Below are 115,343 nucleotides of genomic sequence, written 5' to 3' on the forward strand. Positions count from 1 at the left end.
TGATGGCATAGCTGTCGCTTTGCAAGGTGTCCACAAGGAACATGGCTATGGTCTCGCCGTTGCTGGTTAGTTCGGCTATTTTCTGTTGTAGGGCTGTTTGGATGCACATATTAGTCTCAGGTGTCAGGGTTCGGGCGTTAGGGTTTGAGTGTTTGAAATCATATGTTCTGATTTTAAGGGCAAGTGTTTGGCTTGTCAAGGGGAGGACAATCCACAAACGAGGGCTAATCCCCGGCCGGTTCGCCACTCGGCGTGGCTTCATCAGACAGTCCGGAAGGCGGCGCTTCGTCCGGAGCGTCAACCGGCTGCGTTTCGGCTACTCGGTCTTCGGCTTCGGTGCGCCAGACACTTAGGAAGTACAGCAGCACGCTTCGGGCGGCGGCGGCGAGCGGCGGGCCTAGGATGATACCCCATAGCCCGGCGAGTTCGCTGCCCACTAGCAGCGCGGCGATTATCATCACGGGATGCAGGTTAAGTGAATCGCTCTGAATGCGCGGCACAAGCAGGGAGTTTTCCAGAAGCTGTACCAGGATATAGAGCAGAATTACCGGAATTATCATATGGGGAGCTAAGGCAAGTGTAACGATAATACCGGGGATTGCGCCGAGCCAGGGACCGATGACCGGAATAAGTTCAGTTACGCCGGCGACTATTCCCAACACCGGCGTATAGGGTGTCATATTGGGGGCGAACAACAGACTCATCAGGAACAACCCGACGAACACCACTAAGCCTACGACCAGCCCAAGAAGGAGTTGCCCCCGTATGTATGAGCCGAATACGTCGTCGAGGATACTGAGAACGTTCTCCGTGTGCCTTCTCGGACCAGGTGTGAGCGTGTTCAGCGCGCCTTCGATTATCTTGCCTTTGTCTTTGAGAACATAGAAGAGAATCAGCGGCACCATCGCGAGCCCGAGCAAGAGCGAAACGGTCTGAGACAAAACGCCCAGGGTGCTTGATGCAACTCTTTTGCCGGCTTCGACTACCAAATTGCCTATGTTCTGAGTGGCGCTCTGCACGAGGCTGTTCAGCTCCGGCGGAATGTCTATCACGAATTCGGTACTGACACTCTCGAATGTAACGCGAGCGGCCTCTATGAGGTTGGGGAGGTCTCCAATGAACGCCTGCACTTGATTAACTGTGGCAATGATGCCGGCTATGAGCGCGATGATGGCGAGGATAGCGGCGACAATGAAGATGATCGCAATGAAGACGACGCGCTTAAGCTCAGGGCGATCTGACATCCAAGGGATACGGCGTTCCAGCCAAGTCACAAATGGGTCGAGGATGTACACCAGCGCGCCGCCGATAATGAAGGGCAGCAGCGCGCTTTTGAGCTGGTACATGAGAAGGAGGATGACGATCGCGCCGAGCAGCAACCACACTAAGCGATTGATTCTAAAGTTAGAAATCATCATGCGCCTCCAAGCAGCTAGCAACTCCGGCAGCCAAAAGTTCGCTAATACGGGAGACGCCGTGGAGCGCATTCTTGATAGCAATTATGTGCCATCAAGCCGTACAAGCGACGCCCGCGCAATGTACAACATTGCCGCCGTATTAGCAACATACGGAAGCGTACTGATAGCGAATTGCCGGCGGTCGCCCCTACGGTCATTGCAAGCCGTGCTGCTTACGCCGTGCTACTTCGGATGTATTACCACCTTGCGGCGGTCGCCGTGCCCGTCGCTTTCGGTTACTACATCGGCGTGGTCTGCCAGCGCCATGTGCACTTGGCGGCGCTCGTTGGGGGGCATTGGCTCTAGGGGGATGGAGCGACCCCGCTGGGCTACTCGCTGGGCTACTCGGCGCGCTAGGTTTGCCACGGAGTCGTAGCGGCGCTGCTGGTAGCCTTCGACATCGACCATCAGGTTGGTGCGCTCGCCCATCCTGCGGCTCACCAGGAAGCTGACGATGAATTGCAGCGCGCGTAATGTCTCGCCGCGCGTGCCGATGAGCAAGCCGGAATCTTCGCCCTCTATCTCGAAGACGGGGCCTTCTTCGTCGCCGTCGTATGGCTCGCGGAGATACACGTCCGCCGCGACGCCCATCTTGCCTAGCAGTGTGCTCAGCACATCGTAGCCGACGCTAACTACCTCGGATGTCTCTTCGTCTTCATCGTAGTCGTCTTCATCATCGTAGTCGTCGTCGAAATCGTCTGCCAGCGCCGAGAAATCTGCCAGCGCGTCCGGCTGGGGCTCGTTGTCCGGTTCGTCGTCTGCGGCTGGCTCGTCTGCCGGTTCCGCAAGCGTAACACGCACGACCGCAGGTTCGCTGCCGATGCCGAGCAAGCCTCCCCTGCCCTCGTTAACGACGTCTATTTCCACCTCGTCGCGACCTGCGCCTAGCTGGTCTAGCGCGGTTTCGATTGCCTCTTCGGGTGTTCTTCCCGTTGTTTCTATCGTCCGCATTAGTTGGTGTCTCCTCTGATTCGGGAGATGCCGGCGCGACGGCGGAGGCGGACGCCCCCGCTGGTACAGGCGTCGGCGCCGATTCTCCACGATTGAACTTAAGCATATCTGTTAGGGGGCCCCAGCCGGTTACGAAGCCCTGTATTATCATTCCCACTAGGTTCGATACGACCCAGTAGAGCGCGAGACCGCTCGGGAATGTCGTGGTGAAGAAGCCGAACATTATCGGCATCATCCACAGCATCATGCGGTTCGTGGATGCCTGGCGCGGGTCCGCGGACGGCAGGGTGGTCGTCTTTTGCATCAGCCACATGGACACGCCGACAAGCACCGGCATTACGGGCAGCGAGTCCGGCTGCGCCAAGTCCAGCCACAGGAACGCGTTGTTTATGGGAATAACATCGTGCACGCCGGGCAGCCACGGGTACAAGTGCCCGGACAGCCCAACAAGGCGCTCCGGCGTGGATGGCAGCGTCTGGATGACCGCCTGAAACAGGCCGATCCAGATGGGGAATTGGATGAACAGCGGACCAAGGCAGCCTATCGGATTTACGCCGTTCGCCTTATAGACTTCCATCGTGCGGCGTGAAAGCGTCTGCCTGTCGTCCTTGTGTTTTTCCTGCAGCTCCTTGAGCTGCGGCTGCAGCGCGGTCATCTTCATCATCTGGCGGCTCTGGCGAACCGTCAGGGGGATGAGTATCAGCCGCACGATGAGCGTGAAGGCGATGATCGCCAGACCGAAGTTCAGGAAGAAGACGCTGTACAGCAAAACGAGGCTGTTTATCATCGGCTGGATGATAGCCACGTTCCATATGTCTATGAAAATCTGGAGAAACTGCATGAATCTTTTCAGTTCGTCAGTGTTTTAGTCGGTCCCTTCCCTTGACGGGGGAAGAGCCTGCTTTGCGAAGATAAAGGGGTGAAGCGAATCACCACCCACCTGCTAGAGTTCCGCCTACCCCAAGATAGTCTGCACGAGTATCGCGGCAAGTATCGCGCCACCCACACTGAATATCGCCCACAGAAGCCGCGTTTCCAAAGCCTTCAAATCGGCTTTCGTGGCAAAGTGCGTCTGTATCTCTTCGATTTGCGCTTCGTTGCGCGCTGTCCGTTCTTGAATTGTGGCCATTTCTCCCCTTTTTCAGCAGGCTGAAAGGCATTTCTATACGCTTGATAAGGTGTCAGCGACAAGTATTTATTGCATCCTGTCCATTGATGTTAGTCTGTTCAGCAGTCTTCGACCCTGCCTCGCAACACGGGTTCTTCCTCTTCGGGATTGTGCACCCACTCTTCGTCCGGGTTGCCGTTCGTCTTGACGCGCAGCGCGCGAATGGTCTTGTCCTTGGCGCTCAGGAAAACGATGTCGTCGCTCACCGCGAGCGAGGAGCGAATTTCGGTGCGCATATTGCACGAATCGACCGGATTGCCGTCGCTGATTCGCGCGATGTGCAGCCTGCCATCGTCAGAGCCTATGGCTATCATATCAAAAATGACGGCTGGCGACCCGACAATGGGGCCCTCAGTTTCGAGCGTCCAGCGCAGTTCGCCGGTGCGCTTGTCCAGCGCGTACAAATTGCCATCCAACGATGGCGCGTAAACGGTGTCGCGGTGAACAAGCGGCGAGCCCCAGTACCAGCTTCCCGCGCCTTCAAACTTCCAGCGCAGCGAGCCGTCCGCGGCGTCCACCGCGTAGAAGACGCTGTCGAACGAGCCGAAGTACACTGTGCCTGCATCGTAAGCCGGTGTCGATGCAATCGCGCCGTCAGATGTGAACTGCCAGAGCTTCGTGCCGTCTTCGAGGCTAATGGCGTACAGGTTCTTGTCCAACGATGTGGCGTAAACCACGCCGTCAACGCCGATAGGAGACGACCATATCTTGTTGCCGGTCTGGTATGTCCACAGCGAGGAGACGCTGTAGCGCCGCTGGTCGTCCGCTTCCTGCTGGAATGCGTACACACGGCCGTTGTCCGCGCCGACCAACACGATGTCGTCCACGAGTGTGGGACCGCCGACGATGGGCGAGCCTATCGGTTCGTCCCACTTCTTTTCAAGGTTCGGCACGAAGCGGGCGTAAAGCACGCCGTCGTAGCCGCCGAAGTACAGCGAGTCGTCGCGCAATACGGGCGTGCCATATACGCCGCGCTGCGCTTCTTCCCCGACAAGGTTGAAGCCGGCAATGATTTCGTCGCCGCTTTCGATGTCCAGCGCGCGCATGTCGCCGGCGCGCGTGCCGATGTACAGCGTATCGTCGCCGACCACGCCGCCCGACCAGCCTTCCGGTGTGGCGATGCGGCCGGCGCAGCCCACCAGCGCGATGAGCAGCAAGGGCAGCGCGAGTGTTATCAGGTTTCTTTTCATATTCTCGTTTCGTTCATTCCCACTCAGGTGCCTACTCAATGGGGCACCCTAAATAGGGAAAGGTTAGGACAGGAGTAAGAACTACGCCCAGCCCTATTGCTTTGTTCAGCCAAGCGTAAGAATCAGAAAAATCATGGCACTGGGTCGTAGCCGCTGGTGCCGCCGGGTCTGCATCTGGATAGGCGTTTGATGCCGAGCCAGGTCCCCTTGAACACGCCGTACTTGACGATGGCTTCGTGTGTGTAGCGCGAGCAAGTGGGTTCGTGGCGGCACAGCCCGTTGGAGATGTAGGGAGACAGCGCGTTCTGGTAGAACCGAATCGCTCCCAGCGCAACCGCTTGCATCATAAAGTTATCCGTTCCCCTGTGGGTGCGCCCGTTCGTATGGGTGATGATTTCGAGCGTGCGCCATTATTTTGGGCTACTACTGGCCGGGCTGCTACTGGCAGGGCTGACATTGACAGAACTGCCGGCGCCGCTATTGGCAGTCTGCCTATTTGCGCGATCGTCGATAATCTTCGCCCGCCTGAACAGCCGCCGCAGCGAGCGGTTGAGGCGATGGTAGTCTGCGTTGGCGGCGTCCTTGCGCGCTATCACCACTAAGTCCCAGCTTTCGCTCAGGCGTGGCAAGTATTCCGTGCGGGCGGCTTCCTTGAGCCTGCGCTTGATGCGGTTACGCACTACGGCGTTGCCCACGCGCTTGCTGACGGAAAAGCCGAATCGGCTGCATTCGTTATCGGTGCGCCGCGCAACCAGCACGAGCATCCTATCCGCCCAGCTCTTGCCTTCGCGTCGCGCCGCCGCAAAATCCTTCGACTTTCTCAGGCGATGTCGCTTCTGCATATCCGCTCACGGAGCGCCCTGTAACTCGCAGCGTATCGTATCATCGCACCCGACTTTGGCGCACACCGATTCGGGCGCATCTGTTTACATTGTAGCGGCATATCGCCGGGCGCAGTGCCTGCTAGTCCCCGAAATCCCTTTCCCATCCGGGGGAATGTCAGGAAGGCGCGATTTCCGCGACATCCGGCTCAGGCGGCTCATCGAGACGCGCGGCTACACTGTGAGCTTATGGCGTCCCCTGAACATGCGGCGCTTGAGCACATTGCGGCCGTTCTTCGTGCTCATCCGCGATCGAAAGCCGTGCACGCGCATCCTTCGGCGCCTCTTGGGTTGATATGTTCTCTTTGGCATTATTTCGCTTTCCGATATTGCCGCTAGTTGGCGCTTATGGGGCTCGTATTTCGATGCACACCTCACGGCGCGCGCACCTAACGACCTTGAAACAAATTTACGAAAGTCCAATTACCGATTATACTTATGGCTGAAAAGAAGGTCAATTGAAAATCGCAGACACCGATAGTCCCTTCCCTCTTGGAGACATTTGCAAAAGGTGGTGGTGGACAGATATTTCACCCCCATCCTAACCTTCCCCCATCGAGGGGGAAGGGGCTTTTGAAATTGTCTTTCCCCATCGAAGGGGAAGGGACTTCTGAAATTGTCTTCCCCCTTGATTGGGGTATTGATTGAGGTAGGTTCGGGTAGGTTCGGATGGGGACGAAGACGCCCATCCCCGCACAAGAATGGCACCCCGCACAATCATCCGATCATCCGCATAGCAATTACGACAGCCGGCTGATAGCGACAGGAATGAGGACGCATTGTATAAAGTTTGGGTATTGCTCCTGTTGTCGGTAGCGCTGTACGGGTGCGCGCCGGAAGCGCCGGTTGACACGCCAACTCCCCTGCCCGCCACGCCCGCTATCGCTGCGCCGACTGCCGCGCCAACTGTAGTGAAACAGCCGTCGCCGAGCCTTCCGCCCGCTGCTGTCGCGCCGCCATCGCAGGCGCTGCCCACGCCTGCGCCGATGCGCACGATGGCTCCTTTGCCCGCCGGATTGCCCGACATAGAGTGTCAGACGACGGTTGACTCCGGCGAAGTGCCGGAGGAAATTCGCGAAGTCCGCGAGCGTCTTGGATACGCGGTGCAGCCGTCTGAACTGCCTGCGGGCTTTTCGTTCGGCGGAGTGTCGTACATCGGCAACGAAGAAGCGCTGCAGATTTACCAGGACGGCATTAACAACATCATCATCGCGTATCCGATGGAGTTCTCGCCGGACAGCGCGCCCGGTTCGCTCCAATGGGAGCGCCCGGCAGAGGCGGTCAGCGCCGTGAGCATGGGGGATCAGACGGCATATCTGATGATAGGCGGCTGGTCGGACGCGAGCATCATCGCGGGACCGGCGCTCAGCCCGGACAAGGCGGAATGGGACTTCGAGAAGTCGCTCGCGCTGTTCTTCCGCTGCACCCAAAGCGGTGGACGAGCCATTGATGTGGCGATTCAGGCATTACCCGGCCCGATAGACTGGATCGACGCGCAGGCGCTGGTGGATATAGCGTATTCGCTTGAGCGCGTAACCGGCAACTAACAGTATGAACAGTATGGGTAGGATAGGACGACGTAGTGGAGTCCGTCTTTCGCCCCAACAGATATGACGAATATCAATCAAGACGACGGGCAAGACGACATTGTGGATGAGCCGCCTAGCGATTTGTTAGATACGGACGCGCCGCGCCGAATAACGCCGGTGCGCTTGGCGGCGATTGCGCTTGCGGTGTTGGTCGTGCTGGCGCTCACGGGGCTGCTGGCGTTTGGGTTGGCGAATCGGTCGCCGGTAACAGGACGCAGCGGCATAACGCGCATCGACAAGCCCGCGCCGAGCATCGCAATGCCCTTGTACGGCGGCGGCGAGCTGACGGAGGCGGACTACGCGGGCAAGCCTATGGTGATAAACTTTTGGGCGTCGTGGTGCGGTCCGTGCCGTCAGGAAGCGCCGATATTCGAGCGGCTGTCGCAGGAGTACGGCGAGCGCGGCGTGCTGTTCGTCGGCGTGAACATACAGGACGCCCTGCCGGACGCCGAGGCGTACCTGAACGAGTTCACCATCACCTACCCCAACGGCATCGACGAGACCGGCAGCATCTCGGTCGATTACGGCGTCATCGGCATCCCGGTAACATTCTTCGTAACCGACGAAGGTATTGTCCAACGCCGCTGGGCAGGCGTAATGCGCGAGACCGAACTGCGCCGCTGGATAGACGAACTGATATCGGGCATAGCGCCCACCGGCGATATACAGGGCGGAAATCCGGAGGGATATGAGCCGCTGCGGTAAGGTAAGATTGCCGCAAGGAGTGCGTGAATGAATCAGCAGGAATGATATATGGCGATGATACCCGCGCGACTGAATGAATACGAAGCCCAAGCGCGCCAAGGGCATGCGCCGCATAGCGACGCGCGCATCGCCGTTCCGTATGGGCGGATAGCCGACTTTTGCCGCCGCTACAATCTCGCTTGGTGCGCGCTGTTCGGCTCGGTCATACGCGACGACTTTACGCCGGAGAGCGACATCGACGTGCTGGTGGACTTCCTGCCGGAACTGCCCATGCCGGGGCTCAAGTTCTTCTGGGACATGCCTAACGAATTATCCGAGATGTTCGGCGGTAGGAAAGTTGACCTGCACACACCCAGATCACTGAGTAAGTACTTCGTTCAAGAGGTGCTTGACGAAGCGGAGGTCATATATGTCGCGTAAAGACCCGTATGTAGCCATTGCCCACATGCTTGACAATGCGCGCTCCGCTAGAGACTTGTATGCAGAGCGTTCCCATAGAGGCGATTGGGACACAGACCCGATACTTCGCGAAGCCTTGAACGCGGCGTTGATAAGATACATGGAAATCATCGGCGAAGCGGCGCGGCGCGTGCCTCAGGGATTGCGCGCCTGTTACCCTGCCATCGACTGGCCCAGGATCGTCGGGCTACGCAACAGGCTGATACACGAGTACGACAGAGTGGACCTGCCCTTGCTGCGTCTAATTATTCAGAACGAACTGCCGCCGCTCATATCGCACTTAGAACGGATGCTCGTGGACAGGGATAGCGAAGGCTAACGCGGTGTGGCAGGTGTGGATTATCTACTCCACTCCGCCAGCCTCTCCCGCGAAAGTTCACGATAGTGCGCGGCGTCCGGGAAGTCACCTTCCTTGCCGACAAGCATATCGAAATCCGCTATAGCCCTGCGATGGCTGCCCTTGCGGTAGTGGGACATGCCGCGCCAGTAGTAGGCGTCGGGGTAGTCAGAAGGGGACAGGACAACATTGATTGCCTTGTCGAACAGGATGATTGCGTCATCGTACAAGCCGGTGTCGTAGTAGGCGATGGCGCTTTGGAAATAGACCTGGCGCATGTCGTCGGTGTACAGGTGTATGAGCTGCGGGTCTATGAGCTTGCGCGCCTTGTCCGTGTCGGCGACGGCGTTGTCGTAGTCGGCTTGGGCTAGGCGAGATAGGGCGCGGGTGTGGAGGGAGATGCCTTGCTCGTGCGCTTCCGGCGAGTGCGGTGGCGTGGATGTATCGTATTCAACCGCTTGGTGCATGCAGGCGGTGCAAAGAAGTATAGATGCTGCCATGGCGAGCAGGGACAGCAATATGAGAAGCGACAGATTCATTATTTTTCGCCACACTCAAAACCTCTGACAGAAAGAACCCGCGCTATGGCGGGTCCTTTCCCTGCTATCTATAATCTATCGCCTTTACCCAACAACCACCACATCCCCTTCATCCTGTCCATCGATGTAAGTTCTTTACTCCGGGCGGGATTTGCGGGGTTCCATGTTGCTGTGGATGTCTAGCAGCACGGTGCGACCCTCTGCGTTGTGGTTTTGCGCCTGCCGGATGGCGTCGCCGACTTGGTTCGGGTCGGTTACGGTGATGCCGACTGCGCCCATGCCTTCGGCGATTTTCGCGTAGTCGCCGGTCATCTCTGTCGTACCGAACAGTTCACGCGCGGAAGGATAGCCGCCGGGGTAGGTCGCCATGCCACCGTTGTTCAGCACGACGGTCGTTATCGGAGCGCCTGCGCGAGCGGCGGTTTCGATGTCCAAGCCGGACATGCCGAACGCGCCGTCGCCCATGAAGTTCAGGCAGAACTTGTCCGGCGATGCGAGCTTCGCGCCAATCATCAGCGGTATGCCGTAGCCCAAGTGCGTAGTCTTGCCCCAGCCGATGTAGCTGTGCGGCGTGGTGGCGGTGTAGAACGGCATGATGGAGTCGCGCGGCGCGCCCGCGTCGTGCGTTACCACGCTGTTGTCGTGGTCGAGCAGGCGCTCCAGCTCGCCGATTACGCGGTATGTGCTGATAGGCGTTTCGTTGGAATTGAGCAAGTCCGTCCAGCTCGCCATCCAGCTCTGGCGAATGGACGCGATTTCGGCTGCGACGCCGTTCTTGCCGGCGCGGCCGCTCTCGCCCAGCTGCGACTTCACTTCGTCGATGATCGCTTGCAGCGTGAGTTTGGCATCGCCCGGCACGCCGATGTCCACTGTGAAGTCTTTGTTCAGGTCTTCGATGCTTTCGGTGTTGTGAATCATCACCTTGCCGGCGGGGATGGACTGGCCGTAGCCAGTGATGGACAGGCTGCTGCCGACAGCGAACAGCACATCGGATTCGTTGAGCCAAGTGCGCGCCTGCTGTGTGGTTGCGCCGCTTCCGGAGCCAAGAGACAGCGGATGGCGCTCGTTGAAGCCGGACTTGCCGGGCATCGTGCAGTACACCGGGATCTCGGTCAGCTCGGCGAACTCGCGGAGTTCTTCGGTGGCGTTGCCCAGCAGCACGCCCATGCCGGACCATATCATCGGCTTGCGCGCGGCAAGCAGCGCCTTCACAGCGTCCTTGATGTCCGAGTTGGACGGCACCTGCGGGTGGCGCTTGGGGGGCTGGTAGTTCATCGCGGATTCGGAGACTTCCATCGTGCTGACATCGCCGGGCAGTTCGATGGTAACGGGGCCGCCGCGACCGTTTCGCAGGTTGTGGAATGCGCGGCGCATCGTGCTGGCGACCATATCCGGCTGTAATATGACTTCGCTGTACTTGGAGACGGTCTGGTAAGTGCGCGCGGGCGAGAAGTTGGGGCGCACCTGCATCTGCGCGACGGGCGAGCCGCCGGGCAGGTAGAGCATCGGCACATTGTCGGCGAACGCCTGCGCCAAGCCGCCCATGCTGTTCTCGGAGCCGGGCCCGCCCTGTGTAATGACTACTCCAAACTTGTTGCGGTCGTTCATGCGGCTGAAGCCGTCCGCCGCCATCAGCGCACCGCGTTCCTGCCGGAACATAATCGTGCGAATGCCCACCTTCGCGACCTCTTCGATGAGGTTGTTCGAGGGGAAGCAGGCGACCCATTCGACGCCTTCCTCCTTGAGTATTCGCGCAATGGCTTCCATCGTATTCATAGGTAATCCTCCGCTTATATTAATTATGGCTCGTCAATCTACTCGTCAGTCTGACTATCAAGCAGAAAGGATACCTTATCACACGCAAGTGGGCAAATTGCGGGTCAATTGGTAACCGTCCCGGAACATCGTTGGCAGAGTGGGTAAGATGGAGGCAGCAGTATGCTACACTTGGCGCAAATTCAAGACACTGTATCTATAAGACGATTTCACAAATGCAAAATTAGCCCCGTCTGCGAATGAAAGATTCCGGATTCCTGCTTTCGCAGGAATGACGATCCGAAAATTTCTGTAGCAATTTTGGCTTGCTTTACTTTCAGGGATTTGTGAAATCGTCTTGGTATCTTCTTGGTATCCATAGACGAATTGGCAGTGGATTTGGGTAGGCAATTTTAGCAGCGACGATTCGACACACGCTCGGGAGGTTGATATGAACGGGAACGCAACGCTATCACAAGGGACTGAGGCATATGGGCCGCTGGCGGGGGTGAAGGTGCTGGACTGGACTATGTGGCAGTTCGGACCTGTGGCGGCGTCGATGCTAGGCGACATGGGCGCGGATGTCATCAAGCTGGAAGCGCTGGACGGAGATGTCGGTCGCGCCGTGTCGTCGATGGAATCTGCGAACGCGGGTATGCCGAACGGTCGCAATGCGTACTTCGAGACTTGCAATCGCAGCAAGCGCGGCATCGCGGTGAATCTGAAGACAGAAGAGGGCATCGAGATTGTGCACAAACTTGTCGAGGAGGCGGATGTTGTCATCGAAAACTTCCGCAACGGCGTGGCAGAACGCCTGAGCATGGACTACGACACGCTGAAGCAAATCAACCCTAAGCTGATTTACGCGTCGGCGTCCGGCTTTGGCACGAAGGGTCCGGACGCGCTGATGCCATCGCTGGACGCCTGCGGTCAGGCGCGCGCAGGGCTGATGATGTCTGCGACTCCGCCCTGGGCGCAGCATCCCATATCGGTTCGCGGCGCACCGTCCGACCAGATAGGCGGCATCGTCCTGTGCCTTGGCATATTGTCGGCGCTGTGGGCACGCGCGAGCCAGGGCGTCGGGCAGAAGGTGGAAGTGTCGCACATGAGCAGCACGATGTGGCTGCAAGGGCTTGCCATCGGCATGGACTTGCTCATAGGCAGCCATATGCCGACGCTTAATCGCGAGGATGTGCGCAACTATATGTACAACATCTACAAGTGCAAGGACGGCAGCTGGCTGCGAATATCCAATCCGCAGCCGAAACGCTACTGGCGCCCGTTCGTGGAGGCGCTGGGTATCCCGCAAGTGCTGGATGAGCCGAAGTTCCAGGGCGTAGAGGACGGCGCAGCGGTTCAGCCGGAATTGCTTGCGCTGATCGAAGAGACCTTCGCCACGAAGACCTATGAAGAATGGGACGCCATTTTCCGCACATACGGATTCATCTACGCGAAAATACAGAGCGTCTCCGATCTGAAAAACGATCCTCAGGTGATAGCAAACGACTATATCACCGACTTCGACCACCCGGATATGGGACCCATCCGCGTGTGCAATTTCCCGGTGGCATACAGCGAGACGCCCGCCGCCATCAAGCGAGGCGCGCCGGAGTTAGGGCAGGACACCGAAGCCGTCCTAATCGATGAACTTGGCTATGATTGGGACGATGTGGCGAGGTTCCAGAATGCGGGGGCGATACTTTAGTCTTTCAGTCGGTCAGTCTTTCAGTCGGTCAGTGAGCAGGTTTTGGCTCTGATGTGGCCGGACAGAATTGGGTGGACAATGCGGGTGCGGGAGTATGCGCGAAACGGAAAATCGGGGAGCGGACGATGATCGGGTGTCTATGTGGAGCGTGCCGAGAAGGTTCAGGCGGATGTATTTTCCGCTGTTCTATTTTCTTGGTATAATCGGCGTTGTCTGGAGCGTGTGGTACGAGGCTTCGCGTCTGGGAAACGGAACTTCGTATCACGACATAACCAACGCGGTCGTCCAGAAAGCGCCGGCGATACTCTTCACGACGGCGTTCATCAGTCTTGTGATAACGGAGGCGAGTATGGTCTTGGCAGAGATGGTAGGCGACTACTTGAAGAAGCGTAGGGAAGCTGCCGCGGCAGAGGCTGCGGCGGAAGGAAGAGCGGAAGGATTGGCGGAAGGAAGAGCGGAAGGACTGGCGATAGGCGCGGAGCGGATGGGTCGCAAGTGGGCGGAGTGGAATCGGAATCGGTTGGAGGCAGAGGAACGAGGCGAAGACTTCGACGAGCCGCCGCCCAGTTCGCAAGGATTGAACGGCGCGGATGACGACAAGCGGTCGGAGTGAGCAGACTTCCTCTCTTACGAAATGCAGCACATAAGAAACGTCCTATTCTCACATGTATGAGAATAGGACGTTTCCGTTTCGCTTGCGGATTAGGCTAGTTTCTAGGCCACCAGTTGGTGTCGGGGATGTCCACTATGCCGGGGTGGAGTTGGTCCGGGCTGGCGCAGCCGACATAGGCAAGCGCGCGGTCGAATTCGACCTTCAGGATGTTGAGCATGAGTTCTACGCCGTCCGCGCCGCCGTATGCCAAGCCCCAGTAGAGCGGGCGTCCGACCAGCACGGCGCGCGCGCCAAGGCTCAGCGCTTTCAGCACATCCAAGCCGCGCCGCACGCCGGAGTCCAGATATATCTCCAAACGCTCGCCGACTGCATTCGCGATGGGCGCGAGCGTTTCGATACTGGACGGGGTGCCGTCGAGCTGCCTGCCGCCGTGGTTGGACACGACAATGCCGTCAACGCCGTACTCTGCGCACTGAATTGCGTCCTCCACCGTGCGAATGCCTTTGACGATAAGAGGCAAGCCGGTCAGATCACGCAGCCAGTCGAGCCTGTCCCATGTCAAGCCCACATAGTCGGGCGGCGCCCAGTCCGCGAGGTCCGGCACGCCGACATTTCTGCGGTTGATGAGGTCTGGGCGGTCGCGCAAGCTGCCCCAGTGCAAGCCGGGTTGCGCCATATACAGGTTGCGAATGTCGCGCTCTTTGGGGCTGCCGACGGGGGTATCAACGGTGAGGCAGATTGCCTTGTAGCCCGCTTCCTTCGCGCGCTTGACCAGAATTTCGGTTACCTCGTCGTCCTGGTGGTAGAGCTGGAACCACAGCGGACCCGAAGCGACTTCGGCGACCTCTTCGATGCTGTAGCCGGAGCTTGTGGGCAGCGTGTACAGCGTGCCCGCGCGTCCGGCGCCGGTGGCAGTGGCGCGCTCGCCTTCCGGGTGCGCCTGCCGCTGTCCGCCTGTCGGCGCGACCATCACCGGGAAGTCAATCTTCTCGCCGAGCACGGTCGTACTTAAGTTGCGCTCGGACACATCACGCAGAAAGCGTGCGTTGACCATAATGCGGTCGAACGAATCGCGATTCCTGCGCTTGGTGATTTCGTCATTCGAGGCGGCGTCCACAAATGTCCACATATTGTGGGGCATCGTCTGCTTCGCGAGGGTTTCCATGTCGTATAGATTGACGGGGTCCATCCAAGTGCTCCTTCCACAAGTGCCTGTCAAGCATATCCGCTACGCGCTTATTAATGTTTTGTTAACAGCACGGCGAATTATACTCTTGCTAATCTCAATTTCAAATAGATTTGCCAGTCAAATGACGGGTTTTGCGAGATTTCGTTGCAGATTGCTTGGGAATTATCGCTATCCCCTCCGGGGCTGATAGGAAGGCGCAGAGTATCCGATTGCCAAATGGGCAATTGATTAAGCATCAATGTCAATGTATTGTATTTTCTTCAGGCAAAATCTGTCAGGGAGATCTTTGAAGCAGACCCAGCAGTTTAGAACGCAAAGGATAAAATGCAAAAGGACGCGCATGACATGAAGACAAGCATTACGGAGATTGCGGCGGGCGTGCACCAGATGGTCGTTGGCGAAGGCGCGCACGAGGGCGTTTACGCGCCGAATGTGTATCTGGCGCTAGGCAGCGAGCGCGCGGCAATCATCGACACGGCGTATGGCAAAGACGCCGAAGTGGACTACTATTTGGCGCAATGGCGGGCGATGGGATCGCCGGAGATTGCAGCTATCGTGCTGACTCACCGGCATGGCGACCACATCGGCGGCGCGAACCGGCTGCGCGAGGCTACGGGCGGAGCGGTGTTTTGCCACGGCATCGAACAAGAGGCGATAGAGTCCGAGCAATCTTCCGCGCGTGCGCCGGACGAACCATTCCAGCGCATGGCAGACGAAAACGATGACGAAGGCGATTACGGCACCGAAGGCGTGAGCGTGGACGCGACCGTGAAGGACGGCGATACGCTGGAGCTTGGCGATGCGACGCTGGAGTTCATACACACGCCGGGGCATACTTTAGGCAGCCTGAGCATTCTGCACCGGCAGACGGGCGTGCTGTTCAGCGGCGATATGATACTGGGCACCGGCACGACCGTCATCAGCCCGGATCACGGCGATATGGCAGCGTACATCGAGTCGATGCGCAAGATGAAGGGCTTCGATTCGCGGATGATTGCGCCGGGGCACGGTCCGATGATACACACGCCGCAGGACAAGCTGAACGAGATGATAACGCGCCGCTTCGCGCGTGAAGAGCAGATTGTCAAATTGGTTGAAGCGGGCAATCGCAGCCTAGACACGCTGCTGGACGCCATCTATGCCGGCAAAATCCATCCGCAGCTGATGGATACCGCCCGCAGCCAAATTCGCGCGCATCTGATAAAGCTGCAAGCGGAAGGACGGGTAAGTGACATCGATGGACAAGATGAGCAGGATTAGGATGGGAGACGAAGTATCTGATGCTGGACTTCAATAATTATGACGCGCTGACATTTGACTGCTACGGGACGCTGATTGATTGGGAATCGGGGATTGCGGGCGCGCTGCGGCCGGTCGTGGACGCGCACGGCGCGAGTGTGAGCGACGACGAGCTGATGGCGCTTTACGCGGAGGTCGAGGGCGCGGGCAAATCCGGCGAGTACCGGCGATACCGCGAAGTTCTGCGAAACACTGTCATCGGAATCTGCGAACGGCTGGACTTTGAGCCGTCCGCGTCTGAGGCGGAATGCCTCGCTGAATCTCTGGGCAACTGGCAGCCCTTCGACGACACGGTGGACGCGCTGCGCCGTCTGCAGAGCCGATACAAACTTTGCATCGTGTCGAATGTGGACGACGACTTGTTTGCCGGCACGCAGCAGACACTGGGCATCGATTTCGACTTCGTGGTAACGGCGGAGCAGGTTGGGTCGTACAAGCCTTCGCACAACAACTTCGCGATGGCTGTCGCGCGCATTGGCGTGCCTAAAGAGCGCGTTCTGCATGTGGCGGAAAGCGTCAAGCTGGACATCGTACCGGCAAAGAGCTTCGGCATGGATGCGGTGTGGGTGAACAGGCACGCCGGACTGGAGCGCGAGGGCAGCGCGTCGGGCAATCCAATCGGCGGCAACTCCGGCGCGGACTTGGAAGTGCCGGACTTGAAGACGCTCGCCGACATGATGGGGCTGTGAGCACGGCAACTGACATCGATGGGCAGGATGGGATGAGCGCGTATCCAAGTATCGCCGATGTGCAGAGTATCATCTTCGACTTCGACTACACTCTCGCGGATTCGTCCGACGGCGTAATCGAGTGCGCGAACTATGCGCTGCGGCGGCTGGGGCTGCCCACTGCCACGGATGACTCGATTCGGCGCACGATAGGCTTGTCGCTGCCGCGCACGCTGACGGCGCTGGCTGGCGATGAGCATTCCGCGCTTGGGGACGAGTTTATGCGGATTTTCTTGGAACGGGCGGAAAAGATGATGCCCGATGCCACGATGCTATTCGATTTCGTACCGTCGCTAGTGGATACGCTTTTAGGACATGGCATAGAGTTGGGAATCGTGTCGTCGGGGAGACGATGGCGCATATCACGCGTACTGCGACGGGAAGAATTAGATAGTCAATTCAAGGTTATCGTGGGCATCGAGGATGTGGATGAACCGAAACCCGATCCAACGGGGCTGCTGCGCGCGGTTGCCAAACTGGATACGCCGAAGAAGCGCTGCCTGTATGTGGGGGACAGCACAACAGACGCGGAGACGGCACGGCGCGCCGGCGTAAGATTCGCCGCCGTCTTGTCCGGCGTCACGCCGCGTGAGGCATTCGCGGAGTATGCGCCGGTGACGGTGTTGGAGAGCGCCGCGGAGCTGCCGGGGGCGCTGCGTGGCGCGCACTGACATCCCATCCTGCTCATCCTGTTCATCCGTGTAAAACTGCGCCCAAATTCGACCTTACATGCGGGCTGAATCTGTGCTAGCATCGGCGGACAGGGCATTATCGCTTACGACAATACCTATTATCACTGGATGGCTGGGAGACACTGGGGGACATAGGTGCCATGTCTGACTTCACCCTGCCGAAGTATGCGCGAGCGGTCGTCATTGGCGCGGGCATCGCGGGCTGCAGCGTCGCGTACCACCTGACCAAACTCGGCTGGCGAGATGTCGTCGTCGTTGAGCAAGGACCGCTGTTCGAGACGGGCGGCTCTACCTCGCACGCGCCGGGTCTGGTGTTTCAACTCAACGCGTCAAAGACGATGACCGAGTTCGCGCGTTATACTGTTGACCTTTGGAGCAACCTGACGCTTGACGGCGAGCCGTGCGCCAATCCTGTGGGCAGCCTAGAAGCCGCTTGGACGCCCGAGCGCCTGACCGATTTGAAGCGCAAGGCGGGCTATGGCAAAAGCTGGGGCGTCGAGGCGCATCTCATCAGCACGGACGAGGCGCGCGCTATGATTCCGATGCTGTCCGAGCGCGTGCTGGGCGCGCTGCATGTGCCGTCCGACATTCACACGAAGGCTACGCGACCGGCAGAGGCTATGGCGCGCGAGGCAGCCTGCAACGGCGCGGCGTTCTTCGGCGGCGTCAAGGTTACCGGCTTTGGTATTGACGCAGGGCGCATTACGGGCGTGCATACATCGCGGGGCGAAATCAAGACAGAGTTAGTCGTTTCCGCGGCGGGCATCTGGGCGCCTACGGTAGGCGGCATGGCAGGTGTGCCAATTCCGCTGTCGCCGATGCAGCACTTGTACGCCGTAACGACTCCGCTAGAAGGGCTTGCAGGCGCGAAAGCAGAGGTCGAACAGCCGCTGTTGCGCCATCAAGACGCGGCGATGTACTTTCGCCAAGAGCGCGAAGGCTACGGCATCGGGTCGTACAACCACGAGCCGCTCTTGATGGACGCGGACGATATACTCGACCACTCCGACGCGCCGATTATGCCGTCCGAAGTGGAGTTCACGCCACGCCACTTCGAGCGCGCTTGGACGGCGGCGCGCGAAATCCTGCCCGGCATCGAGGGCGCCGGGCTGACGCGCAAGTTCAACGGCATATTTTCGTTTACGATGGACGGATTTCCGGTACTGGGCGAATCGCCGCAGGTTCGCGGATTTTGGTCGGCGCAGGCGGTTTGGATTACGCACGCGGGCGGTGTGGGCAAGGCGGTCGCCGAGTGGATTGTCAACGGCGAACCCACGACAGATCTGCGCGAATGCGACATCCGCCGTTTTCATCCGCACGCGAACACGCGACCTTATGTGCGGGCGCGCGCCGCGCAGCAATACCGCGAAGTCTATGACATCATCCACCCGCGCCAGCAGATGGAACACCCGCGTAACCTGCGCCTGACGCCGTTTTTCCCTCGACAGCAGGCGTTGGGCGCCGTGTTCTTCGAGAACGCCGGGTGGGAGCGACCGCAGTGGTATGCCGCCAACGAAGGTTTGCTAGATTCGCTGACCGTCAAGGGCGCGGAACGCACGGGCTGGGTGGCGCGCGAATGGTCGCCGACGGTCGCGGCAGAGCATGTCGCCGCGCGAGAGCGTGTCGCCATGTTCGACATGACGCCATTCGCCAAGTTTGAGATTGCCGGATCGGGCGCGCTCGGCGCATTGCAGCGGCTCGCCACGAACCAGATGAACAAGCCGGTGGGCAGCATCACATACACATCAATGCTCACGCCGAGCGGCGGAATCAAGTGCGATCTGACCGTCACGCGGCTGGACGATGAGCGCTTCATGGTCGTTACCGGCGGCGCGATGGGACTGCACGACTTGGCGTGGATTGAGGCGGGCATGCCGCAAGACGGGTCTGCGCGGATTACCGATGTATCCACGGCGCTGTGCTGCATCGGGCTGTGGGGACCGCGCGCTCGCGACTTGCTGAGCCGCGTGTGCGATGACGACCTGAGCAACGACGGTTTTCCGTATATGTCCGCGAAACGCATCATGATAGGCGAAGTTCCCGCGCTGGCGCTGCGCATATCGTACATCGGCGAGCTTGGCTGGGAGGTGTACGCGCCGGCGGAAATGGGCGCGCGGCTGTGGGATTTGCTGTGGGAAGCCGGTCAGCCGCTTGGCGTCATCGCGGCGGGCGGCGGCGCGTTCGACTCGCTGCGCCTCGAAAAGGGCTACCGCTTGTGGGGCAACGACATTCACACCGAATACAACCCGTACGAGGCGGGTATCGGCTTCGCAGTGCGAATGCGAAAGGGCGATTTCATCGGCAGAGACGCGCTGCGAAAAGTACGGGCAGAAGGCGTGCGCCGCAAACTATGCTGTATAACGCTGGACGACACGGATGCCGTGGTGGTTGGCAAAGAGCCTATTCTTGGGACAAACAGGGACGGTGATGAAACGCTGGGCTATGTAACGAGCGCGAACTACGGACATTCCATCGGCAAGGGCATTGTGTACGGCTACCTGCCGCAGCAGTATGCCGGTGTGGGAACGAAGGTCGATGTGCTGTACTTCGGCGACCGCCTGCCGGCGACGGTAGCGCGCGAGCCACTGTACGACCCCGATGGGGGGAAGATGAAGGCGTAGGCGGACTCAGCAGCAGCGCCCGTGAGTATCGGAAAGCGATGCCGCGCGAAGATAGGCGCGGCGCAGTGAAAGGAGAAGTGCGTAGAGTTAAGCGAAAATAATCTTCCGCGTTGGCGTGTCATGTTGAGCTGGCCCTAAAGCCATATAACTATGGCCATATAACTATGGAGGTTATACGGTGGAGCAAACTCTGGTAATCGACGGTCTTAAGCGGCGAACTTTGCCGATCAACTTGCGTCAGAGCGGGAACAGCGACGCCCGTATGCTGATTTCCACTCGGATTAGGAAGTCCCCTTGGTGGCACTTGTCGAAGGCGGCAGGCTGCTGGGCATACACTACTTATAACCACATGTATCATCCGCGAGCGTACATTAAGCCGGAGCAGGGAGGGTTGCTTGAAGAGTACAAGTACCTGACACGGCATGTGAGCATGTGGGATGTGGCGGTAGAGCGGCAGATACAGGTGAAGGGACCTGACGCTGCCGCATTCGTGAATTACATAATCACGCGCGATGTGCATACGCTTCTGCCTCCGATGCAGGCGCGCTATGTCATTTTGTGCAACCAATACGGCGGTGTCATCAACGACCCTGTGCTGCTGCGCGTGGCGGAGGACGAGTTCTGGTTCAGCATTTCGGACTCGGACCTGCTGCTGTGGGCGCAGGGCGTGAACCACACCGGAAGGTTTAATGTGAGCATCAACGAGATAGATGTATCGCCGGTGCAGATTCAGGGTCCCAAGTCCGTGGACTTGATGGAGAAGATGTTCGGCGAGCAGGTACGCAGCATACCGTATTACGGCTTGCTGCGCGCGAAACTGAACGGGCACGATGTTACAATCTCGCGCACCGGCTTCTCCGCCGAGGTCGGATTCGAGATATACCTGCACGACGCCATGCTGTACGCCGACGATGTTTGGCCGCACATACTGGAGCAAGGGGAAGAGTTCAATCTGCGTGTCATCGCGCCAAGCCACATACGCCGCCTAGAGGCGGGCATCCTGTCTTACGGGCAGGATATGGACATCGAGAACAACCCGTACGAAGTGCGGCTAGGCTGGCAGGTTGACCTTAATAAGCACGATTTCGTTGGCAAGCAAGCGCTGACGCAGATAAAGAGCGAGGGCGTGAAGCAGCGGCTCGTGGGCTTGAAGATGGGCGGCGAGCCTATCACTTGGTACAACGAGAGTTTCTACCTCGTGAAAGATGCCGAATCGGGTGATGATGTCGGCTATGTTACCAGCGCGTTCTGGTCGCCCAACTTGGGGTCGAACATCGCAATCGCCGCAATGCCGCGCTCGCACTGGAAACGGGGCACAAATGTCAAAGTTGACCTGCCCGCCGACGGCATAGTGGACGCCCAAGTAGTGCGCGTCCCGTTCTTCGACCCAACGAAGGAAGTGCCGAAGACCGTGCTGCAATAATTCGCAACAGTTCATTTAACGGGATGGACAGGCAACGGGATGGACAGGACAGGATAAATGGGATGATGTCCCGCCACTCTCGCCTTACGCGGGAATGGCGGGATGTTTCTTGCTATTGCGTTAGTCTGCTAGTTCTAGGTCGCCGTCGGCGTTGATGACGGTCATGAAGACTTCATCCGAACCTTGGTTATCGTCGGGGCCGTATTCCAGTTCAAAGCCGTCTATGTCAATTGTGATCGAATCGCCGGTAACATCCAAGAAGCAGTCGCGGGTAACATCAGCGCCGCAGTCTTCCAGACGCTCGATGACTAGCCGTCCGGCGATATAGCCTTCGAGCGAGACGAAGCCCGGCTCTGCGCCGGAGTCGTATTCGTCGAGCGCGTCTAGGTAGCTCTCTACGACCGGCACGCTGTCGTCGTCCGGCAGCGGCACGACTTGCGTTACATACACGCCTTCTCCGTCGCTTCCAAGCTCGTCTGCGAGCGCGTTACTGCCCACAAACGACACTGCCATGAATATCGGGTCAGAGTCAAGATCGTCGCGCAGCGTCCGTATCGCCTCTGCCGCCTGCAAGTAGGAACTGATTATCACGACTGCTTCGGGGTTCGCCGCCGCGATGTCGAAGGCTGCCCTTTTCACCGCGGTAGAATTACGCTGGTATATTCCGGACGCCACTACGTCCATACCGTGATCATCCAACGCCTGCTGTACGCCTTGCAGACCGTCCCTACCGTACGAGTCGTTCTGGTACAGTACCGCGACCCGAGTTACGTCCATCTCAGTCAAGCGTTCGACCATCGCTTCCGTTTCCTGATGGTACGAAGCACGCACATTCAGCGTGTTGTTCAAATCTTCGTCGCGCAGGAAGTTCGCGCCGGTGAACGGCCCGATGAAAGGCACACCCAAGTCGTGCGCCAGCGGCGATACCGCACGCGATGTTGGCGTGCCAACCGCGCCGATGAGACCGTAAACGCGATAATTTTCAATCAGTCGCATCGTATTCGCAAACGCGAAATCGCTTTCGTAGCGGTCGTCCAATGTTGTGAGCGAGAGTTGGCGACCGTGCACGCCGCCGTTGCGGTTCGCTTCTTCGAACGCCGCCAGAAGGCCGAGCTGCATCCCTTCACCCAACGCCTGAGAAGGACCGGACAAGGCGGCAGACTGCCCGAACATTATCTCGTCGTCGGTTACGCCGGGCACGCCGAGAGCGGGAGGCTCGGGCGTAGGCAGCACGGGCATCCCCTGGATTTCCGATGTAAACGCGTCAATCTCGCTCGTTAACGCTAGGATTATCCGCGTATTGTCTTGCCTAAGCGCTCTCTCGGCGCTGACTAGCGTCAAGCGGCCTTGTGTGTCGCCGATCTCGTCGCGGGCATCTCCCAGAGTCTGCTCGATCATTCTAATCGCGCGAGTAGATATGGCATTGTTCTCTTTCAGATATTCAAGGCTTTCAGTCGCCCGCCCTTCTGCCGATTCGTAACCTTCCTGAACGCGCGCCAAATTCGTCGGATCTTGCAATAGGGCTAACAAGAGCAGCATCGTATGCGCCTGTATCAAGTTCCCATTGAGCGATGAGGTATGCGAGTGCACCAAAAAGTTTTGTATTGACACTTCTGTGTCATTGTCGCGGTGGTCAAGCAGAGCATCGAATTGCTGGTCGTCCACGCTTTCGGCCAATAGGGGCCACAGCAGGGTAGAGTTCCGCACCACCAGTTCGTTTCGGATCCTCGCGCTTGTCGCCAATTCACGCAGCAGGTCGGGGCGTCCGCCGTGGATTGTATCCACATTGTCGGACAGCTGGTCTATCAGGTCTTCAATCTCGTCAACGCGGTCGTCGTGTCCACGATTTCGGATGATTTGCAGATGGTCGTCTAGCGCGTTGGCGAGGTCGTTCGCGCGGGTTCGTTCGTCTCGGAGATAATCTCGCGTCATACTTATGTTTGTCGGACGCGACGCGGTGGCGGCGAGTTCGCTTGCGCTGCCGGCAATGCCTTGCACGGCGGATTGCAACTGCGCGACTTCTTGCGCGTCCAGCACATCCTTGTCGCCTGCCAGGCGCAGGAAGACCCATTCCGACCAGTGCGGGTCGGAATCGGAATCGCTGATGCTGCCAATTCGGAATGCGTACAGCGTCCCCGTCTTGAGCCGGTTAATAGTGAGTGAGTACGTCGATGCGTCGGTTGCTGACACATCTATCGAATTGAGCGTGTGCTCCCAAGTCTGGTCGAAGAAGTTAGCTGCAATGTCGGCGGCATCCCAGTTGAACCACTGCAATCGATATACTGTCGCGCCTTCGGTTGCGTCCCACGACGCGACGGCAGTGCCGGATTCAGTGCCGTCCACGACATCCAAGCCGCCTTCGTGGTCTAGCGTGATGCTGTCCGGCGATGGCAGGTCCGTCTGCGCGTGCGCGACATTGCCCGGCAAAAGCAAATTGCCCGCATCTGATAGCATGCCCGCGCCAATCACCGCGAGCAGCAACGCCGCTAATAGTCTGATTTTGATCATTGTCGTCTCCTACTCCTATAACTTAAGATTTACTAACTTAAGATTTACATCGATGCACAGGATAAACGACACTATACTATGCTGTCCACACTATAATAATATAGTGGGCGCTATTTAATCTGAACGGTAAGGTATTTCTGGAGTTTGCTGATGAGTTTTGACAATATAGACCTGTTTCCCGTTACGGCGGCGGTCAACGAACACGACCACCTGTCGCTAGGCGGCTGCGCCTGTCGCCGGGCGTCGACGGTGTCAGGCTATAATCATGTGATGAAGCAATACGAACTCTTGAAGGAGGACAAACACAAATGACAATTCAAGAGGAAATCGTTGAAAGGGTGCAATTCTTGCCCGAGGATAAACAACGCGAGGTGCTGACATTTATAGAGGCTCTTGCGTCGGAGAAAGAGGACATCCCCAAAGCCGGTCTGCGGCAGGACTGGGCGGGCGCGCTGAGTGAATACGAGGACGGATTAACTTCGGTCGAGCTTCAAAAGAAGGCATTGGAATGGCGGGTTGAACCGTTAGTAGAACGGCGTGATGAATAGCGCGGCGCTTCTAATTGACAGCAATATATGGCTTGAACGCCTGCTTGACCAGGATAGGGCGTCAGAAGTGGAAAGGTTTCTTGCAGAAACCCCATCCGAGTTGCTGTACATCACAGATTTTGCTCTGCACTCAATTTGCCTTATCTTGCAAAGAGTCAATCAGCCGGATACTTTGCGCGTCTTTGTCAACGACCTTTTTTCGCAGGGAGGGGTAAAGTTGGTTCGTCTTAATCCCTCTGACATCCACAATATCGTAGATGTTATCCAAGAGTTCGAATTGGACTTTGACGACGCTTATCAGTATGTCGCCGCCGAAAAGTTCGGACTTACAATAGTAAGTTTCGACGCCGACTTCAACAGAACGGCAAGAGGCCACAAACTGCCCGGCGATATATTGCAACAACGATATTCAGAATGTGAGGAGTAGGAAGGCAATGAGTTTTGACAATATAGACCTGTTCCCCGTTACGGCGGCGGTCAACGAACACGACCACCTGTCGCTAGGCGGCTGCGACGCTGTGGACCTAGCGGCGGAGTTTGGCACGCCGTTGTATGTGTTCGACGAGGATACGCTGCGTGGGATGTGCAGGCAGTTCGTTACGGAGTTCGGCGCGCGCTATCCGAACAGCCGCGTGGCGTACGCATCGAAGGCGTTCGTGAACCCGGCAATAGCGCGCATCGTCACTGAGGAAGGCTTGGGGTTGGATGTCGTGTCCGGCGGCGAGCTTGCCGTTGCGTGCGCTGCCGATGTGCCGCCTGAGGGCGTGTATTTTCACGGTAACAACAAGACGCCGGACGAGCTCGAATTCGCGCTGGACTATGGGATCGGGCAAATCGTCGTGGACAGCTTCCACGAACTCGAAGTGCTGGACGCGACAGCCGGACGGCGCGGCGTGCGGCAGGACATTATGCTGCGCCTGTCGCCGGGCGTCGATGCGCACACGCACGAGAAGACCACAACCGGCATACTCGACAGCAAGTTCGGCTTTTCCATCGAGACGGGCGACGCTGCGAAGGCGATACGGCAGGCGCTGAACGCGACTAACCTCGACCTTGTGGGTATTCACTTTCACTTGGGGTCGCCGATATTCGAACTTGAGCCTTACGAGTTCGGGATTGAAGTGGTGCTGAACTTCCTGACGCAGTTCAAGGAAGAAGGCTTGGAGTTGCAGGTGTTCAGTCCGGGCGGCGGGTTTGCAATCGGATATGTGCGCGACGAGCCGCCGCCGGAGATTGCGGAGTACGCCGATTCAATCACGAAGTACACTACGCGGCTGTGCGACGAACTGGGCTTTGGAACGCCGCTGCTGGTGGTAGAGCCGGGACGGTCTATCGTGGGACGCGCGGGTGTTGCGCTGTACACCGTTGGCGGCATCAAGAACATCCCGACCGTGCGCAAGTATGTGTCGCTGGACGGCGGCATGGGCGACAACATCCGCCCGGCGATATACGGCTCGGAGTATGAAGCGGTGCTGGCGAGCCGCATGTCCGCGCCGCCGCAGGAAGTGGTTACGCTTGCGGGCAAGTACTGCGAATCAGGCGATGTGCTGATAAATGACATCAAGATGCCGGCGGTAGAGCCGGGTGACATAATCGCCATTCCATCGTCAGGAGCATACGCGCCGTCTATGGCAAGCAATTACAACCTAAACGGCAGACCCGCGATAGTGATGGCGAAAGACGGCAACGCGACGCTAATCCGCCGCCGCGAAACCTACGCCGACATGATGATCGCGGATGTGTTTTAGGGAGTTTTCAGTTTTTAGTCTTCAGTTTTTAGTTTTCAGTTGTCAGTATCTGGGACTGGCGGCGATGGACGGGACATGGGGAGATTTACTGCCCATCCCAACCTTCCTCCTCTGAGGGGGAAGGGGGTTATGAAATTGTCCCAATGAAAGGAGTCCACTTTGAAATATCGGATATTTGGGATTATCGCGGTGATGGCGCTTGGGATTATGGCGCTTGCGGCGTGTTCGCAGGAAGCCGCGCCTGAGACCGCCGTTGACACCGCGGCGCTCGAAAGCAGGGCAATGGAGGCAGAGGCGCGCGTGTCCGAGCTTGAGGCGGAGATTCAGCGAATGGCGGCGAACGATGGCAGCCGTCTCGCGCTGATAAAGGAACGCGGCATGGTCGTCTGCGGCAGCAACAAGAGCCTCGCCGGTTTCGGCTACATAGACGCAGGCGGCAACACCGTAGGGTTCGACATCGACCTGTGCCGTGCGGTCGCGGCAGCGGTCTTTGGCGACCCCAACGCGATTGAGTTCCGCCCACTCTCCGCGGCGGAAAGAGGTCCTGCGATGCAATCGGGCGAACTGGACCTCATGTCCCGCAACACCACTTGGACAAGCAGCCGCAACGCGCAGTGGGGCAACTTCGCGCCCACGATGTTCTACGACGGGCAGGGCTTCATGGTGCCGGAGGCGCTGGGCGTTAACAACATGATGGAACTGCGCGGCGCTCGCATTTGCGTTCAGCAGGGTACGACGACCGAGCTGAACTTGCAGGACTTCGACAATCAGAACGACATGGACTTCGAGATACTAACCTTCGAGACCAATCCCATAACATCTGACGCTTACAGGAACGGCCAATGCGACGCGCTTACGACGGATCGCTCCGGGCTTGTCAGCACGCGGGCGAGTTTCAGCAACCCCGACGAGCATACGATATTGGCAGGCACTATCTCGGAAGAGCCTTTGGGGCCGGTAGTGCCGCACGGCGATGAGCAGTGGTTCGACATCGTATCCGCCGTTATGGCATACCTGATTTACGCCGAGGCATTCGGCATCACCGCCGATAGCGTGCCGAATTCCGTCACCGGCGACACCGCCATTGACCGCATGTTCGGTCTGGAAGGTTCGTATGGACAGGAGACTATGGGGATTAGCCTGACGGCGGCGCAGGATGTGATTCGCAGCGTGGGCAACTACGGCGAGATATACGAACGCCACCTGACGCCGCTGGGCTTAGAGCGTGAAGGCAGCCGCAACGCCCTATGGTCCGCCGCCCCCTGCACCGACTGCCCCAAAGGCGGCCAAATATACGCCGCGCCGCTGCGGTAGAGAATCACATAGCCAGTACGAGTAAATGGAGAAGAAAGAGCCGCCGAGCGCGAATGCGTATCGGCGGCTCTTGGTGTTTTGCGATATTTGTCAATTTGGGCGCTTCATCATCAGCGCCGCACAGAATATCAGCAGGGGTGACCGGTCGGTCGCCCCTACGCAGAGAGCATTTCGAAATGACGGTCTGAAATGTAGTAGAATCGCAAATCATGGTGGCTTGCACCTACTTTGCTTGCATTTACCTTGCTTGCCACATCGGATATACACCTTCCAATTTGAGACAAGAGCGCGCAAAAGGAGACACCCATGACAGACATCATCTACGCATCCGCTAAGACTATGGCGCAGGCGATTCAGAACAAGGAAATCTCGGCGGTGGAACTGGTGGACGCGCATTTGGCGCGCATTGAAGAGGTGAACCCGGCGCTGAACGCTGTGGTGCAGATTGCGGCCGACAGGGCGCGCGCTGAAGCGGCGGAGGCGGACGCCGCAATTGCGCGCGGCGAAAGCAAGGGCGCGCTGCACGGCGTTCCGTTCACGCTGAAGGATTCTATCGACACCGAAGGCATCATCACGACGGGCGGGACTCTGGGACGCAAGGAGTATGTGCCGGACGCTGACGCCACAGTCGCGGCGCGGCTGCGCGCGGCGGGCGGTATTTTGCTGGGTAAGACGAATACGCCGGAGCTAACGCTCGCCGGCGAGACGAACAATCTGGTGTACGGGCAGTCCAACAACCCGTTCGATGTAAGCCGCACGACGGGCGGCAGCAGCGGCGGCGCGGGCGCAATCGTCTCGACCGGTGGCGCGGCGTTCGACATCGGCAGCGACACAGGCGGCAGCGTGCGCTATCCGGCGCACTTCTGCGGCATCGCGGGGCTGAAGCCGAACTCCGGGCGTGTGCCGCGCACAGGGCATATCGTGCCGCACAGCATGGGTGCGGTCGATTCGCTGACACAGAACGGCCCGATGGCGCGGTACGTCGAAGACCTCGCGCTCCTATTGCCCATCATCTCCGGACCCGATTGGAACGACCCTGCCATCGTGCCTATGCCTCTCGGCGATCCGGCGGATGTGGACATAAGCGGGCTGCGCGTATGCTTCTACACGGACAACGGCATTCGCACGCCAACCGCCGAGACGGTCGCTGCCGTGCGCGCCGCCGTTGATGCGCTCGCAGACGCGGGCTGCGCCGTTACCGAAGATGTGCCGTCCGTCATCGCGGAGAACCCGGACATATCCAACATGCTGTCCGGCGGCGACGGCAGGGCTTGGACGCAGCGATTGCTGGACAAGTGGGGCACGACCGAGACGCATCCGTGGCTGACGCGGCGCATGGAACGCGCATCGGAGCATCAGGCGGAAGTCGGCGATTTCAGCGGCACGCTGGAAATGGTGGACGCGTTCCGCAGCGCGATGCTGGGCTTCGTGCAGCACTACGATGTGATAATCTGCCCGGTCTCCGCGTTCGCTGCGCTGCCACATGGACAATCGCTGGAGCGCGAGAACGAGCCGGGCATGAGCTACACCGGCACTTACAATATCACCGGCTGGCCATCGACTGTGGTGCGCGGCGGGACATCGCCGGACGGATTGCCCATCGGCGTGCAGGCGGTATCACAGCCGTGGCGCGAAGACGTTTCGCTGGCAGTGGCGCAGTACTTGGAGGGGGCGCTTGGCGGGTGGGTGAAGCCGCCGATGTAATAACTTGCAGGGAGCATAGTAGGACGGAGGGGATGAGATAGATGGATGAGATTATCTACACATCCGCCAAATCTATGGCGCGGGCGATTCAGAACAAAGAAATCTCGGCGGTGGAGCTGGTTGAGGCGCATTTGGCGCGTATCGAGGAGGTGAATCCGGCGATGAATGCGGTGGTTATGCTTGCGGCGGAGCGGGCGCGGGCTGAGGCGGCGGATGCTGATGCAGCGCTTGCGCGCGGCGAGAGCAAGGGCGCGCTGCACGGCGTACCGTTCACGCTGAAGGATTCTATTGACACTGAGGGCATCATCACAACGGGCGGTACTTTGGGGCGTAAGGATTTTGTGCCGGATGCTGATGCGACGGTGGCGGCGCGTCTGCGGGCTGCGGGTGGTATCCTGCTGGGCAAGACGAACACGCCCGAGCTGACTTATGCGGGCGAGACTGACAACCTGATTTACGGGCGGACGAATAACCCGTTCGACCTGAGCCGCATGCCCGGGGGCAGCAGCGGAGGCGCAGGCGCAATCGTATGCTGTGGCGGCGCTTCATTCGACATCGGCAGCGACACCGGCGGCAGCATTCGAGGTCCGGCACACTACTGCGGCATTACGGGTATCAAGCCGAATTCAGGACGGGTGCCGCGCACAGGGCACATTGTGCCGCACAGTTTCGGCGCGGTTGACTCGCTCACGCAGAACGGACCTATGGCGCGGTACGTCGAAGACCTTGCGCTCATCATGCCAATCATATCCGGTCCCGACTGGAGCGATCCCTTCATACCGCCTGTGCCACTTGGCGACCCCACGGATGTAGATATAAGCGGGCTGCGCGTCTGCTTCTACACTGACAACGGAGTGCGTACACCTACCGCGGAGATAATGTCGGCCGTGCGCGCTGCCGCTGCCGCGCTTGACGACGTGTGCGTGTCCGTTGAAGAAGACCTGCCGCGCGTCATTGCGGAGAATCCTGAAATAGCGGAAATGCTGCGTCAAGGGGATGGTCAGGCCGGAGCGCAACGACTGCTGGCGAAGTACGGCACGACCGAGACGCACGAATGGATGACTCGACAGTTGGAGAAGTCAAGCGAGAGGTCCGTTGCCGTTGGCGAATACACGGAGATACTGGAACAGGTGGATGCCTACCGCAGCGCTATGCTTGGCTTCATGCAGAACTACGATGTCATTATTTGTCCGGTGTCGTCGTTTGCAGCCCTCCCGCACGGCCTGTCTATGACGGACGAATACCGCTCCGGCATGAACTATACTGGTACTTACAACATCACGGGCTGGCCATCGACAGTCGTGCGCGGCGGCACATCGCCGGACGGCTTGCCCATCGGCGTGCAAGTGGTGGCGCGTCCGTGGCGCGAGGATGTGTCGCTCGCGGTCGCACAGTATTTGGAGGGGGCGCTTGGCGGCTGGCAGAAGCCGCCAATGTAGCAGGGCTTACGCGGCAGAATGCGTAGGATGGGATGATTGTGGTAAGATACGCGCGAATCTGGAATACGCTTTGGCTTAAGAGTACGCTTTGGCAAGGAGGCGCATACTTATGGCATCTCAAATTGGCGTAGCGATGGCGCTGCCCGCCTATACCGTTGACCCCGCGTTTGTGGCGCGGCGGGCGGAAGAACTCGGCTTCGAGTCCATCTGGTTCGCGGAACATCCCATTATGCCGGTCGAATCGACTAGCCCATTTCCCGGCGCGGAAGACGGCGTCATACCTTGGACATACTCGCACTTCACCGAGCCGTATATCGCGCTGGCGAGGGCGTCCGCCGTTACGACCGACCTTAAACTCGGCACGGGCATCACGCTCATCACGGAGCGCAATCCTCTGGTGTTGGCGAAAGTCATCGCGGCTCTGGACTTTTACAGCGGCGGGCGATTCCTGTTCGGCATCGGCACCGGCTGGCATCGCGAAGAGACTGAAATGATGGGCGGCGATTTCGACCATCGCTGGACGCAGGCACGCGAGGCGACGCTGGCGCTCAAGGCGTTGTGGACAGAGGAAGAGGCAGAGTTTCACGGCAAGTATTACGACTTCCCGAAAGTGCACTGCTTCCCTAAGCCGGCGCAGAAGCCGCATCCACCCGTGCTACTGGGCGGTATGGCGAAGAATGTACTGCGGCGCGTGGCACGCTGGGGCGACGGCTGGCTGCCCAACCGCGTAACCGCCGAGCAGGTGCGCGAAAGCCGCGTGATATTGGACACGCTCGCCGCCGAGTACGACCGCGATCCTAGCTCGCTGACCATCAACATTCACGGGCAGGAACCGGACCGCGACCATGTGCAGTCGTTCTTGGACGCCGGCGCTAACCGCGTCATTGTGCGGCTGGAACTTTGCCACAGCGAAGAAGAGATGGATGCGGAGTTGCAGCGGGTCGCGGAGGCGGTGTTGTAAATGCCATTTTATGTCCCAACAAACTTAATTGATGATATGCCCTACTGATGATATCGTCCTTTCGCACTCGTAAGCATAAGGCAGTGGAAGCCGCAAAAAAGGCTTTCACGGTGAATTATGATTTCCAGACTCTTCGCGGGGACGTGTTTGGAGGTATTACCGCCGCAGTTGTTGGGCTGCCAATAGCCCTCGCGTTCGGCGTGGCGTCCGGACTAGGACCAATGGCGGGAATGTATGGCGCGATCGCCGTCGGTTTCTTCGCCGCCGTCTTCGGGGGAACGCGCTCGCAGATCTCCGGTCCGACCGGTCCTATGGCAGTCGCGATGGCAGTCATCGTTACTACGCACGCATCCGGCCCGGTAGAAGCGTTTACGATTGCGATTATGGCGGGCGTCATACAGATGCTTCTAGGCATCACGCGCATCGGCCGCTTCGTGGCATATACGCCGTACTCAGTCATATCCGGGTTCATGTCCGGAATCGGCGTAATCATAATCCTTGTACAGTCCTTGCCGTTTTTAGGCGCTTCCCATGCCCAAGGCGGACCCTTAGCCGTTATGGGCGAACTTCCTGTCGCATTGACATCCGTGAACTTGAGCGCGGTCGCCATTGCGGGGGCGACCCTGCTCGTAGCCATCTTCTGGCCCAATCCGCTAAAGCGCTTTTTCCCTCCGACTCTGGCGGCGCTCGCGGTCGGCGCGGCTATTGGCGTCTTCTGGTTGACAGGCACGCCTGTGATTGGCGATGTGCCTACCGGGCTGCCGAGCCTTGTATTGCCTGAACTCTCCCCCGCATTTCTGCTGGGCGCTGTTCAGCCTGCCATCACCATAGCCTTGCTAGGCTCTATCGACAGCCTTTTGACATCCCTGATAGCCGATTCCCTTACGCGCGAGAGGCATAAGCCCAATCGGGAACTCTTCGGACAAGGAATCGGCAATGTCGCAGCCGCGTTCGTCGGCGGTATTCCCGGCGCCGGCAATACCTTGGGCACGGTAGTGAATATCCGCGCCGGAGGGATGACTCAACTATCGGGCGCGTTGTGCGCCGCCATACTGCTGGTACTCGTGCTTGGATTGGGGAAATATGTCGAGTCAATCCCGCATGCCGTTCTAGCCGGCATTCTTATGAAAGTCGGCTGGGACATAATCGACTGGCGATTCCTGACGCGCCTCCATCGCGTTCAGCCCGAACACCTTCTTATCATGTTCATCACGCTGACGCTTACGGTATTCCTCGACCTCATCACCGCGGTAGCTATCGGGCTGATAGCGGCAGGCATGGCGAGCGCGCGCCAATTCGAGCGCATGGAGCTTGACAGCGTGGTTTCTGTCCCGCTGCTCGACCGAACATTCCTGTTTAGGCGAGACGATGGGCAGAATAATGGGGACAGCGAGGACGATGACGCGGAAGGCATCGACCCATACTCGGCGCGAGTAGGAATGGTAGGGCTACGGGGAAGTTTTTCGGTCGCATCATCCGGCAAGCTCATAACCGCAATCAGCGCGGACATAAGCGAGCATGAGGTCGTAATACTCGACTTTTCGAGTACCGTTTACATCGATGACAGCGCCGCTCTGGTAGTTGAGCAGATGATAGACGCTGCCTATGACCAAGATACCGAGTGCATAGTGATGGGCTTGGCAGGGCTTCCCGCCGCGAGCTTATACGCCCTGGATGTCTTGCAGCGCGTTCCGGAGGATTGCCGCGTCGCTGATATTGATGAGGCTAGGGAAGTGGCATTGAGGCTTCTCTCAACTTAGAGACGAATTCAACGGTTTATTCGCTTCCCTTTCTACGGTACACGAATGCGAAGAAGCAGGACGGCGTTTCCATTCAAGTGGTTGAGCGAAGAAGCCCGCGCCGCCCTTCTATTTTCCGCCTGTGTCGGTTAGCGATGGTGCGGTGACGGCGTTGAAACGGCGCTCGGTGGCGGATGTGAATAGCGAAACGGACATTACGCGCGCTTCTGTGTTTAGGCGTATCGAGAGCAAGCCCATCACGGCGTTGTAGATGTCCAGCGACGCCTCTAACGATACCTGCCGCTGCCAGTGTTCCTGCCACGGACCGGGGTTCACCGCGCCGATGTGAGGCAGGTTGACCAGATGCTCCATCAGCGCTTCCGCAGTCTCACGGAGCGTGGCGAAGTCTTCGATTCTGTCATAGCCGGCTACGCCTTTGTTGCGGAATAGCACGAGCTGGTATAGCAGCATCCACCAGTAAATCGCCGCGAGCCGCGCACCGTTCAGGCGCTTGCGGTGGCGCTTTAAGCCCCAGTCGATCCCTTCGTCGTAGTTCTGCACGAAGAGTTGCGCCGTGATGTCCGCCGCGCCGTCGCAACTCGCCGCCCACAGCGCGCCCAGCCTGTTGTCGAGGCTGTCGTCGCCATATTGCGCGGATACGCGGCGCAGCTCGTCGATGTCAGAGCGCAGCCGCGTCTTCGCAGACCCACGCCATAGCGGTAATCTCATGGGCATCCTTTCTTTGGTAGCGTATCCTATCATCTATCCCATCATCCTGTCCCATTTTGTTGATTTCTCCGAGACGATTTCACAAATCCCTTTATGCTGTCATTCCGAACGCAGTGAGGAATCTGAAGCATGTCCCTGCGAAAGCAGGGATCGTTGCAAGTGAACCTGTTTCCAACTCTAGATTTCTCGCTCCGCTCGAAATGACAAGAATAGATTGCATTTGTGAAATCGTCTCAATTCCTCCGCGCCTGACTTGACCGAACTATGATAGCGAATTATTATTCACACGCGATTAGGCATACGCGATTAGGCATACTATTAACGGTGTTATCTGAATGCAGCTCAATTCTTATATACGAACGATTCAAGACTTTCCGGTGCCGGGCATTTCGTTCAAGGACATTACACCGCTGCTGGCGGACGCGGACGCGCTGCAATATGCGGTTGACCGCATGCTTGAGCAGTGCGAGCCGATGAGGCCGGATGTGATTGTCAGTATTGAGGCGCGCGGGTTTCTGCTCGCCGCGCCGATGGCGTATCGCTTGGGCAAGCCGCTCGTGCCGGTGCGCAAGCAGGGCAAGCTACCATACGAGAAGTTCAGCACGAGCTACGACCTGGAATACGGCACGGGCACATTGCAGATTCACACGGACGCGATTTCGGATGGACAGCGCGCGCTGATAGTGGACGATCTGCTCGCGACGGGCGGCACCGTATCCGCGACCGCCGAATTGGTGCGCGAGTGCGGCGGCAACATCGCCGGATACGCCTTCCTCATAGAACTTGCCTTCCTGGACGGAAGAAATAAGCTTGGCGGCGTTGATGCGGATATTGTATCGCTGATTACTTATGACTCTTAAATTGGGAAAGCCCAGAATCGAAGTGGCGCGCGTGTTCCGATATTTTGGATTCCTCACTGCGTTTCGGAATGACAAGCAGGCAAATTGGCGATGACGGAATTATGCCACTTGAGAAGATACGCCAATAATAGTCTGACACCCGCCTGAGGGTCTTACTGGCGGGCTAAAGCGAGAAGGGAAAACCGGTACGGCTGTCGCGCGAAATGCGGATGGCAGAGAAGAAAGGGAGAGTGCTCATGACGACGGATGTGAACATCGATAATCTGATTGCGGAAGTGGAAGAGGTGGTGGCGAAGGGCATCGCCTATGTGCAGGACAACGCCGAGTCCGAGGTGAAGATAGACATCTGGACGCCGCGCGAAGTTCTTTGCCACTGGATTTACTGGCACGCTGCAACCGCAGAGGGTATGGAGACCGCCGCGTCCGGCGAGGGACCGCATCGTATCTACGCTGACACTGACGAGATGAACGCGCGCTCGGTGGGACGCAAGTCCGGCGTCTCGGTGGCATGGCTGGTGGAAGAGATGGAAGAGCTTCAAGAGCGGCTGAGCGCGGCGGCGCGCGCAATGCCCGACCCGAACGAAGTGGTGGTCGTCAAGGGCGACGGCAGCTCGGCGACCGGCGTAGAGAGATTGGCAACAATCGTCAGCCACTGGAACGAGCATCTCGAAGAGATGGCAGAAGCGGCAGCGCAGGCATAGATTGCTGCGATTGGCGTGCTGCGATATTGTCCCACCTTCCTAACCTTCGCCCTAAGGTGAAAATGGACATATCCCGTGCCGTCCTGTTAGCTGCCCGTTAGTTAGCCCGCTGGAGCTTAATTGACAAGTGCGTGTCCGTTTGCAATCATGCGAACGAGGAGACACACGGTGTTGCTTCGTGGTTCAGTGCGCTGAACACGGTCGCAAGACCGGCTGATTTGCCGTCTCCAACTTCCGCTTGATTCTGGATACACGCGGCTACTTTATGGTTGCTGTGGGGCTTGTGCAGGGAGATAACATGGTCTATCGCACTAATGTCAGGTACATAACGCACTTCCTGCGCGAAGTCGATATGTTCAGCGGCTTGTCCGAGCGCAATTTGGACCGCATTGCGTCGCTGTGCGAAGAGCATACATTCGCTCCCGGTGAAACCCTAGGCACGCAGGACGAACGCGGCGCGCGCCTGTTCGTCATCCGCGAAGGCGAGATTGCGGCAAGCGTCGGCTCGCAGGACACGGGCGTTGTGGTGCGAACGGTGCGCAGCCACGAGACATTTCCCATTGCCATACTGATGGAGCCGCCGCTGCTCGTTACCACGACGGAGGCGGTAACAGAAGTCAGCGCGTTCGTGATACCGCGCGTCCGGCTGATGGAACTGTGCGAACTTGAACCCGAAATCGGCATGCACATTTACAGGGCTAGCTGCGGCATCATAATGAACCGCTACCGGTACACGCTCGCTATGCTGTCGGACAGCGCGGGGCATCAGGCGCGGCTTAAACCGGTTTGGCGCGGCGCGGAAGTGTAGCATATTCAACGAATGCGAAAGCAGGCAAAAGCAAGCCATGGCGGACGCCGTGATTTACACAGAAAATAGGCGCCTAATTATCCGGCAGAGGAACGAAGACAGGCCCACAACGGGCAGACAAACACTAACGACAAACTCGGAAATATCAGAAGAAGTCACGACAATGGACAAAGCCGCCGCAGAGCGCCGGCGACACAAAAGGGATCGACGATGACTGGGAGGAAAACAGGAGGTGCATCATGACGGTTGTAGCGTTAGGTGGACTAGCGGGTGCAGGCGCCAGAACGATGGGACCTATACTTGCAGAAAAAATGGGAGCCGACTATGTTGACCGGCTCATCTTGACCAATGTTGCTCGGCATGTGGGCGCGACCGTAGAGGCGTTGCACCAGCGCGAAGAACGACCTCCAACCCGCGGCGAACGATTCACCCGATTCTTGCAGCGCGTGCTGGAACGATCCGCAGTTACGGGCGCAGGCGGCGACCCATACTTCGGACCGGGCGTGGCGGCGTTCCTGACGGAAGAGTACGAAGACCTGCCTGAACCGACCGTTACGCGCGGGCACGAACTCGAAGACGAGAAGTACATCGAAGGCGTGCAGCACGCCATCAGCGACATGGCGACGGACGAGAACATCGTGATGGTCGGGCGCGGCTGCTATTACATCCTGAAAGACGCGCCGAATGTGCTGCGCGTTGGCATCGAGGCGGAGATCGAGGACCGCGCGGCAACTATCGCAGAGCGTGAACGGCTCAGCATCGACGAAGCGATTAGAACGGTTTCAGCCCGAGACGAAGCACGACAGTACTTCTTCAACCGCTTCTTCGACATCGAAAACCCGGACGCGCCGGAGTTCTTCCACTTCGTGATAAACACCAGCCACATACCTCAGGATTACGCCATCAAGATGATACTGGACGCGGTGGAAGCGCTGCGCGCGGGTGAGTTGAAGTAGCGCGGGCATTAGCTAATTCACCCCAATCCCATCAACAGGATAAGCAGAATGGGTGGGTTAGGATGGGACAGATGAGACGATCTCACAAATCCCTAATGTTGTCTTTCCGAACGCATTGAGGAATCTGAAGCATGTCCCTGCGAAGGCAGGGATCATTGCATGCAAACCTGTTTCCGACTTTAGTTCTCGCTTCGCTCGAAATGACAGGCATAAGTCGCAAATGACAGCTATAAATTGCAATTGTGAAATCATCTCGAAAATGGCGGCGGTTGCGCTTATGGCAACCTTTGGCTAGAATAGCGCACATCAGGGCGATAGACAGCGCGGCAGGGGCGGCGGCGCTCAAGCTCATTTGGGAGACGAGCCTATGGCACTACTAGAAATAAAGGACCTCGCTACCTACTTCTTCACGCAGGAAGGCGTAGTTAAAGCGGTTGACGGCGTGAGCTACGAAGTCGAAGAGGGCGAAGTGCTGGGCGTCGTGGGCGAAAGCGGCTGCGGCAAAAGCGTAACCGCGCTATCCATCATGCGCCTCGTGGCGAACCCGCCGGGCAGAACCGTCGGCGGGGAGGTCGTCTTTGACGGGGAAGATTTGCTGCTGATGGACGACTCCGAAATGCGGAACGTGCGCGGCAACAAAATCGCGATGGTCTTTCAAGAGCCGATGACATCGCTCAATCCGGTGCTGACCATCGGCAGGCAGCTCACTGAGACGCTGGAACTGCACTTGGGCATGTCGAAAGAACAGTCTAGGTCGCGCGCTGCGGAATTGCTGCAACTGGTGGGCATACCGGACGCGGAAAACCGGCTGAAGGACTATCCGCACCAGTTCAGCGGCGGTATGCGTCAGCGTGTGATGATAGCGATGGCGCTGAGTTGCAATCCGCGTCTCATCATCGCGGACGAGCCCACGACCGCGTTGGATGTTACCATCCAGGCGCAGATTCTTGAGCTTATGCAGGACCTTGCCGCGCAGTTCGGCACGGCTATGATAATCATCACGCACAACCTCGGCGTTGTCGCGCGCTATGCCGACCGCGTGAATGTGATGTACGCGGGCAAGATTATCGAGACCGGCAAGGCGAGCGAGATATACCACAACCCGCACCATCCCTACACGATGGGCTTGCTGGCGTCTGTGCCGCGTCTTGACGAAGCGGAGCGCGCCCGATTGGAAGCAATCGAAGGTCTGCCGCCCAACCTCGTGAACATGCCGCAGGGCTGCTCGTTCGCGCCTCGTTGCCGGTACGCCTACGAGAAGTGCTTGGAAGAAGCGCCCACACTCGCCGAAGTCGAATCGGGACATGAGGCGTCTTGCTGGCGCGCGCATGAGTTGAGCCAACTAGCGCACGCCTAATTTTGGGAGAGTCTGATGACGACATACACCGATAACGGCCACGACAATGATGTCCTGCTGGAAGTGCGAAATCTGAAGATGTACTTCCCGGTAACTTCGGGCATATTCTTCCAGCGAAAGATTGCCGATGTGAAAGCCGTGGACGATGTGAGCTTCTTCATCCGCAAAGGCGAGACGCTGGGGCTGGTCGGCGAAAGCGGTTGCGGCAAGACCACGACCGGACGCTGCATCCTGCAGCTGTACAAGCCGACCGAGGGCGACATCATCTTTGAGGGCGAAGACCTGAACGAGCTGGACGGCAGGGCGATGCGCGAGATGCGCCGCAAGGTGCAGGTCATTTTCCAGGACCCGTACGGATCGCTGAATCCGCGCATGACATGCGGCGACATCGTAGGCGAGCCGCTCATCGTGCACAAATTGACATCTTCCAAGCAGGAGTACCGCGACCGCGTTACCGAGCTGCTGCAAACGGTAGGGCTGAACCCGTACATGGCAGACCGCTACCCGCACGAGTTCAGCGGTGGACAGCGCCAGCGCATCGGCATCGCGCGCGCGCTTGCGGTCAACCCTAGCTTCATCGTCTGCGACGAGCCGGTGTCCGCGCTCGACGTGTCCATTCAGGCGCAGGTAATCAACCTGCTCGAAGACCTGCAAGACCAGTTCGGGTTGACATACTTGTTCATCGCGCACGACTTGTCCGTTGTGCGGCACATCAGCGACCGCATCGCGGTAATGTATCTCGGGCACATCGTGGAGATAGCCGATCGCAACGAGCTATACGAAAACCCGATGCACCCGTACACAAAGGCGCTGCTGTCAGCCGTGCCGATTCCTGACCCGGTCGTTGAGCAGCAGCGCGAGCGCATCATCCTGACGGGCGACGTGCCCAGCCCGATGAACCCGCCGTCCGGCTGCGTCTTTCACACACGCTGCCCGGACATGATTGGGGACTGCCAGCTAGAAGTCCCCGAACTGCGCGAAGTAGCTCCCGACCACTGGGTATCCTGCATCCGCGTGGAAGGGTACGACACGGCAGTGTAGAGCGCGCGGGCATATACGCGCCAGTCGCATTAAGAGAAGAGGGCGTTCAAGGATGAGCGCCCTTCTCTTTTTGTCCATTCGTGCCGTTCAATTTGCCTATCTTCCTAGGAAATTAGGCCCAATAGATTAGGTTCTGTGGACATTTGCGTCATTCCTGTGAAAACGGGAATCAAGAATCTCAAAACGCAGCCATTTTATCTCATTAACTCTGCTTGCAGACACTGGATTCCTGCTCCCTGCCTTCGCAGGGACATGCTTCGCAGGAATGACGGGATGTAATGGTGAAATGTCAACACAACCTAGAACGCGCACAAAGAGCGCTAGTCTTGAACTGATGCCACAATTCTGATTGTTGCCCATCCACTTCCCGCCTATGCCCCCTGCCCGTCCTGCCCCATCCCATCGCTTTATGATACATTATGCGCTATCACAGCAGTCACAGAACGGGAGGATGTGTATATGCTCGACTACAAGCCTAATATGGTTTTGTCTAACGAAGAGTTCAAGGTCGTGGGGACGCGGCCGGTGCGACACGATGGCGTGGACAAGGTTACGGGACGCGCTCGGTATGCGGCGGATACGGCTATGCCGGGACTGCTGTATGCGAAGGTCGTGCGCAGCCCGCATGCTCACGCGCGTATTCGAGACATCGATGCCAGCCGGGCGCTCGCGCTGCCGGGCGTGCATGCGGTCGTGACGGCTGCCGATTTTCCTGAGGCGTCCGCGGAGTTCATCGATCAGGAAGAGGGCGCGGCGGTGAATTATGGCTTTTTCAGCCGAAATATCATGGCGCGCGAGAAGGCGCTTTACATGGGACACGCGGTCGCGGCAGTCGCGGCGGCGAGCCAGCATCTCGCGGAAGAAGCGGCGATGCTCATCGATGTGGACTACGAAGTGCTGACGCCGGTCATTAACGCGACAGACGCGATGGCGGACGGCGCGCCCATCCTGCACGAACGGCTGGTCACGATGGCAAGCCCAGCGTTCCGCTCCGGCGGCTACGGCGACAGCGACGAGCAGACGAATGTATCCAACCACTTCGTCTTCGACGACGGCGATGTGGAGCAGGGCTTCGCAGAGGCGGATGTCATCGTCGAGCGCGAGTTCCACACGAAGGCGGTGCATCAGGGCTATATCGAGCCGCACTCGGCGACCGCATTCTGGAACCGCGACGGCAAGCTGACCGTGTGGTGCAGCACGCAGCAGCTCTTCGCATTCCGCGACCACATTTCGGCAGTGCTCGGCATCCCGCTGTCGGATGTGCAAGTCGTGCCGATGGAAATCGGCGGCGGATTCGGCGGCAAGGGAATGGGCGGGCTGTATTTGGAGCCGGTTGTATCGCTGCTCTCGCGCAAGGCGGGCAGCCGCCCTGTCAAGCTCGCTATGAGCCGCAAGGAAGTGTTTGAAGGCTCGGGCCCCACATCCGCGACGCACATTACCGTGAAGATGGGCGCGACCAAAGACGGCAGGCTTACGGCTGCGTCCGCAGCGCTCATCTATGAAGCGGGTGCGTTCCCCGGCTCGCCCGTGCCGTCCGGCTGCCGCACTATGCTCGCGCCGTATGTCATACCCAATGCGCACATTGAAGGCTTCGATGTGGTGGTGAACACGCAGAAGTCTGCGGCGTATCGCGCACCCGGCTCGCCGGCGGCTGCGTTCGCTGCGGAGTCTGTGGTTGACGAATTGGCGAACAAGCTTGGCATCGACCCCATCGAGTTTCGCCTGCTGAACGCGTCGAAGGAAGGCACGCGACAGCCTGCCGGTCCCGTATTCCGGCGCATCGGCAATGTAGAGATGCTTGAGGCGGCGCGCGACCACGACCACTATCGCACGCCGCTTGAAGGCAAGTACAAGGGCAGAGGCGTGGCGAGCGGCGGCTGGTTCAACGGCAGCGGTCCGGCGAGCGCGGTGGCGAGCGTGAATCCGGACGGCACGGTCAGCCTAATCGAAGGCTCGCCGGACATCGGCGGCAGCCGCGCGGTGATGGCGATACATGTCGCCGAAGTGCTTGGCATCGGCGTCGATGCGGTCAATCCTGCCGTCGTGGACACGGACTCCATCGGCTACTGCTCCGGCGCGGGCGGCAGCGGCGTAACCTTTAAGACGGGCAGGGCTTGCTACGAGGCGGCGCAGGATGTGAAGCGACAGATGGTCGAGCGCGCGGCGCGCATCTGGGAAATCGACGCGGACGATGTGGAGTACGATGACGAGACCGCCACGCTGCGCCACAAGCAGGACAGCGAACTGTCGATGACATTCGCACAGCTCGCGCAGCGGCTCAACGGCACGGGCGGGCCGGTTGTCGGGCGCGCTACGGTCAATCCCGCCGGTGTGGGCAATGCGTTCGCCATGCACATCGTCGATGTCGAGGTGGATGCGGACACCGGCAAGGTGGACATACTGCGCTACACGGCGCTGCAGGATGTGGGCAAGGCGATGCACCCGAGCTATGTCGAAGGGCAGCTGCAAGGCGGCGCGGTGCAGGGCATCGGCTGGGCGCTCAACGAAGAGTATTACTTCGACGACGAAGGGCGCATGCTGAACTCGACATTCCTAGATTACCGCATGCCCGTATCGCTGGATGTGCCGATGATAGATACCGTGCTGATAGAAGTAGCCAACCCGGGCCATCCCTACGGCGTGCGCGGCGTGGGCGAAGCGTGCATAGTGCCGCCAATGGCAGCAATCGCCAACGCCATCAGCAACGCCATCGGCGTCCGCATGACAGAGCTGCCAATGTCGCCCGCCAAGGTAGTGGAGGCGCTGTCGAAGAACGGCAGATAACGCTACTTGACGCTTGCCAATTAGCAGGCTGGCGGCGCGCAGAAGAGTAAGTGTGAGACTATCCCATAAGTCCCTACCCCTATGGGGTAACGCACTAACGCAATTTACCAAGCGCCGCGAGCCTGACAAACTAACCCAATAGCAAACTACCTGACATATCGACCAACTGACTGACTAACAAACTGACCGACTTACTCCCCAAAGGACTTTGCCTGAATGAGATACTACAGTCTAATTGGAGCGGATGGCGATGCCAGACTTGCGGTTGAAGCGCGTGACGGCGTGCTTGCCGATCTGACATCGCTGCATGAAGAACTAGTGGCGCTTGAAGACTTGGCGCTGGCGGCGGCGCTGTCCGGCGAGAGCATCGACTCGCTTGCCCAGCGACTTCTCGATGGCGGCACGGCGGACGAGTATGACCTCGCCGAGATTATGGACGGCGATGGCAATGCAATCCTGGACATGCCGTTTGAGCCGCCGGAGGTCTGGGCGGCGGGCGTAACCTATAAGACAAGCGAGATGGAACGCCGCCGCGAGAGCGAGACGCCTGATGTGTATTCCATGGTGTACAGTGCGGAGCGGCCCGAGGTGTTCTTCAAGGCGACGCCCGAACGCTGCGTCGGTCCGAACGACTCGGTGGGCATACGCGAGGACTCCAACTGGAATGTGCCTGAGCCGGAACTTGCGTTCGTGCTGTATGGCGGCGAGATTATCGGCTACACCATTGGCAACGATATGAGCAGCCGCCAAATCGAAGGCGAGAATCCGCTCTACCTGCCGCAGGCGAAGGTGTACAGCCGCTGCTGCGCCATTGGACCGAGTTTCGTAACGGCGGAATCCATCGGCGACCCGCACAGCCTCGATGTGAGCTGCACCATTACGCGCGACGGCGAGCAGGTATTCAGCGGCAGCACGAACACATCCCAGATGGCGCGCACCTGCGAGGAACTCGCGGAGTGGCTGCAAAGACACAACGATGTGCCGAACATGACAGCGGTGCTGACGGGCACTTCCATCGTGCCGCCGCCCGACTTCACTCTGCAAGAAGGCGACACCGTAACCATCGCCATTGCCAACATCGGCACGCTGGTGAACGATGTTATAGTGGTGTAGTGGGATATGGCGGCATAAGTGAATTGAAGAGGCTTGAATAATGACGAGCAAAAAGAGAAAAGAGGCAGAATCGCCCATGAAGCCAGATGTTGAAATCTTGGATGGTGTTGAATTTCTGGCTGCGAATTCGTGGGTTCACAAGGCGTTTGAGAGATATGGCGAACCAACAATGTCTCGTGACGAACTTCGGGCGATGATGGACAAAGAACTTGACGGTGAATCACTGAGTGACTTTCTGATACAAGACCGAAAGAAGAACCCTTACTAACAGATGTCCATCTATTATTTGGATACGTCCGCCGTCCTGAAACTCTATCTCGGTAATGAATTGGGCTCAGAATTCATGAGGACATTAATAGAGGGCGCTACGTCTGATGAGTCGTTCTATATCTCGTCTTTCGGCCTTTTGGAGGTTAAGGCGGCGATTGTAAGGCGAGTCAGTGATGCTGGTGTTGCTGGGAGAGCATTATCTCAATTCTCCCAGGACATGGCAGATTTGTTGAAGATTGTCCGGCTGAACGAGTACATACTGTATCGGGCGCTGTCGGCGACTGAAAACTATCGCCTCCGAGCGGGTGATGCCATCCACTTGGCTACCGCGCTGTCCATCGCCGCAATGACCGAACAGTCTCAATTATTCATGATTTCTAGCGACGCTGAACTGCTCGATGCGTCCATCGCAGCCGGCATCGGCGCGCTTGACCCGCAAGCGGATGACGCAATGGACAGCCTGCGCCAAATCAGGGAGTAGCCACTCGCCGCGTTGACACATTCGCGCACCGATAGTAACCTCTGCGCTATCACACTTATGACCATTTCGCACTACAGGAGAACGGCAGTATGTGCACTTATGTAATCCAAAAATCCGACATCACGGGAAGCGGCAAGGGCACGGCGGGCTGGATTCCGATTACCGAGGCGCGGGTCTATTACGACCATCCCTTCCATATGACGACCGCCCATACCCTCAACATCGACTTCGTGAACCCGGGCAAGGGGCTTGACGCGCGGGTTGCCGTCGAACTTACGGAGGAATCGGCGCGCGCGCTTGTCGCGGACATCCTTGCCGCGCTGGAAGAAGGGGGCGCGGCGCACGCTGAATCCTGATGCGCCGGCGCACGGCGAACTTGCCTTATCCCAATCGATGATATGCACATCCCATCGCTGACTAGCAGATGAATATTGTGGCAAGATGCGCTTTATTAATCCGCCGTTTCGCCCGATTGCTATATTGCTGATGTTGCTGATTGCCGCCGCGCTGATTGCCACAGCGTGCGAGTCGGCGGCGCAAACGCCCGACTACGCCTCTCGCAGAACAACGCCCTCGCCGCCGCCGCGCCCACGAATACGGCTACATCCGAAGCCATGGTTGTTCCAGAGCATATGCAGACGCCAACTCCGACGACCGTCTCGCAGACCGCTACGCCGGACTCTCTGAACCCACCGACGCCTCAGCCTTGCCCATCCGGAGAGATTGCTGTCCCCATTGACGTTGTAGCCGGCATCGTGTACATGCCAAACCCGTCCTGCATTCGCCTTACGACTCCCACATCTACGCTGCGCACCACAAGCCAAGGGCTGCCCAAGCATGGCGTAGCTTCCTGGCATCAGGCGGGCTTCAATCTGATTTAGTTAGTAGGATAATTACCTTCACACGTGGCATAAGCGCATGTGAAGGTAATTTGTCGTCGTATCGCAGCGTTGTTGTTCCATGGTTTCTTTGTCTTGCTGGCGAACTATCATCCCTGTCCTAACTTTCCTGTCCTAACTTTTCCCAAGAAGAGGGAAGGAACTTATGAGGGGGCTTATCAAATCAGCCCATCGGTTTGGGGGTTGCAAGTCTGGGGCAAATTATGTAAAGTGGGCGCATTGAGTTTGGCGATACTTATAATCAAGGAGTCTTATAGCGAATAAGTAGATAGACACGGAGGGGACGCGCATGCTTAACCTGTCAATTCGTCGAAGTGCTACTTTCCTGATGCTACTCTTATTGCCTGCACTTGCGCTGGCTGCGGCTTGTTCGAGCGCAGAGCCGCCCGCCGCAGAGGCGCCCGCGCAGCCTGCCGCTGCAGCGCCGGCGCCAACGACTCCTCCCGCCGCTCCCGCACAAGCCGCACCCACTGCGGCGCCCGAGGCTATGGCGGACATCACACCTCCCAGGCCTGCCGACCCGAACGGTCAGACGGGCGGCGTGCTGAATGTCGCGTACTTCCGCAAAGCTTCCAGCCCGGACGGCTATCAGGCCGGCGGTACTTTTGACCGCATGTACTTCTTCACCGGCAACGAAGTGCTGGTCGCCATCGGCAAGGACAGCGTGTACGACCCGTCGGAATCGCTGGCGTACTCGTTCGAGGTCGAAGACGGCGGCAGCCGCGTGCGATTCAATCTGCGCGAAGGCGTGCAGTTCCAAGGCGGCTTCGGCGAAATGACCTCCGAGGATGTGTCGTTCAGCCTGAATCGCTGGTTCGACGCGGAATCCGGCTGCAGGGGCTGCCCTAGCACATTCCGCGCCGTTACCGAAGTCAACGCCATCGACGATTACACGGTCGATGTTGTGATGGACCCGCCGGACGCCAACCTTGTCGTCAAGATGTTCGACAGGGGCAGCATCGTCCACAACAAGGAACACTGGGAAGCAGTTGGTCCGGACGACCACAAGAGCAATGCGATAGCAACGGGCCCATACAAGCTAACTCTATGGGATGTTGGCGTAACGCAGAACTGGGAGAAGCACCCTGACTGGTGGCGGCACGAGCCGTTCGCGGACGAGGTGAACATCCAGATTATCTCGGAGACGCGCACTCGGCTCGCCGCCTTGCAGACGGGCGAAGTCAATGTGTCTTGGCTGCAGGCGGAGCAGATTCCAGCCGCGCAGAAGGACGATAATATAGATGTTTGGGACTTCACCGGCGTTGGCTGGGACGGCTGGGTCTGGAACCACGGACTTGAGCCGCTAGACGACCTGCGGCTCAGGCGCGCGCTCATCAAGTCTGTTGACAGAGGCGCTCTAAACACATCCATCTACCTTGACACGCTGCGAGACAGCCAGGCGCACACATTCCCGCCGGAGTCGCCGTTCGGTATCGATGCTCAGGACCTCTGGGAGGGCGAACACCTTAGGTACGATCTTGACGAGGCAAGGGCGCTCGTAGAGGCGGTAGCGTCGGACAAGGGTCTTGACCTGCCGCTGCAACTGACGGGGGTTTGCGAGCGCAGGCCGGACCGCCAGCAGTTCTGCGAGTTCCTGCAAGGCTCTTGGACTGAGATTGGAGTGAACTTCGATTTCCAGATCGTTTCCAACGCATCCGAGCGCTCCGATGTGATGGAGCAGTGCCAGACGCATGTAACCCAGACAGGATCCGGGATGTTGCTGCCGTGGTATATGGAAGGCTCTCTGCACTCCAGTTCCAACGGAAACTATCCAGCCAAGATATGCAAGGATCAGGGTTCCGCGCTTGACGCAGATGGTCAAGCATTACAGGATCAGCTTGACATGCTCTTTGCCGAGGCGTCCGAGAGCTTTGACAGCGCTGTGCAGATTGACAAGTATAAGCAGATCCAGCGGATAGCCTTGGAGAACCTGTACACCTACATCCCCGCTATGCTGCGCGTGAATTATGTCGGCTGCCACACGCCGACCACGGGCGGCTGCGAGACGAACCCGATGCGCGGCGACGGATTCGTGCGCAACGGCGATTTCTGGATAAAGCAGTAGATAGCGATCAGGTATCAGCGGTCAGCAGTCAGGCTTTGGAGAATAGATTGACTTGCTGGCCGCTTTGTTTTAGATGGTGTCGGACGATATACCCGTTCGCCCTGAGCGTGTCGAAGGGCTAGTTCGCAAGCTTGCGCTCTCGTGGTTCGACAAGCTCACCACGAACGGAACCTAAAGAGTCGCCACAACGAACGGGTTGAGAGGAACAGGGTATGCAGCGTTACCTGCTGCGTAGAGCGATCAATCTCATTCCGGTGCTGGTGCTGATCAGCATCATCGTGTTCGCCACGGTAAGGGTGCTGCCGGGCGACCCTGCGCGACTGCTCGCCGCCGTGGACGAGACGGGCTTTGTCGATCCCGATGTCCTCGCCGCGATTGAAAAGCGATACGGGCTGGACAAGCCGCTCACAACGCAGTATTTCAACTGGGCTTGGGGTCTGGTGCGAGGCGACTGGGGAACATCGCTTCTGAGCGGCCAGGATGTGTTTCCACAGATACGCAGCCGCCTAAGCTTCACCGTGCAGCTCGCTGGGCTTTCGTGGCTTCTGTCGCTGCTGATAGGCATTCCCATGGGCGTGATTTCCGCGCTCAGACGCAACTCCATAGGGGACATAGCCGTGACTAGCTTCGCGGTGTCGGGCATCGCACTGCCCAACTTCTGGCTTGGCATGCTGATGATTATCTTCTTCGGAGTGTGGCTGGGCTGGCTGCCTACCGGCGGATATGTCAGCTACCTAGACAGCCCTATCGAGTGGGCACGCAGGATGCTTATGCCCACGATTACGCTTGGCACGGCGCTGTCAGCTGTAACGATGCGCCAGATGCGCGCCGGTCTGCTGGAAGTGATGCGCGAGGACTACATCCGCACTGCGCGCGCCAAGGGGTTGATGGAGCGGCGGGTCGTGCTGCTGCATGCGATGAAGAACTCGCTGCTCCCGGTGATAACTCTCTCCACATTGCAGCTCGGAACGCTGGTCGGCGGCACAGTGGTGACGGAGACGGTCTTCTTCCTTCCGGGCATCGGCAAGTTCATCGTGGACGCAGTGATAGCAAAGGACTTCCTGGTAGTGCAGATGGGGCTGATGATTCTTACACTGGGCGTACTTGTCGCCAATCTTATCGCGGACATTTCCTATGCATTCTTGGACCCGCGTATCAGGTATGAGTGACCGTTTCAAGAGGCTTCAATTCAGAGTGTGGCGGCTACAAAAGTGGGATAGAAGGTGAACGGGCAGGCGGCAGGTTGTACTTATGAGAGAACAAGAGCTGGCTGAAGCGGCAGATAACGAGCTTGCCCAGCAGGAACTAAGCTGGGTCAACAGAAGCCGCTTCCTACAGACGCTGCGCGAGCTGGTGAGCGTGCGCCTCGCCAAGTTCGGGTTAGCGGTGCTCGGAATCGCCGTCATCGCGGCTGTGTTCTCGCCGATTCTGGCGCTGCATGACCCCATCAAGATAAACCCGCGAGACAGCCTGCAGGACCCTAGCGCGGAATATTGGCTGGGCGCGGATAGATTGGGGCGCGACCAGCTCGCGCGGCTCATCTACGGCGCGCGTGTGTCGCTGGTCATCGGCGGTGCCGGTGTGGGAATCGCGGTCGTGGCGGGCATCGTCATCGGTACTATCTCCGGCTGGGCGGGCAGATGGACGGATGAGATACTCATGCGGATAATGGACGCGCTGGCGGCATTCCCAAACATCGTGTTTGCGCTTGTGCTGGTGGCAATCACCGGGGGAGCAATGCGAAACATCATTCTGGTGATTGGGCTTGTCTTCACGCCGGCTGTCGCGCGTCTCATACGCGCGCAGGTGCTGTCAGTGAAGGAGCGCGACTACGTGATAGCCGCAGTCGCTCTGGGGGCAAGCCCAGTTCGCATCATATCTTCGCACCTGATACCCAACAGCCTCGCGCCGGTCATAGTACAGGCGTCAATCGCGTTCGGCGCCGCGATACTGCTGGAGGCGTCGCTGAGCTTCCTCGGCGTCGGGGTCAAGCCGCCGACACCTACATGGGGCGGCATGCTGCGCCACGCCTTCGAGGTCGTCGATCAGGCGCCGTGGCTGACATTCACGCCGGGCATAACGATATTCCTGGTGGTGCTGGCGTTCAACTTCGTAGGCGACGCCCTGCGCGACACGCTCGATCCCCGTCTGAGGGGCGCTCGATAAGACGCCGCGTTAGCTTTGATTCTCGAAGAAGTCGAGGTCGATAGCGAACGCCGAGGCAAGCATCAGCAGGCGGAAGTCGTTGTCGGCGCTGCCATCCGTGAACTGCACGACGAAAGTGTCGGCGTCGGTGAACATCTCTCTGCCGAACCCGCTCCACTGCTTGGTCACACGCGCTACTTCGCCACCACCTGCATTGTTGGCGATGAAAGTGTGTGGGCGAAAGAGTCCGCTGGTTAGCCGCGTAATTTCCCGTTCATTTGAGTCCACAAGCGCTAACTTGCGGCCAAGTCCGAATACGCGGTTCAGGGCGCCTATACGCCTGCCGCCGGCATCGACCCGCAAATGCGAGCGAAACCAGAAGAAGTCGCGGCTTGCATGCAAGACCGGCGCGCCGTCGCCTTCCACGACATGGATGGATAGTGCGCGACGGGAACCCGCGAACTGTCGGCTGATGCCTCCCGACTCTTCGTAGGCATGCATAAGCTGCGTGCCGCCGGCGGTATAGACGCCATAGCGATTGGCAGTCTCGAACGGCGTGAAAATCTCCATTTGTTCAATCTGCTGCTTGATGACAAGCTCCGGATATCGAGTGAGGTCGGTCATGTTAATGACTCCCTGATGGAATATCGGCGTTCTGTGCAGCGCCTACGGTCTTAATTCTATCAGGAAATTGACTAAGTTCTAGGAAAAATCCAACGATGATTGGACGGAAAAACCTGCCATCAGGGTTGGTTTTGGCAGGCGGCTTCACGCATCCAGGCGTATGCGCAGGCGCTTGTTGATGCGTCCCTTGCTTTCGTGTCCCACAACCTTGATGATGCCGACTTCGCCGGTGTTGGCGACATGCGTGCCGCCGTCTGCCTGCAAGTCCAGCCCGGTGATGTTGACCGTCCGTACTTCGGTGATTGCGGGCGGCAGCAGGTTTATCTTCGTGCGGATGAGGTCGGGGATGCTGAAGGCTTCTTCGCGGGGCAGCGTCGCGACTTCGATAGGACGCGCCGCCTGCACTTCTTCGTTCACCAGCGTCTCCATGCGTTCCGCGAAATCGACGGACATGTTCTCCAGCTCGAAGTCCATGCGCGCGCTGCCCGGCTGCATGTTGCCGCCGGTAACTTGCGCGCCGTAATCGCGCCAGACGACGCCGCACAGGATGTGCAGCGCGGTGTGTGTGCGCATCAGCAGGTAGCGCCTATCCCAGTCGAGCGTGCCGTGAACGCTCGCGCCGACCGCCGGCAGTTCGCCGTCTATCTCGTGAACAAGCTTGCCGGACTGCCGAGACAGCTTCTTGACCGCATAATAAGCATCGCCTGATGAGAGCATGCCGCTATCCGCGGGCTGCCCGCCACCGCCCGGATAAAACGCAGTGCTGTCTAGCACAACGCCCTTCGGCGCGGCATCAATGACCGTAGCATCGAACTCACGGATGTAGCTATCTTCGTAGCAAAGGATGGTTGTCATGTCAGTTCCTCATAAATATAGATGATTACCATTGGTTGCGGGATGTGGATGTAAACCGTGCGCTCGATAGCATCTTCAGGCTGTACAAGCATGCGCGACTGCGAGTAATAGCGCAAGCGCCCAAAGTCCAAACGCCCGCCGTATAGTGCCAATATGGAACAGCGCCAGCAGGAACGCTATCACGCCGCCCCAGAACAAGATTGTCCCGATGAGTAGAAGGGGCTGCCTGAACGGGTCTTCAATCAGCAGTTGGACGAACTCTGGCATGCGCGTCTGGCATCCTTTCGTGGGTCTCCTATCCTAACCTTCGCCTAGAGGGTTAAGGGATTTCAAAGGTTAGGCGGCAATCGCCGGTCTCTGTTTCCAGAAGCCGGTCGCCTGCTGGAAGGCGTAGGCGAGTTGCAAGACGGAGAATTCGCTTTGGTGCCGACCTACGATTTGGATGCCGACGGGCAAGCCTTCGTCAGTGAAGCCGCAAGGCACGGAGATGGCGGGATGCCCGGTGGCGGTTATGTAGTAGCAGGATCGCATCCAGTCGATGTAAGTGTCCATCTGCACGCCGGCGACTTCCGTCAGGTACGGCTGCGTAACATCGAACGGCGGGTGCTGGCTGACCGGGAATACCATAAATTCGTAGGTCTCCATGAACTTACGGACGCGCTCGTACAGGGCTGCGCGCTTGATTTCGGCGGCGCCAATCTCGGCGGCGGTCAGCTTCATGCCTTGCTCGATGTTCCAGATGACCGTGTCTTTCATTTGGTCGCGGTGCGTGCGCAGCAGTTCGGCGCGGCTTGCCGCCATGCTCGCCGCGCGCATAGTCATGAATACCTCGTTGGCATCGCTGAAATCGGGGCACGCTTCATCTATGTCGCAGCCAAGCTCGCCGAAAACTCCGCGCTGGCTCTCGATGACGCTCAGGATGCGCGGGTCAACGGGCAGCCCGTTCATATCACTGCTCCACGCGATTCGCACGCCCTCGAAGTCGCGCTCTAGCGAGTGTGTCAGCGGGTTGAAGGAATCGCCTTCGTCTGTCAGGGCGACAGGGCAGCGCGCGTCCGGACCGGCGATGGCGCTGAGCATTAGGGCGGTGTCCTGCACGGTGCGCGCCATCGGTCCCTGCACCGATAGCAATGTCCAAGGCATGGCGGATGGCCAGACCGGAACGCGACCGACGGAGGTGCGAAATCCGACGATGTTGCAGAAGTTCGACGGGTTGCGCAAGGAACCGCCGAGGTCGCTGCCGTCCGCGATGGCGACCATGCCGCACGACAGCGCGACCGCCGCACCGCCGCTGCTGCCGCCGCAAGTCTTGGTCAGGTCGTATGGGTTGAGCGTCGTGCCGAAGACTTCATTGAATGTCTGCGAGCCTGCGCCGAACTCGGGCGTGTTCGTCTTGCCGACGGAGATCGCGCCCGCTTGCTTCAGACGTTCGACCATCAGCGCGTCCTGCTCCGGGATGTGGCCGGCGTAGATGGGCGAGCCGTATGTGGTACGCACTCCGGCGGTGTCGGCGAGGTCCTTGTGCGCCACCGGCAAGCCGTGCAATACGCCCACATCGTCGCCGCGACTCAGCGCAGCATCGGCAGATTTCGCGCCCTCAAGCGCCGTGTCGGGATGATAGGTAACGATAGCGTTGACCTGCGGATTCACGCGGTCAATCTGCGCGATATGCGCCTGCATCACCTCTACGCAGGACAGATCTCCGCTGCGAATGCGCTGCGAAAGCTCGACGGCGGTCATGAAATTAATGTCGGTGGTGGTCATTGAAACGCTCCGATATGGTAATTTGCTTGTCGTGCTACGGAACTATGATTTGCAGGGGCAGGCCGGCGCTTACCCTGCGAAAGTCGGATTCGTTGAAGGTTACAAGTTGCTCTGCATTGCCTTTCACGGCTGCGTGGGCGATGAGACCGTCGTAGATTGTACCGCCGGTGATGTCCAAGCGAACGAGTTGTTCCATCGCAGCGATATGTTCGTCTGCTTCAAGCGTTATGATGTCGAAGAATGGCAGCACTCTGTCGGAGATTATCCTCATTACTTGAGATGCGGTATATCGCGGACGTCGGTTCATTCCCGTTATAACCTTGTACACTTCGGACAGAGTATGGGAACTTACAATCCCGTCTATTTCGCCGATTTCCGCTCTATGGAGCCAATCCGAGGCTGCGGTGTGCGAAGGGTGAGTTTCAAGCAGTGCCGGCACAACGACAGAAGTGTCCAGCAATGTTCTCAATAGTCCGTTCGCCAATTCATTCCCCCCATCACATGTATGCTGTACGCCTCACGCCCCCATTTGATTGCGTCTCTGAACGGGTCAAGCACTTCGCCATCGTCATCGCGTAGCGCCTTTACTTCTCCGTCCTCATCCCTCATCAACTTGGCGTCATCGTATTCTTCTCCCAGCCAGTCGTCGAACACATCCCAGCGATGCACCAGTACGCCGTCCTTGTTAACCAGCCTGGGCCGCTCACGGGACGGATGCAGGACGATGGTATCGCCTTTGACATCGGCTTCGATTGCTACCTTGACGCCCGGCTTCAGCCCAAGCTGCTTGCGGACATCTTTCGGAATGCACACGCGCCCCGAGGCGTCCATCTTCACTTCAAATTTCTTGCCCATCGCGTCCACCTGCTTGGCTCATATTGGTAGGGTAAATCAACCGCGCCGCTAATCTCATTCTAGCGCACATCACGCCGGCACACTTATGGGTTATGTTACTTGCTCCCAGTCACGCAGGACGGTGCGTGCGGCGTTGTGGCCGGGAGCGCCGGTTACTTCGCCGCCGGGATGGGCGCCGGCGCCGCAGATGTATAGCCCTTCTATCGGCGTGCGGTAGCCTGAGATACTGCGGCTCCCACGCCCCGCGAACATTTGCTGCGAGGTGATGTCCAAGTGGCGGATGTTGCCGTCGGTCAAGCCTACGCGCTCTTCGAGTTCCACCGGCGTGAAGAGTTCCCAGTCTAGCAGCACATCGCGGAAGTTCGGCGCGTACTGCGCTATCGTGTCGATTAGGTGCTCGCCTACGGCGTGGCGCGCTTCCTGCCAAGTGCCCTCGCGCAACCGGACCGGCGCGTACATCGACCAGACGGACATCACATGCTTGCCGGGCGGAGTGAGCGTGTCGTCATAAACTGTCGGAATCTGGACGAACATTATTGGGCTACCGGACGGCCTGCCCGACTTGACGTCATCCCAACTTCGCTCGAAGTATTCGACCGAAGGGCAGATGCGAGTGTACGCCAGCGCCTTAGGGTCGTAGTCCTGCCCAAGGTACGCCGAGAAGTCCGGCAGCTCGTCCAATGCGGCGTGAAACTTGAGGAATCCCGTATTCGTCTTGGCGCGGCGGATGTCGTTCAGCAGCGGAGACGGCACATCGTCTGTGTCCATGAGTGACAGGAATGTGCGCTTGGGGTCGGCATTGGACAGCACGGCGTCCGCGTGGATGCGCTCGCCGTCGGCGAGTAGAACGCCGTTTGCTCTGCCGTTGGTCGTAAGTATCTGCCGCACTTCGGTGTTCAGGCGGATTTCCACGCCGTGCGCCTCTGCGGAGCGCGCCATCGCCTGCGTGATTGCGCCCATGCCGCCCTTCGGAATGCCGAAGTTCTCATCAGGCGTAAGAATGTCGCTACGAATGTAGCCGACTGCCATGATGCTGCCGGGCGCTCGCACATCGCCCGCGTCCTGCGCGTCTATGAAGCTGGCTCGCACCAGCGGCGACTCGAAGTGTTCTTCCACGAGGTCCTTCATGCTGCCGGTGAGCATGCGCTCGAAGATAGGTTCGTCGGGCGTGCCGCGCACATCGGCGGCGATCTCCGCCAGCGTGGGCGGGTCCGTCAGGAAGTAACGCAGGATGATGCCGCCTGCCCGCTCCCAGAACGCCACCCATTCGTGGTAGCGCGCGCCGTCCGCCGGGGATATGCGCGCGATGCTCTCCGCGGTGCGCTCGTCGTCGTGCCAGCGCATAATATGATTGCCTCCTGGCAAAGGGCTGAAGCTCACGGGGTCCATCTCGTATATCTCAAGCCCATGCTTACGGAGTTCTAGGTCGTTGATGACTTTCTCCTGCAGCATGTGGCAGATGTACGAGCAACTTGAGACCCGGAATCCGGGGAACAGTTCTTCCGTGATGCACGCGCCGCCAACGAAGTCGCGGCGTTCCAGCACCAATACGCTGTTGCCCTGCCGCGCGAGGTAGTTCGCGGCGACTAGCCCGTTGTGCCCGCCGCCAACGATGATTGCCGAGTATTGCGCTTGCGCTGCCATTTCTTTGTCCCTTTCCTATTTCGTGTACCAACTATGATTAGACTATCACGACGATGGACAATGTGGAACTTGCGGAGGAACTTACATTGATAGACAGGATATGCAGGATGATACGGGACAAGATACGCGGCTATGTTACAATCGCTAAACATCGCGGGAATGTGCTACAGGAGAGATTATGAGCTTTCAGAATAGTTATGACATTGCGGTAATTGGCGCGGGCATTATTGGGCTTGCGACGGCTATGCGGCTGGCGGAGGAATACCCGCGCTACAAGATAGTCGTGCTGGAGAAGGACGGCGAGGTCGCGCAGCACCAGACCGGGCACAACAGCGGCGTCATCCACGCGGGCATCTACTACGCGCCAGGCTCGCAGAAGGCGAATTTCTGCTCGACCGGCGGCAGGCTGCTGCGCCAGTTCTGCGACGAGCGCGGCATCGAATACGAGATGTGCGGCAAGGTCATCGTAGCCATCACGGATGAGGAAGTGCCGCGACTGCAAGACCTGTTCGAGCGCGGCACGGCGAACGGCGCGGAGGGGCTGGAGATGATTGGTCCGGAGCGCCTCGCCGAGCTTGAGCCGTATGCCGCCGGAGTGCAAGCGATATTCTCGCCAAACACGGGCATCATCGACTTCAAGAAGGTATCGCAGGCTTACGCCATCGAGTTTGGCGAGAACGGCGGCGACCTGATGCTGAACACGGCAGTGCACGGCATCACGCGACGAGACGGGCAGATGTATCTCGAAACATCGCGCGGCGATATTACGGCGCGGCATATCATCAACTGCGCGGGGCTGCAAGCCGACAAGGTGGCGCGGATGACGGGCGCAGAGCCGGGGCTGCGCATTATCCCGTTCCGCGGCGAGTATTTTTCCATCAAGCCGGAGCGCCAGTATCTCGTGCGCAGCCTGATATACCCTGTGCCCGACCCTAGCTTGCCGTTCCTCGGCGTGCATTTCACCAAGCGCATCACCGGCGGCGTGGAAGCGGGCCCCAACGCGGTGCTCGCATTCGCGCGCGAGGGCTACACGAAGACGAGCTTCAATCTGGGCGAGGCGTTCGAGACGCTGACATATCCCGGTTTCTGGAAGATGTCGCTGACGCACTGGAAAAGCGGCATAGATGAGCAGCATCGCTCGTTGCGAAAGTCGCTGTTCCTGACATCGCTGCAGACGCTCGTGCCGTCGATAGAGATGGACGACCTCAGCGAGCCGGGCGCAGGCGTGCGTGCGCAGGCGGTCGATAGCAACGGTAACTTGCTGCAAGACTTCGCCATATCCGAGACGGAAAACGCGATCCATGTGCTAAGCGCGCCATCCCCCGGCGCCACTTCTTCGCTGACGATTAGCCGATATATCGTAGATATGGCGGTGGGGGCGTTTGGGCTGGAGGGGTAGCGCAATTGGCGGCAAGCGAAAGAGGTGAGGGTGAAAGACCAAGACGAGCGTCCGTATGGAGCGTCTCCGAGGGATGGTTGACAGCGTACTTCGCGCTGTTCACAGTCCAGTTCGTCACCGGCGTATCTCTGGTAGTCTGGTATGAAACGGCAGTTGTAACGCGAGACAGCCCTACTGAAACACTGATGAATGTCTTGTGGAGAGCCGGAGTTATCCCGATTCTATCCGCATCTACATCGTACATATTCGCAGAGGGAGGACGGCTTACTATGGTCATATCCAACTGGGTGGAGAGAAAACTGGAGGAGCGCGAGCAAAAGCGCGCGCAGGCGTTGATTGAACAAGGGCGCAAAGAGGGCATCGAGATAGGACGTGAGGAAGGCATTGAGGTGGGGCGTGAGGAGGGCATTGAGATAGGACGCACCCTTGAGCGCGAGCGAATTGCTGAAGAAGCTAACGGTTATGGCTCCGACGAATCTCCTAGTGCGGATGGCAAGAAAGAATAGAGATTTACTGGAAGCCGGGGTATTGAGTCTATTATATCCAACTGGGTTGAACGAAAGTTGGAAGAGCACCGGATAAAGCGCGAGAAGGCGTTGATACAGCAAGGCATTGAGATAGACTTCGAGAAGGGGCGCGCGTACGAGCGAGAGTTGCGCAACGGCAATAACAACGGGGCAGGCGATGATGATCCGCTATTGAAAGATGCCGAGTAGCCGTTGACGCGCAATTGATACACAGCGCGAAATCGATGTAGTTTGAGATAGATTTAGGAGGGAATTAACTATGAAAATCGCATACGCATTCCGGCGCAGCACATATTACCCGTTCGAGGCGGGCGCGGCGTGGTCGCTGCCCGATGAGCGCGCGCTGTCCGACTACCTCGGCAAGGTGCGCGACATCGGCTTCGACGGCATCGAGCTTGGGCTGGACAACTTTTTGTCCGGATCGTCCAACGGCGGGCTTGAGGTTGATGAGAGCAGAGTCAATGAGGTGAAAAAGCGACTTGACGACAATGGCACGCCTTGCGTAGCCATTCGCGCGGGCGGCGCGCTGTGCTATCCGCAAACTGCCGCGCACAACCGCAAGCGGCTGGAGAAGTCGGTGGAGGTGGCATCTGCGCTGGGCGCGGACATCGTGAACACGGCGCTCAGCGGTCCGCCGCAGAACCGCATGCTCGACACGGGACCTTCCGGCGCGCCGGAGTCTCACGGCTCCAGCCAGATGGCATCGCAGGAAGACTTTATCCGCACGGCAAAGGCGCTACGCGAAGTTGGCGCTATGGCGGGCGACAACGGCATCGACATCACCATCGAGGTGCACCAGCATTCCATCGCGGACAACAGTTGGTCAACACTGCACCTGCTGGAACTTGCCGACAGCCCATTCGTCCACGCCAACCCGGACCTCGGCAACGTGCTATGGAACTACGACGAGCCTGAAGAGACAATGGAGCAGTGCATAAGCGCGCTGGCGGCGCACTCCAAGTACTGGCACTGCAAGTCGCTGAATCGCGTGCATGTGCCGGAGCTTGACCACTCCTACTACATCCGCGTCCCCCTGCCGGACGGCGATATAGACTATCGCTTCGCCATTTCCGCAATGGTCGAGGCCGGCTACGACGGCTACTTCGCCCTGGAGGGCACGAACACCGGCGACCAGCTGTACAAGGACAGGCGTAGCGTCAATTATGTGCGCGGCATTCTGGCGGAGCTGGAAGCCTAGCCGCTTCTTCTGATGTCCAGTAGCACATAGATAGCGAAGGCGCGGCGGTCTCTGCGCGGCACGCTGTTGAAGAGATTGATGAGGTCTTCCGCGTCAGTGATGTCATGGACAACCTTGGACTTGTGGAAAGTGGCGTCAGGGTCGTAGTCCGCGCTGTGTCGAAGCGATTGCATATCGACGAACACTTTGGCGAACTCTTGGATTTCATATGATGTGCGGGCCTGATGGCACAGCAACCGCGGCGCAATGAGCGGGTGGATTTCGGGAAAAGTCCAAAAACGGGTTAACAAATCGTTGACAAGGGATAGATGCTAGTGTAATCTATCTTTTACCGCAATCGCGGAAGCACCTTAACAACTGGATAGTGGAAGTGAACACACAAACGTTTAGAGTTTGATCCTGGCTCAGGACGAACGCTGGCGGTGCGCTTAATGCATGCAAGTCGAACGGGCAATGGGGCTTCGGCCCCGGCGCTAGTGGCAGACGGCTGAGTAACACGTAAGTGATCTGCCCCGGAGAGGGGGATAATCCGGAGAAATCCGGCCTAATACCCCGTACGTTCATATGGTTACGGCTGTATGAAGAAAGGTTTCGACCGCTCTGGGAGGAGCTTGCGGCCTATCAGGTAGTTGGCGGGGTAATGGCCCACCAAGCCTAAGACGGGTAACCGATGTGAGAGCATGATCGGTCAGAGGGGGACTGAGACACGGCCCCCACTCCTACGGGAGGCAGCAGCAGGGAATCTTGCGCAATGGGCGAAAGCCTGACGCAGCGACACCGCGTGGGGGAAGAAGGCTTTAGGGTTGTAAACCCCTTTTCTGTGGGAAGAGATAGGACGGTACCACAGGAATAAGCATCGGCTAACTACGTGCCAGCAGCCGCGGTAATACGTAGGATGCAAGCGTTGTCCGGATTTACTGGGCGTAAAGGGTGTGTAGGCGGCATGTTAAGTCTCATGTGAAATCTCCCGGCTCAACTGGGAGCGGTCATGGGAAACTGGCAAGCTCGAGGGCAGCAGAGGAAAGCGGAATTCCGGGAGTAGTGGTGGAATGCGTAGATACCCGGAGGAACACCAGAGGCGAAGGCGGCTTTCTGGGCTGTACCTGACGCTGAGACACGAAAGCGTGGGGAGCAAACCGGATTAGATACCCGGGTAGTCCACGCCCTAAACGATGGATACTAGATATAGGGGGTATCGACCCCTCCTGTGTCGGAGCTAACGCGATAAGTATCCCGCCTGGGGAGTACGGCCGCAAGGCTAAAACTCAAAGGAATTGACGGGTCCCCGCACAAGCGGCGGAGCGTGTGGTTTAATTCGATGATAAGCGAAGAACCTTACCTGGGCTTGACATGCATTTGCCAGCCCGTGAAAGCGGGTCTTCTTTCGAGACAAGTGCACAGATGTTGCATGGCTGTCGTCAGCTCGTGCCGTGAGGTGTTGGGTTAAGTCCCGCAACGAGCGCAACCCTCGTCGTTAGTTACTATGTCTAGCGAGACTGCTCCTAAAAGGGGAGAGGAAGGTGGGGACGAGGTCAAGTCGGCACGGCTCTTACGCCCAGGGCTACACACACGCTACAATGGTCAGAACAGAGGGTCGCGATGGCGCGAGCCGGAGCTAATCCCACAAATCTGGCCCCAGTTGGAATTGCAGGCTGAAACTCGCCTGCATGAACGCGGAGTCGCTAGTAATCGCAGGTCAGCACACTGCGGTGAATACGTTCCCGGGGATTGTACACACCGCCCGTCAAGTCATGGAAGTCGGTAACACTTGAAGTCGCTGGGCTAACCGCAAGGAGGCAGGCGCCGAGGGTGGGACTGGTGACTGGGACTAAGTCGTAACAAGGTAGCTGTACCGGAAGGTGCGGCTGGATCACCTCCTTTCTAGGGAGATTCCTACCTGTGGCATACGCCGCACGGACGGAAAATCCTAGGTCGGTCAGTAGGCGAGATGCCAAAGGCAGAGAGTAGAGCCGGACCTCAGCAATGAGGGGAGTTCCTCGAAACCCGTAATACCTCCCTGAGACAACCTACTGTACAACCATTTGCAAAAACACAAACTTTGCTAAACTACTGTTCGTTTCCACTATCCAGCGGTTAAGGCGCTCTTGCGAGAGCGCGTTCTAGGGCCGGTTGAAGTCAAAGACCAGCCCTATTATTTTGCCCGTTATTAGTCATCAGTTTTCAGCCGTCAGTCATCAGCGCGTTCCTTAGCGCAACTCCACACTGCCCGCTTATTACTGAATACTTATAACTGTCCACTGACAACTCCTAGCGTGGGGCTGTAGCTCATCCGGGAGAGCGCCTGCTTTGCAAGCAGGAGGTAAGGGGTTCAAGTCCCCTCAGCTCCACCACACTTCACTAAGTCGAGAACTTTCACCCTGTGCGTCAAGTTGGACGTGTAGCATTGCAAGCAGGGTGCCCCAATGACTTCGCGTGCTGGGGATTCCCAACGAAATCATCCTGAATCAACAGATATGCAATGTTCTACATATCTGTTGACTAATGCATCAACCCCTGCTAGCCTTACATAGAATCAGACATTCGGGGATGGGTGAACAGAATGGCGCCAGCGAGACTAGGGAAGTACCAATTCAGACCTGACAGTATTGTCAGGTTGCGCAAGCGTATGAACTTGACACAGACAAAGATGGCTGAACTCATTGGAGTGCCTGCTAACACGCTCTCCCGCTGGGAAACCGGCGCTACAACACCGGATGCGGACTCCCTAGCCGCGATCTATTCCATTGCCATGGACAATGATATTACTCCGAGTTTCTTCCAAAGGAGAAAGCCTGTGCACACATCCAACAAGAATAGGGACAGGCTCGTAGTCATGTGGGACTTTCAGAACTACTCTGCATCAGCCCTTCAGGTCCCTCACATTGATTCCTCAATACGCTGGGAGATCAGACGCCCGCTCAAGAGAGCTTCCTTCCAACTCTTCAAGGCTTTCGCGAGCCCAAATCAACCCGATGCGACGAATGGACTTATCGAACTCGGCTGGCGTGTCTTTGAGGACGATCACGACTTGGATGGGGAGATCGTTGAACAGGCAAAGAGCGACTGCGGCCAAGATCCAAGCCACACTACGCTGGCGCTGATTTCAAACGACGGGGACTACGTCGAACTGATACAGGATCTGTCAGAACTTGGAGTTGATGTGTATTTGTTCACATCGCTATCCGGTTACAACCAAAGACTTGTGGCTGCCGTCGGCAAGAAGCGTTGGAAAAGACTGCCATCTTCTTGGGCTTATACATTAATGGGCCGAGCGAGCTCGGTGAGCAATCCCGGAGGCACTGTTCGACGCTAGGACAAGATATTCCAGTACGGCGGGCAACGGGATTTGTGAAATCGTCTTCATCCATCATTTCCTTCCCGTCGCTTCCCTACCGCAGGACGCCGCCCCCACATCTACTTGCAATTGGCACACTGGGAGAAGCGCCGCCCTACTTACGCCCTCGGGATAGGCGACGCCTGATTTGGCGCTTGATGTCTGTCTTGCCGCGGAGGTTGGCGGCTACATAGCGCGCTATGCTTGGGCTGCCTAGCAGGAGTGGCGCTCGCCATTCTCGGAGTTCTTTCATTGTGGTTGTTCCGCTTGTCCACGATGGCGCGAACGATTCCAGCGGCTGCCAGCTCAGGGCGATAGGCAGTCTGCCCAGCAGCTTTCGGCGTCCGCCTTGCAGCACAATGCCGCCGGCTTCCATCACCAGCAGCGAACCGCCCGCCGCGTCCCACAGGAACGGCGCGGTGGTTATCGTGTACTGCGTTACGCCCTTAGCCACCATCGCAAGCTCGTATGCGATGCTGCCGGTCATTCGCAGCTCGCCCACCTTACCGCGCAACTGCTTGCGCACATCGAACAGCGCACCAAAGCCGCCGGGCAGCGTAACAAGCCTGTTGCCGTCCGGAGCATCCGCCGTCAACGCGGGCACGCGTGTGCCGTCGATGCGCGTGCCGCCGCCCTTGCGCGCGTGCATCACGATGCTGCCGACATCGCTGGGCCAGGGCATGAACACCGCCGCCGCGATGGGCGCACCACGGTACAGCACGCCGATGGAACTGGCGTATATCGGCAAGCCGGACAGGAAGTTACGCGTGCCGTCCAGCGGGTCCAGCACCCAGACGAAATCGGGCGCGGGCTGACTGTCCGCTCTTTCGCGCGCGTTGGCGTCGTCTTCTTCGCCCAAAATGCCGTGATCGGGGAAGCGCTTGGCAATCTCGTTTTGCAGGTATCGCTGGCACTCGTAGTCGGCGTTGGTTACGGGGTCGCTCTTCTTGTCGTCCTTGTACTCCACATTCAGCGCGCGCTCGAAGTGCCAGCGCAGAATCTCCCCCGCCTCGCGCGCGATCTTGACCGCGTGGTTCTCAATGTCACGCAGCGCGCCGTAGTCGTCCGGCGAACCGCTATTACGCCCGCCGCCCACGACCGATTTCAAGCCTCTGAATATGTTTCGCATGAGAAAAGCCTTGCGTTCTCGCTATACTTGCTTGCCCGTTAGACACATTTGCTACGCCGAATTATACTGCATATCCTGTTCATTCAGTTCATCCATGATACGCTAAGTTGTCTGAACAATATCATTTCATGATATGATTGACGCATGAGGAGAAGGCATCGCAGAACGCTGGAAGCGATTTCCCGACACCCTACCCAGTCGGGAATTCGATGGGATGATATAGAGTCACTGCTTCTTGCATGTGGCGCGGACATAGAAGAACGCGCCGGGTCAAGAATAGGAATTGAGCTGAACGGCGTTCGGGCGCATGCTCATCGTCCGCATCCTCGCCCGGAGGCTACAAGGGGCGCAGTAGAGGCGATGAGAAGATTCCTGAGAGAGGCAGGCATAGAACCGTGATGAAATACAAAGGCTACCAAGCCATTTTCAAATATGACGATGAGGCAAAGCTTTTTCACGGAGAGGTTATCGATACGCGCGATGTGATTTTCTTCGAGGGGACTTCAGTAGAGGATTTGAACAAGGAATTCCGATTTTCGATAGACGACTATCTCGCCATGTGCGCCGAAAGGGGACAAGAGCCGGACAAGCCCTTTTCAGGACGAATCCCTCTCAGGATTAGCCCGGAGGTTCACAGGGCGGCGAATGCCGTTGCGAAGTCTGAAGGCAAGAGCCTCAACGCTTGGCTGGCAGAGACGATTGAGCGGTCGGTTTGACGCCCGCCACAAGTTCACAAATCCCGCCTGTATCCTATATTATCGTCCTATCCATCCTGTACACATCCTGTTAGCCCAACCAATTCAAGGAGTTGCCACCGTGCCAGCACAACGAGAAGGTTTCGAGATATATGATGACCGCTTCGCTGCGATGATTCCGGATAACGCGGAGTTGGTCAAGCACTTCACCGGGATGGAGTGGGCGGAAGGTCCCGTCTATTTCGCGGAGGGGGACTATTTGCTTTGGAGCGACATTCCGAACGACCGCATGCTGCGATATTCGGACGCGGACGGCGTTTCGGTCTTTCGGCAGCCGGCGGGCTTTACGAATGGGCACTACCGCGACCTCGAAGGGCGGTTAGTGAGCTGCGAGCATGGCAATCGCCGCGTCAGCCGTACCGAGCACGACGGCGCGGTTGTTACGCTCGCCGACAACTACGAGGGCAATAGGCTCAATTCGCCGAACGACCTGGTGGTCAAGTCGGATGGCACTATCTGGTTCACCGATCCGCCGTACGGCATCCTCAGCGACCGCGAAGGGCACAAATCGGACAGCGAACTCACCGGCTGCTTCGTGTTCCGCCTCGAGCCGGACACGGGCGCGCTTGAGGTCGTGGTGGATTCGATGGACAGGCCCAACGGCATCGCTTTCTCGCCGGACGAGAGCATACTGTATGTCGCGGACACCGGCGAGCCTGGAAACATCATGGCGTTCGATGTGGAAGACGGCAGGCAGCTGACGAATGGTCGCGAGTTTGCGGTCGTCAGCCCGGGCAAGTCGGACGGATTCCGATGCGACACGGACGGCAACATCTTCACGAGCGCGGCGGACGGCATCCATGTGTACAGCCCCGACGCCGAGTTGCTGGGCAAGATTCTGGTGCCCGAAGACCGCAACGCCAACTGCTGCTTCGGCGGACCTGACAAGAACCGCCTATACATCTGCGCCGACAAGTCGCTGTACTCAATCGTGCTAAACGCAAAGGGCGCGCAGACGCCGTAGGCATCGACGAACATGGATGGACAAGATAAAGAGGCTAAATAAAGCGGCCCGAGTTTGGGTGTTGTCTGCGGCTTTGGTTCTTGTTGCGGCAGCAGTAGCGAGGGAAAGTTACTTGTTCGACAGATGGCTGGCGTTCTTCCCAACGAAGGAGATAACGAATACTCCTGACGACCTGGGTATGCACTTCGAGGAGGTGTATTTCTCCGCAGCCGACGGCACACAGCTGCACGGCTGGTTCATCCCCGGCAGAGGCGACGATACTCTCGTCTGGTTTCACGGCAACGCGGGCAATATCAGCAACCGCGTGTACAACATGATGCTCCTCTACCAGCACGTCGGCGCGAATGTGTTCATATTCGACTACCGGGGATACGGTCTCAGCGATGGCAAGCCGTCCGAAAAGGGCGTGTACAGCGACGGAGAGGGTGCGCTGGAGTACCTGCGCTCACGGGATGATATAGACCATGACAGGCTGGTACTCTTCGGGCGCTCGCTGGGCGGCTGCGTGGTCGCGGAGCTGGCAATGCGCCATCGCGTCAAGGCAGTCATACTCGAGTCTTCATTCACATCGGTAGATGCCATGGCGCGCTATAATCGACCGGCGATTACATTCTTCGTCCCGTCTCGCCTGCTTGTTAAGAGCAGGTTCGACTCCATCAAAAAGATGCCGCGCATACACAGTCCGGTGATGATTGTACATGGTGATAAGGATGTCACCGTTCCGATTCGCATGGGTAGGGAGCTGTTTAACGCAGCGAATGAGCCAAAGCTATTCTACGAGATAAAGGGCGCGACCCACGACGACACGCACAGAGTGGGCGGTGAAGCTTACTTCAAGGCTCTGAGGGATTTCATAGACAACCCGCCGTAGCCCTGCCCTCCACTACTTGGCATAGTGTCTCTTATATGCGACAATGATGAACATGAACGTCGTCTATACCGAAGTCTTCGAGTCTTGGATAAAAGGACTACGAGACCAACACACCAAATTTACCATTCTCTCCTGTATCGAGCGCATCGAAGACGGCCGAATATGGCAAATCGGGCGACCATAGATCCGTCGGGCGCGGTGTGAGCGAACTTCGCGTCGATGTAGGTCAAGGATACAGGGTATATTACACTGTTCGCCAACGCACTGTGGCGATTCTGCTCTGCGGCGGCGATAAATCCAGCCAACGGCGCGACATAAGACGCGCGCAGCGTATGGTAACTGAAATCTAGGAGAAAACGCGCTATGCAACTCAGAGAATTCGATATAGTCGATTTCCTCGACAGCGACGAAGCCCTTGTCGAGTATTTGAATGTCGCGCTGGAAATGAGCGATCCCAAGTATTTCACAAAGGCGCTCGGCAATGTCGCCCGCGCGAAGGGTATGTCTTCCATCTCGGAAAACACAGGCTTGGGAAGGCAATCTCTGTATCGCGCGCTGTCCGACGAAGGCAACCCGCGCATCGACACGCTGTTCAAAGTGCTTGAGTCGTTGGACATTCGGCTCGCCGTCACCCGATAGCGTGGGGCTTGCAATACAGACGGCATGGTAGCACTCCGTTTCTTCACTGAAAACTTGCTACAATGAAAGCCCAAGTTACCCGACAAATCAATTGAACGGAGCACCACCTTGCTTGTACTCAGAGCCACCCGAAAAATGCGAAACAGAATCGCCGTAGTAGAACTCTTCGGCAGTATCGGCGGGCAGATTAAGTCGCCGACTTATGAGCAGATTTTCGCCACTATCGCGCAGGACGACAATATCCGCGCGCTTGTGCTGGACATCGATTCGCCCGGCGGCGGCGTGTCCGCGTCCGATTATCTTTATCGCAGCGTGCTGAAGGTCGCGGAGAAGAAGCCGGTCGTCGCGAGCATCCGAGGGCTTGGCGCGTCCGGCGCGTACTATATCAGTTGCGCCGCGCACAAGATTATCGCCAGCCACGCCGCTATCGTCGGCTCTATCGGCGTCATCTCGGTGCGTCCGGCGCTTCAAGAACTTATGCAGCGCATGGGCGTGGGCGTGAATGTGAACAAGAGCGCGGAGCATAAAGACATCGGCGCGTTCTGGCGAGACGCCACGCCCGAAGAGGAAGCGAAGATGCAGGCGCTGATTGACGATTCGTACAGCACTTTCGTCGGCATCGTGGCGAAGGCGCGCAATATGAGCGAAGACGATGTGCGCCGCATCGCCACGGGCGAGGTGTATTGGGCGCCGCGAGCGAAGGAAGTCGGGCTTGTCGATGAACTGGGCGACCTCGACCGCGCGCTGGACATCGCGGCGGAGATTTCGGGCGCGCCGCGCAAGCCGGTCTATTTCCGCCCGCGCCGCAGCCTGCGCCAACTGCTGCTGAACCCGGCGGCTGAGGCGCTTACGGAGTCGATTGGGAATGAGGTCGAGCGAAGGCTGTGGGCAGGGTGGCTGCGATAAGGTCATCTCGCGTCATTCCCCCATCCCAACCTTCCCCCAGGGGATGTCCATCATCCTGTGCATCCCGTACATCGATGTTAATTCCCTGTGAAAATTGCGCTAATTAACCCTGTGCAATGTTCTGAACCTTTGCTAGAATCTTATTCACCTGATTTGCATAGCGTCAGGCTCAAGCAGTAGCTGAAACTTTTACCGGATGAGGTGTAAAGAAAACACAAGTGAATGAGAACGGGTCTGGCGCGTTTCGCAAACCTGAAAGCTACTCATTAGTTACTGACCTTACTCCTAACCCCACCAGTGCCGACGGCGCAGAGCCGACGGTCAAGAGCCTCGTTTCAACTGATGTTCCCGCTCCCGATGTGAGCATTGCGCCCACGCCGGAGCAGCAGGACGTCGCCACCGCGCATCCGGTAGGCGAGATTCTCGTCGCGCCTGCCGATCCGGACGCGGAGCGTGTTCTGCCACGTCGCCGGCTGCGTCCGCACATCCGCAAGCCGCGCGTTCCCCGCGTGCGCCCGATGCGGGTGCATACCTTCGATTCGCTGCTGCACCGCGACTACCGCTTCCTATGGGCGTCCACGTTGTTCTTCAGCGGCGCGTTCTGGATGCAGCAGGTCATCATCGGCTGGCTGACATACGAACTCACGCAATCGGCGCTGCTTACGAGCCTCGCGATGGGCTTGGACGCGCTGCCCATCCTGATAGCAGGACCGCTCGGCGGCTTGCTGGTGGACAGGTGGGACAAGCGCAAACTGCTGGCGGGCGTGTTCGCGTATCAGTCGCTGCTCGCGCTGGGATTCGGCGGGCTGGTGCTGCTCGGCGATGTGAACGCTTGGCATGTGTTCGGCTTCATATTCCTGATGGGCATCGGCTGGGTGATAGTCGATCCGGCGCGAATGGCGCTGATACCTTCGATTGTGCCGCGCCACAACCTGGTGAACGCATTCGCGCTGAACTCGCTGGCGTTCAGCATCACGCGGCTCGCGATACCCGCAGTCGGCGGCGCGCTGCTCGCATTCGCAGGCGCGGGTTTGGCGTTGATGCTGCAAGGCGTGCTGGTCGCGACCGCGGCGGCGCTTGCGCTGGGACTCAACGCATTCGCGCCGGAGAGCAAGTCTAGCCTAAACCCACGTGCCGCGTTCGCGCAGATACTCGAGGGCGTGCGCTACATCCGCGAGACGCCGGTCGTACTCGGTCTGCTGCTGCTCGGCTTTTTGCCCGCCGTCTTGGTATCACCGTTCTTGCACGGGCTGATTCCGGTGTACGCGGCGGAGGTGTACGCCGTCGGACCCGCGACACTCGGCTTGCTGATGTCGTCTGTCGGCGCGGGCTTTTTGACCGGCACACTGGTGCTCGCGTCACTGGGCGACGTGCAGCGCAAGGGCTTGATGATAATCGGCTGCATCGCGCTGATATGCGCGTCAATGGCGGCATTCGCGCTCAACTCGTCAATCACCTTGGCGTATCCGATAATCGCGATCGGCAGCATGGGCACGATGGGCTTTTTCTCGATAACGAGCGCAACAATGCAGAGCATATTGCCGGATGGGATACGCGGCAGGGTGTCGGGCATATACATAATGACATTCGGCGCGATGCCGCTGGGCAACTTGACGGCGGGCATTATCTCCGAGAACATGGGCGCGCCCACCGCCACGCTGATAGCCTGCGGCATGGTCGTCGTCGTAGCCGCCGCGCTAATGACGCTGTTCCCGTCGTTACGCCGGCTGTAAGAAATACCGACCTGAAATACTGACTGGATATACGGGATGAACGGGATGGGTTGATAGCGCTTTATCCTGAATGTATGGTCTTTCGATTATTCTGTCATTTCGAGCGGAGCGAGAAATCTAAACGCGCTGACTACGGACAGGTTTGTTTCCACACAGCGATTTTAGACCCTTCACTTCGTTCAGCGTGACAACCGAAAGGCACTTATCCTAAATGTCCTGTCCATCCATGTCAGTTTCAATTTTGGTATAATTGCGGCGGCAAGGCACAAACAGTTTGTAGCAGTTCACGGGAGCGGTGAATGAGCATCCTATATGTCGTATCGGACCGGCCAAACGCGGGCAAGACGGCGCTGAGCATGGGCTTGGCGACGCTGTTGAAGGCACAGGACAAGTCAGTCGCGGTCATAAAGCCTTTCGCGGACGGCGAGGGCGACACGGACGCCGCGCAGTACGCAGACTTGCTTGGCGCGAATACACAGGGCTGGCCAATTGCCACCGCTTCGAACGCAGCCGACTCCATGAGCGATGCGACATCGGCGATAAGCGCGCTGTCAGCCGCGAACGACATCGTGCTGGTGGAAGGCGCGAACGACTTGGATGGTAATCTGGCTCGAACTCTGTGCGACGATGTGGATGCGAAGGTGCTGGTGATAGCGCGATACGACACATCGCTGTCGCACGGCGCGGTACTGTCAGCGGGCATACCGTTTGGCGGGCGAGTCGCGGGCTACATCATCAACGGCGTAACGCAGTACATGGGCAGCGATGCGCGCGACAACCTAGCGCCGCAGATAATGGCGCAGGCGTCGTCTCGCGGCGCACGAATGCTCGGGCTGATACCGGAAGACCGCTGCCTGCTCGGAGTGAGCGTCAGCCAGATTGCGGCGCATCTCAGCGGCGAGTTCATCAGCGAGGAAGTGGAAGACGACGCATTGGTGGAGTATCTGATGGTTGGCGGAATGAGCCTCGACCCGGGCGAATACTACTACGGCATCCACGACAAGCGCGCCGCCATAGTTCGCGGCGACAGGCCCGACTTGCAGATGTCCGCATTGACGGCGCCCGGCTACACCGCTTGCCTAGTTGCGACTGGCGGCATCACGCCGATCGAGTATGTACGATACGAAGCCGAGCAGGAAGAAACGCCAATAATCCTAGTGCAGACAGACACCCTGGACACCATGGCGCGCTTGGACAGCCTGATAGACAGCAGCAATTTCAGCCACCCCGACAAGCTAAAGCGCTGCACGCAGCTATTGGACGAGCATGTTGATGTAGAGGCGCTGGCGCATGTGCTGTAAGCCACATTGTCGAACGCGCTGTCGGGCGTAGCGCGCCCCCATGCCCCAATAGCGCATCGCGCGAGTTCGACAATTCCCTTACCCTATCAAGGGAAGGTTAGGATGGGTGTGAAGAATCTCCACCACTCCCCTACCCCAGCTGCTTTGCATCAGCGGCGCCGGTCACTTCGCCACATCGTCCAAGAACGCACCGGCGGCGGATGATAGCAGCGTCGTCAGGTGGGTGTAGAGGTAGGTCACATCCTGCGACAGGTAGCGGCGCGTGGCGGTTGCGTTGCCTGCGGAGCCGGACACCTTGCCTGCTGCGGCTATCGTGGCGAATACGCTGTCCATGGCGTTGCGCACTACGGGCGTGTCGGGCTGACCGGGGTATCCCAGCGATTGCGACAAGTCCGACGGTCCGACGAAGAACACATCCACGCCTTCGACCTGCACAATCTCGTCCACGTTCCGCACCGCTTCGCCCTCTTCCAGCTGCACGCAGACCAGCGTCTCGCGGTTGGACTGCTCGGCGTATTCGGACATTGACATGCCGTAGCCGTATGAAGCGGCGCGCACTCCGGCGGCGAGTCCCCTATCGCCTAGCGGGTGATACTTGACCGCCTCGACCGCGCGGCAGGCGTCTGCGGCGGTGTTAACATGTGGCACTTGCACGCCCATCACCCCGCGATCCATCAGCTGCCCTATCGCCTCGAACGAGTTCACCGGCGGTCTCGCGATAGGCGTGATGCCGGCGGTCTCCGCTGCCATCACCATCAGCTCCACGCTTTCCAGCGAGATGGAGCCATGCTCGCAATCGATAAGCACCCAGTCGAAGCCGAGTCTGCCCACGATGTCCACGACATGCGGACTGGGAAACATCACCGATACGCCGAACGCGGGCTGTCCGGCAAGCAGCTTGCTCTTCATTAGATTGGCGTTCATGGGGTATGTCCTCACACCTAGATTAAGACGATGTCACAAATGCGATTTATAACTGTCATTTCGAGCGAAAGCGAGAAATCTAAAGTCCGAAAATAGGCTTATATACAACGATTTCAGATTCCTCACTGCGTTTGGAATGACATTATAAGCGTATCTGGGCGAATGTCCACAGAACCCGGTATGGGGAAATTACATCCTTATGCCTATCAGTCCGCGGCGCTGGTATTGACCGCGCTGTCTGATAGTTGCAGGCGTTCTAGGTCGGCGATGGGGATGTGGCAGTTTATGGTGTGGGTTGCGCCGCCGGGACCCCGCTGCTCGGGCGGCGGCTCATTGTCGCAGATGTCGCCAATCTTGCGCGGGCACCTACCGGCGAAGAAGCAGCCCTTGAACGCGGAGCGCAGCGTTGGCACCGAACCTTCAAGGCGTATGTGCGTCGGCTCGGCGTCCGGGTCCGGCACCGGCGCGGCGGATAGCAACGCCTCCGTGTACGGGTGCGACGGCGCGGACAGCACCGAATCCGAGGGACCGTATTCCGCGACATGACCTGCGTACAGCACGAGGATATCGTCCGACACATAGCGCACCACACCAAGGTCGTGCGTGATGAAAACATACGAATTGCCGGTCTCGCGCTGGTGCTGCTCAAGCAGATTAAGCACTTGCGCCTGCACCGACACGTCGAGCGCGGACACGGCTTCGTCCGCGACAACAAGGTCCGGGTTGGCGGCGAATGCGCTTGCCAAGGCGACTCGCTGCTGCTGGCCGCCGCTCAACTCGGATGGACGTCTGTCGAGATACAGCGGGTCTAGCCCTACGGCGTCCATCAACTCCTCGGCGCGCTCTTGGCTTTCTGCGCTGCTGACGCCCGCGAACTTGCGGAGCGCGCGCGTAATCGCGTGCTTTATCGGCAGCTTCGGGTTGAGCGATGCCGTCGGGTTTTGGAAGACCATGCGCATAGACGACCGCTGCTCTTCGGTGCGGTCGCCGACATCGCCTTCGAGCGCCTCGCCGCGCAGTTCGAGCTTGCCTCTGTCTCGCGCTTCCAAGCCGACGATGGCGCGCGCGGCGGTGCTCTTGCCGGAGCCACTCTCGCCCACAATGCCGAGCGTGCGACCGCCATCGACCCGCATATCAATATCGACCAGCGCGCGCACGGGCGGGCGCACGGGCGGACCGAACAGGATGTACTTCTTGCGACCGCCGCCGTAGAACTTGCGCAAGTCTTCCGCGTTCAGCACAAGGAACGCGCTGTCAGACGCGGGCTTTGTCAGGCGTTCTCTAAGCTCGCCCCATAGGTCGTCCGCGACATCGACATGATGGTGGCAGCGCGCGACATGCCCTTCGGACACCTGCGCGATGGGCGGCGGTGTTTCGTTGCACAGGTCGGTCGCCATCGGGCAGCGTGGTGCGAACAGGCAGCCGTCCGCCTGCGTGTTCTGCGCGTCGAACACCGTGCCGGGTATGCTGCGGAGCTGCCGCTCTACCCCATCGTCGTCGGGCATCTGTGGGCAGCAGGACAGCAAACCGACCGTGTACGGATGGCGCGGATTCTTGAACAGGTCGCGGACGGGCGCTTCTTCCACAATCTCGCCGGCATACATCACGGCGACCCTGTCCGCCACGCGCGCGATTACACCGAGATTATGGCTCACGAACAGAATGCCCGCGTTCACCCTATCCTTCAGCTCGACAATAAGGTCTAGGATGGTCGCCTCTGTGGTTACATCCAAGCCCGTCGTAGGCTCGTCCATAATCAGCAGGTGCGGGTCGCACGCGAGCGCCATCGCGATGACCACGCGCTGCTGCTGCCCGCCGCTCAACTCGTGCGGATAGCGCCTGCCGATACGCTCCGGGTCTGCGAGTCCCACGCTGGCGAACAGTTCGACGGAGCGCGCCTGCGCTTCCTGCCCGTCCAAGTCCAGGTGATGCCGCAGCACTTCGACTATCTGCGGCCCAATGCGCATCGACGGATTGAGCGAAGTCAGCGGGTCCTGATAGACCATGGCGATGCGGTTGCCGCGCAGTTCGCGCAGTTCGGCATCGCTGAACTCCGTGATAGACTGCCCTTCAAAGCTGATTGCCCCGGACACTTGCGCCGTGCCGGGCAGGTAGCTCATCATCGCGAAAGCGACGGTGGACTTGCCGCAGCCGGATTCGCCGACAAGCCCCAGAACTTCGCCGCGCGCGATTTCCAGCGATGCGCTGCGCACGGCGCGGAACGAACCGCGCGGCGTCTGGAAGGTAACCGCAAGATCTTCGATCTGCATCAGCGGCGCTTCGGCGGTGGCGGCATGGTTCATTGAGCTACTCTCCTAGACGATTTCACAAGTCCCCTCCCCCGTGATGGGGGAGGGTTAGGGTGGGGGTGGAAATCTTCAGGACGCCTGTAATTCGACGATTTCTGGATTCCCGCCTGCGCTGGAATGACGATTTTGACTGCCGAAAGAGCAGTTGTCGAGTTGTCCCTATTCTCCGGTTTCAGGCAGGTTCTGCGCCTGTCGAATGCCGTCCGCCAGCAGGTTGATGCCGACGACGAGCGACGCCATCGCAAGGCCGGGCGCGAGCGCCGCAAGCGGCACTTGTCCGATGTGGCGGAAGTTCTCGCTGACCATCAAGCCCCAGTCGGACGATGGCGGCTGCACGCCCAGCCCAAGGAAGCCAAGCCCGGCCGTAAGCAGCAGCGCGAAACTCAAGCGTATCGCCGCTTCCACCGCGACTACCGGCAGAACATTCGGCAATATCTCTCGGAACATGATGTATATCGTAGGTTCGCCCCGCAGCCGCGCGCTCTGCACGAACTCAAGCGGCTTTATGGCGAGCGCAGCACTGCGGATTACGCGGCTGTTGTTCGGCATAAACGATATGCCTATCGTGAGTATCACGAGCCAAGATTCGTCAAGGTCGCTGAATCGCTGTCTGCTCATATTGATGACCAGTATGGCGAGAAGCAGCGACGGGATGGCGAGGAACCAGTCCACGAAACGCATGATTATCTGATCTGTCTTTCCGCCGAAATATCCGCTGGTTACGCCCACGACGGTGCCGAGCGTAACACCCAGTATCGTGCCAAGCGTGGCAATCCACACGATTGAGCGAGAGCCGGCGAGCACGCGGCTCAACACATCACGCCCTTTGTCGTCGGTGCCGAGCCAGTGTTCCGCGGTGGGTCCGCTGAAGCGCGCGGGCAGGTCGTACTCGGTGGGCGGGTACGGCGTTATCCACGGTCCCAAGATTGCGACCAACAAATGAACAAGGACTATTGCAAAGGCTACGCGCCCCGTGTTCGTTCTGAGGATGAGCGCGAGTCCGTTTCGCGCGGCATTCGCGGCGCGCAACAGAGTTGACGGTCTGCCGCTTTCCAGTTCGGGTTGAAGCGCAGAGTCTTGAACTGCCATTATGCCAGCCTCACTCTTGGGTTGAGCCAGCCATAGGTAAGGTCTGCCGCTAGATTGCTGAAGGCGTACACGGCGGCGATTACCATGGCGGTTGATTGGAGCAAGCGGATGTCGCGGGCGTTGATTGCCTGAATGAGCAGACTGCCCATGCCCGGGTATGCGAATAGGTTTTCGATGATGATTAGCCCGCCGAAGAGCCAGCCCACATTGTTCGCTATGACGGTTATGGTGGGCAGCATAGCGTTGGGCAGCACATGGCGCACAACCACCGTGCGCATCGGCAAGCCCTTGAGTATCGCAGTGCGGACATAGTTGCTGCCCATCACTTCAATCACATTGGCGCGCGCCATCCTCAATATGTAGGCGAAGAGTGCGCCCGTTACCGTAAGGATGGGCATCACCAGCACTTGCGGGTTACCGATAATGGTTTCGCCGGGCAGCATTATGCTCGACGACGGCAGCCAGCCCAGCGTGGAGGAGAACACGAGCACAAGCACAATGCCGGTCACGAATTCGGGCAGAGATATAGTCACGAGACCGCCCAAAGTGAGGAATCGGTCTATCAGCGTGTCCGACTTGACACCCACGAGAACGCCCATTCCCAGCCCAAGCGGAACGGCTATCATGAAAGCGCCAACGGCAAGCAGCGCCGAATTGAATAGACGGCCCGGGACAATGCCGGATATTTCCTTGCCCGAGGCGGCGATGCCAAGGTCTCCGCGCAAAGCGCCCGTTATCCAATTCATGTAGCGCTCGTGCGGCGGCTTGTCCAGTCCCAGCCGCTCTCGCAGCGCCTTTGTGTTCTCAGGTGTGGCGGCTTGCCCCAGAATGACTGTCGCCGCGTCACCGGGCGCGAACTCGATGAGCGAAAAGATTGCTACGGAGACGGCAAGCAAAGTCACGACAATAAGCGCGAGCCTTACTATGAGAAATCTAGCCATGCCGTCTCCGCGTTTGTTCTATTCTCTGTTGACGATGGGTAGCGTTTCCATTCCGGTGACAATAGTCCCTTCCCCCTTGATGGGGGAAGGTTAGGATGGGGGTGAAATCGCTATATGACCACCTGAATGGAAAGGCTACCTTGACGATGATACTGTTTGAATCCAGATTTCGGCTCGCCCTGAGGGAACGCGCCGGATTGCGGTTACTCTAGGAGCCACCACTCTTCTATCAGCCAGTGGGCGAGCGCGGCATGCGCTTGCACTCCGCCAACATTGTCGCGGTGCGCCCAGATTACGGGGGAGTATGCCAGGTAAAGCACAGGCACATCCTCGATCAGGATTTCCTGCATTTCGCGGAAATACTCCTTACGCTGGTCCAGGTCCGGGGACGCCGCCGCAAGGTCAAGCAACTCGTCAAGGCGCGGGTTGTTGTAGAACGACTCGTTCCAGACGGTGCCGCCTCTGAGCTGCACATCTATCGCAGCATTGGCGGGCCTGCCGCCCCAGTTGCTCGTTACGAACGGGCAGCAAGGATCCATCCACTGAGCTTCCCAGTACGAAGCGGTGTCGTGTGTGGCGATTTCCACATTGATGCCCGCCGCTGCGACGGACTCTTTGAACGCCAGCGCCGCCTCAAGCTGGAAGCCGATGTCGGAAGTGTTCAGCGTTACCTCGATGCCGTCGGGATAGCCCGCATCGGCGAGATACTGCTTTGCTCTTTCGATGTCCTGCTTGATTATGGGCTGCTCGTCCCAGTAATACTGGTCGTTGACGCCGACGGGGTGGTCGTTTGCCGGCGAGCCTCGCCCGAACTGCGCCGCCTGGACTACGAAGTCTCGGTCAACGGCGTACTGCATCGCCTTACGCAGGTTCTTGTTGGCGAATATCGGGTCTTCCAAGCCTTGGAATTTGTCCCAGCCATCTATGCCTTGAAGGTGGGAGTATGCCGTATGCATGTCTATGACGACCACATCCGCCGAAGGAGTGTCGGATATACGGATTTCGGGGTTGCCCGCAAACGCGCCAAGTGAGGCTATCGGAGGAGTCGGCACCACATCTAGCGCACCGGTCTTAAGCGCCTCTATGCGAGTAATCTGCTCCGGTATGTAGAAGAAGACGACCTCGTCGGCGTAGGGCCTGCCCTCACGCCAGTAGTCGGTGTACTTCTCGAATGTCGTACGCTCGGTAGGGTTGTGCGATGTCATCACATAGGGACCGGAACCGTACTCTTCACCAGTGAGAGTTTCGCCTGCGATTCCGTTCGGCACAATCCGGGCATGATAGTCGGTCATGTCCCCCATTAGGAAGGCGTTGGGCGCGCCCAAGTTAAGCACGACCGTGCTTTCGTCAGGCGTGTCAATCGTATCAATGTAGGAAATTTGCCCCTTCAGCGGCGACGCCGAATCTTCCGCTCTGATGCGGTCGAGCGTATATTTTATGTCGGCTGAAGTGAGCGGGTTGCCGTTGTGAAAATTGTTGCCTGCGCGCACCTTGAAGGTGTACTGAGACAGGTCGTCGCTAGAAGACCAAGACTCAACGGCCCAAGGGGTAATCTCACCATCGTACCAGTACATGACAACGCTGTCGTAAGCGATTTCGCCGTATGGCGACTGCGCTTGAGAAAGGCCGGCAAGCATGGGGTCTAGCTGTCCCTGATCCAAAAAGCCGATGCGAAGCGTGCCACCAAACTGCGGCTCTAGGTTGGGCAGCGAGGGAACGGCTGTTACCTCTACCTGCACAAGCTTCTCGACTTCACGTACGACTTCGACTTCTTTCTCGACTACCCTCTCAACTTCGACTTCTTTGACGACTTCGACTTCCTTTTCTACTTCGACCTCAACCTCTTTCACCACCTCGACCTGTACTTCTTTCTCGACTTCCTTCACCACCTCGACAGGTACTTCCTTCTCCACCACTTTTTCGACTTCGACGACTCGTTCGACGATTTCAGGCTCGGCGGCGCAGCCAATAGCCGCGACTACGACTATCGACAGCAGCGCTGCAATCAGGGCAAACGACCTTGCCCTACTCCGAAATAACATACATGTCTCCTTTCGACATTGGTCTTTTGTTCCGTAAAGTTCTCATACTGCGCCCAACAAGTAAGTGAACGCTCGCATTCAATACCGCGACAAATATACAGGATATTGAAGCGAACGGTCAAATCAATGAGACTTTGAGCTAGTCTTTGAGCACGCGGAAAGTAGTTCCGTGCCCAATGGAGGAAGGCTTAGAAAGGAGAGCAAAACTGACATCGATGCACAAGATAGGCAGGATGCGCAAGAGGAATTACCGGCTGGATACGCCGTGCTTGAATATCTCCCAGAGCTGGTGGCTATCGCCCACGGGGTAGTCTTCGCTGCCGAAGTGGTTGAGCGTGTTGACCGCCTGTATCAGCCCGTAGAACTGCAATGCGGCGGCGCGCAGGTCAACGCTGTCGCTGACTTCGCCCTTCTGCACGCCCACGGTAAGCTGCGCCTCTATCATCGACAAGTGCCGGTCTATGCACGCTTGCATCAGGTCTCGCAGCTCGTCGTCGCCGTTCATCAGCACTTCCGCGATAACGAGGTACGATACGCCCGTCAGCGTGGACGGCGCGACATTGTGGTGCAGCACCTGCCCTAGTCGCGTCAGACCGGAGTCCGGGTCGCCGTCGATGAGGTCGATGCGCTGCGTGAGCTTGCTGTCGATGTCTTCGATAACGCCGGCGAGTATGCGCTTTTTGCCGCTGAAGTGGCGATATATCGCGCCTTCGCTGACGCCCACGGCGCGCGCCAGATTACCAATCGTCAGCGACTGCATGCCGTGTCCGGTTATCAGCAGGCGCGCGGCGTCAATGATTTCGCGTCTTCTTACGCTGGTAGGGCGGCGGGATCTGACAACCATCGGGGCAAGGACCAAGTACTGAGCAGGAGCGTCTATCGCGGTTAACTGCGAATATACCCAAACTATGGGTCAAGGTCAATGCTTGGAACTACGGCGCGCAGAGGCTTTCGGTTGTTGCGTTCCTCTGCCATGTCATTTCAAGTCACTCACCATGTCATTTCGAGCCATTTGCCATGTCCACCATGTCATTTCGAGCCACTCACCATGTCCACCATGTCATTTCGAGCGAAGCGAGAAATCTAAAATCGCTGACTACAAGCTGCCTTGTTTTCGCACAGCGATTTTAGACTCTTCACTTCGTTCAGAGTGACAACACTGAAAGACCCTGCTACGGCACAGCAATTAACAGGATATACGGGCAGGACATACTAGGCTCTGTGGACATTTCTGATTTTCAGCCGTCATTCCTGCATTTTTCACTCGTCATTCCTGCGGAAGCAGGAATCCAGTGGTTTACAGATGGCATTATTGGCACGAATTCGGCTCCATCTTACGGCTCTGGATTCCCGTTCCTCGATCGGGGTCGAGGACATGCTTCACGGGAATGACGCAAATGTCCACACAACCTAGCAGCATACACAGGATGTACACGATTATCTGATAAAGTCCACCGCGCGTTCTGCCATGCCTATGACGGTCAGGTTGAGGTTGGCGCGGACGGTGTCGGGCATAATGGATGCATCTATCACGCGCAGCCCCTCGATGCCGTGTACTTTGCCGTATTGGTCAACGACGGCTTGCGGGTCGTCCGCCGGACCCATCTTGCATGTGCTGGATACATGGTGCGCGGTAACGACTTCACGCTTCATCCACGCGTCCAGTGCGCTATCGTCGCGCAGCACATCGTCGCCGGGCGCAATGCGCCGCTCCACTATGCCGCCGAAAGCATCGTGGCGGAACAGGTCCGCGCACAGCCTAAGCGCCTCTCGGACGCGCTTCCTGTCGAAGGGATGGTCGAGCAGGTTGAAGTCGAGGTACGGCTGCTGCGCCGGATTGCGAGAGCGCAATCGCATCTCGCCGTAACTCTCCGCGAGATACAGGCACAGGCTCACGCCAATGCCGGTGGGACGCAGGTTGTCCTGCCCGCGCATTGGTCGGTCCGCCGCGTAGTTGCCCATGTAAATCACGATGTCGTTGTCATGTGGCGAATCCGTCGCCGTAAAGCGCAGCGTAACCGTGCCGGTGGCGACCTGGTTCGTGTTCAGCGGGAATCCGTCGCGCGTGCGCCAAGACATTGGCACATCCGGATGGTCGCGCAGATTGTGTCCAACGCCGGGAATGTCTTGCACGACCGGAATGCTCAATCGCCGCAGCTGCTCTACCGGTCCCACTCCGGATAGCGCTAGGATGTGCGGCGAGCCTATCGCGCCGGCGCACAATATCACTTCGTCGCCGTGCGCGGTGAACTCGCCCTGTTCGCCGATGCCGCGAACGCCAACCGCGCGCCTGCCCTCGAAGACGACGCCGTGCACCTCGCAGTTGGGCATAATGGTCAGCCCTGCGCGGTCGCGAGCCGGGTCTAGGTACGCTATCGCAGTGCTGACACGCAGGCGGTCGTCGATGTTGAACGCCAGCGGTCCGACGCCCGTCGAGTTCGGCTTGTTGTGGTCAGGGCAGTCCGCGAAGCCCGCGTCGATGCACGCCTGATAGAACGCCTGCTGCTGCGGCTCCCACTCGCCGGGCTGATGCCGGTGCGCGACGATGGGTCCATCCGCGCCGTGGAAATTGTCAGCGAAGTCCCGGTCGGCTTCGAGCTTGCGTAGATACGGCAGAACCTTGTCGTAGCTCCACTCTGAGTTGCCCCGGCTCGCCCATCTGTCGAAATCGTCGGGCATTGCGCGCAGAAATTGCGCATCGTTGACCGCGCTCGAACCGCCGGTAACCCTGCCGCGCGGGATGTCGATATAGGCACGGTCAGTCGCGCGGGCGCGGTAGTGCCAAATCTGCTCGCCTTCCCAGATGGTCGTGTCCGTGCCGTAGATGTACTTCACAGCATCGGGCATGCGCCGCTGCGCCGGATAGTCCGCGCCAGCCTCTATCAGCAGCACGGCGCGGTCGTCGTTCTCGCTCAGCCGCGCGGCAAGCACCGCGCCCGCAGACCCGGCGCCAACGATGATGTGATCGTATCCCCTACCCATAAATCCGCATCCTAGCATAGGCGCATTCTAGCATAGGACAAGCCACAGCCGTCCCGTCCCAGACAATTTCAAAAGTCCCTTCCCCCTCGATGGGGCCCTCGATGGGGGAAGGTTAGGATGGGGGTGAAATATGTGTCCACCACCACCTTTTGCAAATGTCTCTCCCGTCCTGTCCACACTTTGCAGCCATGTAATATACTGCAAACCTGAGATGGACTATCGAGACTATCCACAATTCGAGAATCAGGTGAGACGACGCATGACAACCGACATTCCGCACGAAGTGCACGGAGACGAACTGCCACGCGGCGGGACGCGGCGCACGGTCGCCGTTGACTGCGAGCATGTGGAGAAGATGCTGCACAGAGGCGAGCGCGAGCAGTTCGTGGTGTATTGCGACGAGCCGGAGCGCATGGGCGGCGATGACGCCTACCCGCCGCCGCTGACATACATCACGATGGGCATCGGCTTCTGACTGCTTACCCAGTTGAAGCGGTACGCTACAATGAGAAAAATCGTCATAGACGAAGCGCGCGTCCATGTGGAGATGGACTACTATCTGTCCGGCTCTGTGCTAGCCGGCACGGTAACCAGCGGCGTAACCGAAGTGCGCTCCGAGTTCCAAGTAAGCTCGCCCGCGCCGGAAGTGGACATCGCTTATGTAGTCCGGCTGGCAAAGAACGGCTGCTTCGCCGAGCGCCTTGTGGAAACGGCAGTGCCCATCAAAAGCACGCTGACGCTGAACGGCAGGCAGATCTAACATCGATGTACAGGATTACCGCCTTATTCGCCCGTATAGAACGCGGTCGTGCGCCTCGCAGCCGCATGCGCTATATCAGCATCAGTCCCAGCCGCTATCGCCGCTATCGCCCAGCCGTCGCTGCTGCCTGCGAAGAACGCCCTGCCAGAGTCTGAAGCGACAAATTCCGCCGCGCCCGGCATTGGCTCTATCGGCCGCTCCAGGTGAATCGCGAGTCCCAGCAGACCCCACTCCCAGCCGACTCCGGCAGCGCCCGGCCCGTACTCGTCCCAGTGCGCTGACAGGATAGCCGTATGCGTGAGCGTCAGGCGAACTTGCTCTTCTTCCGTGGCTTCCAGACTGACATCAACCCAACTCATATCGCCGCCGAACTCCCAGGTTACGGCGAAATGCGACAGCCGTTCGCACGCCGTGATTGTGCCGCTGGCATTGCCTTCCAACTGGAAGCGTCCACCAAGCTCCAGATTTCCGCTCACCGGGGTGAACCAGCGGGAAATCCGTTCGGCATTCGTAACCCCGTCCCACACGTCCTCGATTGCCGCGTCAAAACTGCGGGACAGCGTAACCGCGCCGGCCGGCTGCCCATCGCGCTCTAGCGCCGCCACCGAGCGCTCCACTGCAGCGAGATTAGATTGTACGTCGAAGTTCATTGTCATTCTCCGCATCCTGTCAATTCTGTGTGTCTTGTGCATCCATGTTATATTTCTGTTGGCTAAAATGCACATGACGAATTAGCAGACGAAAGGATACTGCAATGAATACGGAGCGCAAACCTGTCGCGGTGGTGATTGGCGCGACATCGAAGTGGCAGTCGGACGGGCGCAATACGCGGCTGATTCATGGCACGGATTTGGACGACAGCGACCTGCCCGTCGGCGTGCGCTGGGGCGTTGGCGGCGCAATATCGCAGAAGTTCGCGCAGGAAGGCTTTCTCACCGTGCTCACTACGCGCAACGCATCGAACGCGGCAGCCTTGCAGGCAGCCATCGGCGAACAAGGCGGAGCGAGCATCATCGTCGAGCTTGACCTATCGTCCCAGGAATCCATATCGAATGCCTTCGCGCAGATCCGGGAAGAAGCGGGCGAGCCGGATGTGCTGGTGTACAACGCGGGCTACATCGACGGGCGCGACCTTCCGCCGGAAAAGGAGCTGCTGGAACATATCCCGTTCGAGATACTCGAGACCGCGCAGCACATATCCAGCAGCGGCCCCTTCTTGGTCGTCAAGGAAGTGCTGCCCGCGATGCGAGAGCGCGGCGAGGGGACGATCTTGTTCTCCAACAACTCGTCGTCGCTGCGGGGCAAAAAGCGCTACACGGGGCAGTCGCTGTACTACCCGCGCGTGCTGATGCGCACACTGGCGCAGGCGCTGACGGAAGAGTATTCCGAGTACGGCGTGCATGTCGCCAATGTGGTGATAGACGGCACGATAGACTCACCCGGCACGAGGGCGACGCCGCGCGCGCAGGAACAGCCGGAATTGCTGATGAACCCGGTGAAGATAGCCGAGGCGTTCTACTATCTGCACACGCAAGACAGGTCCTGCTGGACGCACGAATTGCAGCTGACGCCGCATCCGGTGAAACCGAGCTTTTAGCACCAAGGGCTATCGGGCTGTCTGAGCATGACGCTTATCTGCTCATGCCGATATGATACTCAGCCCTTCAAGCCGCTCGAAGTGCCTGCGATTGTTGGAAAGCAGCGTCAGGTCATAGCGCAGCGCTGTTGCGCCAATTAGAATATCCATGTCGCCGATAAGCGTTCCCGACGCTCTAAGGCGGCTTCGCTCACGAGCGAATATGCGGCAAATCGCGTCGTCCAACGGTATGACTTCCACACCGTTGAGGAAAGTTCGCAGTGTACGGGCCTCAGTCTCCGGGTCAGTGGAATTGAATTCGCCCTCGTAGAGTTCGCCAAGCGATACGATGCTGATTCCCAATCCGAAGGGCGCAAGTTCCCTGACGCGATTCACAACCCGCTCTCGCTGGTGCATGTGGTCGATAGCCCAATCCGAATCAACCAGATACCGTATATCGTTACGGCTTGGGAGTGTGTCGTGAACCATCAATGCGCGCCTGATATATCATCTGCTTAAACTCGTCGGGGTCGTGCAACCCCTTCCATCCCCCGGCAGCCGCCATAAGATGCTTGATACGTTCCTCTTTCGAGAGTTGCGGCGTATCGTCGATAGACAGGGTTACTTCATCCCCTTCTTTCAACTCGACGGGTTCAAGCGGCGTGAGCGCGCCGTTGGTGTATCTCGCCCTCACCGTCGTTTTCATTGCGTCGCCTTTCGTTTGATTTGTCGATTGGATGCAACGATTGTATCATACGCTCACGGTAGTCCACCGAGCAGCTTGAACGAACCGGAAGGAGTGGTCGCATGGATGTAGGAATGATGATGATCTATTCCAGCTACGGCTGGGAAGATGGCTCGGACGGTCGGATGTGGGAGGAGGAGCTGCGACTCGCCGAAATCGCGGCTGATTCAGGCTTCGATTGTCTGTGGTCGGCGGAGCATCACTTCAACGACTATTCCTTCGTGCCGGACAACCTCCAGTTGATGACGCACCTCGCGGCACGGCATCCTGACATAGACGTGGGCACGGCAGCAGTCATACTCCCTTGGCACAATCCGCTGCGCGTGGCTGAGAACGCTGCCGTACTAGACCTGCTGAGTGGCGGACGGCTGCGGCTGGGATTCGGCAGAGGTCTGGCGCGACGTGAATTCGAAGCCTTCGGCATGAGCATGGACGAATCGCGCGAACGCTTCGACGAGGCGGCGCCGATGATAGTCGAAGCGCTCAACACGGGCTTTATCGAAGGCGATGGGAAATACTACAAGCAGGAGCGAACGGAGATACGTCCTCGTCCGCAGCACCCGTTCGACGGGCGCATCTACGCCGTCGCCGCCAGCGACGAGTCCGTTCTTTCAGCTGCCAAACTTGGGGCGCACATCATCATGTTCGCCGACCGTCCATGGGAGATGAGGATGCCGGGCATCGAGCGCGGCAGGGCATTACACCGCGAGTTTCACGGCACCGAGCCGCCAAACCTGATGCTCACCGAGTTCGCGATATGCGGCACAGACCTTGAGCAGACCGAGAATGAAGCCCGGCAGTACCAAGGCAAGTTCGTGGAAAGCAACTTCTACCACTACGAGTTTCTGGGTGATCACTTCAAGTCTGTAAAGGGTTACAACGCGTACCAGCAGAAGGCAGATATGGCGCGCGCAGCCGGACTCGAAGGCGCAGTTGAAGGTTTCATGAAAGCTGCCAGCTGGGGCACACCGGACAAGATACTGCGGGGACTGGAAGATCGCAGGGCAATCGTAGGCGACTTCGAGCTAAACGTCGCCTTCCGCTTCGGCGGCATCCCGCTGGACATTGCGGAGCGGAGCCTCAAGCTTTTTGCGAAGGAAGTGCTGCCGGTATTGAAGTCGTGGTGATACATGCTGGTAGGCGACTAAACGCGCGGGACATGCCCTGCTGGACGCACGAGTTGCAGCTGACGCCCGATAGCGTTTCCCACTGGCTGACAAAAGTCCCTTCCAAAATCACCGCTTGACAGCCCAACCACTTACCCTCATAATAAGAACATATGGTTGCCTAACACTCAAGCCCCGACGCCCGAACCCTGACACCTGATACCTAAAATGTGCATCCAAAACACCCTACAACAGAAAATAGCCGAACTAACCAACGACGGTGAGACCATAGCCATGTTCTTGGCAGACACCTTGCAAAGCGACAGCTATGCCATCAAGACCTGCCACAAGATGGACGCCGCACGTATGCTATCCAAGTACGGCTTCGCGCAAGTCGAAGGCAAAGTCATACCCTTCGACCCAACCGGCGACGAACCATCAACCGACAACTCTGAACTGATAACTGATAACTCTAAACTGACACCCACGCTCAGAGACATCGTAGCCTACCCCATTGCCCGATACATCCGAGACCGCACAAACGAAGGCGAAACCCTAGTCGAAGCCCTCTGCGACATAATCCACGACGACGGAGAATACGACAGTCAAGCAGCGCAGGGCTTCGGATACGGTGGAGTCCGCCCGCCCGCAAAGCCACACCACAAGCTCGCAGCAGCAAGCGAACTCCTGCGCCGCGCATTCGGCGAGTCCGCCAAACGCCGCAGGTCCGCATCCTACGACCCCGAAGCGGACTTAGACGACGCAGCCCCCATCAACGGACACTTGGCAAAGCTAGTCCGAGACAAGACAAACGGCGGCACGGAAGCCGCAGAACTCCTCATACGCATAGCCGAAGACGACCGCAGCGATGGTGACTGGACAGCCGCGCACCGCGTAGCAGCCGCGCGTGAACTGCTCCACCGCGCCTACGACCTCAACTACGAAGCCGTAAGCTGGGAGCATGTGCAGGCATACAAGCAAGCCACCGACTTCGCAGACGAAGGCGCGACCCTAGAACACGCCCGCATTCAAGCCGGACGCAACGCGCTGCTCCGCGAATTCAACGAGGCATACGAGTCCGGCGACGAAGAGGCAGCACAAGAAGCCGAGGACAAGTACAACGCCTACAACCGCTACATCACCGAAGGCAAAGACCCCGAAGACGCAATGGCATTCGCCACCTACGGCCCCAACGACCCCGACCCCGAAGACGAGCAGGGAATGCACGACGGTAAGTTGTCCCGCTACAACCCCGTAGGGGCGACCGGCCGATCGTCCCACACCGCCGCCGCCCAAATCCCCACTCCCAGGCTAACCGTCCCCATCAACAACCGCAGCCCCTAAAAACGCTATCAACTCCACGCCGCTTCAGGGACGGTTACAGCCGTCTTCGCAGGGCAGGCCGCTGGTGCCTACCGCAACCTGCCATACACCGGCAGCGCATCGCCAAGCAGCGGGCGGGCGTAGTCCAGGAAGGCGGGCGTTACGAAGTTGCTGTCCGGGTCGATGTATTCGGGCGGCATTGTCTTGACTTTGCCGCCGACGGCGTTTAGCGGCGCGACGCCGGTGGTGCAGGCGTAGTCGTCGCCGCGCGCGCGTTCTAGCGTTACAATGATGTCGCGGTCGCCGGCGAGTGCATGCTGCACTGCGGCGCGGCCGACTTGCTCGGCTTCCTGCGCGTCCGTGCGCGATATACATGCCATCATGGAACGCTGTATCGTGCCCGGCTTTTCGTGGCGCGCCCGAACGCCAAGCCGCGCGCTCACCAGCGCGGCGAGATGCTTGGCAGGTCCTTCGTAGTATGGATGCCCGAAATCGTCGGTGTAGTACGGCTCGCCCTGTTCGCCTACCGGCTTGCCGTCCGGTGTGCGGATGTTCTCGGCGACTACGGCGACGGCTAGTCCGTGCCTGCGGTAGGTGTCTTCCATGCAATCCAGGAAGCGCGTTTCGTCCAGCGCGACTTCCGGCAAGCCGATGAAGTGCGGCGCATCTCGGTCGTCGCGCTTGGCAAATGCGGACGCTGCGGCGAGCCAGCCGGCGTCCCTGCCCATCACTTCGATGACGGTTATCGGCGATGCTATTCCCATCGACTCGGCGTCTCGTCCGGCGCCCATCGTGGCGAACGCAACAAACCGCGCCGCGCTGCCGTAGCCGGGGCTGTGGTCAGTCAGCACAAGGTCGTTGTCTATCGTCTTGGGGATGTTGATGACGGCAATATCCATGCCTGCGGATTCCGCCGCTTGCCCTACGGCGTGTCCCGTAGTGGCGGAGTCGTTGCCGCCTATAATGAACCAGCAGCCGATGTTGTGCCTTCGCAGCGTGTCTAGGATGGGCTGCACATCGTCAGCGCGCATCTTGCGGCGAGTCGAGCCGAGAACGGCGCCCGGCGTATCCGCGATGCGCCGCCATTCGTCCGATGGCGTGCGGCGCAGGTCTATCAAATCGCCGGCGAGTATGCCTTCCATGCCGTAGCGCGCGCCGTACATCTCGCGGAAATCGCCGGAGTGCGACAACGCCTCCCGCACGATTCCATACAAGCTGCGGTTGAGCACGGGCGTGCAGCCGCCGGACTGCATTATCAGGATGTTTTGGGAGTTTAACATCGATGAACAAGATAATTGTCCCTTCCCCCTTGATGGGGGAAGGCTAGGATGGGGGTGAAATCGCAAATGCAAGCACGGTTACTTCAGTACCTATCCCACCGAAGGATGATGCCTATCCCAGCGAAGGCTGATGAAGGAAGAGCCTACCTTGAACTGAGAAGATGCGGAGCGAGAAATCTTTGTGTACTATGGCCACTGCAAATCGCCGTCGTCGTAGATGGCGTCTAAGAAGTCGGTGCTGAAGGCGGTGTTGTAGTCGAAGGGCTTGGGCAGCGCTTCGTGCGCGGTCAGGTGGTCGTAGAGCGCCTGCCACTGCTCCGGCGACATCTGCCCCAAGCCGCGCGCATCCGTCAGCGGGCTTATGGCGTCCTCGAACTCGGTGTCGAGCATGTATCGCTGGTGCGCGGGGTCTTCTTCCGGCGCGTACTTCATCACGATTTCGATTGCTTCTTCGCGGTTGTCGCGCGCGAATTCGAGCGCTCGCATCGTCGCCTTCAGGAAGCGTTCGACCTTGTCCGAATCGGCGTTCGCCAGTTCCTCGCGCGTGATGTATGTCAATCCAAGCGTGGGCACGCCATAGTCTGCCGGGTCCCACAGTGTTACATCGAAGCCCATGCGCCTGACGGTGTTCGGCTCATTGGACTTAAACACGGCGAGCACATCGACCTGACCTTCGGTAAGCACGCGCGGATCAAAGCCGACGCGCACTTCCTGCACGGCGCTGCGGTCAACCTGTTCCGCATCCACGATGGCAAGATAGTCGGGCGGGATGGACACCTTGTAGCCGAATATCCTGCCTTCCCAGTCGGTAGGAGATGCGATGCCGCTGTCTTTCAGCGCGAGAAAGCCTTGCTGCCCGCGCTGCCCAAAGAGCGCGAACGCGACAATCGGCAATCCTGGGTCAGACCTGCGCTTCAGCACGGAAGGCGCGTCCGCCGTGCTGAAATCGACATCGCCCGACATCAGCAGTTGCAGATGCTCGCCGCTGGACGCATGGCGGATTTCAACATCAAGCCCTTGTTCCGCAAAGTAGCCCTTCTCCTGCGCGACATACACGGACACCACAGGCAAGTTCGCCTGCGCCTTGTAGCCGTTCATGAAGACTACACTTTCCGGTTCTGCCCGCGAGCAGGCGAGCGCGGCTATGGCGAGCAGGATGGCTAATGGGACTATTAGAATGTTTCGCAAGGCGTAGTTCCGTTCTTCCTATGGCAATCTACTTGGTGCAAACCGCCCGCGGCTATATTCTGCGAGCTACTCACCCGGGGCAGGTCCCAGAACCTTGTATATCTTGTCTTCGGTGCGCTCCGATGTGGGCAGCACCTCCACGACCACGCGCGACAAACCCACCACTTCTCCTTGTTCGTCGAAGCTGTAGTTGTCGCCAATGGCGCCGCTCCAAGTGATGTCGTACATGCAGTCGCGGAAGCCGTCCGCATCTTGGTCGTCTTGCGTCTGCTTCAGACACTCGGCGGCGATATAGACATCGTCGTATGCGGAGCCCATATGCCAAGGGAAGACGATGTAGCCGTAGCGCTCGCGGAAGTTGGCTAGGACTTCTTGCCCTTTGCCATTGGCGGGGTCAAGGTCGGCGGTGATTGCCTTCAAGCCGGTAGCAGCGTCACCGGCTATCTCCATGGATGTTGCGCCCACGGTTACGGTCTCCGCGTAAATTGGACCATCGTAGCCCAGCTCGCGCGCCTGCTTGATGATGGTGCCAGCCGAGAACTCGGATTGGGGCGCAATGTGGACCGCATCCGGGTTCGCCGCGAACATCTTCTCCAGCTGCGTGCGAAAGTCTGTTATATCGGACGAATAGCGCTCTTCGGCAACGACCGTTCCGCCGCGCTTTTTGAACTGATCGACCGATGTGCGTCTGATACCCTCTGCGTAGTCAGTGGACTCGGTGATGGTCGCCAGCGTGCGGATGCCGTCCGCCCACAGGGTGTTTCCGGTGTCGATGCCAGTCTGCACATCGCTAATCTGCGTGCGGAAGATGTAGTCGCCGGCGTTGGCGATATCCGGGTTGCTCGCAAGCCCGGAGAAGAGGATGGTTCCGTCCGCTTCTGCCAGTGGCGCAGCGCCGAGCATTGCGCCGCTGCACGATGTCCCCAGGATAATCTTGATGCCGTCCACATCGGTAAGCTTCCTGTATGCGGCGATAGCCCCCTGTGCGCTGCACTGCGAGTCTTCGATGACGAACTCCAGCATCCGCCCGTCTATCCCGCCCGCTGCGTTAATCTCGTCGAGCGCCATCTGCTTGACCTGATTTGCCATAGTGCCGTAGGTCTCGCCGGGTCCGGTCAGCGACTCCATGACCCCGATCCTATACGGCATGTCCTGCGAAGCATCTTGGATGCCGCACGCCACGAGCGTCGCAGCCAACAATCCCAGAGCAATGATACTCTTGAAAGCTGATGCCGACATGAATAGGTTCTTCCCGGTGATACTCAGTGCTAATACGCTTGGCGGTTCGCGGCGGTGATATACAATCCCGTTAGTCCCCGTTAGTCCCCGTTAGTCGCAAGCCGCTTGTAACGGTCCGCAGTTAGTAAATCAGGTTGGGAGTGAAAGCGCAAGTAATCTCAGCCTGCGATACTACTCAGTACGGGGCGCTTCGGCTTCGACAGGCGACGGCGTGATGTCCCGCCGGCATCTGGGGCAGACTGTCGCTTTGAGGTCGATGAACTCATCGCACTTGGGACATGGCACGACGCCTATGCTTGCGACGGGACCGGACACAAATCTATTCGGTGCGCGCGGTCGGAGGAGCGCATGCACCAGCGCGATTGGACCGAGAAACAACGCGTAGAAGACCCATAGTGATGTGTTCGCGCCCTTGTTCGCAGCGATTGTAATGATGGAGGAATCCGAAATTCAGAGCGCGACTTGTACAGAGACGATTTCACAAATGGTCTTCGACTGCAAAAATCGTCTTTCCAGCGATAGTGGGAAACCAGAAAGCGTGGAATCACAGGCGTTCTGAAAATCTTCACATCGACGCCGCCGAAGGCGTGGATGAATTGTGAACTTGTCTTTGTACAGAGAATCTTCCATCAAAACCTCTGTGAAGAATGATGTCCCCGCGCGTCAAAACGCCATCGTCGAGTCGTGCCAGAAGAGCATTTTGCGCTCTATGTATGCGGTGATGATTGTAAGCGTGATGCCGAGGAATGCGAGTACTAGAATCGCTGAGAATAGCGTAGGCATGTCTAGGTTGTTGTGCGCCACGATGATGACGCTGCCCAAGCCTCTGTCTCCGCTGAACCACTCGCCGACGACCGCGCCGATGACCGACAGCGGTATGGATATGCGGAATGCTGCGAACAGGTACGGCAGCGAACTGGGCAGGCGCAGCTTGAAGTATGTCTCCGCGCGGGAAGCGTGCAGCGATCGGAAGAAGTCCAGCGCGCCCGGGTTGACCGCGCGCAAGCCGACCATCGCGTTCACCAGCACGGGGAAGAAGGTTATCAGACTGGCGATCAGCACCTTGGGCAGTGAGCCGAATCCGAACCAGATGACGAACAGCGGCGCGACCGCGACTATCGGCGTAACCTTGACGAGGATGGCAATGGGCAGTAGCGTGCGCTCCAAGAAGCGCGAGTGCGCCATAAGCGTCGCGCCGGTGAACGCCACCGCAGCGCCGAGCGCGAAGCCAGCCAACGCCTCCGCAAGCGTGATGCCGCCGTGCAGCACGAAGAATCCGAAGTCGCCCCACAACCGCGCGATGACCACAGTTGGCGCAGGGACGATGTACACAGGGACACCGGCGGCGCGAACCCACGCCTCCCATATCACCACTGCGACCGCGATGGCGAATGCGGGCGGCAGGACGTAGCCTAGCGCGCCGAATGGAGATGCAATACGATGTCGCCGCCCGCTCGACGAACGGCCTGAGGCGGCGTTGGCGTCCGTGCTATCGGACTGCCGGCGTCGCAGCGGGGACTCCACTAGAAAGCGCATCCTTAACCCTGTATGTGTAATCCAAGAAGCGCTCCGAGCGCTCCACATCTTGGCGGCGCGGTCGCGGCAGGTCGATGGCGATGTCGCCGACGATTTCGCCGGGTCGGGCGGACAGCACAGCTACCCTGTCGGACAGCACGACCGCCTCTGGTATGCTGTGCGTGACGAACAGCACGGTCGGCCTCTGCCGCTCCCATAGACGCAGCAATTCGTAGCGCATCTCCTCGCGCGTCATCTCGTCGAGTGCGCTCAACGGCTCGTCCATCAGCAGCAGGTCCGGCCCGAATGCCAGCGCTCTTGCAAACGCAACGCGCTGCCGCATGCCGCCGGAGAGTTGGTGCGGATAATAACCCGCGAAGTCTGCAAGCCCGACCGCGTTCAGCGTCTGCTCAGCGTTCGCGAGCGAATCCGCAGCGCCGGAGCCGGTGTTGAGCTGGAACGGCAGGCGCACATTGTCCAACGCGGTGCGCCAAGGTAGCAGCGCCGCGTCCTGCGACACGAAGCCAATGCCCTTGTGTTGTTGCAACTGCTGCGGTGTCATGCCGGACAGCGAGATTGTGCCGTACGATGCGTCCGTCAGCCCGCCGATGGCGCGCAGCAGCGTAGTCTTGCCACAGCCGCTTGGCCCGATGAGCGATACGAACTCGGACGGTGCGACATCAAGGCGCACATCGCGCAGCACTTCAAGGCTGCCCGCGTCTGTATTGTAGCGATGGCTAAGTCCGCTGACGGCAATGCTGGTGATGAGTCGCTCTCCATTGCAATGGCTTGTGCCGCTAGTTCCGGGCACAATGTTAGCATAGTGCGGGCAGAGTGGCATGGAACACTAATGGTGAGAAGACAAGATGGATGTGAAACATCGTGCTATAGTCCCCGATATGCTGGCGTTTCCGTTGTATAGGGACGCGGCACATTGGGAACGGCAGGCGCGCAGGAATCGGAAAATGGAACCGTTGGCGCCGGCGGCGATAATTAGACTACGCCAGCGTTAGAATTCGATGCACACAGAACGGGAGCAGACCATTGAGTACACTTGCAAGCGTATTGAACCCACGAAGCGCGTCCGATATGGCGATCAGCGTGCCGGACGGCGCGAATGTTACCTACGCGGAGTTCGGCGAGGAGATTGAGCGAGTTGCGGAATTGCTCGCCGGCGCGGGGATGCAGCCCGGCAGAGCCGTGTCCATCGCACTCCCGAACGGCTTGGAGTTCATGGTTGTGTTCCTTGCAGTCGCGCGCGCAGGGGCAATCGCCGCGCCGCTGAACCCGGCGTACACCGCCGACGAGTTCAAGTTTTATATGGAAGACGCCGAGGCGCAGCTCGCGATACTGCCGCTGGGCGAACATCCTGCGCGCGAGGCTGCGGCGGAACTAGGCGTACCGACCATAGAGGCGGCGTTGGACGATGCAGGGCGCACTGTGCTGTCGCGCGGCGGCGATACGCTGGCGGCTCGACGAGACGCGCCCGCGCCATCGCCCGACGATGTGGCGCTGTTCCTGCACACATCCGGCACTACCAGCCGTCCGAAAGGCGTGCCGCTGACGCACGGCAATCTCGCCGCTTCCATCAAGAACATCGGCGACACATACGGCTTGACGCCGGACGACATCGCAATGGTGGTGATGCCACTGTTCCATGTGCATGGGCTTATCGGGGTGTCGCTGTCCACGCTGAGCACGGGCGGCTCGCTGGTCGTGCCGGCACGATTCAGCGCGAGCCGGTTCTGGGGCGAGCAGCGAGACAGCGGCGCTACATGGTACTCTGCCGTGCCAACAATCCACCAGATTTTGCTGGCGCGCGCGGACGACGAAGACGCGCCGCACAGCAGCTTCAGGTTCATACGCTCGTGCTCGGCGGCGCTCGCGCCTACGGTCTTCGACCAGCTTGAAGCGCGATTTGGCGCGCCGGTGCTCGAGGCGTATGGCATGACGGAAGCATCGCACCAAATGTCGTCGAATCTGCTGCCTCCGGGCGATCGGATGCCCGGCACGGTTGGCAAAGGCACGGGCGTTGACATAGCCATTATGGACGACGACGGCAACTTGCTGAGTGCGGGCGGGCGCGCGGAGGTTGTGATACGCGGCGCGAATGTTACGCACGGCTACCACAACAACCCGGACGCCAACGCAGAGGCATTCACTAACGGCTGGTTCCGCACGGGAGATCAGGGCTTCCTCGACGCCGCCGGCACGCTGACGCTGACCGGGCGCATCAAGGAGCTGATAAATAGGGGAGGCGAGAAGATTTCGCCGTTGGAGGTGGACGCCGCGCTGCTGGAGCATCCATCGGTCGCGGAGGCGGTGTGCTTCGGTGTTCCGCACACGATGTACGGCGAGGCAGTACAGGCGGCGGTCGTTATATCAGCGGACACGGACGAAGCGGCGATACGCGAATACTGCGGCGAGCGCCTGGCGGCGTTCAAAGTGCCGGACCGCGTGTACATCATCGACACCATGCCGCGCACCGCCACAGGCAAAATCCAGCGCCGCCACATTGCGGCGATGTTTACGGAGTAGCTGCTATTGATGGACGGGATAGGAGTTTACCGCTCGCCCTGAATTTGTCGAAGGACGAGCGGGAGTATGTCCTTAAGCGGCGACGTCAACGCTCTGCTTGCTGAACGCCAATCCATCATCGTCCGCATCCACATGCACAACATCGCCGGCGGCGTATTCGCCGCTGATTATGGACATGGATAGCGGATTCTCGATGTGCAGCTGGATGGCGCGGCGCAGGGGGCGCGCTCCGAACTTGCGGTCGAAGCCGGCATCGGCTAGCCAATCTAGCGCTTCACCCGTCAGGTATATCGATACACCGTGATCTTGCAGGCGCGATTGCGTATCTGCGAGCAGCAACTCCACGATGCGACGCACCTGCTCCGGCGACAGCGAATCGAAGACAATGGTCTCGTCCAGCCTGTTCAGGAACTCGGGGCGGAACGCGCGACGCAGCGCATCGTCAACAGACGCGCGTAGGCGCGATTCGTCGGACTGCCCGCCGGTGGCGAATCCTGCCGAGCGACGGCTCGCCTCTGCCGTGCCCAGGTTGCTGGTCATTATCACCAGCGTGTTGCGGAAATCCACCGTTCTGCCGTGCCCGTCCGTCAGCCGCCCGTCTTCGAGTATCTGAAGCAGCACGTTGAATACATCCGGATGCGCCTTTTCGATCTCGTCGAACAGGATTACGCGGAACGGGCGGCGGCGCACCGCTTCCGTCAGCTGGCCGCCTTCGTCGTAGCCGACATAACCCGGCGGCGCGCCGATGAGACGCGATACGGCATGCTTCTCCATATACTCGGACATGTCCAAGCGCACCATGTTCTGCTCGTCGTCGAACAGGTACTCGGCTAGCGCGCGCGCCAACTCGGTCTTTCCCACGCCTGTTGGTCCCAGGAAGATGAAGCTGCCGATAGGGCGATTCGGGTCTTTAAGACCGGCGCGAGCGCGGCGTATCGCATCCGAAACGGCCACAATTGCATCATCCTGCCCGATGACGCGCTCGTGCAAGCGCTCTTCCATGTACAGCAGCTTGTCCGCTTCGCTTTCCAGCAGGCGGTCAACGGGTATGCCCGTCCAGATGGCGACAAGGCTGCCGATGTCTTCCGCGCGGACGACAGTGTAATCTTGGTCGCCGTCAGCGCCGTTGTGCGCGCTGCGTTCTGAGTCGAACTCGGCTTGTAACCGCAGGCGTTCCGCGCGAATCTTCGCGGCGCGTTCGTAGTCCGCAAGCTCGGCTGCGGCGGCTTCGTCGTCGGCGAGATGGCGCAGCTGGTGTTCCGCGTCCTTCAAGTGCGCCGGTAGCAGCTGCGCGTCGATGCGGAGCTTGCTCGCCGCCTCGTCGATTAGGTCAACCGCCTTGTCGGGCAGCAGCCTGTCGGAGATGTAGCGCGCGCTCAGGCGAACCGCTGCGCTGAGTGCATCGTCATCGACACGCAGCTTGTGGTGCGCCTCGTAGCGTGGACGTAGCGCCTTCAGCATTTCGATGGCGGTGTCTTCGTCCGGCTCTTCGACCAGAACCGGCTGGAACCGACGCTCAAGCGCGGCGTCGCGTTCAATGTACTTGCGGTATTCTTCTTCGGTCGTCGCGCCCATCGCTTGCAGTTCGCCGCGCGCTAGGGCGGGCTTCATCATGTTGCTGGCATCGACTGCGCCCTCAGCCGCGCCCGCGCCGACGACGGTGTGGATTTCGTCGATGAACAGGATAATCTCGCGTTGAGCCTTGCGCACCTCGTCGAGCACGGCTTTCAGGCGTTCCTCGAACTCGCCGCGGAACTTGGAGCCGGCGACCAGCCCGCCCATATCGAGCGCGAGAACGCGGCGGTCTTTCAGCTCGTCCGGCACATCGCCGCTCACGATGCGCTGCGCCAAGCCCTCGGCGATCGCCGTCTTGCCCACGCCCGCGCCGCCGATGAGTACGGGATTGTTCTTCGTGCGTCGGATGAGCGTCTGCATCACGCGCGCCACTTCCTGGTCGCGTCCGACTATCGGGTCGAGATTGCCGTCTGTCGCCAGCTGCGTCAGGTCGATGGTAAAGCGTTCCAGTGAGCGGTAGCGGCTCTCGGCTTGCGGGTCGCTAACGCGGTGCGCGCCGCGGATCTTTTGGAGCACCTGATAGACGGCTTCGCGCGTTACGCCGTGCGCCGCGAGCAGCCGCGCCGCCGGGTCTTGTTCGTTCTGTGTCAGCGCGATGAGCAGGTGCTCGGCGCTGATGTAGTCGTCCTGCAGCCGCTCGGACTCGGTCTTCGCGCTGTACAGGAGCTGGCTCGCGCGCGGCGTCTGATAAATCTGGTTCGTCTGCTGGTTCGCCTTGGGCGTGCGCTCCATCGCCTCGTGCAGCGGCTGCATAATCTGCCTTGCGTCCGCACCGATGGCGGCGAGCACATCCGCGACCACGCCGCCCTGCTGTTCGAGCAGCGCCATCAGCACATGCTCCGCGTCCCACTGCGTATGGCGGTACCGCTGCACAATCTGCTGCGAGTCGTGCAGCGCCTGCCGCGCCGCATCCGTGAATTCGTCCGGTCTCAAAACCATCTTCTTCGCCCTTTCATATCAAGCATAGTTGCGCACTAAAGCAATCTAGTGCATATAAGTATAGCAGTAGAGTTGATATGAATCAAATCAAGTTGGGGCATATGCAATTCTTCGTGATAAAATAGCCGCAGATAGGTTTTGCCATTTAAGTAAATGCTACATTACAAGTTGCTCTCTATTTCCTGAACAAAGATTGATTCCTCTACGGGAGATACTGTGATTGTCTCAAGCATGTTTCAGGGAGATGCTGGCGGTGACCGCGACATTCGTATTCAGTGGCTTCAGCATGATGTTTACGGAGAAGCATTAGATATTATTACGGGTTCTTGTCAAGAACATTTGAGGCGTGCGCATACATTACTGGACGACTGGGAGGCGTGGGACTATATCGATAGCTACGATCATAGAACAATGCAAAGATCTCATGACCTGTTGGCAGCCGTATGGCGCTTTCGGCACGAATTTGAACTTAGACAGTTGAAATTGCCTATTGATGGAATGACTAAGACGAAGCACTCCGATGTTGTTGAGGAGTTTATTGAGAAAACTAATGGTTTCCTGAGGAAATCCGCCGTATCTGGCAGGATAGTCAGCGTCGGAGCATATTCCATTGAGATAATTCGGAATGATGTGCCTGCTCATGAACTAAACAACCACTATATCCATAACTATTCTCGGTATGGATATTCTTTTGTAAGCAGACCTCAATGCCCTATCGTATTCCCTCGCCAAAATATAAAGAAAGGTGAATTGTTAGTCACTGACGACCGCAGCGATTTCCCAGGCTTTATAGGGCATTGGCTCTCGTGGCTTAGAAAAGAGGTCGAGTCTTGGGTAGATACGAAGCCAGATAGGATTCGTCTAGTTGCGCGAATTCTAAGAAACCAGAATCAACCTGCGGGCTATCGGGCTGAGGATGACTTATCAACGAGTATTATCAATGGCAACGAAGACGTGCCTTGGATAAACTATGCCTGACAGAATAGAAGTATCTGATCGTATGAGAGAAATAGTTGAATAACTCGCGTTGTCACTTTACAGTTCGTGCTGTTTTTCAGGTTGCCATAATCTTCCTAATGTTGTCTTGTAGCAGTCCCGCGCAACCCGTCGTCGCCCCTACCCCAACCACCGCACCCGAAACCCTGCGCCTAGCCTTCGCTTCCAGCGATCTCGCCGTGGGCGGCAACCGCGTGGTGTTCGGCGTGATTGACACGGCGACGGGTCCGGTGCGTGATGCTTCAGTGCAAGTATCCACATTCTTTCTGCCGCCGGATGGTGGGCAGGAAGGTCCCGTAGAAGTGGTGGACGCGGTGTTTCGAGCTTGGCCGGTTACGCCGCGCGGCGTGTTTACGACACGGCTGAACTTCGACCGCGCGGGCGAATGGGGCATCGGCGCGGTGATTACGGACGCGGACGGCAATGAACGCACGGCGACTGCGCGTGTGCTGGTGAACGATGCGAGTGCCACGCCTGCGCTTGGGACTGCCGCGCCGCGCAGCATCAGCAAGACGCTCGCGTATGCAGGAGATTTCGAGCGCCTGACGACCGACTTTGAGCCGGACGCCGACCTGTACTCGATGACCATCGCGGATGCGCTCGACACGGGCAAGCCGCTGATGGTCGTATTCTCCACGCCCGCGTACTGCCAGACAGCGACTTGCGGGCCGCAGCTCGATGTCATCAAGGATGTCAAGGCGGACTACGCGGACACGATGAATTTCATCCATGTGGAAGTGTACGATAATCCGCACGAGATCGAAGGCGACCTGACGAACGCGGTTATATCGCCGACGGTCGAAGAATGGGGGCTGCCCAGCGAGCCATGGACATTCATCATCGATGGCGATGGCGTGATACGCGCGAAGTTCGAGGCGTTCACCACGCGCGCGGAGTTGGACGAGGCGCTGGCGCTTGTAATTAATTAACAGGATGTACGATACAGGGGCTTTTGGGTTTTCTCGCCTAATAGTCCTTTTCTGTTTGCCCCCTGCTTTCACAGGGGCAGGCTCTGAGCGTTTCCAAGGCGGATACGCAGGTTTGCGCCCTCGTGGTTCAACAGGCTCACCACGAACGGATTGTGGGCAACTCACTATAACCGAAATGCCCTGCGAAAAGCCCTGATTGAGGGACTTTCGGCTGTCACCCTGAACGGAGTGAAGGGTCTAAAATCTAGGCAAAAATAAGGTCTGCCACCAGTCAGCGCTTTCAGATTCTCGCTGCGCTCGAAATGACAAGAATAACCGAGATGCACCCAATGGGGAGATATAGGATGGTGTAGGCGGCGGCGTGCTATAATCGGGGTGCTATGAGGTATAGAAAGGCAATCAGGAGCATTGGCTCGGTGTTCGCGCTTGTGGCGGTCGCGGCAATTCTCGCGCCATTGGCGGGACCGGCGCTCGACCACCACTTCGCAGAGCGGCAGCCCGGACACCTGCATTTCGGCGCGGTCGGCGAGCATATCCATGCCTTCGAGTCGGCGTTCCACTATCATCCACGCCCGCGCAAAGCGCCGAGCGGCGACACGCCCATCGCGCTGTACAAGAGCGAAGCGGGGATCGCGGCGACCATCGTGGCATCGCACATGGACGTGGACGCTGCGGCGCTGCGGCAGTACCAGCCAACCTCCGTCTTTATACTTCCGCCGGCGCAGAACGCAGCCGCGCGGCAGCATATCCCCCATATTCCGCATAGACCACCTGCGCTCGTTTGACGGCAGCTTTTGCCGATTTCCTTCTTGATTAACATCCGTCAACGAATGCCGGCGGCTACGAATACGCAGCGATTTCATTTCGTACAAGGGGAGGCATATCTTGCCCTCTCTCTAACCTTCCCCCTCAAGGGGAATGGAGTGTTCGCAAAACCGTCCGGAGCAGCGTGAGGTTCTGCCTGATTTGCCAAATCAAATGGTTCGGATAGCCGTCGTAGGCGCATTCCTTATATGCTTATCGTTGGTCGCGGCTGTGCATATTGCCGCGTCTCAGGTGTCCGCAAATGGGCGCGTCGTGGAGTTCGACCGCCGCATTGCAGGCGAATACGAGATTGCGCTCGGCAAGATTCCGCCATCGCCTATCGTGGGTAATTTCTACCTGTCCATCCTGCTCACCGAGACCGCGACCGAGACGCCCGTGCTAGGCGCGGATGTGGTCGTAACTGCGGTGGCCCCCATCCCTGTGGACGAATCAGGCACGCCGATAGATGCGGCGCAGACTAATGCGACACCGGCAAACGCGACAGTGGCAAGCGTATCGCAGTCAAGTCAAGCGGAATCCGCACAGGATGAAGCGGGGCAACCGGAGATTGGACCGATTACTGTTAACCCTGACCCGGATTCGGAGAACTACCCCGGCTATTACGACACCGAGCAGCCCATCGTGCTGGATAGGACGGGCTTGTGGATGTTCACTGTGAGCGTGGATAGCCCGACGGCAGGCGCGGCGACGGCGGATTTCCCTGTCGAGGTAACCACGCCGAACCCATTGACCGGCATCGTAACGCTCGTCGCGCTGATGGCGTTCATTGTGGTGGTCGCGCTCGCGGTGCGGATGTACATCAGGGAGAGGCGCAGGAGCAGGTCGTCCTGACGCATTCGGATTGCAGACAGAACGAATTGGAGGGACATCCGTGACGAAGAAACTCTTGCCCGCTTTGGCGGCACTACTCTTTCTCGCGCTGTCGCTGGGAACGGCGCTGGCGCACGAATCGCGTGAAGACGAAGTCGAGGGCTTTAACTTTGTCGTCGGTTTTCTCGTCGAACCCGCATACGAAGGCTTGCTGAATGGCGTGTCGCTGCGGGTTACAAAGCCGGCGGAAGAAGACGCGCACGACCATTCCGCGCACGACCACGGGGAAGATGTGCATGAAGAAGCATCTGAAGACGACCACGCTGACCACGATCACTCGGCGCACGACCATGACGCGATAGAATCCTCTGTGCCTATCAGCGTACAGATGGTTGCCAATGTCGAAGACGATGGCGGCGTGAACATCAGCCTGACGGCGGACGGATTTCGCTGGACGCCCGAGAATGTGGACGGCGCGAATGTCGATGGCGAAGGGCACGGGCATGTCTATGTGGACGGGGTGAAGGTCGGCCGAATGTACGGTCCACACTACCACTTGACAGGCTTGGAACCGGGCGAGCGCGAATTGCGCGTTACGCTGAATGCGAACGCGCATAACGAGATGACCTACAACGGCGAGCATCTTGAAGCAATCGAGACGATAACCGTGCCGGAGGCATCACATTCGCATGGCATGGGAATCGGACATGCGGCGCCGGTGGACGCGGATTCCGCGATGTCGGTCGATGTGAACGCGCCCGCTGAAGCCGACGGAGCGTTCAATTTGCAGATTGTGCCTCGCGGGTTCACATTCGCGCCACAGAGCATTGGCGGCACGCACAAGTCCGGCGAGGGCTACGCTGTTGTGAGCGTGAACGGCGAAGACTACACGCGGATGTACACTGATTGGATTCAAGTGGGCGACCTTGGCGAGGGCACGCACGCGATTGAGGTGCGGCTCGTGTCCAACGACCACTTCCCATACGCGTGGGACGGCGATACCGTGAAGGCGTCAACGACAGTGCATGTACACGCCGCCGAAGTCGCGCATGCCGCGATGGAATCCGAAGTCGCCGCGCCTGAAGACGACCATCATGCAGAGCCTGTGCCGGTCGAGGGCATAGAGCAGACTTTGCTGGTCGAGGTTACGCACATACCGACGGGCGCATCGCGCGTGATGACGCTGCACGCGGAGTTTGACAAGCCCGGCTACTACAAGGCAAATTTCATCCCGACCGCATCGGGGCAGTACGCGTTCCACTTCAAAGGGAAGATAGAAGGCGTGCCGATTGACGAGCGCTTCGAGTCGGGCCCCGGCAGGTTCGACGATGTGCAGCCCGCGACAGACTTGCAGTTCCCGGTCAGCGCGGCATCGACCCGCGAGTTAGAGTCCGCAGTTCGCGGCGCGCTAGACTCCGCGCAGCAAGCGCAAGATGCAGCCCTGCGAATCGAGGCAGCCGCGATGGATGCGCAGAACGGCATCGTCCGCGCAACTACGATGGCGATGGTTGGCATAGCGGTCGGCGCGGTTGGTATTGTGGTAGGCGTGGTCGGGGCGTTTGCGGCGCTGCGGCGGAGGAATTAGCAATTGATGATGCAGTGATGTGATGTGGGTGGAAGATTGCTTGTGTAGCGCCGGCTTCGACTGGCTTGCGGCGGTCTTTCATCCCCCTTCCTGCTCTTCCCTTATCGTTGTCATTCCAAAACGCAGTGAGGAATCTAAAATTATGGATAGCAACGAATTCAGATTTCCCGCTTCACTCGAAATGACAGTCAACGGATGCGCGAGATTGTGGATATTGCCGCTTTGAATTGGGAATTGGACGCATTTCGTGGTGGAATGTAGTGAGTAATGAGTAGCATCATTCGCTTGAAGTTTGGGCTGGCGCTGGTTTTGGCTTGCGTTGTTGGGCTTGCGGTGCAATCGCAGGTCGTAGAGGCGCATGCTAATCTGGTGCGCTCGGAGCCGGCGGGTAATTCGACGCTGGATGTAGCGCCGGAGCGGGTTGTCATCTGGTTCACGGAGCCGATGGAACCGGACTTTAGCGAGATTCGCGTGCTGAACAGCGCGGGCGTGCGCGTGGATGGCAAAGACAGCGTGGTTGATGCCAACGATTCGACGATTATGTCCGTCAGCCTATCGCAACTGCCCGACGGCACTTACACGGTCGCTTGGCGCAATCTTTCCACCGTTGACGGGCATACTTTGCGCGGATCGTTCGTGTTCTCGGTGGGCGAGCCAATAACCGCGAGCGCGATGTCTCCGGACAATGCCGAACAGCCGTTGCTGCAATCGCCGGAAGATCCATTCATTCGCTGGATCGTGCTGCTGAGCGTGCTGACGCTGACCGGCGGGCTGGTCTTCGAGCTGCTGGTGTCCGCGCCGGTGCTTGTCGCTGCCGGTACGCGATCGCCACTCGGCAGATTGCGCCCGCGCCTTCGGTCGCGCTCTCAGCGACTGATGTGGCTTGCCCTCATCGCGTTTCTAGGCGCGTCCGTGGTGCAGTTGCTTGTGCAAGCCGCCACGGCATTCGGCATCGAACCTGCTGCAGCGATTGGCGCGCCTGCCATCGAACTGGTGCAGAACACCGATTGGGGCAGGGTCTGGATGTACCGCGCAGGGCTTGGCGTTGTCGTGGCGGCGCTGTTCTTGCTGCCGCTTGTCGTGCAATTCCTGCGCGGACATGTGCAGGCACGGCTGATAAACATAGTGCTGCTGCTTGCGCTTCTTGCATCGTTGGGCATACTGCTGACTATAAGCCTGACAAGCCACGCAGCCGCCACGCTGGGGATAGCCCGATACGCGCTGCTCAACGATGTGCTGCATCTGACGGCGTCCGCAGTGTGGGTCGGCGGGCTGATGCAGTTGATAGCGAACACGCCGCTGTTCATCGGCGGCATATCGGAGACGGCACGGCGCACTGCCCTATCGCGGATTTTGCGGCGATTCTCCGCGGCAGCCGCGCTCAGCGTCATCGTGCTGGGCATCACCGGCGTGTACAGCGCCTGGGCGCAGGTAACCGAGTTCGCTGCGCTCGCGACGCCATACGGCAGCGCGCTCACGGCGAAAGTTGCGATTGTCGCTGCGCTGCTGCTGGTCGGCGCGGTCAACCTGATATGGGTCGTGCCCCGACTTCGCAGCAACAGCCGCGCCGCAATCTGGCTGCGGCGCACCGTCATAGCGGAGATTGTGCTTGCCACGCTGGTGTTGCTGGTCGTTGGCTTCCTGACGGCTCTTGAACCGGCGCGGCAGGTGGCGTCACGTATGCTCGCGTCTGAACAGCAGGGATTGGATTTTGCGGACACGGCGGACGGCACTGAAATATTGCTGAACATCTATCCTGCAAGTGTGGGGCAAAACACCTTCACCATCAGCTTGACCGACCGCTTGGGCGAGCCGATAGACGACGCGACCGATGTGCGGCTGCGCGTGTCGTATCTCGATGCCGATTTAGGCGAGGCGTCGGTGCCTGCCGAGAATATCGGCGGTGGTGAATACATTCTCTCGGATAGCCTAATCAGCATCGCCGGAGCGTATCAGGCGGAGATTCTTGTGCAGCGGCCGGACGCATTCGACGCGCGCGCCGCATTCCGTTTCGAGCTAGGCACAGCAGCCGGCAACGCAGGCGGCGCGGCGGCGATCGCGCCCGATACGGCGCGAGGCAGCTTGTACCTTGCCATAGTCTTGGGCATATTGGGCTTCGTGTTCCTCGCGGCGGGCATACCGATGGGCGGCTGGTACAACCGCACGGGCGCACTGACGATGGCTGTCGGCGCGGTGGCGTTCGTCATGGCGGCGTGGCTGCTCATAAGCGCGCAAGCGGCATCCGAAACGCAGGCAATCGTGCGCAACCCGATTCCGCCGACCGCAGACTCTGTGGCATCCGGGCGAGCCAACTACGAACGCCACTGCATGACCTGCCACGGCGAGCATGGACTCGGTGACGGACCCGGAGGCATAGGCTTGGAGCCGCCGCCCGCAGACCTATCGATACATGTGCCTCTGCACGGCGACGCGGAATTGTTCCGCTTTGTCAGTGACGGCATCGAAGGCACATCCATGGTAGCGTTGAGCGACCGCCTGACCGAGGATGAGATATGGCACATCATAAACTTCATCCGCGCGCAAGCCGACGAGCAAAATCGGTAACTGACATCGCAACTAACATTGATATACGAGACGATTTCGCAAATCCCTAATGTTGTCATTCCGAACGCAGTGAGGAATCTGAAATTCGTTGCATGCAAACCTGTTTCCGACTTTAGATTTCTCGCTTCACTCGAAATGACAGGTATAAACCGCAAATGACAGGTATAAATTGCATTTGTGAATCGTCTTGATATACAGGATGGGCAGGATACTACACTTGCGCTATGAATAAATTCCTTCACACTCTACTTGTCCTATCCATCCTGCTGTTCCTGTTAGCCCCCGTTCCCGTGTACGCGCACGCATTCGGGCAGCGGTATGATTTGCCGATACCACTGAGCTACTTTATGGCAGGCGCGGCGGCTACCGTGGCGCTGTCGTTCGTGGTCATCGGGCTGTTCCTGCGTGGTGGGAGCGCGGCGTATCGCTACCCGCGACTCAATCTGCTCGCGTTGCCGTTGCCCGGCGTGCGGCTGACTTCAAGAATCAAGGCGATGGTGGCGCGCGTGCTGTCGGTGTTGCTGCTTGCTCTGGTCTTCGCCGCGACACTGTTCGGCAGCGACAATCCGCTGGAAAACATCGCGCCTACCTTCATCTGGATAATCTGGTGGGTTGGGCTGGGTTACATATCCTCGCTGTTCGGCAACCTGTGGATGCTGATGAATCCGTGGAAGGCGCTGTTTGAGTTCGCCGAGTGGCTGCTGCAACGAGCAGGTGCGGGAATGCCCAAGCCGCGACCGTATCCGGAAGGCTGGGACATGCTGCCCGCGCTCTTCACATTCCTGATATTCGTCTGGCTGGAGAATGTGTATCCCGCTGCCATCGTGCCGGCGCATCTGGCGGTCATTATCGTGTTGTATTCTGTGTACACATTCGGTGGCATGGTGCTGTTCGGCAAGCATGTTTGGCTGCGATACGGCGATCCGTTTTCGGTGCTGTTCGGCATATTCGCGCGATTCTCGCCGACGGAGGTGCGCGTCGTACGCGCCGATTGCGCCGGATGCAAGTCCGATAAGTCGAGCGGCAGCGTCGATGAGAATCGTGGCACTAGAGGATTTGCCGACGGGGACGGCTGCGTGGACTGCTATGAATACTTTGAACGCGCCGAACCGGAGCGACAGCAGTTCAATCTTCGTCCGTGGGCGGTGGGTCTGGTGCCGGCCGGTCGTGTGTCGTGGCAGGCTTGCGCTTTCGTGGTGCTCGCGCTCGCAGCCGTTTCGTTCGACGGCTTGCAGGAGACGACGAACTGGTTGGCGGTGCAGACAATCGGGCTGCGATTGCTCGGACCGGGCGGCGTGAGCGTAGTGGACACGCTAGGCGTAGTGCTGATACCGCTGCTGTTCCTTGGCATATACCTGCTGTTTTGCATCGGCATACGGTCGCTGGGCGGCGAGCGCGAGTCGGTGACAGAAGTGGCACGCGCGTATGTCTATTCTCTGGTGCCGATTGCGCTGGCGTACAACATGGCGCACTTCCTGTCGCTGCTGCTGGTACAAGGGCAGCTCATCATCCCGCTCGCGTCCGACCCGTTCGGCTTCGGTTGGGACATCTTCGGCACTGCCGGCTATCGCATCGACCCAACCGTGATAAGCACAAAATTCGCGTGGATAGTGTCCATAGCGGCGATAGTCGTGGGGCACATCGTATCAGTTTATATCGCACACACGATAGCCATACGGCGCGCGCCCAGCCACAGATTGGCTCTGCGAGGGCAGTACCCGATGCTTGCGCTGATGGTCTTCTATACCGCCGTAAGTCTGTGGATAATCTCGCAGCCGATAGTGGCGGAGTAGGAGCAAGTTCTCAGTCGTTCGACCATGGGTCGATGACATCAACGCCACAACCCTCGAAATCCCTCACATTTCTCGTTGCGACGCTCCAACCTATGGCGCGCGCAATCGCCGCTATCTGGCAATCGGAGTGCTTCACGGGCATTCCGGCGAAGCGTCGCGTGGCGGCTATCACCGCGTAAGCTTGGGCGGCAGCGCTGTCAAATGGAAGAATACGGCCCGCGAAGTCTTCCCCAATCGTTACTTCTATTGCGGAAAGTAGCCTTTCTCGCCGACGGCCCGCCGGAAGTAGCTCGACGCCGAATCGCAACTCCGCTTCCGTTATTGTGGAAAGGTACAAATCAGTCGGTATTTGTCTTGTCATCCATTCGATAACAGCATCGGATGGAGCCGGGCGCATCCATTCCGACACAACATTGGTGTCAAGAACAATCATTGTTCGCAGCCCCAATCAAAATTGGGAGGCTCGCGCGCAAGCTCGCGCGGCGGCAATTCCAGTTCAACGCCGCCAAGTTCGGCGAACCTGGCGCGTATTCGATAGACAAAGTCCTTGCCTGATTGGGATTCCTCATCCAGCGCCGCCCTGAGAATGTCCCTGACTTCCTGCTCCATAGACTTGCCATTTTCCGCTGCTCGGATTTGCAGGCGTCGCTTCAATCCTTCGTCTAGGTTACGCACGGTAATGCTCGCCATAATCGACCTCCCATATGCAATGTTGCGCCATTGTACCATGATTGCATTGCAATCATTTCGTCCCCTCTATCCTATACATCCATGTCCCATGTCGTCCGTTTCGCCCCAAAATCGCATTGCCTTTATCGCCGCCCACGCCTATACTGATATTGAACCGACGGTGTAACATGCTTTCAACATCGCAGGCGTAACCATTGGCATATTCGCCCATTGCTACGCTATGCACCATTGAGCGGGGATGACTATGAACCGCGATACCGCCCATCATCCGACTTCCGCTGCCCCGCGAGACGACTATCCGCGAGAGGCTTGCGGTATCGTTGGCATCTACGCTGAAGGCGAGGATGTCGCGCGGCACGCCTTCTTCGGCATTTACGCCCTCCAGCATCGCGGGCAGGAGAGCGCGGGCATCGCGTCCAGCACGGGCGAGGGCATCAACACTCGTGTGTCGATGGGGCTTGTCGGGCAGGCGTTTCAGGAAGAAGACATCGCCCAGCTGCCCGGCCACATAGCCATTGGGCACACTCGTTACTCCACCACCGGCGGCAGCGTCATCGACAACGCGCAGCCGATATGCTCCGTCAGCGCGGCGGTCAACCTCGCGCTCGCGCACAACGGCAATGTCATTAACGCCATCGAGCTGAAGGAAGACCTCGCGGACTGGGGGGTGGAGTTCCACGGCAGCAACGACTCGGAGATTATCGCGCACCTCTTGGCGCACGCGCCGGGTCTGGACTGGCAGGAACGCATCGCATACTGCATGCGCAGGTTAAAGGGCGCGTACTCGCTCACGGTGATGACGCCCACGGAACTCATCGGCATTCGTGATCCGCTTGGCGTGCGGCCTCTGTGCATCGGCAGACTCAGCGGCGGGTGGGTGCTGGCGTCAGAATCTTGCGCGCTCGACCACATCGGCGCGGATTTCGTGCGCGATGTGGAACCGGGTGAGGCGGTGCTCGTCGATGCAGACGGTCTCCGCACGATCTACAAGCGCGCGCCGGACAACGGCAGGGTCTCGGCCGGATGCGTGTTCGAGTACATCTACTTCGCACGGCCGGACAGCACTATCGAAGGCAGGCTAGTGCATTCGTCTCGCGCCGCGATGGGCGCGGCGCTGTCCGCTGAGTATCCGACTGACGCAGACCTCGTCATCGGCGTGCCGGACTCCGCCATCGCAGCGGCTGTCGGTTATTCGCAAGCGTCGGGCATCCCATACGCCGAAGGGCTGGTGAAGAATCGATATGTCGGACGCACATTCATCCAGCCCGACCAATCGCTTCGAGACCTTGGCGTGCGGCTGAAGTTGAATGTGCTGCCGGAGATAATCAGCGGCAAGCGCATCGTCGTGGTGGACGACAGCATAGTGCGCGGCACGACCACGCCGCATGTGGTCAACCTGCTGAGGCGCGGCGGCGCGCGCGAGGTGCATCTGCGAATATGCGCTCCGCCGATAGTGTCGCCCTGCCACTTCGGCGTGGACATGGCGACTCGCCCGGAGCTTATCGCCGCCAACATGAGTGTTGAAGACATCCGCGACTATGTGGGCGCGGACTCGCTAGGCTTCCTCAGCCACGAGTCGCTGGTGGACGCCGTGGGCTTGCAGCGAAACGCGCTCTGCATGGCATGCTTCACCGGCGAATATCCCATCCCCGTGCAGCTGGAAATGGACAAGCTGGCGCTCGAGGCGTAGCGGCGATGCGGATTGGCGTCCTAGCATCCGGCGGCGGCACGAACTTGCAGGCTATCATTGATGCATGCAAGCGCGGCGAACTGAATGCGGATGTTTGCGTGGTCATCAGCAACAACTCCGGCTCACGGGCGCTCGAACGCGCTCGAAGCGAAGGGATACCCGCGTTTCACATCAGCACGGTTACGCATCCGCACACGCCGGACGGCGAGATTTGCCGCACACTCGAGGCGCACGATGTTGACCTTGTGCTGCTTGCCGGCTACATGCGACTGCTCGGTCCGGTAACACTCGGCAGGTACGGCGGGCGCGTGCTGAACAGCCATCCGGCGCTCCTGCCCAAGTTCGGCGGCAAGGGGATGTACGGCAGCAATGTGCATCGCGCCGTCTTGGACGCCGGCGAAACCGTGACCGGCGTTACCATCCACCATGTCGATGGGCAATACGACCACGGCGATACGCTGGCGCAGTGCGAAGTGCCCGTGCTGTCGGGCGACACGCTAGAATCACTGGAAGAGCGCGTCAAGGAGCGTGAGCGCCGTTTCTGGGTGGAGACGCTGCACATGCTTGCGACGCGGGACGGACTGACGGCATTGGACGATACAGGAGAGGCGCATTGCAGCAGATGACTTACCGCGACGCCGGCGTAAATCTCGACGCCGCGCAGGACATCAAGGATCGCATCAAGGCGATTGTCGCGCCGACACACGGTGCGCTGGTGCTTGGCGGCGTTGGCGGGTTCGGCGCGCTGTACAGGCTTACGGATTACGATGACCCCGTGCTGGTGTCGAGCACGGACGGCGTGGGCACGAAGCTGAAATTAGCTATCATGATGAGCCGCTATGATACTATCGGCGAAGACTTGGTGAACGCCTGCATCAACGACATCATCGTGTGCGGCGCAGAGCCTCTGTTCTTTTTGGATTACCTTGCCGTGGGCGAACTAGACTCCGGCGTGGTGGAAGCGCTGATAGCAGGCATGGCACGCGCCTGCGAACAGGCGGGCTGCGCCCTAATCGGCGGCGAGACGGCGCAGATGCCGGGCTTGTACGCAGACGGTGACTTCGATATGGCGGGCTTCGTGGTCGGCGCGGTCGAACGCGATGCCATACTCGACGGCAGCGACATTCGCGCCGGCGACATCATCATCGGCTTGCCGTCGAACGGCTTACACACGAATGGCTACTCGCTGGTGCGTCACGCGCTAGGACTGGACGACGACCCTGCGCCGCTGCAAGAAGTCGTCCCCGAACTCGCCCGTGGCACAACCAATAGCGTAACGCTTGGAGACGCGCTGCTCCTGCCGCATCCGTCGTATGTCGATGCCGCGCGCGCCGCACAGCCGCACATCAAGGGCATGGCGCACATCACAGGCGGCGGGCTAATCGAGAACATGCCGCGCATCCTGCCCGATGGAACGGCTGCGCGGTTCGACTCGTCGGCATGGCGCGTTCCGCCGATATTCACGCTGCTGCAAGAGCGCGCCGCCATATCCCGCGCCGAGATGTACCGCGTTTTCAACATGGGCATCGGCATGGCACTAGTGTGCGATCAGACGGAGGTGGATGCTGTTCTCGCAGGTATTCCAACCGCCGAAGTAGTTGGCGAGGTATCCCTAGACACAAACAACGAGCGCGTGAGTATCGTATAATTTGCATGTGTGAATTGGACTAAACAGACACTGGCACAGATGCAAATGGCAGCGGATACCGACAATACCCCAAAGATTTTCCACAAGTGGAAGCCAATAGAGCCTATCGACTCTGCTAGTCAAGCCTACGACTTCGGAGAGATTGACTCGCTTCAGCGCGAATGGCTGCGCATCAAGCAGGAGGTTGAAAGTTCCAATACGAACGCCTACAAAGCCTTCACCGACCGCCTAACCAGAAGGTGGTCCATCGAAACAGGCATCATCGAAGGCATCTACGACTTGGACAGTGGCGTTACGGAAACTCTGATCGAGCGCGGAATCGCCACCGAATACATATCGCGCGGCTCCACGAACAAAGAGCCTGCTGAACTTGTGCAAGTCCTCAAAGACCATCAGGAATCAGTAGCATCGGTGAATTATTGGATTGAGCAGAGGCGTCCACTTTCCAAAACCTTCATCCTGTCTCTCCATTCACAGATACTGAGGAGCCAAGACACTCATACCGCCGTCAACCAATTTGGACAAAGGTTTGAGGCGACGCTCAATAGAGGTGAATTCAAGAATCAGCCGAATAACCCAACCCGGTCAGACGGTACCGTGCATGAATACTGCCCACCCGAGCAGGTAGAGAGCGAACTTGACAGCCTCTTGTCCATGTATGAGGGATACGACAGCGAGGGTTGCCATCCACTTATACTCGCTGCCTGGCTCCACCATAGATTCACTCAGATTCACCCATTCGCTGATGGCAACGGCAGAGTGGGCAGGGCTATCCTCACATGGCATCTAGTGAAGAACAGGTACTTCCCAATTGTCATATCACGCGATGACAGGACAGAATACATTGACGCCCTTGAGCAAGCCGACGCTGGGAATCTGAAACACCTCATAAGCTTGTTTGTCAACTTGGAAAAAACCGTTGTCGTGCAAGCACTCGCGCCGAGCGATCTGGTTGACGAAGTTATTGACAGTATCGTAGAACGCGCCGGGTTGCGGCAAGCTTCTGAATCACACCAGATGAGTCGCGTGAACGAAGTTGCAGTTAAACTACAGGAATCGGCGGAATTTTATCTATCTGAGAAAGCTCAGAATATTCAGAATAAGCTCGTCGAAGTCAACCTATTTGTGAGCCCTGATGTAAGAGCGGGACATACCTCTGGACACTACTTTCACCAATACAATGCCCACATGCATGAAATATCTAAGAAACTTCAATATAGCGTCAACTTCAACGAGTATATTTACACAATAGAATTGGACTTGGAGACACATAATGTAGGACTTGCCCCACGAATGTTGTTCGTAATTTCCTTATTCCACATAGGGCATACATCTCATTCCACGGGCGTAATGGCAGCAACTGCCTTTGCTGAAATGCAGGGCCCTATACCGTATTCCAGCCAGCGCCATCCAGAACTAATCACGTCTTCCATAGGCAATGCTCCTTTCTATAACTGCACTGTCGCCCCGTTCACCTTTACGTGGAATGACTCTGCCGAAGAAGTTAGTCCCAGATTCATCAATTGGACGGAGGCATGTCTCAGCATCGCCTTGCGATACTGGATGGAAAATTCCGATGCATCACCTTAGACTCGGCCAATATAGGAGGACATATTGAAAGCGCTCCTCAGCGTGTACGACAAGACCGGTATCATAGACTTCGCCCGCGCCCTGCACGACAGCGGACACGAACTCGTCAGCACGGGCAACACGCAGGCTACTATCGCCAGCGCAGGAATGCCTGCGCGGCATGTCGAGGACATTACCGGCTTTCCGCAGATTCTTGACGGGCGGGTGAAGTCGCTGCATCCGAAGATTTACGGCGGCATACTGGCGCGGCGCGACATCGCTGAGCATAACGCACAGCTGGCGGAACATGGCATCGGGACGATTGATGTTGTCGCCAGTAACTTGTACCCATTCGTGGACACAGTGAGTCGTTCGGACGCGACGCTGATTGACGCGCTGGAAAACATCGACATCGGCGGACCCACGATGATTCGCGGCGCTGCGAAGAACTTCCCGCATGTGATCGTCGTGGTCGATCCCGCGGACTACGGCTGGATTGGCGAGCGCCTCGCGTCGGGCGAAGACCTGACGCAGGACGAGCGGCGCTCACTCGCTCGCAAGGCGTTCCAGCATGTCGCGCTGTACGACACGACCATATCGCAGTATCTCGGCAGTGATGCGCTGGAGCCGGACGAGACGACATTCGGCTTCAGCCGTCTTACAGAATTACGCTATGGCGAGAATCCGCACCAGCGCGCCGGACTCTACGCCGCGCCGCTGTCGAGCGGCGGTATCGTGCGCGCCAAGCAGTTGCACGGCATCGATATGTCGTACACGAACTACCTCGACGCCGATGCCGCGTGGCGCGTTGTCGCCGATTTCACGCAGCCCGCAGCGACCGTCATCAAGCACACGAACCCGTGCGGTCTCGCCGTCCACGATGACCAACCCACGGCGTATCGCCGCGCGTTCGAGGGCGATTCGGTGTCGGCTTACGGTGGTATTGTCGCGTTCAATCGCGCGCTGACGACGGCAACGGCGCAAGCGATGCGGGGTGTCTTGTTCGATATCATCATCGCGCCCGGCTATGAATCGAACGCGCTCGACATATTACGCCGCCGCCGCAGAACGCGCCTGCTCGAAGTCGCGGCGGCGTCCGGCCCGCAGGAAGGGCTGGATGTGCGCCTCGTGTCTGGCGGCGCGCTGGTGCAGCAGGCAGACGAAATCGCGGAGTCCGCTGTGGACTGGAAAGTCGTCAGCGAACGCCAGCCTACGGACGCCGAACTCGCCGACCTAGAATTTGCGTGGAAGGCGGCTAAGCACATCAAGTCCAACACCATTGTGCTGGCGAAGGACAACACGCTCGTCGGCATGGGCGCGGGGCAGCCGAACCGGGTCGTAAGCGTTCATCTTGCGCTGCGCATCGCCGAGGACAAGGCTCAGGGCAGCGTTCTCGCGTCGGACGCTTTCTTCCCGTTCGCGGACAACATCGAGATGGCGGCATCGGGTGGCATAACGGCAATCGCGCAGCCCGGCGGCTCCATCCGCGACGACGAGGTTGTCGAAGCGGCGAATACGCATGGGATGACGATGTTGTTTACGGGGACGCGGCACTTTAGGCATTAGACGCAAGGAAATTAGGGTATGGAATGAAGTGGGTAAATTTCTTGTTCTTAATTTGATTTTGCCCCCACCCTAGCCTTACCCATTAGAGGGAAGATTCTTAACTTGCCGCGATGCTGACGCATTACGTCTTCGAATGCATTGAGAAGAACGCTCGAATTATGACCCAAAAATCCATTGACATTGTGATCCCGGTGCTAAATGAAGAGCGCGCCCTGCCGCAAAGCATACCCGTGCTTCACGCTCACCTTTCCGCGAACTTCAGCGCCTATGACTGGCGCATTCTGATCGCGGACAATGGATCGGATGACGGCACGCCGGAGGTTTCGGCGCGGTTGGCAGACGAGTATCCCGGTGTGTCGCCGTTCCGCCTCGAGGAGCGCGGGCGTGGGCTTGCGCTGCGCACGGCTTGGCTTGCATCCGAGGCGGACATTGTGGCGTATATGGACGTTGACCTATCGACAGACCTAGCGGCATTGCAGCCGTTGGTCGGCGCTATTGCTGATGGCGGATATGACATTGCCATCGGGTCGCGGCTGATGAAGGGCGCGCGCGTTGAACTGCGTCCGCTCAAGCGCGAAATCACATCGCGCGGGTACAGCATGCTCTTTCGCACGATGTTCTTCACCGGCTTCCGCGATGCGCAGTGCGGCTTCAAGGCAGTCAGCCGCCGCGCTGTCGATGCGCTCGTGCCGCTGATTCGCAACAACCGCTGGTTCTTCGACACCGAGTTGCTCATCCTTGCGGAGGCGAACGGCTTCAAGATTCGAGAGATCCCCGTCCATTGGACCGACGACCCCGACACACGCGTAAAGATACTCGGCACTGCTATCGAAGATGTCAAAGGGCTGCTGCGCCTGCGCTTCGGCGGCGTACCCCGTACCGGCACCCCCCGCACTTGAACCGACACGGCGTAATGGCATATATTCAATGGTGGATTTCAAGTGTAGGCGAACACTTGACGGTGAGCATGTATAGGTTCACCCCCCATCCTGACCTTCTCTCATCAAGTGGGAAGGGACAATGTACACGGTCGCCGCGGAGGGAAGCGCCCGGGCTATGGTGAGATCACATCCGTTGCAAGACAGCGCGCCGCAGGATGAATGGCTGGACGCCCTAGACGACGAGGGCATCGAAGTGCTGCTGGTCGAACGCATCACGGACATAGACACGCTTGACGCCGCCGCGCTGCCGCACATCGCAGTTCTGGACCTTGATACGCTGTCTCCTGCCGCCACGAAGGCATCGATAGAGCGCTGCGAGTCGATGAAATTGCCCGTCATCGCGCTTGTGCCAGCCGAAATGATCATCGACTTCGACTTGGACCTTGGCGTGAACGATTTCGCGCTCAGCCCGCCGGACACGGAAGAGATGGTTACGCGCGTCAAGCTGACGCTGCATCGCAACCGCGATCAGGAAGACGACGATGTGATACGCGCGGGTAACCTCGTCATCAACCCGTCCACCTACGAGGTAACGCTGCGTGGCAAGCGCGTGAACCTGCGTTTCAAGGAGTACGAGCTGCTGCGTCTGCTTGCGACGAACCCGGGCCGCGTATATTCGCGCGATGCGCTGCTCAGCAGCATCTGGGGCTACGACTACTTCGGCGGCACGCGCACAGTGGATGTGCACATCCGGCGGCTGCGCAGCAAAATCGAGGACGCCGAGCACCCGTACATCGAGACTATCTGGAATGTGGGGTATCGCTTCCGCGACTTTAACCAATCGAACTGACAGTGATAGACAAGATGTAAAGGACGAAAAGAAAAGTGCTTTGTGCGATGAGCAACGGAATTGTTAGGCTTGTCTTAGTTCTCACCGTCATGTCTGTGCTGATGTGCATTGCTTGCCAAGATACTGCCCCCCAAACGCTTGGTGAGAAAGTCGTCGCCATTGACGGGCAGGCCGCCTACGCCAAGAGGGCGGAGTACTTAATTCAGTCAATCGCATATGCGTGCTCTTTCTTGACAAGTGAAGATGACGTCTTAGATATGGCTATCAAGACGCGGGACACATTCCGAGACGATAGCGAAACTGAAGTGTCCGTGCTTCAAGTTTTGGAAGCGGCGAATGATAGCGTGATGTCTTCCGAAACTAGACCTGTCAATTGCGAAGAGGCATTTATCGGTGCTGTTGCATCTATCATCATAGAAGACATTTTTGCAGAACAGTGATCCTATGGATGTACAAGCGTCCTGCCAAATCTACACTCTCGCAGCGCGCAATGACTCTATAAATCCCAAAATCGAAAGGTAATTACCAATGACGCAAGAACGGGTCGTATATCTGAACGGTGAGATAATTCCGGAGAGCGAGGCGAAGATTTCGGTGCGCGACAGGGGCTTCCTGTACGGCGACGCAGTGTTCGACACCACGCGCACATTCAACGGCAAGATATTCAAACTGAGCGACCATCTTGACCGCTTCTTCAACTCCTTGAAGTACCTGCGTATGGAGCCGGGCTTGAGCAAGCAGCAGTTCGCGGACATCACGATGCAGGTGCTTGAGGCGAACTTGCCGCTGCTGGAGGAAAATGGCGACTACTGGGTAACGCAGCGCATCACGCGGGGCGTGCCCGGCGGCAGCCCGACGGTGCTGGTCGAGTGCGTGCCGCTGCCGTTCGAGCAGCGCGCCAAGCAC

The 115,343-nt window shown here is 58.7% G+C and carries 106 protein-coding genes, 1 tRNA gene, 1 rRNA gene and 1 pseudogene (1 of these 109 running past the window's edge); 71 read left to right on the forward strand and 38 right to left on the reverse strand.

What is annotated here, in order from left to right; genetic code table 11:
- Positions 1 to 224: 224 nt before the first annotated feature.
- The 7 genes from F4X57_01585 to F4X57_01615 all read right to left on the reverse strand — a co-directional run bounded on the left by F4X57_01585 (position 225) and on the right by F4X57_01615 (position 5,959).
- A complete protein-coding gene (locus tag F4X57_01585; GenBank protein ID MYC05865.1) occupies positions 225 to 1,499 on the reverse strand; it encodes an AI-2E family transporter in 1,275 nt (424 codons plus the stop codon).
- A 141-nt stretch (positions 1,500 to 1,640) separates the two neighbouring features.
- Positions 1,641 to 2,408 carry a protein jag gene (locus tag F4X57_01590; protein ID MYC05866.1) on the reverse strand — a complete coding sequence of 256 codons (768 nt, stop codon included), beginning with the start codon at positions 2,406 to 2,408 and terminating at the stop codon, positions 1,641 to 1,643.
- The gene (locus F4X57_01595; GenBank protein MYC05867.1) at positions 2,305 to 3,249 is read right to left on the reverse strand and encodes a membrane protein insertase YidC; all 945 of its coding nucleotides are present in this window, start codon (positions 3,247 to 3,249) and stop codon (positions 2,305 to 2,307) included. The genes F4X57_01590 and F4X57_01595 overlap by 104 nt, the downstream gene beginning before the upstream one ends.
- 386 nt (positions 3,250 to 3,635) lie before the next feature.
- Positions 3,636 to 4,766: a PQQ-binding-like beta-propeller repeat protein gene (locus tag F4X57_01600; GenBank protein MYC05868.1), complete on the reverse strand. Its 1,131-nt coding sequence runs from the start codon at positions 4,764 to 4,766 to the stop codon at positions 3,636 to 3,638.
- Between the two features lie 131 nt (positions 4,767 to 4,897).
- Positions 4,898 to 5,110: a membrane protein insertion efficiency factor YidD gene (gene yidD / locus F4X57_01605; GenBank protein MYC05869.1), complete on the reverse strand. Its 213-nt coding sequence runs from the start codon at positions 5,108 to 5,110 to the stop codon at positions 4,898 to 4,900.
- A gap of 66 nt (positions 5,111 to 5,176) precedes the next feature.
- Positions 5,177 to 5,608, reverse strand: coding sequence for a ribonuclease P protein component (gene rnpA / locus F4X57_01610; protein ID MYC05870.1), 432 nt, complete (start codon positions 5,606 to 5,608; stop codon positions 5,177 to 5,179).
- Positions 5,609 to 5,821: 213 nt separating this feature from the next.
- The gene (locus F4X57_01615; GenBank protein MYC05871.1) at positions 5,822 to 5,959 is read right to left on the reverse strand and encodes a 50S ribosomal protein L34; all 138 of its coding nucleotides are present in this window, start codon (positions 5,957 to 5,959) and stop codon (positions 5,822 to 5,824) included.
- A 467-nt stretch (positions 5,960 to 6,426) separates the two neighbouring features.
- Here F4X57_01615 and F4X57_01620 point away from each other — a divergent pair, with 467 nt between their 5' ends.
- From F4X57_01620 to F4X57_01635, 4 genes are all read left to right on the forward strand, one after another.
- A complete protein-coding gene (locus tag F4X57_01620) occupies positions 6,427 to 7,194 on the forward strand; it encodes a hypothetical protein (GenBank protein MYC05872.1) in 768 nt (255 codons plus the stop codon).
- Positions 7,195 to 7,257: 63 nt separating this feature from the next.
- Positions 7,258 to 7,941, forward strand: coding sequence for a TlpA family protein disulfide reductase (locus F4X57_01625; protein MYC05873.1), 684 nt, complete (start codon positions 7,258 to 7,260; stop codon positions 7,939 to 7,941).
- A gap of 54 nt (positions 7,942 to 7,995) precedes the next feature.
- Positions 7,996 to 8,361, forward strand: coding sequence for a nucleotidyltransferase family protein (locus tag F4X57_01630; GenBank protein MYC05874.1), 366 nt, complete (start codon positions 7,996 to 7,998; stop codon positions 8,359 to 8,361).
- Positions 8,351 to 8,719: a DUF86 domain-containing protein gene (locus F4X57_01635; GenBank protein MYC05875.1), complete on the forward strand. Its 369-nt coding sequence runs from the start codon at positions 8,351 to 8,353 to the stop codon at positions 8,717 to 8,719. The genes F4X57_01630 and F4X57_01635 overlap by 11 nt, the downstream gene beginning before the upstream one ends.
- Positions 8,720 to 8,739: 20 nt before the next feature.
- Here F4X57_01635 and F4X57_01640 read toward each other — a convergent pair whose 3' ends face one another.
- Both F4X57_01640 and F4X57_01645 read right to left on the reverse strand, forming a co-directional pair.
- Positions 8,740 to 9,276, reverse strand: coding sequence for a tetratricopeptide repeat protein (locus F4X57_01640; protein ID MYC05876.1), 537 nt, complete (start codon positions 9,274 to 9,276; stop codon positions 8,740 to 8,742).
- Positions 9,277 to 9,411: 135 nt separating this feature from the next.
- Positions 9,412 to 11,052, reverse strand: coding sequence for a thiamine pyrophosphate-requiring protein (locus tag F4X57_01645; GenBank protein ID MYC05877.1), 1,641 nt, complete (start codon positions 11,050 to 11,052; stop codon positions 9,412 to 9,414).
- Positions 11,053 to 11,482: 430 nt separating this feature from the next.
- On the opposite strand from F4X57_01645, the gene F4X57_01650 reads away from it, so the two are divergent.
- Together F4X57_01650 and F4X57_01655 are read left to right on the forward strand one after the other, a co-directional pair.
- Positions 11,483 to 12,736, forward strand: coding sequence for a CoA transferase (locus F4X57_01650; protein MYC05878.1), 1,254 nt, complete (start codon positions 11,483 to 11,485; stop codon positions 12,734 to 12,736).
- A gap of 94 nt (positions 12,737 to 12,830) precedes the next feature.
- Positions 12,831 to 13,349: a hypothetical protein gene (locus F4X57_01655; protein ID MYC05879.1), complete on the forward strand. Its 519-nt coding sequence runs from the start codon at positions 12,831 to 12,833 to the stop codon at positions 13,347 to 13,349.
- Positions 13,350 to 13,443: 94 nt separating this feature from the next.
- Here F4X57_01655 and F4X57_01660 read toward each other — a convergent pair whose 3' ends face one another.
- Positions 13,444 to 14,538, reverse strand: coding sequence for an alpha-hydroxy-acid oxidizing protein (locus F4X57_01660; GenBank protein ID MYC05880.1), 1,095 nt, complete (start codon positions 14,536 to 14,538; stop codon positions 13,444 to 13,446).
- Between the two features lie 324 nt (positions 14,539 to 14,862).
- Between F4X57_01660 and F4X57_01665 the strand changes: the two genes are divergently transcribed.
- From F4X57_01665 to F4X57_01685, 5 genes are all read left to right on the forward strand, one after another.
- Entirely contained in the window at positions 14,863 to 15,798 is a 936-nt protein-coding gene (locus F4X57_01665) for an MBL fold metallo-hydrolase (GenBank protein MYC05881.1), read from the forward strand.
- Between the two features lie 20 nt (positions 15,799 to 15,818).
- The gene (locus F4X57_01670; GenBank protein ID MYC05882.1) at positions 15,819 to 16,526 is read left to right on the forward strand and encodes a haloacid dehalogenase type II; all 708 of its coding nucleotides are present in this window, start codon (positions 15,819 to 15,821) and stop codon (positions 16,524 to 16,526) included.
- On the forward strand, positions 16,523 to 17,236 hold the full coding sequence (locus F4X57_01675; GenBank protein ID MYC05883.1) for an HAD-IA family hydrolase: 714 nt from the start codon (positions 16,523 to 16,525) through the stop codon (positions 17,234 to 17,236). Before F4X57_01670 ends, F4X57_01675 begins: the two co-directional genes overlap by 4 nt.
- Positions 17,237 to 17,412: 176 nt before the next feature.
- On the forward strand, positions 17,413 to 19,878 hold the full coding sequence (locus F4X57_01680) for an FAD-dependent oxidoreductase (protein MYC05884.1): 2,466 nt from the start codon (positions 17,413 to 17,415) through the stop codon (positions 19,876 to 19,878).
- 178 nt (positions 19,879 to 20,056) lie between these two features.
- Positions 20,057 to 21,301: an aminomethyl transferase family protein gene (locus tag F4X57_01685; GenBank protein MYC05885.1), complete on the forward strand. Its 1,245-nt coding sequence runs from the start codon at positions 20,057 to 20,059 to the stop codon at positions 21,299 to 21,301.
- 120 nt (positions 21,302 to 21,421) lie between these two features.
- On the opposite strand, the gene F4X57_01690 is transcribed toward F4X57_01685, so the two are convergent.
- Entirely contained in the window at positions 21,422 to 23,809 is a 2,388-nt protein-coding gene (locus F4X57_01690) for an ABC transporter substrate-binding protein (protein ID MYC05886.1), read from the reverse strand.
- 308 nt (positions 23,810 to 24,117) lie between these two features.
- On the opposite strand from F4X57_01690, the gene F4X57_01695 reads away from it, so the two are divergent.
- The 8 genes from F4X57_01695 (at position 24,118) to F4X57_01730 (ending at position 33,283) form a co-directional block, all read left to right on the forward strand.
- The gene (locus tag F4X57_01695; protein ID MYC05887.1) at positions 24,118 to 24,357 is read left to right on the forward strand and encodes a DUF2281 domain-containing protein; all 240 of its coding nucleotides are present in this window, start codon (positions 24,118 to 24,120) and stop codon (positions 24,355 to 24,357) included.
- Positions 24,350 to 24,784 carry a type II toxin-antitoxin system VapC family toxin gene (locus F4X57_01700; GenBank protein ID MYC05888.1) on the forward strand — a complete coding sequence of 145 codons (435 nt, stop codon included), beginning with the start codon at positions 24,350 to 24,352 and terminating at the stop codon, positions 24,782 to 24,784. The genes F4X57_01695 and F4X57_01700 overlap by 8 nt, the downstream gene beginning before the upstream one ends.
- Positions 24,785 to 24,791: 7 nt before the next feature.
- The gene (gene lysA / locus F4X57_01705) at positions 24,792 to 26,105 is read left to right on the forward strand and encodes a diaminopimelate decarboxylase (GenBank protein ID MYC05889.1); all 1,314 of its coding nucleotides are present in this window, start codon (positions 24,792 to 24,794) and stop codon (positions 26,103 to 26,105) included.
- Positions 26,106 to 26,387: 282 nt separating this feature from the next.
- Positions 26,388 to 27,419, forward strand: a complete 1,032-nt coding sequence (locus F4X57_01710) for an amino acid ABC transporter substrate-binding protein (GenBank protein MYC05890.1) — start codon at positions 26,388 to 26,390, stop codon at positions 27,417 to 27,419.
- Positions 27,420 to 27,725: 306 nt separating this feature from the next.
- Complete coding sequence (locus F4X57_01715) at positions 27,726 to 29,123, forward strand: amidase (GenBank protein ID MYC05891.1); 1,398 nt, start codon at positions 27,726 to 27,728, stop codon at positions 29,121 to 29,123.
- A gap of 41 nt (positions 29,124 to 29,164) precedes the next feature.
- Complete coding sequence (locus F4X57_01720; GenBank protein MYC05892.1) at positions 29,165 to 30,562, forward strand: amidase; 1,398 nt, start codon at positions 29,165 to 29,167, stop codon at positions 30,560 to 30,562.
- A gap of 109 nt (positions 30,563 to 30,671) precedes the next feature.
- Positions 30,672 to 31,523, forward strand: coding sequence for an LLM class F420-dependent oxidoreductase (locus tag F4X57_01725; GenBank protein MYC05893.1), 852 nt, complete (start codon positions 30,672 to 30,674; stop codon positions 31,521 to 31,523).
- A gap of 47 nt (positions 31,524 to 31,570) precedes the next feature.
- Positions 31,571 to 33,283, forward strand: a complete 1,713-nt coding sequence (locus F4X57_01730; protein ID MYC05894.1) for a SulP family inorganic anion transporter — start codon at positions 31,571 to 31,573, stop codon at positions 33,281 to 33,283.
- Positions 33,284 to 33,391: 108 nt separating this feature from the next.
- Here F4X57_01730 and F4X57_01735 read toward each other — a convergent pair whose 3' ends face one another.
- Entirely contained in the window at positions 33,392 to 33,991 is a 600-nt protein-coding gene (locus F4X57_01735; protein MYC05895.1) for a hypothetical protein, read from the reverse strand.
- A 335-nt stretch (positions 33,992 to 34,326) separates the two neighbouring features.
- Between F4X57_01735 and F4X57_01740 the strand changes: the two genes are divergently transcribed.
- The 15 genes from F4X57_01740 (at position 34,327) to F4X57_01810 (ending at position 49,492) form a co-directional block, all read left to right on the forward strand.
- On the forward strand, positions 34,327 to 34,851 hold the full coding sequence (locus F4X57_01740; protein ID MYC05896.1) for an adenine phosphoribosyltransferase: 525 nt from the start codon (positions 34,327 to 34,329) through the stop codon (positions 34,849 to 34,851).
- Positions 34,852 to 35,087: 236 nt separating this feature from the next.
- Positions 35,088 to 35,552, forward strand: a complete 465-nt coding sequence (locus F4X57_01745) for a hypothetical protein (GenBank protein ID MYC05897.1) — start codon at positions 35,088 to 35,090, stop codon at positions 35,550 to 35,552.
- 265 nt (positions 35,553 to 35,817) lie between these two features.
- Positions 35,818 to 36,360: a cyclic nucleotide-binding domain-containing protein gene (locus F4X57_01750; GenBank protein ID MYC05898.1), complete on the forward strand. Its 543-nt coding sequence runs from the start codon at positions 35,818 to 35,820 to the stop codon at positions 36,358 to 36,360.
- 239 nt (positions 36,361 to 36,599) lie between these two features.
- Complete coding sequence (locus F4X57_01755; GenBank protein MYC05899.1) at positions 36,600 to 37,316, forward strand: cytidylate kinase-like family protein; 717 nt, start codon at positions 36,600 to 36,602, stop codon at positions 37,314 to 37,316.
- A 367-nt stretch (positions 37,317 to 37,683) separates the two neighbouring features.
- The gene (locus F4X57_01760) at positions 37,684 to 38,673 is read left to right on the forward strand and encodes an ABC transporter ATP-binding protein (GenBank protein ID MYC05900.1); all 990 of its coding nucleotides are present in this window, start codon (positions 37,684 to 37,686) and stop codon (positions 38,671 to 38,673) included.
- Between the two features lie 15 nt (positions 38,674 to 38,688).
- Positions 38,689 to 39,714 carry a dipeptide ABC transporter ATP-binding protein gene (locus F4X57_01765; protein MYC05901.1) on the forward strand — a complete coding sequence of 342 codons (1,026 nt, stop codon included), beginning with the start codon at positions 38,689 to 38,691 and terminating at the stop codon, positions 39,712 to 39,714.
- A gap of 459 nt (positions 39,715 to 40,173) precedes the next feature.
- On the forward strand, positions 40,174 to 42,498 hold the full coding sequence (locus F4X57_01770; protein ID MYC05902.1) for a xanthine dehydrogenase family protein molybdopterin-binding subunit: 2,325 nt from the start codon (positions 40,174 to 40,176) through the stop codon (positions 42,496 to 42,498).
- A 216-nt stretch (positions 42,499 to 42,714) separates the two neighbouring features.
- The gene (locus F4X57_01775; GenBank protein MYC05903.1) at positions 42,715 to 43,611 is read left to right on the forward strand and encodes a fumarylacetoacetate hydrolase; all 897 of its coding nucleotides are present in this window, start codon (positions 42,715 to 42,717) and stop codon (positions 43,609 to 43,611) included.
- 40 nt (positions 43,612 to 43,651) lie between these two features.
- A complete protein-coding gene (locus F4X57_01780; protein ID MYC05904.1) occupies positions 43,652 to 43,879 on the forward strand; it encodes a hypothetical protein in 228 nt (75 codons plus the stop codon).
- 3 nt (positions 43,880 to 43,882) lie between these two features.
- Positions 43,883 to 44,362 carry a type II toxin-antitoxin system VapC family toxin gene (locus F4X57_01785; protein ID MYC05905.1) on the forward strand — a complete coding sequence of 160 codons (480 nt, stop codon included), beginning with the start codon at positions 43,883 to 43,885 and terminating at the stop codon, positions 44,360 to 44,362.
- 89 nt (positions 44,363 to 44,451) lie between these two features.
- Complete coding sequence (locus F4X57_01790) at positions 44,452 to 44,718, forward strand: hypothetical protein (protein MYC05906.1); 267 nt, start codon at positions 44,452 to 44,454, stop codon at positions 44,716 to 44,718.
- Positions 44,719 to 44,883: 165 nt separating this feature from the next.
- The gene (locus F4X57_01795; GenBank protein ID MYC05907.1) at positions 44,884 to 45,243 is read left to right on the forward strand and encodes a hypothetical protein; all 360 of its coding nucleotides are present in this window, start codon (positions 44,884 to 44,886) and stop codon (positions 45,241 to 45,243) included.
- Positions 45,244 to 45,601: 358 nt separating this feature from the next.
- Complete coding sequence (locus F4X57_01800) at positions 45,602 to 47,326, forward strand: ABC transporter substrate-binding protein (protein ID MYC05908.1); 1,725 nt, start codon at positions 45,602 to 45,604, stop codon at positions 47,324 to 47,326.
- A 212-nt stretch (positions 47,327 to 47,538) separates the two neighbouring features.
- Complete coding sequence (locus F4X57_01805; protein MYC05909.1) at positions 47,539 to 48,495, forward strand: ABC transporter permease; 957 nt, start codon at positions 47,539 to 47,541, stop codon at positions 48,493 to 48,495.
- 82 nt (positions 48,496 to 48,577) lie between these two features.
- The gene (locus F4X57_01810; GenBank protein ID MYC05910.1) at positions 48,578 to 49,492 is read left to right on the forward strand and encodes an ABC transporter permease; all 915 of its coding nucleotides are present in this window, start codon (positions 48,578 to 48,580) and stop codon (positions 49,490 to 49,492) included.
- Between the two features lie 9 nt (positions 49,493 to 49,501).
- Here F4X57_01810 and F4X57_01815 read toward each other — a convergent pair whose 3' ends face one another.
- From F4X57_01815 to F4X57_01845, 7 genes are all read right to left on the reverse strand, one after another.
- Positions 49,502 to 50,095, reverse strand: coding sequence for a hypothetical protein (locus tag F4X57_01815; protein MYC05911.1), 594 nt, complete (start codon positions 50,093 to 50,095; stop codon positions 49,502 to 49,504).
- 144 nt (positions 50,096 to 50,239) lie between these two features.
- A complete protein-coding gene (locus F4X57_01820; protein MYC05912.1) occupies positions 50,240 to 50,950 on the reverse strand; it encodes an alanyl-tRNA editing protein in 711 nt (236 codons plus the stop codon).
- A 75-nt stretch (positions 50,951 to 51,025) separates the two neighbouring features.
- A complete protein-coding gene (locus tag F4X57_01825) occupies positions 51,026 to 51,217 on the reverse strand; it encodes a hypothetical protein (GenBank protein ID MYC05913.1) in 192 nt (63 codons plus the stop codon).
- A 69-nt stretch (positions 51,218 to 51,286) separates the two neighbouring features.
- Positions 51,287 to 52,714, reverse strand: a complete 1,428-nt coding sequence (locus F4X57_01830) for an amidase (protein ID MYC05914.1) — start codon at positions 52,712 to 52,714, stop codon at positions 51,287 to 51,289.
- Positions 52,715 to 52,748: 34 nt separating this feature from the next.
- Complete coding sequence (locus tag F4X57_01835) at positions 52,749 to 53,198, reverse strand: type II toxin-antitoxin system VapC family toxin (GenBank protein ID MYC05915.1); 450 nt, start codon at positions 53,196 to 53,198, stop codon at positions 52,749 to 52,751.
- Positions 53,180 to 53,569, reverse strand: coding sequence for an AbrB/MazE/SpoVT family DNA-binding domain-containing protein (locus tag F4X57_01840; GenBank protein ID MYC05916.1), 390 nt, complete (start codon positions 53,567 to 53,569; stop codon positions 53,180 to 53,182). The genes F4X57_01835 and F4X57_01840 overlap by 19 nt, the downstream gene beginning before the upstream one ends.
- Before the next feature lie 90 nt (positions 53,570 to 53,659).
- A complete protein-coding gene (locus tag F4X57_01845) occupies positions 53,660 to 55,213 on the reverse strand; it encodes an NAD(P)/FAD-dependent oxidoreductase (GenBank protein ID MYC05917.1) in 1,554 nt (517 codons plus the stop codon).
- 178 nt (positions 55,214 to 55,391) lie between these two features.
- On the opposite strand from F4X57_01845, the gene lhgO reads away from it, so the two are divergent.
- The 6 genes from lhgO to F4X57_01875 all read left to right on the forward strand — a co-directional run bounded on the left by lhgO (position 55,392) and on the right by F4X57_01875 (position 61,650).
- Complete coding sequence (gene lhgO, locus F4X57_01850; GenBank protein MYC05918.1) at positions 55,392 to 56,612, forward strand: L-2-hydroxyglutarate oxidase; 1,221 nt, start codon at positions 55,392 to 55,394, stop codon at positions 56,610 to 56,612.
- Between the two features lie 77 nt (positions 56,613 to 56,689).
- On the forward strand, positions 56,690 to 57,118 hold the full coding sequence (locus F4X57_01855; protein ID MYC05919.1) for a hypothetical protein: 429 nt from the start codon (positions 56,690 to 56,692) through the stop codon (positions 57,116 to 57,118).
- A 280-nt stretch (positions 57,119 to 57,398) separates the two neighbouring features.
- A complete protein-coding gene (locus F4X57_01860) occupies positions 57,399 to 58,337 on the forward strand; it encodes a sugar phosphate isomerase/epimerase (protein MYC05920.1) in 939 nt (312 codons plus the stop codon).
- A gap of 385 nt (positions 58,338 to 58,722) precedes the next feature.
- Positions 58,723 to 60,221 (forward strand): 16S ribosomal RNA (locus tag F4X57_01865).
- 391 nt (positions 60,222 to 60,612) lie between these two features.
- A tRNA-Ala gene (locus F4X57_01870) sits at positions 60,613 to 60,688 on the forward strand.
- 209 nt (positions 60,689 to 60,897) lie between these two features.
- Positions 60,898 to 61,650, forward strand: a complete 753-nt coding sequence (locus F4X57_01875) for a helix-turn-helix domain-containing protein (GenBank protein MYC05921.1) — start codon at positions 60,898 to 60,900, stop codon at positions 61,648 to 61,650.
- A gap of 136 nt (positions 61,651 to 61,786) precedes the next feature.
- On the opposite strand, the gene F4X57_01880 is transcribed toward F4X57_01875, so the two are convergent.
- The gene (locus F4X57_01880; GenBank protein ID MYC05922.1) at positions 61,787 to 62,800 is read right to left on the reverse strand and encodes an inositol monophosphatase; all 1,014 of its coding nucleotides are present in this window, start codon (positions 62,798 to 62,800) and stop codon (positions 61,787 to 61,789) included.
- Between the two features lie 144 nt (positions 62,801 to 62,944).
- Between F4X57_01880 and F4X57_01885 the strand changes: the two genes are divergently transcribed.
- The 9 genes and pseudogenes from F4X57_01885 to F4X57_01925 all read left to right on the forward strand — a co-directional run bounded on the left by F4X57_01885 (position 62,945) and on the right by F4X57_01925 (position 69,969).
- On the forward strand, positions 62,945 to 63,199 hold the full coding sequence (locus F4X57_01885; GenBank protein ID MYC05923.1) for an addiction module toxin, HicA family: 255 nt from the start codon (positions 62,945 to 62,947) through the stop codon (positions 63,197 to 63,199).
- A complete protein-coding gene (locus tag F4X57_01890) occupies positions 63,199 to 63,516 on the forward strand; it encodes a type II toxin-antitoxin system HicB family antitoxin (protein MYC05924.1) in 318 nt (105 codons plus the stop codon). The genes F4X57_01885 and F4X57_01890 overlap by 1 nt, the downstream gene beginning before the upstream one ends.
- 151 nt (positions 63,517 to 63,667) lie before the next feature.
- Positions 63,668 to 64,519 (forward strand): SMP-30/gluconolactonase/LRE family protein, encoded by an 852-nt coding sequence (locus tag F4X57_01895; protein ID MYC05925.1) that lies wholly within the window; start codon positions 63,668 to 63,670, stop codon positions 64,517 to 64,519.
- A gap of 16 nt (positions 64,520 to 64,535) precedes the next feature.
- Entirely contained in the window at positions 64,536 to 65,390 is an 855-nt protein-coding gene (locus F4X57_01900; GenBank protein MYC05926.1) for an alpha/beta hydrolase, read from the forward strand.
- 46 nt (positions 65,391 to 65,436) lie between these two features.
- A pseudogene (locus F4X57_01905) lies at positions 65,437 to 65,740 on the forward strand (type II toxin-antitoxin system RelE/ParE family toxin).
- 13 nt (positions 65,741 to 65,753) lie between these two features.
- Positions 65,754 to 66,029 carry a putative addiction module antidote protein gene (locus tag F4X57_01910; GenBank protein ID MYC05927.1) on the forward strand — a complete coding sequence of 92 codons (276 nt, stop codon included), beginning with the start codon at positions 65,754 to 65,756 and terminating at the stop codon, positions 66,027 to 66,029.
- 135 nt (positions 66,030 to 66,164) lie between these two features.
- Positions 66,165 to 66,935 carry a signal peptide peptidase SppA gene (gene sppA, locus F4X57_01915; protein ID MYC05928.1) on the forward strand — a complete coding sequence of 257 codons (771 nt, stop codon included), beginning with the start codon at positions 66,165 to 66,167 and terminating at the stop codon, positions 66,933 to 66,935.
- A 218-nt stretch (positions 66,936 to 67,153) separates the two neighbouring features.
- Positions 67,154 to 68,668, forward strand: a complete 1,515-nt coding sequence (locus F4X57_01920) for an MFS transporter (protein ID MYC05929.1) — start codon at positions 67,154 to 67,156, stop codon at positions 68,666 to 68,668.
- Positions 68,669 to 68,967: 299 nt separating this feature from the next.
- Positions 68,968 to 69,969: a phosphotransacetylase family protein gene (locus tag F4X57_01925; GenBank protein MYC05930.1), complete on the forward strand. Its 1,002-nt coding sequence runs from the start codon at positions 68,968 to 68,970 to the stop codon at positions 69,967 to 69,969.
- A 162-nt stretch (positions 69,970 to 70,131) separates the two neighbouring features.
- Here the strand turns inward: F4X57_01925 and F4X57_01930 are convergent, their stop codons facing one another.
- The 7 genes from F4X57_01930 to mftG form a co-directional block, all read right to left on the reverse strand.
- A complete protein-coding gene (locus F4X57_01930; GenBank protein ID MYC05931.1) occupies positions 70,132 to 70,878 on the reverse strand; it encodes a 2-dehydro-3-deoxyglucarate aldolase in 747 nt (248 codons plus the stop codon).
- 221 nt (positions 70,879 to 71,099) lie between these two features.
- The gene (locus F4X57_01935) at positions 71,100 to 73,196 is read right to left on the reverse strand and encodes an ABC transporter ATP-binding protein (GenBank protein MYC05932.1); all 2,097 of its coding nucleotides are present in this window, start codon (positions 73,194 to 73,196) and stop codon (positions 71,100 to 71,102) included.
- A 165-nt stretch (positions 73,197 to 73,361) separates the two neighbouring features.
- Positions 73,362 to 74,291 (reverse strand): ABC transporter permease, encoded by a 930-nt coding sequence (locus tag F4X57_01940; GenBank protein MYC05933.1) that lies wholly within the window; start codon positions 74,289 to 74,291, stop codon positions 73,362 to 73,364.
- Entirely contained in the window at positions 74,291 to 75,232 is a 942-nt protein-coding gene (locus F4X57_01945) for an ABC transporter permease (protein ID MYC05934.1), read from the reverse strand. The genes F4X57_01940 and F4X57_01945 overlap by 1 nt, the downstream gene beginning before the upstream one ends.
- A gap of 203 nt (positions 75,233 to 75,435) precedes the next feature.
- On the reverse strand, positions 75,436 to 77,274 hold the full coding sequence (locus F4X57_01950; GenBank protein MYC05935.1) for an ABC transporter substrate-binding protein: 1,839 nt from the start codon (positions 77,272 to 77,274) through the stop codon (positions 75,436 to 75,438).
- Between the two features lie 247 nt (positions 77,275 to 77,521).
- Positions 77,522 to 78,118, reverse strand: coding sequence for a TetR/AcrR family transcriptional regulator (locus F4X57_01955; protein ID MYC05936.1), 597 nt, complete (start codon positions 78,116 to 78,118; stop codon positions 77,522 to 77,524).
- A gap of 593 nt (positions 78,119 to 78,711) precedes the next feature.
- Positions 78,712 to 80,256: a mycofactocin system GMC family oxidoreductase MftG gene (gene mftG, locus F4X57_01960; GenBank protein MYC05937.1), complete on the reverse strand. Its 1,545-nt coding sequence runs from the start codon at positions 80,254 to 80,256 to the stop codon at positions 78,712 to 78,714.
- Between the two features lie 259 nt (positions 80,257 to 80,515).
- Here mftG and F4X57_01965 point away from each other — a divergent pair, with 259 nt between their 5' ends.
- Positions 80,516 to 80,731, forward strand: coding sequence for a hypothetical protein (locus F4X57_01965; protein ID MYC05938.1), 216 nt, complete (start codon positions 80,516 to 80,518; stop codon positions 80,729 to 80,731).
- Positions 80,732 to 80,761: 30 nt separating this feature from the next.
- Positions 80,762 to 81,016 carry a hypothetical protein gene (locus tag F4X57_01970; GenBank protein ID MYC05939.1) on the forward strand — a complete coding sequence of 85 codons (255 nt, stop codon included), beginning with the start codon at positions 80,762 to 80,764 and terminating at the stop codon, positions 81,014 to 81,016.
- 23 nt (positions 81,017 to 81,039) lie between these two features.
- Here F4X57_01970 and F4X57_01975 read toward each other — a convergent pair whose 3' ends face one another.
- Positions 81,040 to 81,666, reverse strand: a complete 627-nt coding sequence (locus tag F4X57_01975; protein MYC05940.1) for an SRPBCC family protein — start codon at positions 81,664 to 81,666, stop codon at positions 81,040 to 81,042.
- 104 nt (positions 81,667 to 81,770) lie between these two features.
- Here F4X57_01975 and F4X57_01980 point away from each other — a divergent pair, with 104 nt between their 5' ends.
- Entirely contained in the window at positions 81,771 to 82,613 is an 843-nt protein-coding gene (locus F4X57_01980) for an SDR family NAD(P)-dependent oxidoreductase (GenBank protein MYC05941.1), read from the forward strand.
- Positions 82,614 to 82,655: 42 nt separating this feature from the next.
- Here F4X57_01980 and F4X57_01985 read toward each other — a convergent pair whose 3' ends face one another.
- Positions 82,656 to 83,081: a type II toxin-antitoxin system VapC family toxin gene (locus F4X57_01985; GenBank protein MYC05942.1), complete on the reverse strand. Its 426-nt coding sequence runs from the start codon at positions 83,079 to 83,081 to the stop codon at positions 82,656 to 82,658.
- Positions 83,053 to 83,298 (reverse strand): DUF104 domain-containing protein, encoded by a 246-nt coding sequence (locus F4X57_01990; GenBank protein MYC05943.1) that lies wholly within the window; start codon positions 83,296 to 83,298, stop codon positions 83,053 to 83,055. The genes F4X57_01985 and F4X57_01990 overlap by 29 nt, the downstream gene beginning before the upstream one ends.
- Positions 83,299 to 83,399: 101 nt before the next feature.
- Between F4X57_01990 and F4X57_01995 the strand changes: the two genes are divergently transcribed.
- Together F4X57_01995 and F4X57_02000 are read left to right on the forward strand one after the other, a co-directional pair.
- Positions 83,400 to 84,464, forward strand: coding sequence for an LLM class flavin-dependent oxidoreductase (locus F4X57_01995; protein ID MYC05944.1), 1,065 nt, complete (start codon positions 83,400 to 83,402; stop codon positions 84,462 to 84,464).
- A 207-nt stretch (positions 84,465 to 84,671) separates the two neighbouring features.
- Entirely contained in the window at positions 84,672 to 85,787 is a 1,116-nt protein-coding gene (locus F4X57_02000) for a hypothetical protein (GenBank protein MYC05945.1), read from the forward strand.
- Between the two features lie 68 nt (positions 85,788 to 85,855).
- Here the strand turns inward: F4X57_02000 and F4X57_02005 are convergent, their stop codons facing one another.
- From F4X57_02005 to F4X57_02025, 5 genes are all read right to left on the reverse strand, one after another.
- Complete coding sequence (locus F4X57_02005) at positions 85,856 to 87,046, reverse strand: diphosphate--fructose-6-phosphate 1-phosphotransferase (GenBank protein ID MYC05946.1); 1,191 nt, start codon at positions 87,044 to 87,046, stop codon at positions 85,856 to 85,858.
- A 186-nt stretch (positions 87,047 to 87,232) separates the two neighbouring features.
- Positions 87,233 to 88,234: an ABC transporter substrate-binding protein gene (locus F4X57_02010; GenBank protein ID MYC05947.1), complete on the reverse strand. Its 1,002-nt coding sequence runs from the start codon at positions 88,232 to 88,234 to the stop codon at positions 87,233 to 87,235.
- A 66-nt stretch (positions 88,235 to 88,300) separates the two neighbouring features.
- On the reverse strand, positions 88,301 to 89,473 hold the full coding sequence (locus F4X57_02015; GenBank protein MYC05948.1) for an ABC transporter substrate-binding protein: 1,173 nt from the start codon (positions 89,471 to 89,473) through the stop codon (positions 88,301 to 88,303).
- A 663-nt stretch (positions 89,474 to 90,136) separates the two neighbouring features.
- Positions 90,137 to 91,057, reverse strand: a complete 921-nt coding sequence (locus tag F4X57_02020) for an ABC transporter permease (GenBank protein ID MYC05949.1) — start codon at positions 91,055 to 91,057, stop codon at positions 90,137 to 90,139.
- Entirely contained in the window at positions 90,963 to 91,829 is an 867-nt protein-coding gene (locus F4X57_02025) for an ABC transporter ATP-binding protein (protein MYC05950.1), read from the reverse strand. The genes F4X57_02020 and F4X57_02025 overlap by 95 nt, the downstream gene beginning before the upstream one ends.
- 248 nt (positions 91,830 to 92,077) lie before the next feature.
- Here F4X57_02025 and F4X57_02030 point away from each other — a divergent pair, with 248 nt between their 5' ends.
- The gene (locus F4X57_02030; protein MYC05951.1) at positions 92,078 to 93,526 is read left to right on the forward strand and encodes an AMP-binding protein; all 1,449 of its coding nucleotides are present in this window, start codon (positions 92,078 to 92,080) and stop codon (positions 93,524 to 93,526) included.
- 72 nt (positions 93,527 to 93,598) lie between these two features.
- Here the strand turns inward: F4X57_02030 and F4X57_02035 are convergent, their stop codons facing one another.
- Entirely contained in the window at positions 93,599 to 96,034 is a 2,436-nt protein-coding gene (locus F4X57_02035) for an AAA domain-containing protein (GenBank protein MYC05952.1), read from the reverse strand.
- A 222-nt stretch (positions 96,035 to 96,256) separates the two neighbouring features.
- On the opposite strand from F4X57_02035, the gene F4X57_02040 reads away from it, so the two are divergent.
- From F4X57_02040 to F4X57_02070, 7 genes are all read left to right on the forward strand, one after another.
- On the forward strand, positions 96,257 to 97,018 hold the full coding sequence (locus F4X57_02040; protein MYC05953.1) for a hypothetical protein: 762 nt from the start codon (positions 96,257 to 96,259) through the stop codon (positions 97,016 to 97,018).
- Positions 97,019 to 97,116: 98 nt separating this feature from the next.
- On the forward strand, positions 97,117 to 97,965 hold the full coding sequence (locus F4X57_02045; protein MYC05954.1) for a hypothetical protein: 849 nt from the start codon (positions 97,117 to 97,119) through the stop codon (positions 97,963 to 97,965).
- Between the two features lie 380 nt (positions 97,966 to 98,345).
- Complete coding sequence (locus F4X57_02050; protein ID MYC05955.1) at positions 98,346 to 98,750, forward strand: hypothetical protein; 405 nt, start codon at positions 98,346 to 98,348, stop codon at positions 98,748 to 98,750.
- A 181-nt stretch (positions 98,751 to 98,931) separates the two neighbouring features.
- Positions 98,932 to 99,621 carry a hypothetical protein gene (locus F4X57_02055; protein ID MYC05956.1) on the forward strand — a complete coding sequence of 230 codons (690 nt, stop codon included), beginning with the start codon at positions 98,932 to 98,934 and terminating at the stop codon, positions 99,619 to 99,621.
- Between the two features lie 40 nt (positions 99,622 to 99,661).
- Positions 99,662 to 101,185 (forward strand): hypothetical protein, encoded by a 1,524-nt coding sequence (locus tag F4X57_02060; GenBank protein ID MYC05957.1) that lies wholly within the window; start codon positions 99,662 to 99,664, stop codon positions 101,183 to 101,185.
- 267 nt (positions 101,186 to 101,452) lie between these two features.
- On the forward strand, positions 101,453 to 103,750 hold the full coding sequence (locus F4X57_02065) for a c-type cytochrome (protein ID MYC05958.1): 2,298 nt from the start codon (positions 101,453 to 101,455) through the stop codon (positions 103,748 to 103,750).
- 224 nt (positions 103,751 to 103,974) lie between these two features.
- Positions 103,975 to 105,543 carry a hypothetical protein gene (locus tag F4X57_02070; protein MYC05959.1) on the forward strand — a complete coding sequence of 523 codons (1,569 nt, stop codon included), beginning with the start codon at positions 103,975 to 103,977 and terminating at the stop codon, positions 105,541 to 105,543.
- 10 nt (positions 105,544 to 105,553) lie between these two features.
- On the opposite strand, the gene F4X57_02075 is transcribed toward F4X57_02070, so the two are convergent.
- Positions 105,554 to 105,976: a type II toxin-antitoxin system VapC family toxin gene (locus F4X57_02075; protein MYC05960.1), complete on the reverse strand. Its 423-nt coding sequence runs from the start codon at positions 105,974 to 105,976 to the stop codon at positions 105,554 to 105,556.
- Positions 105,973 to 106,233, reverse strand: coding sequence for a plasmid stabilization protein (locus F4X57_02080; GenBank protein MYC05961.1), 261 nt, complete (start codon positions 106,231 to 106,233; stop codon positions 105,973 to 105,975). The genes F4X57_02075 and F4X57_02080 overlap by 4 nt, the downstream gene beginning before the upstream one ends.
- 244 nt (positions 106,234 to 106,477) lie before the next feature.
- Between F4X57_02080 and F4X57_02085 the strand changes: the two genes are divergently transcribed.
- From F4X57_02085 to F4X57_02125, 9 genes are all read left to right on the forward strand, one after another.
- The gene (locus F4X57_02085) at positions 106,478 to 107,923 is read left to right on the forward strand and encodes an amidophosphoribosyltransferase (protein ID MYC05962.1); all 1,446 of its coding nucleotides are present in this window, start codon (positions 106,478 to 106,480) and stop codon (positions 107,921 to 107,923) included.
- Positions 107,924 to 107,928: 5 nt separating this feature from the next.
- Positions 107,929 to 108,549 (forward strand): phosphoribosylglycinamide formyltransferase, encoded by a 621-nt coding sequence (locus F4X57_02090; GenBank protein ID MYC05963.1) that lies wholly within the window; start codon positions 107,929 to 107,931, stop codon positions 108,547 to 108,549.
- Positions 108,537 to 109,571, forward strand: coding sequence for a phosphoribosylformylglycinamidine cyclo-ligase (locus F4X57_02095; protein MYC05964.1), 1,035 nt, complete (start codon positions 108,537 to 108,539; stop codon positions 109,569 to 109,571). Before F4X57_02090 ends, F4X57_02095 begins: the two co-directional genes overlap by 13 nt.
- Positions 109,572 to 109,610: 39 nt before the next feature.
- The gene (locus F4X57_02100; protein MYC05965.1) at positions 109,611 to 111,161 is read left to right on the forward strand and encodes a Fic family protein; all 1,551 of its coding nucleotides are present in this window, start codon (positions 109,611 to 109,613) and stop codon (positions 111,159 to 111,161) included.
- Between the two features lie 24 nt (positions 111,162 to 111,185).
- On the forward strand, positions 111,186 to 112,706 hold the full coding sequence (gene purH, locus F4X57_02105; GenBank protein ID MYC05966.1) for a bifunctional phosphoribosylaminoimidazolecarboxamide formyltransferase/IMP cyclohydrolase: 1,521 nt from the start codon (positions 111,186 to 111,188) through the stop codon (positions 112,704 to 112,706).
- A gap of 158 nt (positions 112,707 to 112,864) precedes the next feature.
- Positions 112,865 to 113,605: a glycosyltransferase family 2 protein gene (locus F4X57_02110; protein MYC05967.1), complete on the forward strand. Its 741-nt coding sequence runs from the start codon at positions 112,865 to 112,867 to the stop codon at positions 113,603 to 113,605.
- Positions 113,606 to 113,726: 121 nt separating this feature from the next.
- Positions 113,727 to 114,437 carry a response regulator transcription factor gene (locus F4X57_02115; GenBank protein ID MYC05968.1) on the forward strand — a complete coding sequence of 237 codons (711 nt, stop codon included), beginning with the start codon at positions 113,727 to 113,729 and terminating at the stop codon, positions 114,435 to 114,437.
- Positions 114,438 to 114,484: 47 nt separating this feature from the next.
- The gene (locus F4X57_02120; protein MYC05969.1) at positions 114,485 to 114,877 is read left to right on the forward strand and encodes a hypothetical protein; all 393 of its coding nucleotides are present in this window, start codon (positions 114,485 to 114,487) and stop codon (positions 114,875 to 114,877) included.
- Between the two features lie 88 nt (positions 114,878 to 114,965).
- Positions 114,966 to 115,343, forward strand: partial view of a branched-chain amino acid aminotransferase gene (locus F4X57_02125; protein ID MYC05970.1) — the start only. The gene runs 513 nt beyond the window's last position; 378 of the gene's 891 nt are visible here — the first part of the coding sequence; it begins with the start codon at positions 114,966 to 114,968; the stop codon falls past the right edge of the window.

The organism is Chloroflexota bacterium, assembly GCA_009840355.1.
Classification (GTDB): domain Bacteria; phylum Chloroflexota; class Dehalococcoidia; order Lucifugimonadales; family JADFKI01; genus Bin90.

Bases quoted from the DNA above. Each gene is read 5' to 3' on its own strand.
- F4X57_01985 (MYC05942.1), bottom strand. From the start codon at position 83,081: ATGGTTCACGACACACTCCCAAGCCGTAACGATATACGGTATCTGGTT.
- F4X57_02115 (MYC05968.1), top strand. From the start codon at position 113,727: ATGTACACGGTCGCCGCGGAGGGAAGCGCCCGGGCTATGGTGAGATCA.
- F4X57_01815 (MYC05911.1), bottom strand. From the start codon at position 50,095: ATGACCGACCTCACTCGATATCCGGAGCTTGTCATCAAGCAGCAGATT.
- F4X57_01690 (MYC05886.1), bottom strand. From the start codon at position 23,809: ATGATCAAAATCAGACTATTAGCGGCGTTGCTGCTCGCGGTGATTGGC.
- F4X57_01810 (MYC05910.1), top strand. From the start codon at position 48,578: ATGAGAGAACAAGAGCTGGCTGAAGCGGCAGATAACGAGCTTGCCCAG.
- F4X57_01780 (MYC05904.1), top strand. From the start codon at position 43,652: ATGACGAGCAAAAAGAGAAAAGAGGCAGAATCGCCCATGAAGCCAGAT.
- F4X57_01940 (MYC05933.1), bottom strand. From the start codon at position 74,291: ATGGCAGTTCAAGACTCTGCGCTTCAACCCGAACTGGAAAGCGGCAGA.
- F4X57_01695 (MYC05887.1), top strand. From the start codon at position 24,118: ATGACAATTCAAGAGGAAATCGTTGAAAGGGTGCAATTCTTGCCCGAG.
- F4X57_01785 (MYC05905.1), top strand. From the start codon at position 43,883: ATGTCCATCTATTATTTGGATACGTCCGCCGTCCTGAAACTCTATCTC.
- F4X57_02000 (MYC05945.1), top strand. From the start codon at position 84,672: ATGTGCATCCAAAACACCCTACAACAGAAAATAGCCGAACTAACCAAC.
- F4X57_01930 (MYC05931.1), bottom strand. From the start codon at position 70,878: ATGAAGAGCAAGCTGCTTGCCGGACAGCCCGCGTTCGGCGTATCGGTG.
- F4X57_01880 (MYC05922.1), bottom strand. From the start codon at position 62,800: ATGCGAAACATATTCAGAGGCTTGAAATCGGTCGTGGGCGGCGGGCGT.
- F4X57_01735 (MYC05895.1), bottom strand. From the start codon at position 33,991: ATGAGATTACCGCTATGGCGTGGGTCTGCGAAGACGCGGCTGCGCTCT.
- sppA (MYC05928.1), top strand. From the start codon at position 66,165: ATGCGAAACAGAATCGCCGTAGTAGAACTCTTCGGCAGTATCGGCGGG.
- F4X57_02020 (MYC05949.1), bottom strand. From the start codon at position 91,057: ATGTGGAGCGCTCGGAGCGCTTCTTGGATTACACATACAGGGTTAAGG.
- F4X57_01890 (MYC05924.1), top strand. From the start codon at position 63,199: ATGAAATACAAAGGCTACCAAGCCATTTTCAAATATGACGATGAGGCA.
- F4X57_01765 (MYC05901.1), top strand. From the start codon at position 38,689: ATGACGACATACACCGATAACGGCCACGACAATGATGTCCTGCTGGAA.
- F4X57_02005 (MYC05946.1), bottom strand. From the start codon at position 87,046: ATGTTAAACTCCCAAAACATCCTGATAATGCAGTCCGGCGGCTGCACG.
- F4X57_01720 (MYC05892.1), top strand. From the start codon at position 29,165: ATGGATGAGATTATCTACACATCCGCCAAATCTATGGCGCGGGCGATT.
- F4X57_01845 (MYC05917.1), bottom strand. From the start codon at position 55,213: ATGGCAGCGCAAGCGCAATACTCGGCAATCATCGTTGGCGGCGGGCAC.
- F4X57_01805 (MYC05909.1), top strand. From the start codon at position 47,539: ATGCAGCGTTACCTGCTGCGTAGAGCGATCAATCTCATTCCGGTGCTG.
- F4X57_01670 (MYC05882.1), top strand. From the start codon at position 15,819: ATGCTGGACTTCAATAATTATGACGCGCTGACATTTGACTGCTACGGG.
- F4X57_02045 (MYC05954.1), top strand. From the start codon at position 97,117: ATGTTGTCTTGTAGCAGTCCCGCGCAACCCGTCGTCGCCCCTACCCCA.
- F4X57_01590 (MYC05866.1), bottom strand. From the start codon at position 2,408: ATGCGGACGATAGAAACAACGGGAAGAACACCCGAAGAGGCAATCGAA.
- F4X57_01660 (MYC05880.1), bottom strand. From the start codon at position 14,538: ATGGACCCCGTCAATCTATACGACATGGAAACCCTCGCGAAGCAGACG.
- F4X57_01965 (MYC05938.1), top strand. From the start codon at position 80,516: ATGACAACCGACATTCCGCACGAAGTGCACGGAGACGAACTGCCACGC.
- F4X57_01595 (MYC05867.1), bottom strand. From the start codon at position 3,249: ATGCAGTTTCTCCAGATTTTCATAGACATATGGAACGTGGCTATCATC.
- F4X57_01775 (MYC05903.1), top strand. From the start codon at position 42,715: ATGAGATACTACAGTCTAATTGGAGCGGATGGCGATGCCAGACTTGCG.
- F4X57_01740 (MYC05896.1), top strand. From the start codon at position 34,327: ATGCAGCTCAATTCTTATATACGAACGATTCAAGACTTTCCGGTGCCG.
- rnpA (MYC05870.1), bottom strand. From the start codon at position 5,608: ATGCAGAAGCGACATCGCCTGAGAAAGTCGAAGGATTTTGCGGCGGCG.
- F4X57_01945 (MYC05934.1), bottom strand. From the start codon at position 75,232: ATGGCTAGATTTCTCATAGTAAGGCTCGCGCTTATTGTCGTGACTTTG.
- F4X57_01840 (MYC05916.1), bottom strand. From the start codon at position 53,569: ATGGGCAAGAAATTTGAAGTGAAGATGGACGCCTCGGGGCGCGTGTGC.
- F4X57_02080 (MYC05961.1), bottom strand. From the start codon at position 106,233: ATGGCGAGCATTACCGTGCGTAACCTAGACGAAGGATTGAAGCGACGC.
- F4X57_01770 (MYC05902.1), top strand. From the start codon at position 40,174: ATGCTCGACTACAAGCCTAATATGGTTTTGTCTAACGAAGAGTTCAAG.
- F4X57_01990 (MYC05943.1), bottom strand. From the start codon at position 83,298: ATGAAAACGACGGTGAGGGCGAGATACACCAACGGCGCGCTCACGCCG.
- F4X57_02100 (MYC05965.1), top strand. From the start codon at position 109,611: ATGCAAATGGCAGCGGATACCGACAATACCCCAAAGATTTTCCACAAG.
- F4X57_01650 (MYC05878.1), top strand. From the start codon at position 11,483: ATGAACGGGAACGCAACGCTATCACAAGGGACTGAGGCATATGGGCCG.
- mftG (MYC05937.1), bottom strand. From the start codon at position 80,256: ATGGGTAGGGGATACGATCACATCATCGTTGGCGCCGGGTCTGCGGGC.
- F4X57_01935 (MYC05932.1), bottom strand. From the start codon at position 73,196: ATGAACCATGCCGCCACCGCCGAAGCGCCGCTGATGCAGATCGAAGAT.
- F4X57_02085 (MYC05962.1), top strand. From the start codon at position 106,478: ATGAACCGCGATACCGCCCATCATCCGACTTCCGCTGCCCCGCGAGAC.
- F4X57_01790 (MYC05906.1), top strand. From the start codon at position 44,452: ATGTGCACTTATGTAATCCAAAAATCCGACATCACGGGAAGCGGCAAG.
- F4X57_01600 (MYC05868.1), bottom strand. From the start codon at position 4,766: ATGAAAAGAAACCTGATAACACTCGCGCTGCCCTTGCTGCTCATCGCG.
- F4X57_01820 (MYC05912.1), bottom strand. From the start codon at position 50,950: ATGACAACCATCCTTTGCTACGAAGATAGCTACATCCGTGAGTTCGAT.
- lhgO (MYC05918.1), top strand. From the start codon at position 55,392: ATGAGCTTTCAGAATAGTTATGACATTGCGGTAATTGGCGCGGGCATT.
- F4X57_01715 (MYC05891.1), top strand. From the start codon at position 27,726: ATGACAGACATCATCTACGCATCCGCTAAGACTATGGCGCAGGCGATT.
- F4X57_01635 (MYC05875.1), top strand. From the start codon at position 8,351: ATGTCGCGTAAAGACCCGTATGTAGCCATTGCCCACATGCTTGACAAT.
- F4X57_01730 (MYC05894.1), top strand. From the start codon at position 31,571: ATGATATCGTCCTTTCGCACTCGTAAGCATAAGGCAGTGGAAGCCGCA.
- F4X57_02015 (MYC05948.1), bottom strand. From the start codon at position 89,473: ATGTCGGCATCAGCTTTCAAGAGTATCATTGCTCTGGGATTGTTGGCT.
- F4X57_01995 (MYC05944.1), top strand. From the start codon at position 83,400: ATGGATGTAGGAATGATGATGATCTATTCCAGCTACGGCTGGGAAGAT.
- F4X57_01875 (MYC05921.1), top strand. From the start codon at position 60,898: ATGGCGCCAGCGAGACTAGGGAAGTACCAATTCAGACCTGACAGTATT.
- F4X57_02075 (MYC05960.1), bottom strand. From the start codon at position 105,976: ATGATTGTTCTTGACACCAATGTTGTGTCGGAATGGATGCGCCCGGCT.
- F4X57_01755 (MYC05899.1), top strand. From the start codon at position 36,600: ATGACGGTTGTAGCGTTAGGTGGACTAGCGGGTGCAGGCGCCAGAACG.
- F4X57_01665 (MYC05881.1), top strand. From the start codon at position 14,863: ATGCAAAAGGACGCGCATGACATGAAGACAAGCATTACGGAGATTGCG.
- F4X57_01630 (MYC05874.1), top strand. From the start codon at position 7,996: ATGATACCCGCGCGACTGAATGAATACGAAGCCCAAGCGCGCCAAGGG.
- F4X57_01710 (MYC05890.1), top strand. From the start codon at position 26,388: ATGGAGGCAGAGGCGCGCGTGTCCGAGCTTGAGGCGGAGATTCAGCGA.
- F4X57_02120 (MYC05969.1), top strand. From the start codon at position 114,485: ATGAGCAACGGAATTGTTAGGCTTGTCTTAGTTCTCACCGTCATGTCT.
- F4X57_02065 (MYC05958.1), top strand. From the start codon at position 101,453: ATGAGTAGCATCATTCGCTTGAAGTTTGGGCTGGCGCTGGTTTTGGCT.
- yidD (MYC05869.1), bottom strand. From the start codon at position 5,110: ATGCAAGCGGTTGCGCTGGGAGCGATTCGGTTCTACCAGAACGCGCTG.
- F4X57_01645 (MYC05877.1), bottom strand. From the start codon at position 11,052: ATGAATACGATGGAAGCCATTGCGCGAATACTCAAGGAGGAAGGCGTC.
- F4X57_01760 (MYC05900.1), top strand. From the start codon at position 37,684: ATGGCACTACTAGAAATAAAGGACCTCGCTACCTACTTCTTCACGCAG.
- F4X57_01955 (MYC05936.1), bottom strand. From the start codon at position 78,118: ATGGTTGTCAGATCCCGCCGCCCTACCAGCGTAAGAAGACGCGAAATC.
- F4X57_01725 (MYC05893.1), top strand. From the start codon at position 30,672: ATGGCATCTCAAATTGGCGTAGCGATGGCGCTGCCCGCCTATACCGTT.
- F4X57_02050 (MYC05955.1), top strand. From the start codon at position 98,346: ATGAGGTATAGAAAGGCAATCAGGAGCATTGGCTCGGTGTTCGCGCTT.
- F4X57_01750 (MYC05898.1), top strand. From the start codon at position 35,818: ATGGTTGCTGTGGGGCTTGTGCAGGGAGATAACATGGTCTATCGCACT.
- F4X57_01975 (MYC05940.1), bottom strand. From the start codon at position 81,666: ATGAACTTCGACGTACAATCTAATCTCGCTGCAGTGGAGCGCTCGGTG.
- F4X57_01615 (MYC05871.1), bottom strand. From the start codon at position 5,959: ATGCCAAAGAGAACATATCAACCCAAGAGGCGCCGAAGGATGCGCGTG.
- F4X57_01910 (MYC05927.1), top strand. From the start codon at position 65,754: ATGCAACTCAGAGAATTCGATATAGTCGATTTCCTCGACAGCGACGAA.
- F4X57_01885 (MYC05923.1), top strand. From the start codon at position 62,945: ATGAGGAGAAGGCATCGCAGAACGCTGGAAGCGATTTCCCGACACCCT.
- F4X57_01900 (MYC05926.1), top strand. From the start codon at position 64,536: ATGGACAAGATAAAGAGGCTAAATAAAGCGGCCCGAGTTTGGGTGTTG.
- F4X57_02070 (MYC05959.1), top strand. From the start codon at position 103,975: ATGAATAAATTCCTTCACACTCTACTTGTCCTATCCATCCTGCTGTTC.
- F4X57_02030 (MYC05951.1), top strand. From the start codon at position 92,078: ATGGCGATCAGCGTGCCGGACGGCGCGAATGTTACCTACGCGGAGTTC.
- F4X57_01700 (MYC05888.1), top strand. From the start codon at position 24,350: ATGAATAGCGCGGCGCTTCTAATTGACAGCAATATATGGCTTGAACGC.
- F4X57_01655 (MYC05879.1), top strand. From the start codon at position 12,831: ATGCGCGAAACGGAAAATCGGGGAGCGGACGATGATCGGGTGTCTATG.
- F4X57_02110 (MYC05967.1), top strand. From the start codon at position 112,865: ATGACCCAAAAATCCATTGACATTGTGATCCCGGTGCTAAATGAAGAG.
- F4X57_02090 (MYC05963.1), top strand. From the start codon at position 107,929: ATGCGGATTGGCGTCCTAGCATCCGGCGGCGGCACGAACTTGCAGGCT.
- F4X57_01860 (MYC05920.1), top strand. From the start codon at position 57,399: ATGAAAATCGCATACGCATTCCGGCGCAGCACATATTACCCGTTCGAG.
- F4X57_01830 (MYC05914.1), bottom strand. From the start codon at position 52,714: ATGACCACCACCGACATTAATTTCATGACCGCCGTCGAGCTTTCGCAG.
- F4X57_01925 (MYC05930.1), top strand. From the start codon at position 68,968: ATGAGCATCCTATATGTCGTATCGGACCGGCCAAACGCGGGCAAGACG.
- F4X57_01625 (MYC05873.1), top strand. From the start codon at position 7,258: ATGACGAATATCAATCAAGACGACGGGCAAGACGACATTGTGGATGAG.
- F4X57_01980 (MYC05941.1), top strand. From the start codon at position 81,771: ATGAATACGGAGCGCAAACCTGTCGCGGTGGTGATTGGCGCGACATCG.
- F4X57_01745 (MYC05897.1), top strand. From the start codon at position 35,088: ATGACGACGGATGTGAACATCGATAATCTGATTGCGGAAGTGGAAGAG.
- lysA (MYC05889.1), top strand. From the start codon at position 24,792: ATGAGTTTTGACAATATAGACCTGTTCCCCGTTACGGCGGCGGTCAAC.
- F4X57_01950 (MYC05935.1), bottom strand. From the start codon at position 77,274: ATGTTATTTCGGAGTAGGGCAAGGTCGTTTGCCCTGATTGCAGCGCTG.
- F4X57_01970 (MYC05939.1), top strand. From the start codon at position 80,762: ATGAGAAAAATCGTCATAGACGAAGCGCGCGTCCATGTGGAGATGGAC.
- F4X57_02025 (MYC05950.1), bottom strand. From the start codon at position 91,829: ATGCCACTCTGCCCGCACTATGCTAACATTGTGCCCGGAACTAGCGGC.
- F4X57_01825 (MYC05913.1), bottom strand. From the start codon at position 51,217: ATGCCAGAGTTCGTCCAACTGCTGATTGAAGACCCGTTCAGGCAGCCC.
- F4X57_01895 (MYC05925.1), top strand. From the start codon at position 63,668: ATGATTCCGGATAACGCGGAGTTGGTCAAGCACTTCACCGGGATGGAG.
- F4X57_01640 (MYC05876.1), bottom strand. From the start codon at position 9,276: ATGAATCTGTCGCTTCTCATATTGCTGTCCCTGCTCGCCATGGCAGCA.